The organism is Streptomyces sp. AC558_RSS880, from assembly GCF_019049255.1.
GTDB lineage: Bacteria > Actinomycetota > Actinomycetes > Streptomycetales > Streptomycetaceae > Streptomyces.
The window spans coordinates 7,355-121,218 of the sequence record NZ_JAGMUJ010000115.1 but is presented as its reverse complement, the minus strand read 5'-3'; the positions used below and the strand labels follow the sequence as shown (position 1 = coordinate 121,218).

Genomic DNA, 113,864 nt, shown 5'->3' with positions numbered 1-113,864 from the left:
GCCGCGGCGGCGGCCGGACTCGCGGGCTCCGTCATCGCGCTGTTCCTCGTCCGGCCCGGCCCCCACGCGGCGTCGGCCGCACCCGTCCGCAACCCCCGGTACGCGCTGACCATGTTCACCGAGCGCGGGCCGCGCCTGGCCAACCTCGGCTACTTCGGGCACATGTGGGAGCTCTACGCCCTGTGGACCTGGATCCCGTCCTTCCTGCTGGCGGCCCCCGCCGCGGGAGGACTCCCGGGCTCGGTGGAGATCACGGTGTTCCTCGCCATGGGACTCGGCGGAGCGGCCGGCTGCCTGCTCGGCGGCTGGGGCGCGGACCGCTTCGGCCGCTCTCCCGCCGCCATGGCGGCACTTCTCACCAGCGGCCTGTGCTGCCTCCTCTCCCCGTTCCTCTTCCACGCCCCGCCCCTGCTCCTGTTCGCCTTCTGCACGCTGTGGGGCGCCGCGGTGATCGCGGACTCGGGGGTGTTCTCGACCTCGCTGAGCGAGGTGGCCGACCACCGCTACATCGGGACGGCGCTCACCGGCCAGACCGCGATCGGCTTCGCCCTCACCGTCGTCAGCATCCAGCTCACCCCCCTCCTCGCCGAGGCCATCGGCTGGGAACACGCCTTCCTCCTCCTCGCGCCCGGGCCCCTCGCCGGTGCCCTCGCCATGCGCGCCTTCGGCAGAGGCGCCGCCTCCGTCCTCTCCCCGCAGGGCGCCTCCTGACGACCGACCACGACGTGCGCCCCGCCTCGTGCAGCCGGTGCGAGAAGTCCTGCCACTCGTGCGACGACGGGCGACGACGGGCGGCGAGGGGATGCCGGCCCGAGGTTTCCCGTCGGCCACCCCGGGAGGCGCGCCCCCGCGCGGCCGGATGCGGGCGACGTCCCCGGCGGCCGTGACCGTGGACGCGCCGTTCACTCCCGCAGGGGCAGTGCCGTGAGCGCGCCTGCCCGGAGGACGTAGACGTGCCCGGGCGTCGCCGCGAGGGAGTGGGAGACCGTGTCCTGCGCGGGGCCGGAGTAGGTCCATGCGACCTTGTGGTCACGCAGGTCCACCGCGTACAGCAGCCGGCGCTCGTCGAAGGGGGTCAGCAGGGCCAGCCCGCCGCGCAGCAGGGGCTCGCCGGGCCACAGCCGCAGCGGGGCGCGGTGGTCCCAGCGGAACTCACCGGTCGCGGCGTCCAGCGCGATCAGCCGCCAGGCGGCCTGCTCGGCCGTGCCCCGGGTGTCCTCGGGCGCCGCCACGACGTACACCACGCCGTCCTGGACGGCCGGCGCACCGTAGACCGGTCCGCCGGGCCAGGTGCTGGGCTCCTCGGCCCCCCAGCGCCAGAGCGTCTCACCGCTGCGCGCGTCGAGCGCCAGCACCTCGCCCTGGCTGACGTGGATCCGCCCGCCCCGCACCACGGCCGCGCTCGGCGCCGGCAGGTCGCTCTCCTCGTCCACGTCGTACCGGGCCGGGTCGACCAACCGCTTGCTGTACAGCGTCCGGCCGGTGTCGGCGGCGCGGACGGTCAGCCCGAGCCGGGTGACGCACACCAGCCGCCCGCCCTCGACGACAGCGCTCAGCGGCTCGGCCCCCACACCCTTCTCCGGCAGTCCTTCGCGCCAGCGCTCCGCACCGCTGACGAGGTCGTACGCGCTCAGGAACGGCCGCGCGGGCTCCCCGCCCGGGCCGCGCAGCCCGGCCAGGACGTAGACCGTTCGCCGGTCGGCCGTCAGCAGGGCCGTCGGCTCGAGGGCGGGGTCGCCCAAGGAGTCGTGGAGAGGGGTCGTCCGGCCCGACTCCGGATCGAGCCGGAGGAGCGCGGGGCGGACCGGGGACGACCCCGCCACGCCGTCCTCCTCGTCGGGGACGGCGAGCAGCCCGCCGTCCGCGCCCAGGACGTCCCGCAGCGGGTCCCGCGACCACTTCTTCCGCCCGGTGGCGACGTCCACGGCGGTGTAGCGGGGCCGGAGCGCGTCCCTGACCAGGACGACACCGCCCGCCGCCACGGGCCGGACCTTGTTGTCGAAGGTCCCCGCGAACGTCCAGGCGGCCTCGGGCGGGCCCGCCCCGGCGTCCGCCGCGGTCCGCTCGCCGTTCCCGGCGTCCTGTCGCCCCTGCCGGGTGTACGCGACGACGCCCGCCGTCAGGGAGCCGGCCGCGAGGAGCCCTCCGCCCAGCGCGAACAGGGCCCGGCGCCGTGGCAGCGGCGGCGCGTCCGGCGACACGTCGGGCGCCGTCCGCGCGACGGCGCCCGGATCGGGCGCCGGTGAGCGTACGGGACGCAGATCCCACAGGCGCGTGGTGCGGTCGGCGAGGTCGGCGAGGACCGCCTCCGGCAGCGACTCCGCGAACGTGTCCCCTCCCGCCCCGAGTTCCGGGGAGAGCCGGGACGGCGCCGGGCGGTCCGCGGCCTCCTTGCGCAGGCAGGACGCGATGACCGGCCGCAGGCCGTCGGGTACGTGGGTCAGGTCCGGCTCCCCGTACCGGACGCGGTACAGGATGTCCGCCGCACTGTCCCCCGGGAACGGTGGACGCCCGGTCGCGGCGAAGAGCAGCACACCGCCGAGGGCGAAGACATCGCCCTCGGGGCCGTGGTCGTGCCCCGTCGCCTGCTCCGGTGACATGTAGGCCGGGGTGCCCACGACCTGTCCGGTCGCGGTGAGCCGCCGGGCGCCGAGCGCACGGGCGATGCCGAAGTCGATGATCTTCGGACCGGCCGCGGTGAGCAGGACGTTGGACGGCTTGAGATCGCGGTGCACGATGCCCGTGCGATGGATCTCGCCGAGCGCGTCCGCCAGGTGGGCGCCCACGGCGCGCACGGTGTGTTCGGGCAGCGGTCCCGCCAGGCGCACCGCTTCGTCGAGCGAGGGTCCGAGCAGGTACTCGGTGGCCAGCCAGGGCACGGCCCCGTCGGGGTCGCAGTCGACCACGGTCGCGCCGTGCCGGGCGCCGATCGCGCGTGCCGCCTCCGCCTCCAGACGGAACCGGATGCGGAACTCGGGTTCGGCGGCGAACCGCGGGTGCACCGTCTTGAGCGCGACGGTGCGCCCACCGGACGAGCGGGCCAGGAAGACCGTCCCCATGCCGCCGCTGCCCAGCCTGCCGATCAACCGGTAGCGGCCCAGGCGGTCCGGGTCGTCGTGGGCGAGGGGCTGCACGGGGCTCATGCGACGCTCACTCCACCGGGACGCCGTAGAAGTACCTGCCGTACCGGACCACGCAGATCCCGTCGACGGTCAGCAGCTCGTACGGTTCGAGGCCGCCGCCGTCCTGCTCGCCCACGGCCTGGAACTTCCACAGCCGCTCACCGTTCGCCGTGGCGAACGCGGTGACCTGGACGGCGTCGAAGGACAGCGCGGTCGCGCCGGACGGGCTGACGGCCACGGAGGGGGGTGCGCCGGTCCCGTCCAGGAAGCCGGTCCCACGGCTCCACTGCTGCCGGCCGCTGACCGGGTCGAGGGCGTACACGGTCGTGCCGCTGTCCGCGACGTACAGGGTGTCCTCGGTGAGGACCGGCCACCCGCACGCGCCGTACGGGCTCTTGTGGGGATTCCGCCAGAGCTCCCTGCCGGTGAGCAGCTCGTACGCCCGCAGCTCCTTGTCCTGCGAGGCGTACAGCGTTCCCGTACCGGACAGGGCGAGCAGGGCGGTGTCGGTCAGGCCGCCGATCGTTCTCGCCCACACCTCCCTGCCCGAGGCGCGGTCCAGTGCGAAGAACTCCTGCAGCCCCTCGGGCCGCTTCTTCCGTTCCTTCTTGTCCTTGGGCCGGGGTGCGTCCCGCCACGACACCAGGAGGTCGCGGTGGGGTGCGGCCCAGGCGACGTACTCGTTCTCCGCGAGGGGTCTTCGCCACAGCGGTTCGCGCCGTACGACGTCGTAGGCGAACAGGGTGCGCGTCTTCTCGTCGGCGCCGTCGGTCTTCGTGCCGGTGCCCGCGGCCTTCTCGACATTGCCCCTGAACCAGACCACCGCACCGTCCCGGGCCACCAGCTCGGGGCTGTGCATGTCCTCACCGGCTTCGAGGAGTTGCTCGTAGGGCACCTTGTGCCGGCGGGCACCGTTCTTCACGGAGCGCCACAACAGCCCCTGAACGCCCAGCACCACGAGAAGCTCGTCGTCGACCCGCAAGGGGTGGGCGGCAAGGTCCAGCGGTTCCCTGCGCCGCCACAGCTCCCTGCCGGTACGGACGTCCAGGGCGACGAGGGAGTCCCCCGGCACCAACAGCACGTCGCCGTGCAGGGCGGGGCTGCCGAAGAGCATCGTGTCCGGCATGTCGTACGCCCACAGCGCCGCCGGGGGCACTCCGGGGACGGGTTCGTGCGGCTTTCGCGCGGCCGGCTTCTTCGCCGCGGCGGGGCGCGAGCGGTCGTCGGTCGCCCACGCCGTGACGCCGCCGCCGAGCGCCAGCCCCGCCGCGCCGGACAGCACCCCGGTCAGCAGGGCCCTGCGGTCGAGGTTCGCGACACGGCGCGTGGTGGGCCGGGCCGGTGCGGTACCCCGCTCGCCCGCCGTGCCGGCTTCGGACGCCGGGCTCGCGCCGGTGGCGGCCGCCGGGCTCGCGTCCGGCACGGTCGGTGTGGCCGGGACGGTCGGTGTGGCCGGGACGGTCGGTGTGGCCGGGACGGTCGGTGTGGCCGGGACGGCGGGCGTGGCCTCCTCCCGGTCCTTCCGCGCCTCCAGCCCGAGCACGGCCGACGCCTGCTCCGCCAGGGCGGCGGTCAGCCGGGCCGGCAGCCAGCCCGCGCTCATCGCGGCCGCCGCGCCGGAGGGAGCGAGGACGGCCGCGAGCACGGACGGCTCCGGCCGCTGCGCCGGGTCCTTGGCCAGGCACCGGGCGAGCACCGGACGCAGCTCCTCGGGGACGGAGGCGAGGTCGGGCTCCTGGTGCGCGATGCGCTCGGCGGCCCGGTGGCGCGCGGCGCTCCGGGAGACGTCCCCGGCGACGGGACGCACGCCCGCGTGGTTCGCGTCGGCGTGGTCCGTGCCCGCGTGGCCCGTGCCCGCGTGGCCCGTGCCCGCGTGGTCCGTGCCCGCGTGGTCCGCGTCGAGGGGGTCCGTGCCCGCGTCGTTCACGTCGAAGGGGTTCGTGCCCGTGGCCGCGTACGCCAGCAGTGTGCCCAGCACGAAGACGTCGGCGGGCGGCCCCGGCCGGTGGCCGGCGACCTGTTCCGGTGTCAGGTAGCCGAGTGTCACGGCCAGTCCGCCTCCCGGCCCCTCCGCCGCCGCCGTGGCCGCGCCCAGCGGGCCGAACGCGCTGATCCGGGGACCGTCGGCGGCCAGCAGCACCACCTCGGGACCGAGCCCCTGGAACGCCCCGCCGGCCGCCGTGCGCGTGCGCTCGAGGGTCTCGGCGAGGGCCGCGCCCAGGACCCGTACGGCCGGCTCGGGCAGCGGCCCCGCCAGGGCCACGGCCTCGGCGAGCGAGAGGGAAGGGGTGAACGGCGAAGCGAACCAGGGCACCGGGTCGTCCGGGGCGGAGTCGAGTACGGGCAGCGCCCACGGCCCTGCCAGCCGTGCCGCCGCCGCGACCTCCTGGCGGAAGCGGCTGCGGAAGACGGAGACCGCCGCCAGCCGTGGTTCCGCCGCGGTGACGGTGACGGTGCGTCCGTCGCCCCCTCGGGCCAGGTAGCTCCGGGTGGTGCCCGCCCCCCGCAGCACCGCAAGTGCCCGGTACGGGCCGAACTGCCGTGGGTCTGCCCCGTTCAGATCCCTCACAGTCCCCAACCCCCCTTTGAGACAAGGACGGTGAGCAAGCCTAAGCCACCACGACATGCACACGTCGTCCACGCTGTCACAACGGAGTCACAGCGGCGGCAGGGCGAACAGCCGCTCCCCGCACTGCATGACCGGTATGCCGTTCACCACCGCCACCAGCCACGCGCCCGCCGGATCGCCCGGCGGGACGAAGCGGTACTGCTCCTCCATCGTGCTGATCCGTACGGCGAGGACACCGGCCGCCGGGTCGGCCGGCGTCAGGTGGACGCCGTCGCCCGCGACGACGGGGGCGACACCGGCACGCGGCCCCGACCGGCCACCGAACGGATCCCACGCCCCGCCCATGTCGAACTCCGCGCCGGAGCCCGGGTCCTGGCGCGCCACCCTGCGCAGGACGTCGCCGTCCACCGCGTACAGGTGGTCGCCGCGTACCGTGGGCGGCCCGAAGCCGGCGGCACCCTCGGCGGAGTCCTGGCTCGGCAGCTCCCAGAGCCGCTCGCCGTCCGCCGGACGCAGGGCGCGCAGTCGCGCGCCGCCCAGGTAGACGCCGTCGTCGTCCGCGGCGGGCCGCAGCGCGGCACCGGTACCGGTGTCCTGCCGCCAGGACTCCGCGCCGTCCCGGGTGCGCAGCGCGTGCATCACGCCGTCCTCCCCGGTGAGCAGGAGCAGCCCGTGGGCGAGGGCGGCCTGTGCGGTCGCCCCGGTGCCGGAGGGCGCCGTCCGACGCCAGCGCCGGGTGCCGTCCCCGGTGCGCACGGCCGTGATCCCGCCGGAGCCGTCGAGCCCGTACACGGTGTCACCGTCGACGGCCAGGAGCGTACGCAGCCCGCCGGAGCCGCGCCATCGCACGTCTCCCGTGTCCGGTGCGAGGGCGACCGGCGCGCCGTCCTCGTCGAGGGCGAGGGGCCGCTCGGCGGTCACCACGGTGCGGATGTTCTCCGTCCGCCAACGCTCCTCCCCGGTACGGGCGTCGAGAGCCACCACGCCGTTGCCGGGGAGCGCGGCCAGCAGCAGTGTTCCCGCCGCGGTCGGCGGGAACGGCGGCTCGGGCGCGAGGCCGGAGACCTCCCACAGGGGATCCGGCTGGGTGCCGGGGGCGCCCGTCCAGCGCGGCACGGGAGTCGCGGCCGCGTCGTTCCGGGTGCCGTCGTCGGCGTACCACCGCCAGGCCGCGGTGCCCGCGCCGGCGAGGAGCAGTGACCCGCCGGCCGCGGCGAGCACCGAGCGCCGTCGCGGCAGCCGCCGGCCACCCGGGCGTCCCCCGGGGACCGGGTGCCCGGCCAGCTCGGCGGCGCGGCGCTCGCGTGCGGCGATGTCCAGCAGTACGCCCGACGGCAGCCAGTCCGCCGGAACACGGGCGGGTACGCGCCCGAGGAGCGCCGCGCCCGCCCTTGTACGGCCGCCGCCCCCGCTCCACAGCTCCTGAAGCTCCGCCGCCGTCGGCCGCAGCGCGGGATCCTTGGCCAGGCATCGGGCGAGCACCTGGCGCAGCCCGTCCGGTACGGGGGTGAGGTCGGGCTCCTCGTGGGCGATGGCGAAGTCCACCAGCGCGGCGTGGGCGCCGAACGCGTGGTGTCCGGTGCTCGCGAAGGTGAGCAGTGCTCCCAGGACGAAGACGTCGCTCGGGGGCCCGATTTCACCGCCCAGGACCTGCTCTGGTGACATGTAGCCCGCGGAGCCCGGTCGCTGCGCGGCCAGGGTGAGAGCCGTCGCGTCCGGCACACGCGCGATGCCGAAGTCCACGACGCGCACACCGTCGGCGGTCAGCAGCACATTGGACGGCTTCAGGTCCCGGTGCACGACGCCGGCCGCGTGCAGCGCCAGCAGCGCGTGCGCGAGCAGGGCACCCAGCACGCGGACCGCCTCCGACGGCAGGGGCCCCCGATCGGTGACGGTGCGCTCCAGCGTGGGCCCGGGGACGAACTCTCCGGCGAACCACGGCACACGGCCGTCGAGGTCGGCGTCGTACACCCTCGCTATGCACGGATTCCGCACGGCACCCGCCGCGCGTATCTCGCGCTCGAAGCGCGCCAGGAAGTGTGGGTCACCCGCGTTCTCGGGCCGCAGGGTCTTCACCGCGGCCAGTCGCCGCCCCGCCTGCCCCAGATAGACGGTCCCCATGCCGCCGGCCCCGAGCACACCCAGCAGTCTCCACGGCCCGAGCCGTTCCGGATCGCCTGTCCCCAGAGGCCGCACCAGTTCCGCCACGGCGCCGATCGTAGGGGGTCGGGGCCGGAGCCGTCATCGACCGTCGATCACGATGTCGTCGAAGACCTCGAAGACCTCGAAGACCTCGAAGACCTCGAAGACCTCGAAGACCTCGAAGACCTCGAAGACCTCGAAGGCCCGAGGACAGCGATCTCCACGCCGGCCGGGACCCACCGGGGCATGCCGAAGACGGGCCCGAAAGCTCCGCCCGCACCTCGCGAGGCCGAGCTCAGGGCCACACCAGGCAGTAAGCCTGATGCCCCGCCTCGTGCAGTCGGTGCGAGAAGTCCTGCCACTCGTGCAGCAGCTGGTACACGTTGAACGCGTCACGCGGGCCGCCGCGGTCCGGGACCGTCGACCAGATGAAGGCCGCCGCGCCGACGGCCTCCTCGCCTATGCCGCGCAGCGGGTCGACGACCGTCATGGGGAGTTTCACGACCGCGTAGTCGGGGTGCAGGACGACCAGTTCCAGGGGTGGAACCTTGTGCAGGGGGACGCCCTCGATGCCCGTGAGGACCATCGCGGCCATGGTTTCCGGCTTGATCTTGGTGAACATGCCGTTCATGCCGAGTTCGTCGCCGCCGAGCTCCTCGGGGCGCATCGAGATCGGGACGCGGGCCGCGGTGGCGCCGTCCGGCGCGCCGAAATACTTGTACGTCACCCCCACCCGACCACCATTCCTGCTCCCCGCCCCGCTCAGGGGGCCGATCCGCTCCGGTTCACCGCGTGTCCGACGTGTCTCGTCCGTGTCCTCCGCCTCGCGTCGGTGCCTTCCCCGCCGGGCACGTCGAGGACCCAGGTCATCAGTCCCCTCGCCCAGTCCGCCACCGCGATGCATATCTCCACCCGACTGCTTTTCTAGGACGCGTGGCCCCCGCCGCGCAACCCGATCATCGTGTCAGTGACCTCCCCCACGGCCGCCCGCCGAAACGTACGGTCGGACATCTGCCCGCGGGAGCTTCGCAGCCTCCGGCCGGCCCCGACCGTGTGAGCTGTGTGTATCAGACGCCAGTTTCGCAGATCACGGCCGATCGGGGGCCGGATGCCGGAGGCCGCCCCTGGCCTACCCTGGACACGTCATACGCACCCGGAGCCGGGAAACCCCGGAATGTCGGAGAAGGTCGGAGAAGTCGCAGGTCATGAGCGAACTGCCATATTCATACGAAGCCCCAGCCTCGCAGGCACTGTTCGACCGTGCCGCGGCCGTCACGCCCGGCGGCGTGAACTCGCCGGTGCGCGCCTTCCGCGCCGTCGGCGGCACGCCCCGGTTCATGGTGTCGGGCACCGGCCCGTACCTGACCGACGCCGACGGACGCGAGTACGTCGACCTCGTCTGCTCCTGGGGGCCGATGATCCTCGGGCACGCGCACCCCGAGGTGATCGCCGCCGTGCAGGAGGCCGTCGCGCGCGGCACGTCCTTCGGCACGCCCGGTGAGGGCGAGGTCGCGCTCGCCGAGGAGATGACCGCCCGGATCGAGCCGCTGGAGCAGGTGCGGCTCGTCTCCAGCGGGACCGAGGCCACCATGTCGGCGATCCGGCTCGCCCGCGGGTTCACGCGGCGCACCAAGGTGGTCAAGTTCGCCGGCTGCTACCACGGGCACGTCGACTCGCTGCTCGCCTCCGCCGGTTCCGGGGTGGCCACGTTCGCGCTCCCCGACACGCCCGGCGTCACCGGCGCCCAGGCCGGCGACACCATCGTCCTGCCGTACAACGACCTCGACGCCGTGCACGCCGCCTTCGCCGCGCACCCGGATGAGATCGCCTGCGTGATCACCGAGGCGTCCCCGGGCAACATGGGCGTCGTACCGCCGCTGCCCGGGTTCAACCAGGGGCTGAAGGACGCGTGCGCCGCGAACGGCGCGCTGTACATCTCCGACGAGGTCATGACGGGGTTCCGGACCAGCCGCGCCGGGTGGTACGGCGTCGACGGGGTGCGGCCCGACCTGATGACCTTCGGCAAGGTGATGGGCGGCGGCTTCCCGGCCGCGGCCTTCGGCGGGCGCGCCGACGTGATGGGCCACCTCGCCCCGGCCGGCCCCGTCTACCAGGCCGGCACCCTCTCCGGCAACCCCGTCGCCACCGCCGCCGGGCTCGCCCAGCTGCGGCTGCTCGACGACGCCGCGTACGAGAAGGTGAACGCCGTGTCGGCGCAGATCCAGTCGCTCGTCACCGAGGCGCTCGGCAAGGAGGGCGTCGCGCACACGCTGCAGAACGCCTCCAACATGTTCTCGGTGTTCTTCACCGACCGCCCGGTGCGGAACTACGAGGACGCCAAGGCGCAGGACTCGTTCCGCTTCACCGCGTTCTTCCACTCGCTCCTCGCGAACGGCGTCTACCTGCCGCCGTCGTCCTTCGAGTCCTGGTTCGTGTCCACCGCGCACGACGAGCGGGCCCTCCAGCGGATCGCCGACGCCCTCCCGGCGGCGGCCCGAGCGGCGGCGGAGGCCACGGCATGAGCACTCCGGAGAAGGACGACGACGTCACCGTCGTCCACCTGATGCGGCACGGCGAGGTCGAGAACCCGGACGGCATCCTGTACGGCCGTCTCGCCGGCTACCACCTCTCCGAGCTGGGCCGGCGCATGGCCGACCGGGTCGGGGAACACCTCGCCTCCCGCGACATCACGTACGTCGTCGCCTCCCCGCTGGAGCGGGCGCAGGAGACGGCCGAGCCCATCGCCAAGGCGCACGGCCTGGACATCGCCACCGACGGGCGGCTGATCGAGGCGGAGAACGTCTTCCAGGGCAAGACCTTCGGCATCGGCGACGGCGCGCTGCGCCGCCCGGCCAACTGGAAGCACGTCGTCAACCCGTTCAAGCCGTCCTGGGGCGAGCCGTACGTCGAGCAGGTCATCCGCATGATGGGCGCGCTGAACGCGGCCAAGGACGCGGCGCGCGGACACGAGGCGGTGCTGGTCAGCCACCAGCTGCCGATCTGGATCGTGCGGTCCTACGTGGAGAAGCGGCGGCTGTGGCACGACCCGCGCAAGCGGCAGTGCACGCTCGCCTCGCTGACCACCTTCACCTACCAGGGGGACAGGATCGTCTCCGTCGGCTACAGCGAGCCGGCCCGTGATCTCGTCCCCGCGCATCTCCTGGCGGGCGCCAGGCCGGTGAAGGGGAAGAGCAAGGCGTTCGGGGCGTAACGCCCGCCGGACCGGCGCGACGCCCGACGGGGACCACGCTTTCGAAAACCGTTGCGAAACCCCCGCACACGGTCGGGAACCCCAGGCTTCGTCACGTCCTCTGAGTGAGTGACCACCAGAGGACGTGACGATCGGGGTTGCCATGCGCAGTCTCACCCGTAGGGGAATGCTCGGGCTCGGGGCGGGAGCCGCCGCCGCCGTCCCACTGGCGGGCTGCGGCGGCCACACGGATTCGGGTGGCGGGACCGACACGGGCGGCCCTCGCCCCGACGACCGGCCCGGCACGCCGAAGCCGAAGCCGACGAACACCGCCCGCCCGATCGGTGACGGCTCCACCTCCTTCACCGGCAGGCAGCCCCACCAGCCCGACGAGCCGGTGCCGCTGGAGCCGGGGCAGACCCCGCCGCAGTTCGTCGTCTTCTCCTGGGACGGGGCCGGCGAGGTCGGCAACGGCCTCTTCCCGCGCTTCCTGGACCTGGCCAAGGAGCACGGCGCGGCCATGACCTTCTTCCTCTCGGGCCTCTACCTGCTCCCCGAGTCGAAGAAGCGCCTCTACGACCCCCCGAACAACCCGCGCGGCGCCTCCGACATCGGCTACCTCACCGACGGCCACATCAAGGACACGCTGAAGAACCTCCGCCGCGCCTGGCTCGAGGGCCATGAGATCGGCACCCACTTCAACGGCCACTTCTGCGGCGGCTCCGGCAGCGTCGGCGGCTGGACGGCGCGGCAGTGGCGCAGCGAGATCGAGCAGGCCAAGTCCTTCGTCAAGGAGTGGCGGACCAACTCCGGCTGGACCGACCTGGAGCCGCTCCCCTTCGACTACGACAAGGAGCTCGTCGGCGGCCGTACACCCTGTCTGCTCGGCCAGGACAACCTGCTGCCCACCGCCCGCGAGCTCGGCTGGCGCTACGACGCCTCCTCGCCCGGCGGCCGCCAGGTCTGGCCGGTGAAGAAGCAGGGCATATGGGACCTTCCGCTCCAGCAGATACCGTTCCCCGGCCGCTCCTTCGAGGTCCTGTCGATGGACTACAACATCCTCGCCAACCAGTCGGTCAACTCGACCAACGCGCCGGCCCACCACCACCCGGGCTGGCGGCGGCAGGCGACCCAGGCGTACATATCGGGATTCAAGCGGGCATACGAGTCGAACCGTGCGCCGTTCTTCGTCGGCAACCACTTCGAGCAGTGGAACGGCGGCATCTACATGGACGCCGTGGAGGAAGCGCTCAAGCACATCGCGCGGGAGAAGGAGAAGGGCGGCGACGTGAGGCTCGTCTCCTTCCGGCAGTTCACCGACTGGCTGGACGTGCAGAGGCCGGAGGTGCTGGAGCGGCTGCGCACCCTGGACGTCGGTCAGGAACCGGCCGGTGGCTGGAAGGCGTTCGCCCGGGACGCCGGCACCACCGGGACGAGCACCACCGGAACAGGCACCGGCAACGCCGCCTGAAATGCGGGTTTCCGCCCGCACGGGGGGTGCGCAAGATCCCCAGAACGGGCATGCGAAACTTTTCACATGAGTGCCGCCAGCCGCGCCCCCCAGCGCTCGAACCGAGCCGATCACAGCTCGAACCGCGCCCTCCGCGTCCGCCGCCGCGCCACCCTGGCCGCCGGCGTGGCCGCGACCGCGCTGCTCGTCTCCGCGTGCGGATCGGGCGGGACGTCCGGCGGGGGCGGCAACACCAACTTCGTCACCGGCACCGACGGCATCTCCACGGTCCCCGAGGGCAAGCGGGTCGCCGCGCCCGACCTGTCCGGGAAGACGCTCGAGGGCGAGCAGCTCGACGTCGCCGACTACAAGGGCAAGGTCGTCGTCCTCAACGTCTGGGGCTCCTGGTGCAACCCGTGCCGCGCGGAGGCCAAGTACTTCGCCAAGGTGGCCGGGGACTACGCCGACCAGGGCGTGCAGTTCGTCGGCATCAACACGCGGGACGGCAGCACCACGGCCGCCCTCGCCTTCGAGAAGGACTTCGGCATCCCCTACCCGAGCCTGTACGACCCCACGGGCAAGCTGATGCTCCGCTTCGAGAAGGGCACCCTCAACCCGCAGGCGGTCCCCTCGACCCTGGTCCTGGACCGGGAAGGGAAGATCGCGGCCCGCTCGCTGACCTCGCTCAGCGAGGAACGCCTGCTGAAGATGCTCAAGCCGGTCGTCGCGGAGAAGTGACGTGACGGCCCTGCACACGCTCGCCGCCGAGACGGGCTACAACGGCACGGTGCTCAACGGCGCCCTGCTGGCCGCCCTGCCCATCGCCGTACTCGGCGGGCTGGTCTCCTTCTTCTCACCCTGCGTACTGCCGCTGGTGCCCGGCTACCTCTCCTACGTCACCGGCGTCTCCGGCACCGACCTGGCCGAGGCCCGGCGCGGCCGGATGGTCGCCGGCGCGTCCCTGTTCGTGCTCGGCTTCACCGTCGTGTTCGTCTCCGGCGGCGCCTTCTTCGGCTACTTCGGGCAGACCCTGCAGGAACAGTCGGGCGTCCTGTCCAAGGTGCTCGGCGTCCTCATGATCCTCATGGGTGTCTTCTTCATGGGCCTGATGCCCTGGCTCACCCAGCGCGAGTTCCGCTTCCACAAGCGCCCCGCGACCGGGCTGGTCGGCGCGCCCGTCCTCGGTGCCCTGTTCGGCATCGGCTGGACCCCCTGCATCGGCCCCACCCTCGCCTCCGTGCTGACCCTGTCCGCGCAGCAGGAGAGCGCCGGACGCGGCGCCGTACTGACCGTCGCGTACTGTCTGGGACTGGGCGTGCCCTTCGTGCTCGCCGCCGTGGCCTTCCGCAAGGCGCTCGGTGCCTTCGGCTGGGTCAAGCGGCACTACGTCTGGGTCCTGCGCATCGGTGGCACCATGATGATCGCAACCGGTGTGCTGCTGCTGACCGGCGCGTGGGACAGCCTCGTGGCGGAGATGCAGACCTGGTCCAACGGCTTCACTGTGGGGATCTGACCCGATGAGCAAGACGACAACCGACGACACCCCCACGGCCGCCGACGACCAGGACCTCGGCGCCGCCGGCTCCCAGCTGTCCACCGCTCCCACCGAGGAGCCGCCCCACCTGCCCGCCCTGGGCGTCATCGGCTGGGCCCGCTGGTTCTGGCGGCAGCTCACCTCCATGCGGGTCGCGCTGCTGCTCCTGCTGCTGCTGTCGCTGGGCGCGATCCCCGGCTCGCTCATCCCGCAGACCGGGATCGACGAGACGGCGGTCGCCGACTTCCGCGAGCGCCACGACGTCCTCGCGCCGGTCTACGACAAGCTCGGGCTCTTCGACGTCTACAGCTCGGTGTGGTTCTCGGCGATCTACATCCTGCTGTTCGTCTCCCTCATCGGCTGCATCGTGCCCCGCACCTGGCAGTTCGTGGGCCAGCTGCGCGGCCGCCCGCCGGGCGCGCCGCGCCGGCTGACCCGGCTGCCCGCCCACACCACCTGGCGCACCGAGGCCGAACCCGAGCAGGTCCGCGAGGCCGCGCTCGCCCTGCTGAAGAAGCGCCGCTTCCGCGCCCACCTCGCCGGTGACGCCGTCGCCGCCGAGAAGGGCTACCTGCGCGAGGTCGGCAACCTGCTCTTCCACATCGCGCTGATCGTGATGCTGATCGCCTTCGCCTGGGGCCAGCTGTTCAAGTCCGAGGGCAACAAGCTGGTCGTCGAGGGCGACGGCTTCGCCAACACGCTCACCCAGTACGACGACTTCAAGTCCGGCAGCCTCTTCACCAACGACGACCTGGTGCCGTTCAGCTTCGACGTGAAGGAGTTCACCGGCACCTACGAGCGCACCGGCCCCAACAAGGGCACCCCGCGCACGTACGAGACCGAGCTCACCTACACCGAGGGCGCCGACGGCGAGGAGAAGACGGCCCTCGTCAAGGTGAACAAGCCGCTGAAGATCGGCGACGCCAAGGTCTACCTCGTCAGCCACGGCTACGCGCCCGTCGTCACCGTCCGCGACGGCAAGGGGAACATCGTCTTCCAGGACGCCGTGCCGCTGCTGCCGCTCGACGCCAACGTCACCTCCTCCGGCGTGGTCAAGGTCCTCGACGGCTACCGCAACCCCGAGGGCGAGAAGGAGCAGCTCGGCTTCAACGCCTTCTTCGTGCCCACCTTCGGCGGCTCAGCCAGCGGCACGATGCTCTCCCAGTTCCCCGCGCTGGACTATCCGGTGCTCGCGCTCTCCGCCTACCACGGCGACCTGAAGGCCGACTCCGGCATTCCGCAGAGCGTGTACCAGATGGACAAGACCAAGATGAAGGAGTTCAAGGACTCCGAGGGCGAGCTGTTCAAGAAGCTGCTCACGCCCGGCGAGACCATGACGCTCCCGAACGGCGCCGGCTCGGTCACCTTCGAGAAGGACGTCAAGGAGTGGGCCGGCTTCCAGGTCGTCCAGGAGCAGGGCGGCGGCTGGGCGCTCGGCGCCGCCGTCGCCGCGATCGCCGGCCTCGCCGGCTCCCTGTTCATCCAGCGCCGCCGCGTGTGGGTGCGCGCGGTCGAGGGCCCCGACGGTGTGACCGTCGTCGAGATGGCCGGCCTCGGCCGCAGCGAGTCCGCGAAGGTGCCCGAGGAACTCGGCGAACTCGCCGGCATCCTCTACGACCGGGCACCGGGCGCACCCGATCCCTCCCCGGACCCGACCGGTCCCACCGACACCGACACCGACACCGAAGCCGTACCTGCCGAAGGGGCTGAGAAATGACTCTCGCCGCCGCAACAGATCTGGCCGCCGCGGCCAACGAGAACCTCGCGGAGATCAGCAACGTGCTGGTCTACTCCGCGATGGCGGTCTACACCCTCGCCTTCTTCGCGTACATCGCGGAGTGGACCTTCGGCAGCCGCAGCAAGGTCGCCCGGACCGCCGCCGCCCTCACTCCGAAGGCGGAGGCGAGGAAGGCACCGGCCGTCACCGTCAACCAGGCCGGCGGCACGGCCGTACTGGAGCGGCCGAAGGTCGTCGTGCGCGCCGCGGCCGGATCGCGGGACGTGCCCGACGGGCCCGGGGCGCACGGCGGGGACGAGAAGGGCGACCTCTACGGGCGCATCGCCATCTCCCTCACCGTGCTCGCGTTCTGCCTCTCCTTCGGCGGCGTGCTCACCCGCGCGCTGTCCGTGGAGCGGGCGCCGTGGGGCAACATGTACGAGTTCAACATCACTTTCTCCACCACCGCGGTCGGCGTGTACCTCCTGCTGCTGGCGCTGAGGAAGAACGTCCGCTGGCTCGGCCTGTTCCTGACCACCTCGGTCCTCCTCGACCTCGGTATCGCCGTCACCTGGCTCTACACCGAGAGCGACCAGCTCGTCCCCGCCCTCCACTCGTACTGGCTGTACATCCACGTCTCCACGGCGATCCTGTGCGGCGCGGTCTTCTACGTCGGCGCGGTCGGCGTGATCCTCTACCTGTTCAAGGACGCGTACGAGAACAAGCTCGTGAACGGCGGCAAGCCCGGCAGCTTCGCCACCTCCGTCCTGGAGCGGCTGCCCGCCGCCGCCTCCCTCGACAAGTTCTCCTACCGCGTCAACGCGGCCGTGTTCCCGCTGTGGACGTTCACGATCATCGCGGGCGCCATCTGGGCCGGCGACGCCTGGGGCCGCTACTGGGGCTGGGACGCCAAGGAGGTCTGGTCCTTCATCACCTGGGTCGCCTACGCCGCCTACCTGCACGCCCGCGCCACCGCCGGCTGGAAGGGCCGCAAGGCCGCCTACCTGGCCCTGCTCGCCTTCGGCTGCTGGCTGTTCAACTACTACGGCGTCAACATCTTCGTCTCCAGCAAGCATTCGTACGCGGACGTCGGCCTGGGCGCGCTCCAGTCGGTCGGCTTCTGAACCCGGACACACCGGCAGGCCGGTTCCCTGTGACCTGAGTCACGGGAACCGGCCTTCGTCGTCCGGACAGGCAGAAGGACGTGGACACGAATCTGCGGAGACGCATCCGCGCGGGGGACCACGACGCCTTCGGCGACCTTTTCGACGCGTACGCGCGCTCCGTCTACAACCATGCCTACCGGCTCACGGGGGAGTGGAGCACCGCCGAGGACGTGGTGTCCCTGACCTTCCTCGACGCCTGGCGGCTGCGCGCGAAACTCGACGAGGAGGGCGGCTCGCTCAGGCCCTGGCTGCTGGGCATCGCCACCAACGTCACGCGCAACACCCGCCGCGCCGCACGGAGGCACGCGGCGGCCGTCGCCCGCCTTCCGCGCGACGAGACGGTGCGGGACTTCGCCGACGAGGTCGCGGGGCGCCTGGACGACGCGGCGCAGCTGGCCCTCGTCCACACCGCCCTGGCCGAACTGCGCCGCCCCGAGCGCGAGGTACTGGCGCTGTGCGTGTGGTCGGGCCTGGACTACGCCGCCGCCGCGGAGGCGCTCGGCGTGCCCGTCGGCACGGTACGGTCCCGGCTCTCCCGCGCCCGGACGAAACTCGCGAAACATCTCAAAAGTCAGGAACCCCCCGCATCCCGCGGACAGATGAGAGGTGACCGCATCACCGCGGTCGGGCCCCTGAGGGAGGGAAACCGATGAACCAGCTCCCCGAACTCCCGGAGAGAGACCTTCCGCCGGCCCGTCACCGACTCCTCAAGGAGCATCTGATGACCGAGATCCGGCGCACCGCCCCCACCGCTTCCGCCCCGAACCCGTCCAGGTGGAGGCGTCCCGCTCTGGTGGCTGCCGCTGCTGTGGCCGTGGTCGCCGCCCTCACCGTCGCCGTACCGTCCGGTGAGCCCGCACCGGCCGCGTCGAAGGAGGCCGTGGCCCTGCTGGAGGACATCGCGCTGGCGGCGGAGCGGGCGGAAGCACCGACCGGCGTCAGGGACGACCAGTTCGTGTACATCAAGAGCAAGGGCGGCTGGACCGTGCACAGGGGCGATGACGTCCCGGCGAAGCTTCAGCCCGTCCACCAGCGCGAGGTCTGGCTGTCGGTGGACGGCTCGCAGGAGGGCATGCTGCACGCCCCCTACGACCGGGCCGACCACGAACCGCTGGAGAAGCAGACGCCCGGTATCCCGTCCAACACCAACTACCGCCACCTCCAGACCCTCCCCACCGAGCCGGACCGGATGTACGAGTGGCTGAACCGTGTCAGCGAGGGCAGCGACAGCAAGGACGAGGCCAACTTCGTCCTCGTCGGCGACCTCGCGCGCGAGTCCCTGATGCCGCCCGAGCAGGCCGCCGCGCTCTACCGGGCGGCGGCGAAGATCCGAGGCGTCTTCGTCGTCGACGACGCGGTCGACGCGGCGGGCCGGCACGGGATCGCGGTCGCCCGGGTCGACGACGGGGAACGCGTCGAGCTGATCTTCGACAAGAAGACCAAGGAGTTCCTGGGCGAGCGCGAGGTGGCCGTCGAGGACCTGCCCTGGGGCTTCGAGAAGGGCGAGGTGACCGGCCGCTTCGCCGTCCTGGAGCGGGCGGTGGTGGACAAGCGGGGGCAACGGCCGTGACCGGGCTCCCCGGTCTCCGGTGCCCTCGCTCCACAGCTGTGGATGACGCGCGGAGACCCCCGCGGAGGAGGCGGCGGTCTCCGCGTGCGCCGACGGGACGCCGACCTCTTCCGATCCGGCGCGTGCGGTGACCGGAGCGATCGATTCCACGGGGCCGGTGTCCCCTGTCGGCAACCCGCCGTACACGCTCTGTACGCTGTCCCGATCACCGCCGCGCGGGCGGCAGTTGGGGCTGGGAGGAACGTCATGGGTGCCGCACCGGTACTGGAGGAGCTGCGGGAGGTCTGCCAGCCGCAGGCCAAGATGGCGAGCCGCAACGGCGAGCACTGGGCCGGCCGGCTCTACATGCGCAAGGTCTCCCTGCGTACCACCCGCCATCTGGTCCGCACCCCCGTCACCCCCGACCAGCTCACCTGGACCATGGTGGTGTGCGGAGTGGCCTCCGGCGCCGCGCTGATGATCCCCGGCCTGACCGGCGCGATACTCGCCGTGATCCTCATGCAGCTGTTCCTGCTCTTCGACTGCGTGGACGGCGAGGTCGCCCGCTGGAAGGGGCAGAACAGCGCGGCCGGCATCTACGTCGACCGGCTCGGCGCGTACCTCGCGGACGCGGCGCTGATGGCGGGCGCCGGCTACCGGGCCGCCGAGTCGGGCGTCGGCGGCTGGCTGTCGGTCGGCATCGCCACCGCACTCGGCGTCGTCCTGCTCAAGGCCTCCACCGACCTGGTGGACGTGGCCCGCGCCCGCCGCGGACTGACCGTCGCCGACGACGAGTCGACCCGCCCCCGCTCCCAGGGCGTCGCCACGGTCCGCCGCGTCGCTGCCGCGTTCAAGATCCACCGGGTGACCAACGGCATCGAGGCGTCCCTCGTCCTCCTCGTCGCGGCGGTCGCCGACACGGTCACCGGCGGCATCGAGCCCACCCGCTGGGCGCTGGGCGCGCTCGCCGTCATCACCTGGGTGATGGTCCCGGCCCACCTGCTGTCGATCCTGTCGTCGTCCCGCCTGCGCTGAGGCGTTCCCGGTGCCCCCGGCAGCCGGAGCCCGCGCGCTCGGCGTCGGCTCCGCTGCTCCTACGCACTCAGAAGCTGGAGAACGGTGTTGACCGCCTCCACGATCGGCACGCCCAGGGCCCCGGCGGTCGCGGCGACGCCGGCGACGGCCAGCAGAGCGCGGGTGCGGGTCTGCGTGTCGACTGCGGCGTCGGGGGCGATGACCGGCAAGGACTCGTCGATCGTCTGGGCGCTCAGGGGCGGCAACTCGGCTTTCAGCTCCCGCAGCTGTCGCGTCAACTCCTCGATGGCGGCACGCGTCCGGGGATCCAGGACGGTCGGCGCCGCGTTCTTCACGATGCCCCGGTTGCCCGATCCGCCGTACATCTCGACACGGTCGCCGAAGTGGTAGTGGTCGCCGCTCACGCCTTCTCCATCCCCACGTTGCCCGATCCGCCGTACATGTTGACGTTGTCGCCGAAGTGGTAGTGCCTGGGATTGATCGAGAGCGTCCCGACTTTCACCTTGAACTCGGTCTCGGGATTCTCGATCGCGTTCACGACGTAGTCGACGAGCTGGTCGAGGTGTTGGGTGTTCTCGCTGGTCACCAATGCCGTCGACGCACCGGACGTCTCGATGGCCATCACCCAGTGCGATGCGGCGGTCAGCACTGCCCCCAGATCTCCGACGCAGTAGATCAGCGCCACGGCGGCGCCGAACCAGACGACTCCGATGACGGTTCCCGCGATGCCGTCGTCGCCGTCGAGGGTGGCGGCCCAGCTGACGACGGTCACGGCCAGGGCCACCGACAGGATGATCGCCACGCGCTTGAAGAACAGTACGGTCGCCTCACCGCGCCGTGGAACGAGCAGGAACGTGTACACCCGTGTGATGTTTCGCAGGGGGTAGGCCGCGCTACCGACCCACAACAGGCGCTTGCCGACCCGCAGCTCCACGCCTCCCGACCGCTGACCCGGCAACGACGGCGGTGGAGGTGTGATCCGGTTGTGCCAGGGTCTGTCGTTGCCGCCGGATGCGCGGGACCGAGGCGCTTGTGAGGAGAGCTCCTGTGCCGCCTGCGGGTTCTCGGGTCTCTCCATGTCCTGCCTGATCCCCCTGGAATATGTGACGCCCATCACCGGGTGACGAACCTTAACGGGGTCGAAGCGATCGACACCGCTCCTTTTCGGACATAGTAGGTGTGCGTGCGGCCTGATCCGCCTCGACTCGTGCCGCGCGACTCGTCCGTCACCGACGGGGCGCGGCATCCCGTGCGGGCCGGCGGTCCGCATCCCGTGCGACCGCTCGCACGTCGCCCGCGGGGGAGAGGTACCGACGCGATGAACAGGCGCGAACGGGGGGCGCCGGGGTGTACGTTCGGCGCCCCGCCCACAGGGCCACCCTTGCCGAAATTTCGTGAGCAATGATCAAGGGCGTGTTCACACCCCCGACATCTGAGCGCTGCCCCAACACGATCGACCGGGATGCTCACACAGTTTGAACTCCCTCCCTCCCCCGGGCCCTCGGCATTGCGCCGATCCGGCGGACCCGTCGGTGGTCGGCCGGGAACGGTGGCGGAACTCCTCCGCACTGCGGGACGCGCCCGAAGACATCGCGGACCCCATCGTCGAATGCACCGCACAGGGCCTGGGCAAGCACCCGGCCAAGCACCTCTGGAGGAACCTGGCGGCCGTGGACCTCTCCCTCTACAAGTCCTACCTCGTCGAAGAGATCCGGGAAGAAGCCCGCGCGGAAACCCTCCTCAAGAGCCGCGCCGAGGACATCCTGCTCGTCCTGGAGCAACGCGGCCTCGACATCCCCGACGAGATCCGCAGCCGCGTCACGGACCGCGGCGACCCCGGCCTCCTCCGCCGCTGGCTCACCCGCACCGTCGCCGCCCCGAAGGCCGAAGAGATCTTCGTATGACGGTGACGCCCCGCTCGCCCGGATCCGTGTAGAGGCGCAGTACGGCTCAGGGAAAGGGCGGCGGTCGAAGTGCCGTACGGCGTACGGCACTTCGGCGAACACGGGTGCGAATGGCTCTATGCTTGGCCCTGCCCCCATGGGCCGAGATCGCACGCCGGGAGGCATTTGTGTCAGCGCTGGAGCCGGACGACCCGCACTCCGTCGGGGCGTACCGCTTGCTGAGCCGGCTGGGCGCGGGCGGGATGGGCCAGGTGTTCCTCGGGCGTTCCCCGGGCGGGCGGCTCGTCGCGGTCAAGGTGGTGCACGCCGAGCTGGTGCGCAGGCCCGAGTTCCGGGACCGGTTCCGCCGCGAGGTCGAGGCGGCCCGCAAGGTCAGCGGCGCCTTCACCGCTCCGGTCGTCGACGCGGACCCGGACGCGCCCCTGCCGTGGCTGGTGACCAGCTACATCGCCGGGCCGTCGCTGGAGCAGGCGGTCGTCGAGCGGGGGCCGTTCGAGGCGGGGGCGGTCCTCGCGCTGGCGGCCGGACTGGCCGAGGCGCTGGTGTCGATCCACGCCGTGAACCTCGTCCACCGCGACCTCAAACCCTCCAACGTGCTGCTCGCCGAGGACGGGCCCCGCGTCATCGACTTCGGGATCGTCCGCAGCGTCGAGGCCGACTCGATCACCGGCACCGGTCTCGTGGCCGGCTCACCCGGATTCATGTCGCCCGAACAGGTCAACGGTGACACGATCACCCCGGCCAGCGACGTCTTCTGCCTGGGCGCGGTGCTGGCCTTCGCGGCGACCGGCGCGAATCCCTTCGGTGAGGGGCCGACCCCCGCGCTGCTCTACCGCGTGGTGCACAACACCCCCGACATCGGCGCCGTCACCGACCCGGCCCTGCACGCCCTCATCGGCGACTGCCTCGCCAAGGACCCGGTCCGCCGCCCCACCCCGCGCGAGATCCTCGCCCGGGTCGGCGCACTGGGCAACGAGAGCACGATGGCCCTGCGCCACCTCGGCCCCTGGTCGGCGGGCAACGGTCCCGAGTCCCCGACCGCGGCCGGTACGCCCCTCCCGGGCGCCCGCCCCACGGACCCGGGGGCCCTGACGAACGTACTTCCGCGCGACGGCGGGCCCGGCGGCCTCCCGCCGCAGGCGACCATGGTGGCGCCGCGGTTCCACGACCAGGCCACCCGGGCCGACACCACCCCTGAGCCGGCGCCCGCCGCGACGGGGCCGACCGGCCACCGGGCGGGCCGGGAACGTGGCGGCAGCCGGCGGGCCTTCCTGCTCCTCGGCGTCGGCGCGGGCGCGGTCGCCGCGGCCGGTGTCGGGACGGGGTTCTGGCTCAACCGGTCGGCCGCCGCGGACCGGGACCGGGCCACGCCCCCCTCCTCGGCCTCCCCCTCGTCCTCACCCTCCGCCGCCCCCCAGCCCGTCCGGCCCGTCGGGCACTGGCCCCTCGACGAGGCCTCGGGCACGGTCGCGCGGGACATCGCGGGCGGCCGTCACGACGGCGCCGCGACCGGCGTGACCTGGCTGCCCGGTGGAGGCGGAGCCGTCTTCGACGGGCAGGGCAGCCAGATCGTGACCGGGGGGCCGGTGCTGGAGACCGGGAAGGGCCGGAGCTTCACGGTCGCCGCCTGGGTCCGGCTCTCCGCCGCACCGGGGAACTGGGCCACCGCCGTCAGTCAGGACGCCGGGGACGCCAGCGGCTTCTACCTCCAGTACGCCGTCGAGGAGAACCGCTGGGCCCTCTCCCGCCCCGGCCTGCGCGCCGCCGGCCGCAGCGAGCCCGTCGTGAACGTCTGGACCCACCTCGTCGGCGTCTGCGACGGCCGGGCGCGCACACTGCGGCTGTACGTCAACGGCGTACAGGAGGCGGAGGCCGAGGACACCCACCCGATGCCCGCCACCGGCCCCTTCATCATCGGCCGGGCATCGTACGGCGGTCGGGCCGTCGACTTCTTCCCCGGCGCCGTCCGGGACGTGAGGGTCTTCGACCGGCCCCTCACCGCCGCCCGGATCAAGAAGCTCGGCTGACCCGCCCCTGCGCCCCGCCCGCGATCATCCGGGGTCCGCGCTGATCGACCGCCAGATCCGGTCGGGCAGGACGCGAGCCGCCTCGTCGCCGGAGAAGCGAGGCCGCCGGACACGGGTGATCCCCGTGGTCATCCCCGTCGACGGGCGGCTTCACCCTGCGCAACGCGTCGAGCGGACAGTGCCTCACCGCCTCCGACACCACCTCGTACGGCAATGTCGCCGGGGGCGGCTGCGCCGCCGCGACGGCCCGCTGGAGTCTGCGGAGCGTCTCCTCCGGCACCTACCGGATCGTCCACCAGGCGTCCGGCACCTGCCTGTCCGGCTACGGTTCGATGCACAGCGCGACCTGCGGTGCGGACAACGCCCAGGAGTGGCGTCTCGGTTCCGGCGGCACCGTGGTCCTCACGGACAACGGCCTGTGCCTGGAGCACGCCACCCCGAGCGGCATGATCATGCGGCGGACGTGCACCGGCTCGGCGGCCCAGAGCTGGACCCGGAGCTGACGAGGAGCCGACGCGGGGACGGTCAGGCGGGCCCTCCGCGCTCGCCGTCCCCCGGCTTGTCGTCCTTGTCCCTCTCCTCGTCCAGCGACTTCAGGAACTCGGGGTTGTCGTCCGGTGCCACCCACTGCCGGCCGCCGCCCCGGCTCCAGGCGGAACCGACGGAGCCGCCCGCGCCCGCGGGGTGCCGCTTCTTGCCGGCGATCAGCCACGAGATCGAGCCGACCAGCGGGAACAGCAGCACGAGGATCGCCCACAGCGGCTTGGGCATGTGGCGGATGTCGTCGTCCTTCGTGCTGATGCAGTCGATGAACGCGTACACGCTCAGGGCCAGTGGCACCAGGAACATCAGCACCCGCAGCATGGGCCTCTCCAGCGAAAGCGGTGGGCGGTACAGGGCCAGGGTAACCGCTCGGGGATACTTGACCGCATGGCTTACGACGATCTTCGCTCCCTGCTCAGGGCGCTGGAGCGCGAGGGCGACCTCAAGCGCATCAAGGCCGAGGTCGACCCGTATCTGGAGGTCGGTGAGATCGTCGACCGGGTGCAGAAGGCCGGCGGTCCCGCCCTGCTCTTCGAGAACGTGCGCGGCTCGAGCATGCCCCTCGCGATGAACGTGTACGGCACGGACCGCCGCCTGCTGAAGGCGCTGGGCCTGAAGTCGTACGCGGAGATCTCCGAGAAGATCGGCGGGCTGCTGAAGCCCGAGCTGCCGCACGGGTTCGTCGGGGTGCGCGAGGCGTTCGGGAAGCTCGGCGCGATGACGCACGTACCGCCGAAGAAGGTGAAGGACGCGCCCGTGCACGAGGTCGTCCTGCACGGCGACGACGTGGACCTCGAACAGCTCCCCGCGCTGTTCACCTGGCCCAAGGACGGCGGCTCCTTCTTCAACCTGGGCCTCACCCACACCAAGGACCCGGAGTCGGGCGTCCGCAATCTCGGCCTGTACCGCCTCCAGCGCCACGACCGGCGCACCATCGGCATGCACTGGCAGATCCACAAGGACAGCCGCAACCACTACCAGGTGGCCGCCCGGCGCGGCGAGCGCCTGCCCGTCGCCATCGCCTTCGGCTGCCCGCCCGCCGTGACGTACGCCTCCACCGCCCCCCTCCCCGGCGACATCGACGAGTACCTGTTCGCCGGGTTCCTGCAGGGCAAGCGGATCGAGATGGTCGACTGCAAGACCGTTCCGCTCCAGGTCCCGGCGCAGGCCGAGGTCGTCATCGAGGGCTGGCTGGAGCCCGGCGAGATGCTCCCCGAGGGGCCGTTCGGCGACCACACCGGCTTCTACACCCCGCAGGAGCCGTTCCCGGCCCTGAAGATCGACTGCGTGACGATGCGCAAGCGCCCGTTGCTCCAGTCCATCGTCGTCGGCCGCCCGCCGACCGAGGACGGACCGCTGGGCCGCGCGACGGAGCGCTTCTTCCTGCCCCTCCTCAAGATCATCGTCCCGGACATCGTCGACTACCACCTCCCCGAGTCCGGCGGCTTCCACAACTGCGCGATCGTCTCGATCGACAAGAAGTACCCCAAGCACGCGCAGAAGGTCATGCACGCCATCTGGGGCGCCCACATGATGTCGCTGACCAAGCTGATCGTGGTCGTCGACTCCGACTGCGACGTCCACGACCTGCACGAGGTCTCCTGGCGGGCCCTCGGCAACACCGACTACGCCCGTGACCTCACCGTCGTCGAGGGTCCCGTCGACCACCTCGACCACTCCTCCTACCAGCAGTTCTGGGGCGGCAAGGCGGGCATCGACGCGACGAGGAAGTGGCCCGAGGAGGGGTACACGCGCGACGGCGGCTGGCCCGACATGGTCGAGTCCGACCCGGACACGGCCGCGCTCGTCGACCGCCGCTGGAAGGAGTACGGACTGTGACCTCGGCCTCCGCCGCGCTTCCGCAGCAGCCGGGACGCACGAAAGCCTTCCTCCGCCTGGTGATGATCGAGCACTCGGTCTTCGCCCTCCCCTTCGCCTACATCGCCGCCCTCACCGCGATGTACGAGTGGGACGAGAACATCCACTGGGGCCGGCTGTTCCTGGTCACCGTCGCCATGGTCGGCCTGCGCACCTTCGCCATGGCCGCCAACCGGATCATCGACCGCGAGATCGACGCCCGTAACCCGCGCACCGCGCACCGCGAGCTGGTCACCGGCGCGATGTCGGTCAAGCACGCCTGGACGGGCGCGCTCATCGCCCTCGTCGTCTTCCTCGGCGCCGCGGCCCTCCTCAACCCGCTCTGCCTCGCCCTCGCACCCGTCGCTGTGATCCCGATGGTGGTGTATCCGTACGGCAAGCGGTTCACCGACTTCCCGCAGGCCATCCTCGGCCTCGCGCAGGCCATGGGCCCGGTCGGCGGCTGGCTGGCGATCACCGGTTCGTGGTCCTGGGACGCGGTCGTCCTCGGCCTCGCGGTCGGCATCTGGATCGGCGGCTTCGACCTCATCTACGCATGTCAAGACGTCGCCGCGGACCGCGCGATCGGCGTGAAGTCGGTCCCGGCCCGCTTCGGCATCCCGGCCGCGATCTGGGGCGCCCGCGGCTGCCACGCCGTCACCACGGCCCTCTTCGTCTGGTACGCGCTCCTCACCGACGCCGGCGCCTTCTTCTGGCTCGGCCTGCTGATCGTGGCCGGCGCCTTCGTCTACGAGCACACCATCGTCCGCCCGAACGACCTGAGCCGCCTGAACCGGGCGTTCTTCAGCGTCAACGGCTTCATCGGCATCGCGTTGTTCGTGTGCGCGCTGCTGGACCTGCTGGTGCGGGGCCTGACGGTGTAAGAACGTCGGCGCGCGGCCGGGGCTCAGCCCTGGGGCTCCTGCGGCTTGGCGTCGATCTCGCGCAGGCCCTGGTCCTTGAGTTCGGTGCGTGCCTCGGTGCGGTGGCCGCGGGCGATGTAGTCCCGTACGACCACCTCGATCGCGTCCTGGGGCGAGCCGACCCCCGCCAGGACCATCACTTCCACCACGAGTTCGGCGTCGAGACTGATGTTGACCTTGGCCACCGCTCCCCCTCATTCCGCGTCGCCTCCGCACTCTAGCCGCCCGGGCCGCCGGACCCGAAGGCCTCCGGCCGGTCCTGAGAACGGAAGCCCGCCGTCCGCCGGTAGGCTCGAGTTGTGAACGCAGGAGAAACGCGGCGCAAGCCTTGGATCGTGGGGGTGTCCGGGGCGTCCGGGACGCCCTACGCAGCCGCTGTGCTGCGTGCGCTTCTGGCAGCGGGGGAGAGCGTCGACCTCGTCGTCAGCCGGGCCTCCCGGCTCACCCTGCTGGACGAGACCGGCATCGCCTTCCGGGACGCCCACTGGCGTGACGACCTGCGGGAATGGCTGTCCCGGGGTGCGGACGGCAAGCCGGACACGTTCACCGTCGACCTCGACGGCGTACGGCACTGGGCCGCCGGTGACCTCGCGGCCGGGCCGTCCTCGGGGTCGTACCCGAGCAAGGGCATGCTGATCGTGCCCGCCTCCACGGCCTGTGTGGCCGGGGTGGCGCTCGGGCTGTCCAAGGACCTGTTGCAGCGGGCGGCGAGCGTCACCCTGAAGGAGGGACGCACGCTGGTCGTGGCCGTACGGGAGACCCCGTTGAACGGCCAGACGCTGCGGCACCTGGTGACGCTGGACGACGCGGGCGCGAGCGTGGTGCCCGCCTCACCGGCCTTCTACGCGGGCGCGACGCACATCCAGGACCTGGTGGACTTCGTCGCCGGACGCGTACTCGACGCGGCGGGTGTCGAGCACGGGCTCTACCGCCGCTGGAAGGGCGAACTCGGCGGCGGATCCCGCACGGACTGAGCACTTCCCGCAACACCCCGGCATGTGCAGAACTTTCAGACCTCTTCGGTTCCAGTGGAAGGTTTCGATTCGATGGACGCGGTGGACAGGCAGCTCATCCAGGCCCTGAGGGAGAACGGCCGGGCCTCCTACGCGGAGCTGGGGCGCCTCGTCGGCCTGTCGGGACCCAGCGTCACCGACCGCATCAACCGGCTGGAGGCGGCCGGTGTCATCACCGGCTACCGCGCCACCGTGGACGCCGCCTCGCTGGGCCTCGGCGTCACCGCCCTGATCGGCATCTCGCTCTCCGACGCCGCCGACCACGAGGACGTGGCGCAGCGGCTGCGGGACCTGAAGGAGATCGAGGACTGCTGGTTCATCGCCGGCGATGATTCCTTCATGCTCAAGGTCCGGGCGACCGACGTGGACGGCCTGGAGAAGACCATCCGCCGGCTGTCCGGCACCAAGGGCGTCTCCCGGACCCGTACGACCATCGTGCTCTCCACCAAGTGGGAGAACCGCGTCGGTGAGCTGCCGGAGGAGGCGGAGTAGCCGGGGCGTACGGTTGACGGGGTCTGCCTGGAGAGGTCGAGGGAAAGAGGGATCGGCATGGACGTCGGGCTCAAGCGCGAGCTGGAGGAGAAGGTCAGGGCGGGTGTGCGCCTGACCCGTGAGGACGGCATCGCGCTGTACGAGTCGGACGACCTGGCCTGGCTGGGCGGGCTGGCGCACGAGGTGCGGACGCGGCTGAACGGCGACGTCGTGCACTTCAACGTCAACCGCCACCTCAACATGACCAACGTGTGCACCGCCTCCTGCGCCTACTGCTCCTTCCAGCGCAAGCCGGGGGAGAAGGACGCGTACACGATGCGCATCGAGGAGGCGGTGAAGCTCGCCAAGGCGATGGAGTCGGAGAACCTGACCGAGCTGCACATCGTCAACGGGCTGCACCCCAACCTGCCGTGGCGCTACTACCCGCGCTCGCTCAGGGAGCTGAAGGCCGCGCTGCCGGACGTCTCGCTGAAGGCGTTCACCGCCACCGAGATCCACCACTTCGAGACCATCTCCGGGCTGAGCGCGAGCGAGATCCTCGACGAGCTGATCGACGCCGGGCTGGAGTCCCTCACCGGCGGCGGCGCGGAGATCTTCGACTGGGAGGTGCGGCAGCACATCGTCGACCACCGCACCCACTGGGAGGACTGGTCGCGCATCCACCGGCTGGCGCACGAGAAGGGGCTCAAGACCCCGTGCACCATGCTGTACGGCCACATCGAGGAGCCCCGCCACCGTGTGGACCACGTGCTGCGGCTGCGTGAGCTGCAGGACGAGACCGGTGGCTTCCAGGTCTTCATCCCGCTGCGCTACCAGCACGACTTCGTGGACATGAAGGACGGCAAGGTGCGCAACCGGCTCCAGGCGCGGACGCAGATGGCGACCGGCGCGGAGGCGCTGAAGACGTTCGCGGTGTCGCGGCTGCTGTTCGACAACGTGCCGCACGTCAAGGTGTTCTGGGTGATGCACGGCGTGCAGACGGCGCAGCTGGCGCTGCAGCACGGGGCGGACGACATGGACGGGTCGGTGGTCGAGTACAAGATCACGCACGACGCGGACAACTACGGCACGCCGAACAAACTCACCCGTGAGGATCTGCTGGACCTGATCCGGGACGCCGGGTTCCGGCCGGTGGAACGGAACACGCGGTACGAGATCATCCGGGAGTACGAGGGTGCGGACCCGGCACGCCGGGAGTCGCCGCAGCCGATGCGGGTGTGAGGCGAAGGGGCTCCGCCCCTTCGACCCCGCCAGGGGGCCCCCGCCCCCTGGCCCCCCGGCCCATGCCCGCCCACCACCCGACTCGGTGGCTCAAGAAGCGAGGACCGGGCCGTCGCGGCTGGCGCTCGATGCGTGGAAGGTGCCGGGTGCCTGGTCCCACTCAAGGGGCGCGGGGCCGTCTCGATGTGCGGCTCCGCCGCGTGGGCGCGACCAGCCCCCACCCTGCCGCAGCCGGCACGGGTCCGAAGCCCTGCGCCGGGTACCCGGCCCCCATGGCTTCCGAAGACGCCTACACGGCGGAGCCCTTCGTGCCCGCGCGGGGCGGTCTCCCCGCCCTGCGCAAGGCTGCCGCCGACTGCCGTGGTTGCCCCCTGCACAGGGACGCCACCCAAACCGTGTTCGGCACCGGAGACACCGACGCCCGCGTCATGCTCGTCGGGGAGCAGCCCGGTGACCAGGAGGACCGCCAGGGCAAGCCCTTCGTCGGTCCCGCGGGCAGACTGCTCGACCGGGCACTCGAAGAAGCCGGCATCGACCCGGCGGACGCGTACGTCACCAACGCCGTCAAGCACTTCAAGTTCACCCGGGCCGCACCCGGCAAGCGCCGCGTCCACAAGTCCCCCACCCAGCGCGAGGCGGCCGCCTGCGGGCCCTGGCTCGCCGCCGAACTGGCCCTCGTCGAACCGGAACTGATCGTCGTGCTCGGCGCGACCGCCGGGAAGGCGCTGCTCGGCTCCTCGTTCCGGGTCACCCAGGTGCGCGGCACGGTGCTGGAGGAGGAGATCCACGGACGCCCCGAGCGGCTGGTGCCCACGGTCCACCCCTCGGCGGTGCTGCGGGCGGACGACCGGGAGACGGCGTACCGCGGGCTGGTGTCCGACCTGAAAGTGGCTGCGCAAGCTCTTGAGTAAGGGCTAGTATCCTCGCATGCCCCTTACTTTCACGTTCGATCCCGTGGTCACCCCCGAACTCCGCGACGGCATTCTCGACCTGTGGACCGACGTCACCAACGCCGGCGGGGCGGTCGGGTTCGTACCGCCCGTGACGCGGGAGGACATCCGCCCCAGCCTGGTGCGGCAGCTCGTGTCCATGACGGAGGAGCGCTCCCGTCTGCTCGTCGGGCACGACGAGGAGGGCAGGGTGGCCGCGACCGCGTTCCTCACCTTCAACACCCACCACCTGATGACCCACTGGCTCTGGCTCTACACGGTGATGGTCCACCCCCGCCACCAGGGCAAGGGCTACGGCCGTGACCTGCTGGCCGCCGCCGAGCGGTCCGCCCGCACCGTCGACGGCATCGAGGCGATCCGGCTCACCTGCCGCGGCGGCCTCGGCCTGGAGCGCTTCTACGCCTCCTGCGGCTACAAGGAGGTCGGCCGGGTCCCGGACGCCATCCGGGTGGCCCCCGGCGACGACCGCGACGACATCGTCATGCTGCTGCCGCTGACCTGATCCCCGTACCCCGCTGAAAGATCCGCGTCCGGTCGTGCTTCACTGGACATCGTCCCTTTGGGGCGTTCTGACCGTACGCAGGGAAGAGTGGATGAGATGCTCCGCTACACACTGATGCGCCTCGGAGTCTTCGCGGGCTGCCTCGTGGTCGTCTGGGGCCTCGTCCACTCCGGCCTCGCCCCGCGCGGCCTCGGTGACTCCAACGGCCTGTGGATCATCCTGCTCGCCCTGCTGATCTCGGCCCCGATCAGCCTCGTCGTGCTCCGCAAGGAGCGGGACCGGGCCTCCGAGCGGATCGTGCAGCGGGTGAACCGGGCCAAGGCCGACCTGGAGGCCAACCGCAACCAGGAGGACGCGGCCGACGAGACCGCCCGCACGCAGGGACAGGCGCAGGGACAGGCCTCGTAACCTCCGTCACACCCGCGCACCGCACTCGGGCGCCCCGGTTTCCGAACTGACCTGGAAACCGGGGCGCTTTGCGTTGTGTGGACGCCTTCGGCCTCCCGCCTCTCAAAGCAAGGCTTTGAGGATCCCAAAGCTCAGGTGTTACGGTCTCCGGGTGAAGTCAGCAGCCGTGTTCCCCACGCCCCGGAGTGTTCCGCTCGTGGCGCGTCTGCACGTGGACCTCTGCCGGGTCACTTCCGCGAACTGTCGTCACTGACGTTCCGCCGCGCCCCGAGTCCACGTCACTTTCCCACGCGTCCCCCTTACCGGAGCATGTCCGTGTCCACGAACACGCAGTTCAAGCTGCCCGTACGCGCGCCCTTCTGGGCCCAGATACTCACCGGCCTCGTCCTGGGCGTCCTGCTCGGCTGGCTCGCCCGCAGCCAGGACGTCTCCTGGCTGGTCACCACCCTGGAGAAGGTCGGCGGCACCTTCATCGGCCTGCTGAAGCTGGCCGTCGCCCCGCTCGTCTTCTTCGCGATCCTGGTCTCCATCACCAACCTGCGGAAGGTCAACAACGCGGCCCGGCTGGCCTCGCGGACCCTCCTCTGGTTCATGATCACGTCGCTGATCGCGGTGGCGATCGGCCTGGTCATCGGCCTGGTCACCAACCCGGGCGCGGGCACCGGCCTCACCCCGGCGGACGGCTCCGCACCGGAGAAGACCGGCTCCTGGATCGACTTCCTCACCGGCATCGTGCCGACCGACGTCATCACGCCGTTCACCGAGCTGAACGTGCTGCAGATCGTCTTCATGGCCGCCGTCGCCGGTATCGCCGCCCTCCAGCTCGGCGAGAAGGCCCAGCCGATCCTCACCCTGAGCGAGTCCGTCCTCGAACTCCTCCAGAAGGCCCTGTGGTGGGTCATCCGCCTCGCCCCGCTCGGCACCGTCGGCCTCATCGGCAACGCCATCGCCACCTACGGCTGGGACCTGATCGGCAAGTACGCCACCTTCACCGTCGACGTCTACGTCGGCTGCGCGCTCGTCCTCTTCGGCGTCTACCCGGCACTGCTCGCGACCGTCGCCAAGGTCAGCCCCGTGCAGTTCTTCAAGGGCGCCTGGCCCGCGATCCAGCTGGCGTTCGTCTCCCGCTCCTCCGTCGGCACCATGCCGCTGACCCAGAAGGTCACCGAGCGCCTCGGCGTGCCGAAGGAGTACGCCTCCTTCGCCGTCCCGTTCGGCGCGACGACGAAGATGGACGGCTGCGCCGCGATCTACCCGGCCATCGCCGCGATCTTCGTCGCCCAGATCTTCGACATCCAGCTCGGCGTCGGCGACTACCTGCTGATCGCGTTCGTCTCGGTGGTGGGCTCCGCCGCCACGGCCGGCCTCACCGGCGCGACGGTCATGCTCACCCTCACCCTCTCCACCCTGGGCCTGCCCATGGAGGGCGTGGGCCTGCTGCTCGCCATCGACCCGATCCTGGACATGATCCGCACGGCGACCAACGTCGCAGGCCAGGCCCTGGTCCCGGTCATCGTCTCCGCCCGCGAGGGGCTGCTCGACCGGAAGGCGTACGACTCGGTCCACGCCTCCCCGGTCGACGAGCCCCAGCAGGTGGCCGTGGCCGCCTGACCCGGCGACCGACCGGCCGCCGCCCGCACCGACCGCCGCCCGCACCTCCCCGGTGCGGGCGGCGGCGTGTCCGCGGACGGACGGTGAGGGCGGCGCGGACCCGTACGCTAATCGGCATGGGTGCCGTGAAGACGAAGCGGATGCCGCGTGCGGTCCGTGAACAGCAGATGCTGGACGCCGCCGTACGGACCTTCGGCCAACGGGGGTACACGGCCGCGTCGATGGACGAGATCGCCGAACTGGCGGGTGTGTCCAAGCCGTTGGTGTACCTGTACCTGAACTCCAAGGAAGACCTGTTCACCGCGTGCATCCGGCGCGAGGCGACGGCCCTCACCGAGGCCGTGCGCGCCGGTGCCCTCCCCGGTCTGCCGGCCGACCGCCAACTCTGGTCGGGTCTGACGGCGTTCTTCACGCACACCGCCCGGCACCCGGACGGCTGGGCGGTCCTGCACCTCCAGGCCCGCACTCACGGCGAGGTCTTCGCCGCCGAGGTCGCCGCGATGCGCGCGGAGATCGTGGCGTTCGTGACCCAGCTCATCCTCGCCGCCGCCCGTGAGGCGCACCGCGACCCCGACCTCCCCGAACGCGAGGTCTCCGGGCTCGCGGAGGCCCTGGTCGGCGCCGCCGAGTCCCTCGCGGACTGGGCCAACGCCACGCCGGGCGTCACGGCCCGGCAGACGGCGGCGACCCTGATGAACTTCGCCTGGGCGGGTCTCGGCGACCTGATGGCCGGCCGCCGCTGGACCCCGCCCGACGACTCCGAGCCCGACCTCGGTGGCACCGATGCCACCGGGGCTCAGACCGGGCGGACCTCCCCGGTCAGGTGAACCCGGCCGCCGTCGCCACGTAGTTCGAAGCGCCCGCCCTTCGCCGCGTACGTCACCGTTCCCGGCAGCAGCACCGGCGCCCGGAAGTCCGCGCGGACCTCCGCCGCGTCCGGGGTGCCGTGGGCGGCGAGACAGCGGGCCACGGTCCACATGCCGTGCGCGATGGCGCGGGGGAAGCCGAAGAGCCGGGCGGTGAGCGGGTGCAGGTGGATCGGGTTGCGGTCGCCGGACGCGGCACCGTAGCGCCGCCCGACGTCCCCGGACAGCCGCCACTCCTCGACGGCGGGCAGGGGCTCGTGCCCCTCCTCCCCGCCCCGTGCCGGCTGCCCGGCGGTCCGGTGCCGGGCCAGGTACGTGCTCCGTGACTCCCATACGACGTCTCCGCCGTCCCGCAGCTCGGTGACCACGGCGGCCTGGGTGCCGCGCCGGTGCGGGGCCAGTGCGTCGACGTACACCGTCAGCTCGTACGCGCCCGTGGCCTCCGTCGCCCGGTGCCGGGTGATCCGTATCGACGTGTGGACGAGGCCGAGGAGCGGGAGCGGGAAGTTTGGCCCGCTCATCAGCCGCATGGCGAGCGGAAAGCCCAGGACGTGCGGATACGTCACCGGCAGCGCGTCCTTGCCGGTCGGGAAGCCGCAGATCCGCTCGTACGCGGCGAGCCGGACGCTGTCGACGCGCAGACCGGGCAGCACCAGCCGGGTGCGGGGGTGGGCGGCGTCGGGACGGGGCCGCTTGAAGGGCGACAGCAGGGCGCCGCGCGCGAGGAGCGGCGCGAGGGCGGGGGAGTGCGGGAGGACGACGGCCGGTGCGGCCGGTGCGGGTGTCATGGTGCTCACGCCCCCAGCAGGCTCTGGCCGCAGACGCGTACGACCTGCCCGTTCACCGCGCCGGAGGCCGGGTGGGCGAGCCAGGCGGTGGTCTCGGCGACGTCGACGGGCAGGCCGCCCTGGGCGAGGGAGTTCATCCGGCGCCCCGCCTCGCGGATGAACAGCGGGACGGCGGCCGTCATCTTCGTCTCGATGAATCCGGGCGCGACCGCGTTCACGGTCACCCCGTGCCCGGCGAGCGCGTGCGGCGCGAGGGCGCGGACCAGGCCGGTGATCCCGGCCTTGCTCGCCCCGTAGTTGGTCTGGCCGGCGTTCCCGGCGATCCCCGCGATGGACGCCGTGGCGACGATCCGCCCGCCCCGCTTCAGGGCCCCGGCGGCCAGCAGCGCGTCGGTGGTGCGCAGCACGCTCGCCAGGTTCACCTCCAGCACCGGACTCCAGCGCTCGGCCGGCATGTTGACCAGCCGCCGGTCACGGGTGATGCCCGCGTTGTGGACGAGCACGTCGAGGCCGTCGGGGAGGGCTTCGACGATGCGGGCGCCCGCGTCGGCGGCGGTGATGTCGAGGGGGAGCGCCGTCCCGCCGAGCCGCTCGGCGACGCGCCGGGCGTCCGCCTCGGCCCCGGGGACGTCGAGGACGACCACCTTGGCGCCGTCCCGGGCCAGGGTCTCGGCGACCGCCTCGCCGATGCCGCGCGCGGCGCCGGTCACCAGGGCGGTGCGGCCGGAGAGGGGACGGTCCACGTCGTGGGGGAGGGGGGTCTCGTACGCGCCGGTCCCGATCACCTGGCCGCTGACGTAGGCCGATCTGGGGGAGAGCAGGAAGCGGAGGGTGGACTCGGCGGCGGGGGCGTCGGTGAGGCGGACCAGGTTCACGGTCCTGCCCCGCCCGATCTCCTTGCCGAGGGAGCGGGTGAATCCCTCCAACGCCTGCTGGGCGGCGGCCTGGTGGTGGTCGGTGGGGTCGAGCGGGGCGCCGAGCACCACGACCCGGCCGCTCTCGGCGACCGACCGCAGGACCGGATGCAGGGCCGCGTGCACCGCGGCGAGCCCGTCGACGTCCCGTATCCCGCTCGCGTCCAGGACGACGGCGGCGGGCCGGCCGGTGTCGTCCGGACCGAGTCCCGTGCGGGCGAGCACGGGGGCGAGGTCGAGGTCGGACTTCCCGGCCGTCAGGTGGAGCAGGCCGCCGTCCAGCTCCGGCCGCTCCGGTGACCAGCGCCGCAGCGGCGCCGGCTGGGGGAGGCCCAGACGGCGCGTGAGGAAGCGGCCGGGCGCGGTGCCGGTGAAGCCGAGATAACGGTCGGCCATGGGGGATTCCTCCGTGACTGCTCCGAGGCGTGCTTACTCTGGAGTAAGGTTACCGGAGGTAAGACTATGTCACGGTGAGGAGCAGGTCGAGATGAGCACCCTCAAGCCCGCCGCCGTCCGGCGCGTCGCGGTCATCGGCGGCAGCCGCGTCCCCTTCGCCCGCTCCGACGGCCCCTACGCCACCGCCTCCAACCAGGAGATGCTCACCGCCGCGCTGGACGGACTCGTGGAGCGGTACGGACTGCAAGAGCCGGGCGCCGTGGGGGAGTTCGTCGCCGGGGCGGTCCTCAAGCACAGCCGTGACTTCAACCTCGCCCGCGAGACCGTCCTCGGCTCGACGCTCGACGCCCGCACCCCCGCGTACGACATCCAGCAGGCCTGCGGCACCGGACTCCAGGCCGTCATCGCCGCCGCCAACAAGATCGCCCTCGGCCAGACGGAGGCCGCGATCGCCGGCGGCGCCGACACCGCGAGCGACGCGCCCCTCGGCGTCAACGACGACCTGCGCAAGGTGCTGTTGGAGGCGCGGCGCGCCAAGTCGCTCGGGGGCCGCCTGAAGGCGCTGGCGAAGGTGCGCCCGGGGCACCTCGTCCCCGACATCCCGCGCAACGCCGAACCGCGCACGGGCCTGTCCATGGGCGAGCACGCCGCGGTCACCGCACGTGCCTGGGGCATCACCCGCGAGGCCCAGGACGAACTGGCGGCGACCAGTCACCAGCGGCTGGCGGCGGCGTACGAACGCGGCCTGCTGACGGACCTGGTGGTGCCCTTCCGGGGCCTGGCCCGCGACCAGAACCTGCGCCCGGGCTCGACGGTGGAGAAACTCGCCGGTCTGAAGCCGGTGTTCGGCCTCGACGGACCCGACCCCACCATGACCGCGGGCAATTCGACCCCGCTCACGGACGGCGCGGCGCTGGTGCTGCTGGCGAGCGAGGAGTGGGCGGCGGAGCGCGGCCTGGAACCCCTCGCCCACCTGACCGCGTACGAGACGGCCGCCGTGGACTTCGTGCGCGGAGACGTCGCCGACGGCGAGGACGGCCTGCTGATGGCACCCGCGTACGCGGTCCCGCGCATGCTGGAGCGCGCCGGCCTCGGCATGGCGGACTTCGACCTGGTCGAGGTCCACGAGGCGTTCGCCTCCCAGGTGCTGGCCACGCTGGCCGCCTGGGAGAAGCGCGGCCTGGCGCCCGTCGACCGCGCCCGGCTGAACGTGGCGGGCTCGTCCCTGGCGACCGGTCATCCCTTCGCCGCCACCGGTGCCCGCATCGTGGCGACCCTGGCGAAACTCCTCGCCGAACGGGACGCTCCCGCACGCGGGTTGATCTCGATCTGCGCGGCGGGCGGACAGGGCGTGACGGCGATCCTGGAGCGTACGTGAGTGACCCTCAGGTAACCCCCGACACTGCACATCCCCGGCTCGGGACCGTCCCCGGATCCGCACAGACCTTCCACGTCAGGGCCGTACGATCCCCGCACGACCGGTGGTAGTTCCTTCCCCCGCCGACCACCGGTGAGCACCTCGGCGTGCGGGGCACGTACGTCGTGGCATCACGCAGTCCCCCTGCACGCCCCAGGAGCCGCCCCGTGTCCACCGCACAGTCCTCCGCTCTCGACGACGACGTCTACGGAGCCCCCGTCCTGGTCGAGCCGGAGATCCGGCGGCTGGACGGCGTCGTACGGGAAGCGTCCGTACCGCCGTTCGCCCGGCAGGTGCGGCACGGATCGCTCGCCGATCTGCCGTTCGAGAACGCGAGCACGGCGCCGGACGCGGTGGTGCTCAGCCGCAGGACGGCGGACGGGAGGTGGCTGGACGTCACGGCGGAACGATTCGCCGCGGAAGTCCTGGCCGTCGCGAAGGGGCTGATCGCCGAAGGGCTGATGCCGGGCGACCGGGTCGCCGTCATGGCCCGCACGATCTACGAGTGGACCGTCCTCGACTTCGCCGCGTGGGCGGCCGGACTGGTCACCGTCCCCATCTACCCCACCTCCTCCGCCTTCCAGGCCCGCTGGATCCTGCACGACTCCGGCGCGGTCGCCCTGGTCACGGAGACCGCGGGCCAGGCCGCGGCCCTCGGCCCCGAGCTCGTGCACCTCCCCGACCTGCGGCGGGTGTGGACCGTGGAGAAGGGCCACGTCGACGCGCTCGCGGAGGCCGGGGCGCACGTGCCCGGTCAGGAGGTGGAGGTGCGCCGCGGCGTCCTGGGCCCCGACACCCTCGCCACCCTCGTCTACACCTCGGGCACCACCGGCCGCCCCAAGGGCTGCGCCCTCACCCACGGCAACTTCTTCGCCGAGGTGGACAACGCCATCGAACTGCTCTACCCCGTCTTCAAGGCCCGGACCGGCGAAGAGGCCTCCGTCCTCCTCTTCCTGCCGATGTCCCACGTCTTCGGCCGGATGGTCGCCGTCGCCTGCGTACGCGCCCGGGTGCGCCTCGGCCACGCGCCGAGCCTGGCCGCCGAGGACCTGCTGCCCGACCTGGCGAGCTTCCGGCCCACCTGCCTGCTGGCCATCCCGTACATGCTGGAGAAGGTCTTCAACACGGCCCGGGCGAAGGCGGAGGCGGGCGGACGGCTGTCGACCTTCGACCGCGCGGTGTCGGTGGCCCGCCGCTACGGCGAGGCGGTCGAGGCCCGCCAGACGGGGGCGGGCCCCGGCCCGTCCCGTGCGCTGAAGACCTCCCGCGCCTTCTACGACCCGCTGGTCTACCGCAAGATCCGCAACGCCATGGGCGGCAGGGTCCGGTACGCCATCTGCGGCGGCTCCCCGCTCGGCCGCCGCCTCGCCGCGTTCTACGCCGGTGCCGGCATCGAGATCTTCGAGGGCTACGGCCTGACGGAGACCACCGGCGCCTCGACGGTGACACCCCCGCTGAAACCCCGGCTGGGCACGGTGGGCTGGCCGCTGCCGGGGACGCGGATCCGCATAGCGGCGGACGGCGAGATCCTCGTCGGCGGCGAGCACGTGCTGCGCGGCTACTGGGACCCCCAGGCGGGCGGAATCGTCCCCGCCGCCCCCGACGGCTGGCTGCCCACCGGCGACCTCGGCGAACTGGACGACGAGGGCTACCTGACCATCACGGGCCGCAAGAAGGAGCTGATCATCACCGCCGGCGGCAAGAGCGTCGCCCCGGCCCCGCTGGAGAACTGGCTCCGCTCACACCCGTTGATCTCCCAGGTCATGGTGATCGGCGACAACCGCCCCTACGTCTCCGCCCTCATCACCCTCGACCCCGCCGGCATCACCCACTGGCGCCGCATGAACGGCAAGCACCCGGTGCCCCCGGAACTCGTCGCCGAAGACGAGGAGTTGCTGGTGATCCTGCGGCGCGCCGTCGACGAGGCCAACAAGATGCTCTCCCGCCCGGAGTCGATCCGCCGCTTCACCGTCCTCCCGGTGGACTTCACGGAGGAGGCGGGCCACCTGACCCCGTCGATGAAGCTGCGGCGCGAGGAGATCCTGCGGGACTTCGCGGGGGAGGTGGAGGGGCTGTACGGGGGGTAGGCCCGGGTCACCCCGTCGCCGCGCGGGCGAGCAGGACCGCCTGGGGGGTCGACTCGCCCTGGTCCGTGTCGGCCGCGCGCACCGTGCGCTGGACGAGGGTGAAGCCGGCCGCCTCCAGGAGCGCGGCGATGCGCTCGGGCCGCATGCGCCGGAAGTCGAGGGCGACCGGGTGGCCCCAGGGCCGGTCGTGGCGGCGGGGTTCGTCACCGCACTGGAACGCGAGCAGCAGATGGCCCCCGGGTGCCAGGACGCGGCGGAACTCGGCGTAGACGGCGGGCAGTTCGTCCTGCGGGGTGTGGATGGTGGAGTACCAGGAGACCACGCCGGCGAGGCCCCCGTCGGGGAGGTCCAGGCTCCGCATCGAGCCCTGCTCGAAGCGCAGGCCGGGATTCTCGCGGCGGGCGATCGCGAGCATGGATTCCGACAGGTCGAGGCCGAAGACGGAGAGGCCGAGGGAGGCGAGGTGCGCGGTCACCCGGCCGGGACCGCACCCCAGGTCGGCCACCCGGCCGCCCTCGCCGACCAGTTCGGCGAAACCGGCCATCAGCGCCCGGTCCAGGGGCATGGCGGCGAGGGAGTCACGGAACAGGGCGGCGTAGTCCTCGGCGACGGCGTCGTAGAAGGTGCGGGTGGCGACTACGTGATCGGCTGCGTGATCGGCGTCGGTGGCGGTCATGGGCGGTGACCCTACCCGCCTCCACCGACAGCTCCGGCGGGCATGGGGTGAAACCGGCCTCGCGCCCCGCGTGACCGGGCGGACACGTGCCGGACGCACCGTTGTGCCCGTTCGGTCAAGGGGGCGGCCATGCGATCACCGTGCCCGTTCGGTCGGGGCGACGGTCACGCGATCGCCGTGCCCGTTCGGTCCGGGTGGCGGCTACCCGACCCCCATGGCCCGCAGTACCGCCGTCGTGGCCGCCGCCCCGAGGACGACCACCGCGAACGGCGCGCGTCGCCAGGCCAGTACGCCGCCCATCAGCACCCCGGCCGGACGCGCCCACCCCGCGAACCCTCCGCCCTCGGTGAGCGCCCCCGTCGCCAGCAGCGCCGCCAGCAGGACCACCGCACCGGCGGACAGCAGCTCCCGCACCCGGGCCGGCAGCTCCACCCGCCCGTGCAGCGCCGGTCCGACCAGCCGGAAGGCGTACGTCCCGGCCGCCAGCACCAGGATCAGCGCGACCGTCGCACTCACACCGACCGCCCCCGCCCCCACCCGCGCCCGTGCAGCACCAGCCCCGCCAGCGCCACCAGCACCGGCACGCCCGCCGGCACCACCGGTGTGACCGCCAGGGCCAGCGCCGCTCCGGGCAGCGCGGCCCGGCGGACGCCGGCGTCCTCGCGCAGGGCGGGAAGGACGAGGGCGGCCAGGACGGCCGGGAAGGCCGCGTCCAGCCCGTAGCGTGCCGTGTCCCCCAGCGCGCTGCCGGCCAGCGCGCCCGCCAGCACCCCGGTGTTCCACACGACGAACATCCCGAGCCCCGAGATCCAGAACGCCGCCCGTCGCCGTACCGGATCCTGCTGGGCCAGGGTGAAGGCCACCGTCTCGTCGGTCACCAGGTGCGCCCCGACCAGGCGGGCGAGCCTTCCTGGGCCGATGTGCTCGGCGACGGCGAGGCTGAAGGCGGCCGTACGGGTGTTGAGCAGCAGCCCCGTGGCCGCCGCCGCGACCGGACCGCCCCCGGCCAGCAGCACGCCCACCGCGCTGAACTGGGCGGAGCCCGCGTACACCACCAGCGACATCACCACCGGCACCCACACCGGCAGCCCACCGGCGACGGCGATCGCCCCGAACGACACGCCGACGACGCCCCCGGCCAGACAGACCAGGGAGACGTCCCGGAGCAGACCGGGGTCGAGGAAGGCGGAAGGTGTTCGCTGTACCGAACGCATGTTTCCTACCATGGACAGAAGAGATCGCGTTCGTCAAGGCGAACGTGCGGACCGCTGGAGCGAACGACATGACCGAAGGACCCCCGCCCCGCCTCCCCCTCGACTGGATCGCCGCCGCCCTGCGCCGCGAACGTGTCCGCGTCGGCCTCTCCCTCTCCGAGCTGGCCAAACGCGCCGGAATCGCCAAGTCCACGCTGTCCCAACTGGAGGCGGCGAGCGGGAATCCGAGCATGGAGACCATCTGGGCGCTGGCGGTGGCGCTCGGGGTGCCGTTCAGCGCGCTGGTGGAGCCCCCGGTGCCGTCCGTGCGGGTGATCAGGGCGGGGCAGGGGCCGGCCGTGCACTCCGAGCAGTCCAGTTACGTCGCCACCCTGCTGTCGGCGGGCCCGCCGGGTACACGGCGCGACATCTACGCCGTGGGGCTGGAACCGGGGACCGTGCGCACCTCCGAACCGCACATTCCGGGGACTGTGGAGCACATCGTGGTCAGCGCGGGACGGGTGAAGGCGGGACCCGGCGGAGAGAGCGCGGAACTCGGCCCGGGGGACTACATGACGTACCGCGGGGATGTGCCGCACGCGTACGAGGCGCTGGAGGCCGGCACGAAATTCGTACTGATCATGCAGCACGTATGAGAGGAATTCCCCGAACGTTCACCGGGGCATTTCGGCGGTGAGAGCGGTGCGAGGGGAAAAGGCAGGAGCCCCGTCGCCTGACGGCGCGGGGCTCCTTGGGTACTGCTAGTCGTTCCCGGATCGGTGAGGATCAGACCGGGGTGACGTTCTCCGCCTGCGGGCCCTTCGGGCCCTGCGTGACGTCGAAGGACACCTGCTGGTTCTCCTCGAGGGAGCGGAAGCCGCTCGCGTTGATCGCGGAGTAGTGGACGAAGACGTCGGGGCCGCCGCCTTCCTGGGCGATGAAACCAAAGCCCTTTTCGGCGTTGAACCACTTCACGGTTCCGGTAGCCATAAGCCCTCCTTGGGCCCAAAGGGTTGCCCTGCTCCAGAACCAGCAAGTGTGAAGACTATTCCGCACAAGTGCATCCGTCTGAGAACGACGAGAGCCCGCGGTCACATGCTCCGCAGGCTCTGTACTGCAAGGGAAACCAAACTGCAACTTGCGACGAGCCTAGCACGCAGGCTCCGGAATGCAATAGAGGTCAAGATCACGTCACCCGAATGTTTGAACACCCCGTCCGTCACGGGCGTTCGGTCGAACACTTGGGCGGCCAGGGGGCGGGGGTCGACCCGCCGGGGACGAGGACTAGCCTCGCGATGTGGACAATCCTCGCACCCGGCCGCGCGTCGGCCACATCCAGTTCCTGAACTGCCTGCCCCTGTACTGGGGGCTCGCGAGAACGGGCACGCTCCTCGACTTCGAGCTGACGAAGGACACCCCGGAAAAGCTCAGTGAGAAGCTGGTGCAGGGCGACCTCGACATCGGGCCCGTCACCCTCGTCGAGTTCCTCAAGCACGCGGACCGGCTCGTCGCCTTCCCGGACATCGCCGTCGGCTGCGACGGCGATGTGATGTCCTGCGTGATCGCCTCGCAGGTCCCGCTGGACCGGCTGGACGGGGCACGGGTCGCCCTCGGGTCGACCTCCCGCACCTCCGTACGCCTCGCCCAGCTCCTCCTCGCCGAGCGGTACGGCGTACGGCCCGACTACTACACCTGCCCGCCCGACCTGAGCCTGATGATGCAGGAGGCCGAGGCGGCCGTCCTCATCGGCGACGCGGCCCTGCGCGCGAACATGCTCGACGGGCCCCGCTACGGGCTCGACGTGCACGACCTGGGCGCGCTGTGGAAGCAGTGGACGGGCCTGCCGTTCGTCTTCGCGGTGTGGGCGGTGCGCCGCGACTACCTGGAGCGCGAGCCGGTCATCACCCGCAAGGTGCACGAGGCCTTCCTCGCCTCCCGCAACCTCTCCCTGGAGGAGGTCGGCAAGGTCGCCGAGCAGGCGGCCCGCTGGGAGGCCTTCGACGAGGCGACCCTGGCGCAGTACTTCACCACCCTCGACTTCAGCTTCGGCGCCCCGCAGCTGGAGGCGGTCGCCGAGTTCGCCCGCCGAGTGGGGCCGACGACGGGCTTCCCGGCGGACGTGAAGGTCGATCTGCTCCAGCCCTGAGGCCGTGGGCGGCCCGCCCACTACCCTGCTGGAAGGTTCCGGCGTACGGGCGTGACGGGGGAGGGGTGGACGCCATGCGGCCGCTCGAAGTGGACGAGCCCACGGTCGTGGGGCCCTACCGGCTGCTGGGCCGGCTCGGCTCCGGCGGCATGGGCCGGGTCTATCTGGGCCGCAGCGCCGGGGGCCGCACGGTCGCGGTGAAGATCGTGCACCCCCACTTCGCGCTGGACGAGGAGTTCCGCGCCCGCTTCCGGCGCGAGGTCGACGCCGCCCGCCGGGTCGGCGGCGCCTGGACGGCCCCCGTCCTGGACGCCGACCCCGACGCCCGGGTCCCCTGGGTCGCCACCGCCTACGCGGCCGGCCCCTCCCTCGCCGCGGCGGTCACCGGCACCGGCCCGCTGCCCGCGCCCACCGTACGGGCGCTGGGCGCGGGGCTCGCCGAGGCGCTGACCGCCGTACACGCGCTGGGCCTGGTGCACAGGGACGTGAAGCCGTCCAACGTGCTCCTCACCCTCGACGGCCCCCTCCTGATCGACTTCGGCATCGCCCGCGCCACGGACGGGACGGCGTCCCTGACGTCGACGGGCGTGTCGATCGGTTCCCCCGGCTACATGTCCCCCGAGCAGATCCTCGGCAAGGGCGTGACGGGCGCGGCGGACGTCTTCTCCCTCGGCGCCGTCCTGGCGTACGCGGCGACGGGCAGCCCCCCGTTCCCCGGCGACTCCTCGGCGGCGCTGCTCTACAAGGTCGTGCACGAGCCGCCCGAACTGGACGGGCTCGACGGCGAGCTGCGCGAACTGACGGAGTCCTGCCTGGACAAGGACCCGTCCGCCCGCCCGGCCCCCGCCGAGCTGGCCCGACGGCTCGCTCCGGAGGGGGCGGCGAGCCTGATGACGGCCGGCTGGCTCCCGGGAGCCCTGGTGGAACAGGTGAGCCGGAGCGCGGTGCAGGTGCTGAACCTGGAGGCGGCGGGGGAAGGACCGTCGGGGCCGGTGGGGTTCAGCAGGCCGTCGGTGGGGGAAGCGTCGACGACCGGGGGCTTCGGTGGTCCGCCTGTGGGCGGCTCCTCGACAGCTGGTGCGTTCGGCCCTCCGTCGGTCGGTGACGCTCCGACGGCCGGGGCGGCGTCCGGCGCCGCGTCCGGGGCCTTCGGCCCGCCGCCCGTGATGCCGGGGGCGCGGGAGCCGGGCGCGGCGGCCGTCCCCGGGCCACGCGACGCCCCGTCCCACGCCCCCGTGACCCCGCACCCGCCGACCCAGCCGGGGGAGCGGACCGGCCCAGGGAAGCTCTCCGTCTCGTTCGCGGCCACCTCCTCCCCCGACCGCGGCGGCCGGGGCAGGCGCGTCAGCTGCACGGTCGCCCTCGCGGTGGCGGGCGCGCTGGCCGCGGTGACCGTCGGCTCCGTGTCCGTACTCGACCTGCTGCCGGGCGGGTCCCGGAGCGGCGGCACCTCGGATTCCGGCAGCGGGTCCCAGCCCGCGGCACCGCCCACCACGGTCCCCGCCGCCTACCTCGGCACCTGGGAGGGCCAGGCCAACTCCCGCGAGAGCATCGCCATCCCGCTCGGCACGTTCCGGGTGACGCTCAAGCAGGCGAAGGTCGGCGAACAGGTGGGCACCCTCCGGCACACGGACATCTTCGGCGGCGTCTGCGACGACGTCCTCACCCTGAAGCAGGTCACGAAGGACCAGCTCGTCACGACCTCCGTCGGCGCCGGGTCCAACCGTGACGTCTGCAGCCAGGCCGAGCACACGGTCCGCCTCACCCCGGTCGGCGACGACCTGGTCTACGAGTCGGACAGCAAGGACTCGGGATCACCGAAGGCCCGGCTTTCGAAGATCAAGTGAGTGCCTTCCGGCTGCTCCCGATCGCTGTCCGTCCCCCGGCACTCACTAATGTGTCCGCGTCGGCGAACGACACCAGCCGCATCACATGCCGCACGGGCATCACGACGGGGGAAGGCCACCATGGAGACTCTGCAGCCGGACGACCCGCGCGAACTGGGTGGTTACCGCCTGCTGCGACGACTCGGCGCCGGCGGCATGGGACGCGTGTACCTGGCGCGTTCGCCCGGTGGCCGTACCGTCGCCGTGAAGGTGGTCCGTCAGGACCTCGCGGCGGACGCCGACTTCCGGGCCCGTTTCCGGCACGAGGTGCGGATCGCCAAGGCGGTGTCCGGCCGTCACACCGCGCCGGTCGTGGACGCCGACCCGGAGGCGGCACTGCCGTGGCTCGCGACGACGTACGTGCTCGGCCCCGACCTCACGGACGTGGTCGACGCGCACGGCGCGCTGCCGGAGCGCACCGTCCACGCCCTGGCCGTGGGCCTCGCCGCGGCACTGCAGGAGGTGCACGCGGCGGGCCTGATCCACCGCGACCTCAAGCCGTCCAACGTGCTGCTGGCCGCCGACGGCCCCCGCGTCATCGACTTCGGCATCGCACGGGCGGTCGACGGAAGCCGCATGACGCAGACGGGGGTCGTGGTCGGATCGCCCGGCTACATGTCCCCGGAGCAGGCACAGGGCAAGGACGTCGGCACGGCGGGCGACGTCTTCTCCCTGGGCGCGGTGCTCGCGTTCGCGGCGACCGGCCGGGGGGCCTTCGGGGACGGGGCCTCCTCGCACGCCGCGCTGCTGTACCAGATCGTGCACGGCGAGCCCGACCTCACCGGCGTACCGCAGTCCCTGCTGGGCCTGGTCCGCGCGTGTCTGATGAAGGACCCCGCCCAGCGCCCCACACCGGCGCGGATCGTGTCGTCCCTCGCTCCGCAGGGCGTCGAGCCCGTCCTGACCGACTGGCTGCCGTCGGCGGTGGCGTCGACGATCGCGACGCACGCGGCGGGGATCCTCGACCTGGACGCCCCGGACTCGGCTCCGGCCGTGGCGTCCTTCGGCCCGGCGCCGACCATGACGGCGGGATCCGGTGCGGGCAACCCGGCCCAGGTGTACGGCGGTCACCCCGGCGGCGCACCGACCCCGGGGTACGGAAGCGCACCGACGCCGGGTTACGGCCCGGCCGCCCACGGAGGAGCTCCGGGCACACCCCTGCCCGGCACGGTGCGGCTCGACGGACCGGGCGCCGGCGCCGTCCGGTCCCGCCGCCGTGTGTTCGGCCTGGCGCTGGGCGCCGCCGCCGGTGTCGCCGCGGTGGGCGGCGGAGCCGCCTGGTGGCTCGCACGGGACGAAGGCGACTCCTCTTCCACGACGGGCGGGGCGGGCCGGGGCGGCGCGGCCGACCCCGCCGGGGAGCGGTTCACCACGCCGCCGCCCGGTGTGGCGCCCCAGCCCCTGTGGCACAAGTCGGTGGCGGAGGGCAGCACCGCCTCCCGCGTACCGCTGCTCACGCACGACGGCCTGCTGCTGATCAGCGGCGACCCGCTCGTGGCGTACGACGTGAAGACGGGGAAGGCCCGTTGGTCGAAGAAGGAGGCGTGCCGCCCGGGAGAGCCGCTCCTCTTCCACGACGGCAAGGTGTTCCTGGCCGACGGCGACTACGACGGCGTACTCGTCGCCCTCGACGTGAAGACCGGCGAGGAGGTCTGGCGCAGCCGGCTGGGCAAGTCGGTCGCGGTCGAATCCGCCATCGCCGTCGACGACACGAACGTCTACGTCACGGCGAAGGACTTCGGCGAGTCCAGGAGCGCCACGGACTACCGGACGGCCGTGGCCGCCATCAGCCACACCACCGGCAGGAAGACATGGCTGCAGCGACGGGACTGGCTCACCGAGGACTACGACGTCCAGGGCAGTGTCTCCGGCAAGCACCTGGTGTACGCCGACTCCAACTACAACCTCACGGTGCGGGACACCGCCACGGGTGCGCAGCTGTGGACCAGGAAGATCGGTCAGGACTGGACCTGGCAGCCCACGGTCGCGAACGGCCTCGTCTTCCTGCCGGGCGACAAGCTGACGGCCGTCGACGCCGACACGGGCGACACCCGCTGGACCCTGTCCCCCAACGGCCGCCGGGGCTTCCGCAACCCGTCGGTGATCGACGGCGTGCTGTACGTCAGCGACCACGACGACGGCGTCTGGGCGGTGAACGTCAGGACCGGGAAGCGGACCTGGCTCTGCGAGGAGCTGGAGGTCGAGGGCCCGGAGACGTTCCTGCGGGTCGGGTCCTCCCTCTACGGGGCGAGCGGCGCCCTGTCCGGCGGCATCGTCGCGCTGGAGGCCAGGACCGGCAAGCTCCGCTGGGTCTACGACGACAACAAGGACAACGGCGAACCGTGGCAGGTGGACATCTCCGGCAACCGGCTGCTGGCCACCCACGGACCCGAGATCTACGCACTGCCGGCCGTCTGACGCTCTTGGAAGTGTCACAGTTGCCCCGACCCGAAAAATCCCTCGGACCTGCACACCGTTCACCGGACGGACGTACGGGAAGGGAGGAGAACCGGGAGGAAGTCGTGGCGCGGTGTGAGGAGCCGTTCGGAAAAGCGCCTGCCGGTGGCCGGAGGCTTCGGGAACCGGTGGGTGATGTGAAGGAGTCGGCCTGTTTCATGACCGGATTACCACACCGGTGAATTCGGTGACGCTGAGGCAGCTTCCGTCGACTGCGCGCCACTGGTCGGCTGTTGGCGTGAGTGCTTTGATCGGTGCGCACGGCTCGTCGGAGTGAGTCCCGGTTCCGGGCTTCCGGCGAATTCCCCGCCGTTGCGTTCCTTGCTACGAATGGAAAGGCCAGCCATGAACTTCGTCCCCCAGGTCGAAACGGCCGAAATCTCCGACGCGGACCTGGACAACGTGTCCGGCGGCCAGGCCGTCTCCGCCGGCATCGACGCCGGTGTGGCCGTCGTCGCGGACCACGGTTCCGTCGGTGTGGGTGTGTACGCCGAGGTGGGCCCCCTCAGCGTCTCCGCCGGTCTCGGCGGCTCGGTGGCCCACGAGGGCGCCGTGCGCACCACGATGCTCTGAGCGTCGCTTCCGACGTGCACCGGGCCCCGGTCTGTTCGCAGGCCGGGGCCCCGGCTCATGTGGCGCAGGCCCCGTCCGCGTGCGACCTGAAGAGCTTCCCTTCGCTCATACCGGTGCACCGCCCGACTTGAGGGCTTCGACGAAGGCGTGGAAAGCGGGGGTGGGGAAGGAGAGGGGGCCGTGGGCGGGGTGCTTGGAGTCGCGTATGGCGACTCGGGTGCGCAGCGGTGCGATCTCCACGCAGGTATTGCCGTCGCCGCCGCCGGAGAACGAGGACTTCCGCCAGTGCAGGGGCTCGGTCATGGCTCGTCTCACAGTTCCTTCGTCAAGTGGTGGATGAAATCCAGCGAAGCCGCGGGGTCCAGCGACGCCTTCTCCACCTTACGGAACAGTGTTCGAAGTTGATTCAGCTGAGGTTCTGCGTCGATGAAGGCGGTTCCGGTGGGGAAGTCCCTCAGCACGGTGTCCAGTTGGGGCAAGGGGCCGCATGCGTGCATCATCGAGGCGTCGGCACCGGCGAAGTCGTCCTGGTCGGTGGGAATGACGCGGACGACCGCGTGACCGTCCTCGATCTGCGTCAGGATCCGGCGGAGTTGAGCCCGGGTCACCTGGCGGTCGGCCACGCGGACCCGGAGGGCGAACTCGTGGATGATCGTCTCGTACGGTGTCGGGTCGTCCCCCTCGATCACAGTGCGCCGCCTCATCCGGTGTTCCACGCGAGGTGCCAGTTCGCTCTCGGGTAGGCCCGGCATCATGTAGGTGTACACCGCACGGGCGTAGTCGGCGGTCTGAAGCAGCCCGGGAACGTGCGTGATCACGATCTCGCGCAGGGCCGTGGCATGGTGCTCGACCTCGGCGGTGTCCAGGAACACCGGGGGCAGTACTCCCCGATACTCCTCCCACCATCCGCGCGTGCGATCGGTGGCCATCGCGACGAGTGCGTCGATCAACCCCTCGTCCGTGCAGGCGTAGTGCGCCGCGAGACGACGTACGCGCTTGGCGCTCACACCCGCGACGCCGGACTCGATCTGGCTCATCTGTACGGGGTCGGCGCCGAGCAGCTCCGCGGCCTCTTTCGACGTCATGTCCATCGCCTCGCGCAGTTTGCGCAGCTCGGCACCCAATCGCACCCTGCGGGCCGTGAGATGTCTCTTCGGCGGCAACTCATGCCTCCTGGTCTCAAGTGCCTGGCCCAAGTACCTCGTTCGAGGGTCAGAATACGGCAGACGCTTGCAGCTTCCTAAGGTTAGGAAATACCGTCAGTGATGTTCCGCGCACGGTGCGGAACTGTCCGGTGTCGGAAGTGCACTGCTTCGTCATGCCTTGGCGGAGCGGCGGTGCCACCGGCTGACATCCCCTTCTCCGAGCGGAGTTCACCCATGCCCGAAAGCGAGCCCATCGACTCGGTGACCCCATGGGAGTACACCTTGTCCATCCCCAACGACCCGCGGGCCGTGACCATCTGTCGCCGCACCCTCCGGCTGATCCTCACGATGCACGGCCTGATCGGCCTCGTCGACACCGCCGAACTGCTGGCGACGGAGCTGGTCGCCAACTCCGTACGGCACACGAAGGGGCCCGCGGCGCTGCGCGTGCGCTGGGCGGACGGCGTGCTGCGCGTCGGCGCGTGGGACACGGACCCGGAACCGCCCGAGCCGCCGGGGCGCTGGGAGCGGCTCGCCGAGGCGGAGGAGGGACGAGGGCTCGCCCTGGTACGGGCCTGCGCCGACCTCTGGGGCTGGCAGCCCCACGCGAGGGACGGCAGCCGGGGCAAGTACGTGTGGTGTGACCTCGCCGCGGTCTGACGCGTTGATCACTCCGACCAGGAAGGAGAGCCGATGGCGGCGATCCACTACTTCTTCCGGCACCCGGTGGCGGAGCAGGTGCGCGAGGAGGGCCGGGAAGAGGGGCGGGTCGAGGATCGTGCCGCGATGACGCTGCGCATCCTGGAGTGGCGGGGAATCCCGGTGCCCGAGGTCGTACGGGAGCGGGTCCAGGCCTGCGCCGACCTCGATCAGCTCGAGCTCTGGGCCCAGCGGGCCGTTCATGCCACCCGGGCCGAGGATCTGTTCGACGGCTGACCTGCCGACCTGCCGGTGTCGTCGGGGAGTTGCGGTGGGAGGAGGTCTTCGACCGGGGGCGTTCGAGTCCCTAGGATCTCCGGAGGCTCAGCAGGCCCTCCTCCCACACACCCAGGAGACCCGTCATGCCGCGACGCCGTGGTTCCAGCCCGTCCCGCTCGACGGCTCCGAGGAGCGGGGCGCCGCTGTCGGCGCGGCGTGACGTGGTCGCGGTGGCGGGATGAGCGACCACCTGAGCGCCTACCTGGACCTCTGGCTGATCGTCGCCGCCGCGCTGTGGGGCGCGGCGGCCGGCGCGGTGCTGCCCCGCGCGGCCTACCGGTTCTCCGTCCCGCCGGGGGAGGCGTGGCGGACGGCGTGCCCGGCGGGGCATCCGGTCGGCGGCTGGCTCGGACCGGCCCGGTGCGGGCCGTGCGCGGGACCGCCGTACGGGCCCGGCGCCGCTCCCGCCGCCGTCACCGCCCTCGTCTGCGCCGCCCTCGCCGCCGCCACCGGGACCCGGCCCGAGCTGGGCGTCTGGCTGCTGCTCGCGCCCGTCGGCGTGCTGCTGGCGGTGGTCGACTACCGGGTGCAGCGGCTGCCCGACCCGCTGACCCTGCCGTTCGCCGGGGCCGCCCTCGTCCTGCTCGGCCTCGCCGCCCTCACCCCCGAGCACGCGGGGGAGTGGACCACCGCCCTGCTGGGCGCGCTCGCGCTGGGCGCCGGCTACTTCGTGCTGTTCCTCGTCAACCCGGGCGGCATGGGCTTCGGCGACGTGAAGCTCGCGCTCGGCGCGGGCGCCGTCCTCGGCTGGTACGGCTGGCCGACCGTGATGCTCGGCACCCTCGCCGGGTTCGTGCTCGGGGCGCTGTACGGGGGCGCCCTCGTCGTCGCCCGGAGGGCGGGACGCAAGACGGCCATCCCGTTCGGACCGTTCCTGATCAGCGGGGCCTTCACCGGGCTGCTGATCGGCGCGTACGCGGCCTGACGTCGGCCGCGCGAAGCCGCTGGCGTACGCTGGATCGGTCCGTCCACACCCTTACGAAAGGGACACCGGTGACCGAGAAGGCCGACCTCCAGCCCATCCTCGACCGTGCCGCCGCCGGTGGGCGGATCACCCCCGAAGAGGCCCTCGACCTCTACCGCGACGCCCCGCTGCACGCGCTGGGCGCCGCCGCCGACGCCGTGCGCAGGCGCCGGTACGCCGGTACGGAGCACATCGCGACGTACATCATCGAGCGGAACATCAACTACACGAACGTGTGCGTCACGGCGTGCAAGTTCTGCGCCTTCTACGCGGCCCCCAAGGACACCGCCAAGGGCTGGACCCGCGACCTCGACGACATCCTGCGGCGCTGCGCCGAGACCGTCGAGCTCGGCGGTACGCAGATCATGTTCCAGGGCGGTCACCACCCGGACTACGGCGTCGAGTACTACGAGAAGCACTTCGCCGCCATCAAGAAGGAGTTCCCGCAGCTCGTCATCCACAGCCTGGGGGCGAGCGAGGTCGAGCACATGGCGCGGATCAGCAAGGTGGGCGTCGACGAGGCGATCCGGCGCATCCACGCGGCCGGGCTCGACTCCTTCGCCGGCGCGGGCGCCGAACTGCTCCCCGCCCGTCCCCGCAAGGCCATCGCGCCGCTCAAGGAGTCCGGCGAGCGGTGGCTGGAGATCATGGAGATCGCGCACAACCTCGGTGTCGAGTCCACGTCCACCATGCTCATGGGGACCGGCGAGACCAACGCCGAGCGGATCGAGCACCTGCGGATGATCCGTGACGTACAGGACCGCACGGGCGGCTTCCGCGCGTTCATCCCGTACACCTACCAGCCCGAGAACAACCACCTGAAGGGCCGCACCCAGGCCACCCTCTTCGAGTACCTGCGGATGATCGCCATCGCCCGCCTGTTCCTCGACAACGTGGCCCACATCCAGGGTTCCTGGCTGACCACCGGCAAGGAGGTCGGCCAGCTCTCCCTGCACTACGGCGCGGACGACCTCGGCTCGATCATGCTGGAGGAGAACGTGGTCTCCTCGGCCGGTGCCAAGCACCGCTCCAACCGGCTGGAGATCATCGACCTGATCCGCAAGGCGGGACGGGTCCCGGCGCAGCGGTCGACGACGTACGAGCACCTCGTCGTGCACGACGACCCGGCGAACGACCCCGTCGACGACCGCGTGGTCTCCCACATCTCCTCCACGGCCATCGAGGGCGGCACGGCCCACCCGGAGCTGAAGCTCCTGGCCTCCAACTGACGTCCCCGTGCTGATCCTTCACACCGCCGACGCCTCGCCCGAGGCCGCCGTCGTGGTCGACGGCGCGCACATCGCCGCCGTCGGCCCGTACGAACAGTTGGCCGCCGGTCATCCGGGCGCCCGGCTGCGGCGGTGGCCCGGCATCCTGACGCCCGGTCTGCTCAACCCCTACGGTCCGGAACTGCTGGAGCAGGCGTACCACCCCGACCCGCGCGAGGCGGACCGGCTCGGTACCGAGCCGGTGTTCGGGGAGCGCGCGCGGGCACTCCTGGCCGCCGGACCGTCCGCGCGGGGCGCCAGCGCACGCCGCGGAGTACAGCGCATGCTGGCGCACGGAACGGTCGCGGTCGCCGGTGAGCTGCGCAGCCGCGAGGCCCTGGACGCGGTGCGCAGGGCCGGGCTCGCCCTGGCGGGGCGTCCGGCCGCACTGCCCGGGCCCGCGGCGCTCTCCCCGGTTCCTCTCGTGCTGCTGCCGGGCCTCGGCGCCGGGAAACCCGCGCGGTTCGCGGTGTTCGACGTGCCCGACCGGGACGCCCTCGTGCGGGACGGCGCGTCCACGTGCGTGGCCACCGTCGTGGGCGGCCGCCTGGTGTACCGGCGGCGCTGACCCGTGGCGGCGCGGCTCTCACCCCGCGAACGCCTCCCCGAACGCCCCGTCCTCCTGCTCCACCCCGCTGCAATTGGTCAACGTGTCATCCGCGGAGGCGTCCTCCCCACACTCCGTGTCCCGGAACGTCGACCACACCGACACCCACGCGACGCCCTTCTCCTCCGCGAAGGCACGCACCTCCGCCGCGTCCGCGAGCGTGAACGTCTCCCCCTCCACGTCGTTGACGCCGAGCATCGAGGTGAGCGCCATGCCCCGCCAGGCGGCGGCCTCGGACAGCCCGAAGACGTCCTGGAGCTGGGTGTTCGCGGCCTCGGCGGCGGTGCGGGCGTAGTCGCCCATGTCACCGTCGTAGGACTCGCCGTAGTTCATCGTCATGAGGTTGACGGTGGCGACCTGGGCGCCGTGGTCGTTGGCGGACGCCAGCAGGGCCAGGCCGTCCTCGTCGAGCCCCGAGGGCATGACCGGGAGCGTGAACGAGACCTCCAGGTCGGTGCGTTCCTCCTGGAGCAGCGCGATCGCCTCCGAACGCAGGTCCACGGAGGCGGAGTCGGTGAGTTCGTCGCCCTCGATGTCGAAGTCGGCGCGGGTGGCGCCGGCCGCGTCCAGCGCCGTGCCGTACGCCTCCGCCAGCTCGGCCGCGGTGTCACAGGTGGCCGCCAGTTCGTCGCCGGAGGCGCCGCCGAAGGAGACGCGGACGTCGGCGCCGGACCCGGTGAGCCCCGCGATCCGGGACGTCACGGTCGCGTCGTCGATGTCCTGGGTGCCGTTCCAGTACGGGGTGCAGCCGCTGCCGGAGGAGATCACGAACGCCAGGTTGTACGTCGTGGGGGAACCCGCCGAGTCGGTGTCGGAGGCCGCGACGGCACTGACGTACGGCGCGTACGCGGTGACCGGCGCGGACGACGACGAGGCCGAGGGGGCGGGGTCCGCCGGGGCCGCGTCCGTCGTGGTGTCCCCGGCGGAACAGCCCGCGGTGGCCGCGACCAGGGCCAGGGCCGGGAGGAGGGCGAGCCCGGCAACGGACTTCAGTGGACCGCGCATCGTGCCCGTTCCCTTCGTGAGACGTCGGGTGGACGGTCAACGTGGCACACGGGTCTGTGCGCTTCCTGAGGATGTGCGCCCGGTTCCCGGACGATTCCCAGGGGACGGAGAGGTTCGCGGCCTTCCCACGGGAGACTCACAGGAAGCGCCAGGTTTTCCCTACACAAAGGCCCCTACCGTCCGGGCCATGCATTCCGATCCCGCCATCGAAAGCCGCGCCGCCGCGCGCGGCCGTCGCCGCAAACGCCGCAACGGGCCCGGTGAGGGGCCCGTCTTCGTCGACTCCTCCGGACGCCGGGCCAGGCTGCTGCGCCGGATCGGCCTGCTCCTGGGAACCGTCTGCGCCGGGTACGCGGTCGTGCTGGGGATGGCCTTCATGGGCATCGGCACCTCGGTCACACCGGCCTCGCTGCTGCCGTTCGGGGGCGGGCAGGGGGAGGCAGGTCCCGGGGGCGGCGCGGGACCGCGCGGCGGGGTGGCCCCGACCGGCACACCGCCGTCCCCGCCGGCCGGCACTCCGAGCGCCACCGCCGTCCCCACCCCCGCGGTGACCTCATGACCGTCACGCCCCCCGCCCGCGGCAGGCGCCGCGCCCCCACCCGCATCGAGCGCGCCGCCGGGCGCGCCGCCGGGCGCGCCGCCGGGCGCGCCGCCGCGCTGCACCGGCCGCGGGTCCTCCTCGCGCTGCTGCTCCTGCTCGCCCTGACCTGCGTGATGCTGCTCGACGGCTATCTGCGCGCCGAGGTCGGCGACGACCAGCGGGTCCGCACCGGGGCCTCGTCCTCCGAGGTGCCCGACGAGGTCCTCGACGGCGGCCCGATCCTCACCTTCCCCGGCGGACAGGCCGAGACCGTCTCCGTCCCGGACAGGACGATCGTGCTCACCTTCGACGACGGACCGGACCCCACCTGGACGCCGAAGGTCATGGAGGTCCTGGAGGAGTACGACGTACCCGGCACGTTCTTCGTGGTCGGCTCGATGGTGTCGCGCCACCCCGACATCGTGGAGGACCTGGTCGACCAGGGCCACGAGATCGGCGTCCACACCTTCACGCACGTCGACCTGTCGTACCAGAGCTCCTCCCGCGTCACCCGCGAGATGGAGCAGACCCAGCTCGCGCTCGCGGGCGCGGCCGGGATCACCACCACGTTGTTCCGGGCGCCGTACTCCTCCAAGACGGACGCCGTCGACAACTACAGCTGGCAGGTCTACCAGCAGCTCGGCGAGGACGGGTACACCAGCGTCTTCATCGACACCGACAGCGAGGACTGGAAGGAGCCGGGCGTCGCGAAGATCGTCGAAGAGGCCACCCCGGAGGACGGGGAGGGTGCCTCGGTGCTCTTCCACGACTCCGGCGGCGATCGCACGCAGACCCTGGAGGCGCTGCCGAAGTACATCGAGAAGATGCGGGCGGAGGGCTACACCTTCACCACCGTCAGCGGCGCCATGGCCGAGCAGCAGCAGCCCGCCGGTGGATTCGGAGCCGACGGATCGGGAGTCGACGGATCCGGAACGGGTGGACCCGCCGCCGGTGCCCCGTCCGGCACCGGCGACGTGCTCCAGGCCTCCCACCACCCCGCCACCGGCGCGACCCTCTACGAGGGCAAGGCTCTCGTCGCGGCCGTCACCGTCGCCGAGTGGACGGTGCCCGCGCTCTCGGCCGGCCTGGTGATCGTGGGCGTGGCCGTCATGGGGCGGTTCGGGCTGATGCTCGTCCTCGCCCGGCGCCACCACCGGCAGCGCAACAGACGCCGCTTCAGCTGGGGGCCGCCCGTCACCCGGCCGGTCAGCGTGATCGTCCCGGCGTACAACGAGAAGGAGTGCATCGAGAACACCCTGCGGTCACTGGCCGGGAGCACCCACCCGATCGAGATCGTCGTCGTCGACGACGGCTCCACGGACGGTACGGCGGAGCTCGCCGAAGCGCTCGGCCTGCCGAACGTGCGGGTGATCAGGCAGGCCAACGCGGGCAAGCCGGCCGCCCTGAACAACGGCATCCGCAACGCCCGGCACGACATCGTCGTGATGATGGACGGCGACACCGTCTTCGAACCGGACACCGTGGGCCGCCTGGTGCAGCCCTTCGCCGACCCGTCGGTGGGCGCCGTCGCGGGCAACGCCAAGGTCGGCAACCGCTCCACGCTCATCGGCGCCTGGCAGCACATCGAGTACGTGATGGGCTTCAACCTCGACCGGCGCATGTACGACCTGCTGCGCTGCATGCCGACCATCCCCGGCGCGATCGGCGCGTTCCGTCGCGAGGCCGTGCTCCAGGCGGGCGGGATGAGCGAGGACACCCTCGCCGAGGACACCGACATCACCATCGCGCTGCACCGCGCGGGATGGCGGGTCGTCTACGAGGAGCACGCGCGCGCGTGGACCGAGGCCCCCCGGTCGCTGCGGCAGCTGTGGTCGCAGCGCTACCGCTGGTCGTACGGCACCATGCAGGCGCTGTGGAAGCACCGCAGGTCCCTGACGGACAAGGGGCCCTCGGGGCGCTTCGGGCGGGTCGGTATGCCGCTGGTGGTGCTCTTCCAGGTCGTCACACCGGTGTTCGCGCCGCTCATCGACGTGTTCACCGTGTACTCGATGCTCTTCGTCGACTTCCAGGCCGCCCTGCTGGCCTGGTGCGCCGTCCTGGGCGTGCAGCTGGTGTGCGCCGCGTACGCCTTCCGGCTCGACCGGGAGAAGTACCGGTACCTGCTGATGATGCCGCTGCAGCAGCTCGCGTACCGGCAGATGATGTACCTCGTCCTCATCCATTCCTGTGTCACCGCCCTGACCGGCGGCCGGCTGCGCTGGCAGAAGCTGAAGCGGACGGGCGAGGTCGGGATGCCGACGGGGACGGGCGGCTGATGGGGGCGCACCGCAAGGGGCCCGCACGGTCCGGACGGGCCGGACGCCCGGAACCGGTGGCCCAGGCGGGCCCGCCGTCCCCGTCGTCCCCGCCGGGCCGCGACGGGTACTTCGACCTCCTGCGCGCGGTGGCCCTCGTCCGGGTGGTCGCGTACCACACCTTCGGCTGGGCCTGGGCGGGCCTGGTCTTCCCGTCGATGGGGGTGATGTTCGGGCTGGCCGGCACCCTGATGGCCAGGTCGCTGCGGCGCCCCGCGCTCACGGTGATCCGGAGCCGGGTCCGCCGTCTGCTGCCGCCGTTCTGGTTCTGGGGCTTCTTCGTGGTCACCGCGATGCTGGTGCACGGCTGGATGCCGGGGTGGCAGATCGTGTACTGGATCGTTCCGCTCGGCGATCCGCCGGGCAGCGCCTGGGCCGAGCAGGCCTGGGACGTCGTCTGGTACCTGCGGACGTACCTGTGGTTCGTGCTGCTCTCCCCGCTGCTGCTGCGGGTGTTCCGGCTGTCCCCGGTCGTGGTGCTGGCGCTGTCGCTCGTCCCGGTCGTCGCCCTCACGTACGTGTGGCAGCCGCCGGAGGGCCGGCTCGGCAGCGCCCTCACCGACCTCGCGACGTTCCTGTTCTGCTGGCTCCTCGGCTTCGCCCACCACGAAGGGGTGCTCGGGCGGCTGCGCCCCCTCGTCGTCACCGTGGCGTCGCTCGCCGCACTCGCCTACGGCGGCTGGTACGCCCTCGCCCACCGGTCCGCGTACGGCGGCACCTACGACCTGGACGACAACCCGCTCGCGCAGGCCTTCTGGTCGGCCGGATTCGTGACGCTGCTGATGTACGCCAAGGAGTACGCGGGCCTCGCGGGACCGTCCCGTTCCCGGCTGGTCGCCGTGTTCAACGCGCGCGCCGTGACGATCTACCTCTGGCACGAACTGGCGCTGATCCTGGCCGTGCCGCTGATCGACCGGTTCTGGGAGGTGCCCGCGTTCGAGGCGCACCTGCCGCTGGAGAGCCAGTGGTTCCTGTTCGGCGTCGGCTGGGTCCTGATCGGCGGCTTCGTCCTCGCGTGCGGCTGGGTCGAGGACGTCGCCGCGCGCCGGAAGCCGACGCTCCTGCCCGGTGGGCGGGCTGCAAGAATGGGCGCGTGACCCGCGCATCCCTGGACAAGCAGCCGCACGAAGTCGCCTCGATGTTCGACGACGTCGCGGAACGATACGACCTGACGAACGACGTGCTGTCCCTCGGCCAGGACCGGCGATGGCGCAAGGAGGTCGCGAAGGCCGTCGACGCCCGGCCCGCGCAGAAGATCCTGGACCTGGCGGCCGGCACGGGCACCTCGTCGATGCCCTTCGCCCGCGCCGGCGCCTACGTCGTGCCCTGCGACTTCTCCCAGGGCATGCTCCGGGTCGGCAAGCGGAACAACGCCTGGCTCCCGTACACGGCCGGCGACGCGACCCGGCTGCCCTTCAAGAACGACGTCTTCGACGCCGTCACCATCTCCTTCGGGCTGCGCAACGTGCAGGACACGGACGCGGCCCTGCGCGAGATGCACCGGGTGACCCGGCCCGGCGGGCGGATCGTCATCTGCGAGTTCTCGCATCCGACGTGGGCGCCGTTCCGCACCGTCTACACCGAGTACCTGATGCGCGCGCTGCCGCCGGTCGCCCGGACGGTGTCGTCCAACCCGGACGCGTACGTCTATCTCGCCGAGTCCATCCGCGACTGGCCCGACCAGCCCGCGCTGGCCGGACGGCTGCAGGGCGCCGGCTGGTCGAAGGTGGCGTGGCGCGACCTCACGGGCGGAGTGGTGGCGCTGCACCGGGGGTTCAAGGAGAGCTGAGCACCACCGCGCGGGGGAGGGCGGGCTCCTCCAGTTCCCGCTGGAGCCCGCCCGCGGGCGGCACCGGCCCGCGCGGCTCGCGCACTCCGCCGCCGCCCTCGCCCTCGCCGAAGTCGAACCACACGTGGACCACGGAGTCCCGCGGCACCTCCGTGCCGGGCTGCGGATACTGGCGTACGACGTAGTCGACGACGGCGCGCTGGAAGTCCGGCCGGTCCGGGGCGTCGACGGACAGGCCCCGTGCCCGGGCCGACTCGCGCGCGTCCACGGCCATCAGTCCGACCAGGCGCGGCACGCGCACTTCGGGTGTCGGTGTCCTGGGTGTCCTACGCACGGACGTCACCCCCCAAGCGGTACCGGCAGAGTAGACCCGGTGCCGGCCCGCCGGAAGCTTTACGTGGCTTTCCGTGACAATTGATCACCCTGAGTGACGAGCGGGTCTCGGGGTCGCAGGTCCAGCCGGTAGCAGTGGGCCTCCCGCGGGTCGTGCGGGAGCGTGAACGTCTCGGCGAGGCGCATCCCGAGCCGCCGGGTCACCGCTATCGAGCGGGCGTTGCGGGCGTCCACCATCGCCACCACGCCCTTCAGGCCCGCCGCCGTCACCCGCTCCAGCGTCTGCCGGGCCGCCGCGGTGACGTACCCCTTGCCCCAGTGCTCCCGCGCGAGCCGCCAGCCGATCTCGATCTCGCCCGTGGGGCCCCAGTCGCGCTCCCACGGCTGGGCACCGGTGAAGCCGATGACCCGGCCGGACTCGTCGAGCATGCTCCACAGGCAGAAGCCGAGCTGGGCGTCGTGGCGGCGCTGGCGGGCGGTGAGCTCCTCGTAGACCGACAGCTCCGCCGACGTGCCTCCGTGGAACTCCATGACCTCCGGATCGTCGAAGATCCGGTGCCAGGCGAAGGCGTCCTCGTGGGTGGGGACGCGCAACCGTACAGCGGGGAGAGCTCGGTTCACGGGGCAGCCCTTCAGCCGGGTGATCAATCGTGCTGAATAGACTGCCCGTGTCCAGTGCCGGTCGGCACGCAGATTTCGAACTTGGGGAGATCCCGCCGTGACCGAGCCCCTCTCCGACAACACCGCCGATGTGATCGTCGTGGGCGCGGGGCCAGCCGGCTCCACCACCGCCTACCACCTGGCCCGGTCCGGACTCGACGTGCTCCTGCTGGAGAAGACCGAGTTCCCGCGGGAGAAGGTGTGCGGCGACGGCCTCACCCCGCGCGCCGTGAAGCAGCTGGTGTCGATGGGCATCGACATCTCCGAGGAGGCCGGCTGGCTGCGCAACAAGGGCCTGCGCATCATCGGCGGCGGTGTCCGCCTCCAGCTGGACTGGCCGGATCTCGCCTCCTTCCCCGACTACGGACTGGTCCGCAAGCGCGACGACTTCGACGAGCAGCTCGCCCGGCAGGCCCAGAAGGCGGGCGCCCGGCTGTACGAGCGCTGCAACGTGAGCGCGCCGATCGTCGACGACCGCACCGGGCGCATCACCGGTGTGAAGGCCAAGCTCGGCGAGGACAAGCAGGAGGTCACCTTCCACGCCCCGCTGGTCGTGGCCGCCGACGGCAACTCCACCCGACTGTCCCTGGCGATGGGCCTGCACCGCCGCGAGGACCGCCCGATGGGCGTCGCGGTCCGTACGTACTTCACCTCGCCCCGCCACGACGACGACTACCTGGAGTCCTGGCTGGAGCTGTGGGACCGCCGCGGCCCGCAGGACCGTCTGCTGCCCGGCTACGGCTGGATCTTCGGCATGGGCGACGGGACGAGCAACGTCGGCCTCGGCGTGCTCAACACCTCGGAGGCCTTCAAGGAGCTGGACTGGCGCGAGGTCCTCAAGGCCTGGTGCGCGTCCATGCCGGAGGACTGGGGCTACACCCCGGACAACATGACCGGCCCGATCCGCGGCGCCGCGCTCCCCATGGCCTTCAACCGCCAGCCGCACTACACGCGCGGCCTGCTGCTGGTCGGCGACGCGGGCGGTCTGGTGAACCCCTTCAACGGCGAGGGCATCGCCTACGCCATGGAGTCCGGGCAGATCGCCGCCGACGTGATCGTCCAGGCCCACGCGCGGGCCACCCCGGCCCAGCGGGAGATCGCGCTCCAGCGCTATCCGCGGGTACTGAAGGACACCTACGGCGGCTACTACACGCTCGGCCGGGCCTTCGTGAAGCTCATCGGCAACCCGAAGATCATGCAGATCGCCGCCCAGCGCGGACTGACGCACCCGATGCTGATGAGGTTCACCCTGAAGCTGCTCGCCAACCTGACGGACCCGACGGGCGGCGACGCGATGGACCGCATCATCAACGGCCTGAGCAAGGTGGCGCCGAAGGCGTGACCGTGCTGCCGCGTCGCCGCGCGCGGCGGACGGGCGGGGCCGTCGTCCGAGAGGCGTGAGTGAGCGCCCGCGCGACGCGAAGCCGTGAGCGGCGCTGTGGACGGCCGGGGTCCGGAGGACGGACTCCGGCCATCGGCGTCCGCGCCGGGGCGCCGTGAGGGGCCGCCACGGGGCTGTACGGCGTTCGACCGGTGCGTACCGGGGCCGTCAACCCGCCCGAACGGTGGGATAATTCGGGCAATCGGGCGATCTTGGCTCGGTGTGCGGACGCACCGGAGGGCCGCTGCCCCCGAGCGGCAGCGGCCCTCCGGCCCATGACGGGGCGCGGCTCAGAGCACGCGCACGGCACCCGACGCGGGGTAGCCGGAAAGGTCCTGGATGACGACGCCCTTGGCGGAGTTGGCGGCGTCCAGGTACTGACCGCCGCCGATGTAGACACCCACGTGGTACGCGGAACCCTTGCCGCCCCAGTAGAGGATGTCGCCGACCTGGATCTGGGACAGCGGGATGTCGGTGCCGGTCATCGACTGGTCCTGCGAGACGCGCGGCAGGTCGACGCCGACCTGCTTGAACGCGGCCTGGACCAGGCTGGAGCAGTCCCAGGCGTTGGGGCCCGAGGCGCCCATGACGTAGGCGTCGCCCACCTGCGCCTTGAGGAAGGCGATGACCGTCGCGACGCTGCCGCTGGCGGGCGCGGAGGCGGTCGTGGCGGTGGCGGCGGCGGTGGTGGTGAGGGTGGTGCGCTCGGCGTCGCGGGCGGCGCGCTCGGCGGCGGCCGTGCGGGCCGCCTCGGCGGCCTTCTTCTTCGCCTCGGCCTTCTTCTTGGCCACGGCGAGGTCGGCCTTGGCCTCCTTGGCGGCCTTCTCCGCGGCCGCGTCACGCTCGGCCTGCAGCTGGTAGTTCGCGGCGGCCTGCTGGGTGGCGTCCGCGGACTGGGCGACCTGAGCGGCCAGGTCCGCCGTCAGGGTGGGCAGCTCGAGGGTCTGCGTCACCGGCTCGGCAGCGTTCGCCGAACCCGACGCCCCGGCCACTGCCAGGGTGCTGAGGACGCCACCGGCAACGCCGGCCCGCATCGCGATCGCGGACGACGCGGTACGGCGGGGTTTCCGGTGGCTGCGTATGTGAGCGGTGTGGGACATGGGAACAACCGGTACCAGGCGCTGCTTCATATCTTCAAGAAACGTGTGCTGCGCCACAGTTGTTCAACCGGGGCTCCGAATCCCGGGCGTGTCGCTTTTTATTGACGCCCTAACGGACATTGCGGGCGCCCGTGATCGGCCCGTGATCACGTACTTTCATCGTTACGTCCGAATTGCCCCGCACTTACCACTGGTTGGACTGGTTGGCCAATCCCTCCTCTCATGCGCCTCTCATGAATGTGGCGGAGGTCACGGAACGATTGCCCGCGCCGTCGCGTCCGGGAGCTCCGGTCGCACTCCGGCCGGCCGCCGGGATCGATGCGGGGGTCGACGACTGGATCAATGACTGGATCAGCGACTGGATCAGCGACTGGATCAACGACTGGATCAACGACTCGATCAACGACTGGAGCGGTGGCGGGAGCGACGGCCGGGGCGACGGCGGGAGCGGCGGCCGGGGTGGCGGTCGGAGTGGTGGCCGGGGCGGTGGCCGGAGCGCGGCACCGGGACTTCGTGAACGCGTGCACACGTCCACATCCCGTTCCCGACCCCCTCTGACGTGTGAACGCTCCTCTATCAAGAGATCGGGTCCAGCACCAATTTGCATGCGCGGGAAGCTTCTTGATATGGAGACGGCCTCCTTGAGCTGCACTGACGAGGCAAAATGTCACGTTTGGTGATCGCGTGGATGCTTGGCGTGTGAAGGTCACCGCTCATCCGACTTCATGATCGTTCGTCAGGTGGTGGAGATCACAAAGCTTGTGCAATACCCCGTGTCGCAGATCACAGACCCACGGGCATAAGATGCGGAGCGGTTGGGCTTGTGACCTGCTTCACATGTTCTCGATCTTCGCCGGGGCGGGCGTGGTTCGTGGGGCTGTTGAGGCCGGATCGGCCCGACGCACAACCGCCACAGTCAGTGCCGACTGAGAGGAGCGAGGAGCGGTGAACGCGTATGCGCCCATCCTCGTACTGGGAGCCCTCGGGGCAGGCTTTGCGATCTTCTCCGTGGTCATGGCCACGCTGATCGGTCCGAAGCGGTACAACCGCGCCAAGCTCGAGGCCTACGAGTGCGGTATCGAACCGACCCCCACGCCGGCCGGCGGCGGGCGCTTCCCCATCAAGTACTACCTGACGGCGATGCTCTTCATCATTTTCGATATCGAGATCGTCTTCCTCTACCCCTGGGCCGTCACCTTCGACGCCCTGGGGATTTTCGGGCTCGTGGAGATGCTGCTCTTCGTGCTCACCGTCTTCGTCGCGTACGCGTACGTATGGCGGCGCGGCGGCCTGGAATGGGACTGAGGGGCCTTTAGCCATGGGACTCGAAGAAAAGCTGCCGAGCGGATTCCTGCTGACCACCGTCGAGCAGGCCGCGGGCTGGGTGCGCAAGTCGTCCGTCTTCCCCGCCACGTTCGGCCTCGCCTGCTGTGCCATCGAGATGATGACCACCGGCGCCGGCCGCTACGACCTGGCGCGCTTCGGCATGGAGGTCTTCCGCGGCTCACCGCGGCAGGCGGACCTCATGATCGTCGCCGGGCGGGTCAGCCAGAAGATGGCGCCGGTGCTGCGGCAGGTCTACGACCAGATGCCGAACCCCAAGTGGGTGATCTCCATGGGGGTCTGCGCCTCCTCGGGCGGCATGTTCAACAACTACGCGATCGTGCAGGGCGTCGACCACATCGTCCCGGTCGACATCTACCTCCCCGGCTGCCCGCCCCGCCCCGAGATGCTGATGGACGCCATCCTCAAGCTCCACCAGAAGATCCAGAGCTCCAAGCTCGGCGTGAACGCCGAGGAGGCGGCCCGCGAGGCGGAGGAGGCGGCGCTCAAGGCCCTGCCCACGATCGAGATGAAGGGGCTGCTGCGATGAGTGACGCGAACGGCGTGAACGGGTCGAACGGGGTCAACCCCGAGAAGGACCTGTCCGCCGAGAACCTCCCCGGCCAGCGAGGCCAGGGCGGCGAGGAGATCCGCGTCCAGCGCGGCATGTTCGGCGCCAACAACGGCGGCGACACCTCCGGCTACGGCGGACTGGTCCGCTCGGTCCGGCTCCCGGGACCGGCGTCCCGCCCCTACGGCGGATGGTTCGACGAGGTCGCCGACGAGCTGGAGGGAGCCCTGGAGGAGCAGGACCTGCTCCCGGAGAACGCCATCGAGAAGACGGTCGTCGACCGCGGCGAACTCACCTTCCACATCGAGCGCGAGCACCTGGTCCGGGTCGCCCGCACCCTGCGCGACGACCCCGCCCTGCGCTTCGAGCTGTGCACCGGAGTCAGCGGCGTGCACTACCCGAACGACAAGGGCCGCGAGCTGCACGCCGTCTACCACCTGCGCTCGATCACCCACAACCGGCTGATCCGCCTGGAAGTCAGCGCCCCCGACAGCGACCCGCACATCCCGTCGCTGTTCTCGGTCTATCCGACGAACGACTGGCACGAGCGCGAGACGTACGACTTCTTCGGCATCGTCTTCGACGGTCACCCGGCCCTGACGCGGATCATGATGCCGGACGACTGGCCGGGCCATCCGCAGCGCAAGGACTATCCCCTCGGCGGCATCCCCGTCGAGTACAAGGGCGCCCAGATCCCGGCTCCGGACCAGCGGAGGTCGTACTCATGAGCACTCCCAACCCGTCGCCCGGCCACCACCCCTCATCGAGTCCCTTCGGGACCACCTCTTCGATGGCCTCCCCTAGGGAGACCACCGAAGGCACCGTATACACGGTCACCGGCGGAGACTGGGACGAGGTCGTCGAGACCGCGGCCCGCGCCGACGACGAGCGCATCGTCGTCAACATGGGTCCGCAGCACCCGTCCACCCACGGAGTGCTCCGCCTGATCCTGGAGATCGACGGCGAGACGGTCACCGAGGCCCGCTGCGGCATCGGCTACCTCCACACCGGCATCGAGAAGAACCTCGAGTACCGCACGTGGACCCAGGGCACCACGTTCGTGACGCGCATGGACTACCTGACGTCGTTCTACAACGAGACGGCGTACTGTCTCGCGGTCGAGAAGCTCCTCGGCATCGAGGACCAGGTGCCCGACCGGGCCTCGGTCATCAGGGTGCTCCTGATGGAGCTGAACCGGCTCTCCTCCCACCTGGTGGCCATCGCCACCGGCGGCATGGAGCTCGGCGCCACCACGATCATGATCTACGGATTCCGTGATCGTGAACTCATTCTCGACATCTACGAGCTCATCACCGGCCTGCGGATGAACCACGCGTACATCCGCCCCGGCGGACTCGCCCAGGACCTGCCGCCCGGCGCGGTGGACCAGATCCGCGAGTTCGTGAAGAAGATGCGGAAGAACCTCCCGGAGTACGACAAGCTCGCCACCGGGAACCCCATCTTCAAGGCCCGCATGCAGAACGTCGGCTACCTCGACCTGGCCGGCTGCATGGCCCTGGGCGCCACCGGCCCGATCCTGCGCTCCACCGGCCTCCCGCACGACCTGCGCAAGACACAGCCGTACTGCGGATACGAGACCTACGACTTCGAGATCCCGACCGCCGACACCTGCGACGCCTACGGCCGCTTCCTGATCCGGCTGGAGGAGATGCGCCAGTCGCTGCGCATCGTCGAGCAGTGCCTGGACCGGCTCCAGCCCGGACCGGTCATGGTCGCCGACAAGAAGATCGCCTGGCCCGCCCAGCTCGCCCTGGGACCGGACGGACTGGGCAACTCCCTCGACCACATCAAGAAGATCATGGGCACCTCCATGGAGGCCCTGATCCACCACTTCAAGCTGGTCACCGAGGGCTTCCGCGTCCCGCCCGGGCAGACGTACGTGGCGGTCGAGTCACCCAAGGGCGAGCTCGGGGTGCACGTCGTCTCCGACGGCGGCACCCGCCCCCACCGGGTCCACTTCCGCGACCCGTCCTTCACCAACCTGCAGGCCATGGCGGCGATGTGCGAGGGCGGCCAGGTCGCCGACGTCATCGTCGCCGTCGCGTCCATCGACCCCGTGATGGGAGGCGTCGACCGGTGACCACCTCTTCTTCGGAGCGGTCCGAGCGGGGCGTCAGCCTGGGCATGCCCGAACTGCCCGCGCCCGCTTACCCGGACGACGTCCGGGCCCGGCTGGAGGCCGACGCGCGCGAGGTCATCGCCCGCTACCCGGACTCCCGGTCCGCCCTCCTTCCCCTGCTGCACCTGGTGCAGTCGGAGGAGGGCCACGTCACGCGCACCGGGATGCGGTTCTGCGCGGACGTGCTCGGCCTCACCACGGCCGAGGTGACCGCGGTCGCCACCTTCTACACCATGTACCGGCGCAAGCCGAGCGGTGACTACCAGGTCGGGGTGTGCACCAACACCCTGTGCGCCGTCATGGGCGGCGACGCGATCTTCGAGGAGCTCCAGGAGCACCTGGGCGTCGGCAACGGTGAGACCACCGGCGACGGCAAGGTCACCCTGGAGCACATCGAGTGCAACGCGGCCTGCGACTTCGCGCCCGTGGTGATGGTGAACTGGGAGTTCTTCGACAACCAGACCCCCGAGAGCGCCAAGCGCATGGTCGACGACCTGCGCGCCGGCCGCCCGGTCGCGCCCACCCGCGGGGCGCCCCTGTGCACGTTCAAGGAGACCGCCCGCATCCTGGCCGGCTTCCCCGACGCGCGCGAGGGAGCGGTCGAGGCCACCGGGAGCGCGGGCCCCGCCTCCCTGATCGGTCTGAAGCTGGCCAAGGGGGAGGCCGCACCCGCGCGTGTGGTGCACCCGCGCGGCGGGGCGCCCCTGGACACCCCGCCGCACGAGCCGTCACCGACGGAGCACCTCAGCTCGCACGACGCGCCGCAGGACACATCGGCCTCCGACCCAGCCCACCCGGCGGGTCCCGTCGCCGAGGAGGGGGAGTGATGACCTTGGCACCCGAACTCAAGGACATGAGCCCGGAGAAGCTGCTCGCACCCGTGCTGTCGGCCTTCTGGGACGAGGACGAGTCCTGGACGCTGGACGTCTACAAGAGGCACGAGGGGTACGAGGGGCTTCGCAAGGCGCTCGCCATGTCGCCGGACGACGTCATCGCGTACGTCAAGGAGTCCGGTCTGCGCGGGCGCGGCGGCGCCGGCTTCCCGACGGGAATGAAGTGGCAGTTCATTCCCCAGGGGGACGGAAAACCCCACTATCTAGTTGTCAACGCCGACGAGTCGGAGCCCGGAACGTGCAAGGACATTCCGCTCCTCTTCGCGAACCCGCACAGCCTCATCGAGGGCATCGTCATCGCCTGCTATGCCATCAGGTCGTCTCATGCCTTCATCTATCTGCGTGGTGAAGTCGTCCCCGTTCTGCGGCGGTTGCACGAGGCCGTGCGCGAGGCCTACGCGGCCGGCTTCCTCGGCGAGGACATCCTGGGCAGTGGACTCGACCTCGAACTCACCGTGCACGCGGGCGCGGGCGCGTACATCTGCGGTGAGGAGACCGCACTGCTCGACTCGCTCGAAGGCCGCCGGGGTCAACCGCGGCTCCGTCCCCCCTTTCCTGCCGTCGCGGGCCTCTACGCGTGCCCGACTGTGGTGAATAACGTCGAGTCGATCGCGTCGGTTCCCGCCATCATGAACCGGGGCAAGGAATGGTTCCGCTCGATGGGAAGCGAGAAGTCACCCGGCTTCACGCTCTATTCCCTCAGCGGCCACGTCGCCAACCCCGGACAGTACGAGGCGCCCCTCGGCATCACGCTGCGCCAGCTGCTGGAGATGAGCGGCGGGATGCGGCCGGGCCACCGGCTGAAGTTCTGGACGCCGGGCGGCTCCTCGACGCCGATGTTCACCGACGAGCACCTCGACGTCCCTCTTGATTACGAAGGAGTGGGCGCCGCGGGTTCCATGCTCGGCACGAAGGCCCTGCAGTGCTTCGACGAGACGACCTGTGTGGTCCGCGCCGTCACCCGCTGGACCGAGTTCTACGCCCACGAGTCCTGCGGCAAGTGCACGCCCTGCCGCGAGGGGACGTACTGGCTGGTCCAGCTGATGCGGGACATCGAGGCCGGCAAGGGGCGGATGGCCGACCTCGACAAGCTGAACGACATCGCCGACAACATCAACGGCAAGTCCTTCTGCGCCCTCGGCGACGGCGCCGCCTCGCCGATCTTCTCCTCGCTCAAGTACTTCCGCGAGGAGTACGAGCAGCACATCACGGGCCGGGGCTGCCCCTTCGACCCGGCCAGGTCGACGGCCTGGGCCGACCACCGTACGGAGGTGAACGCATGACTGTGACCACCAGCGCTCCCTCCGGAGGCGGAGAGGCGGCGGTCCCGCCCGAGGACCTCGTGACGCTGACCATCGACGGCGCCGAGATCAGCGTGCCCAAGGGCACCCTGGTCATCCGGGCCGCCGAGCAGCTCGGCATCGAGATCCCCCGGTTCTGCGACCACCCGCTCCTCGACCCGGCGGGCGCCTGCCGCCAGTGCATCGTCGAGGTCGAGGGCCAGCGCAAGCCCATGGCGTCCTGCACCATCACCTGCACCGACGGGATGGTGGTGAAGACCCAGCTCTCCTCGCCGGTCGCGGAGAAGGCCCAGAAGGGTGTGATGGAGCTGCTGCTCATCAACCACCCGCTGGACTGCCCGGTCTGCGACAAGGGCGGCGAGTGCCCGCTGCAGAACCAGGCGATGTCGCACGGCAACGCCGAGTCCCGCTTCGAGGGCAGGAAGCGCACCTACGAGAAGCCCGTCCCGATCTCCACGCAGGTGCTGCTCGACCGTGAGCGGTGCGTGCTGTGCGCCCGCTGCACCCGGTTCTCCAACCAGGTCGCGGGCGACCCGATGATCGAGCTGATCGAGCGGGGCGCGCTCCAGCAGGTCGGCACCGGCGAGGGCGACCCCTTCGAGTCGTACTTCTCCGGCAACACCATCCAGATCTGCCCGGTCGGCGCGCTCACCTCGGCGGCGTACCGGTTCCGCTCCCGCCCCTTCGACCTGATCTCGTCGCCGTCGGTGTGCGAGCACTGCTCCGGCGGCTGCGCCACCCGCACCGACCACCGGCGCGGCAAGGTCATGCGGCGGCTCGCCGCGCACGACCCCGAGGTCAACGAGGAGTGGATCTGCGACAAGGGACGCTTCGCGTTCCGGTACGCGCAGCTGCGGGACCGCCTCGACACGCCGCTGGTGCGCAACCCGGAGGGCGAGCTGGAGCCGGCGTCCTGGCCGGACGCGCTGCAGATCGCGGCGCAGGGCCTGCTGGCCTCGCGCGGTCGCACCGGTGTCCTGACCGGCGGCCGGCTCACCGTCGAGGACGCCTACGCGTACAGCAAGTTCGCGCGGGTGGCGCTCGCCACCAACGACATCGACTTCCGCGCGCGCGTGCACAGCGCCGAGGAGGCCGACTTCCTCGCCGCGCGGGTCGCGGGGCGGGGCCGCGACCTCGACCGTACGGGGGTCACGTACACCTCGCTGGAGAAGGCGCCCGCGGTCCTGCTGGTCGGGTTCGAGTCCGAGGAGGAGGCGCCCGGCGTCTTCCTGCGGCTGCGCAAGGCCTGGCGGAAGCACGGACAGAAGACCTTCGCCCTGGCCACGTACGCCACGCGCGGGCTCGAGAAGGCCGGCGGCACGCTGCTGCCGGCGGCTCCCGGGACCGAGACCGAGTGGCTGGACGCCCTGTCGAGCGGCGTCGGCCTGGAGGGCGACGGGGCCAAGGCCGCCGAGGCGATGCGGGGCGAGGGCGCGGTCATCGCCGTCGGCGAACGGCTGGCGGCCGTACGGGGCGGCCTGACCGCGGCCGTCCGGTTCGCCGCCGCCACCGGCGCGCGGCTGGTGTGGATTCCGCGCCGGGCCGGGGAGCGCGGCGCCGTGGAGGCGGGCGCGCTGCCGGCGCTGCTGCCCGGCGGCCGCCCGTCGACCGACCCGCGCGCACGTGAGGAGGTCGCCGCCCTGTGGGGTGTGGCGGAACTGCCCCACCGCTACGGCCGCGACACCGGACAGATCGTCGAGGCGGCGGCACGCGGTGAGCTCCAGGCGCTGCTGGTCGCGGGCGTGGAGGTCGCCGACCTGCCCGACCCGGCACGCGCGCGTGCCGCGCTCGCCGAGGCCGGGTTCGTGGTGTCGCTGGAGCTGCGGCCCAGCGAGGTCACCGCACTCGCCGACGTCGTCCTGCCCGTCGCCGCGGTCGCGGAGAAGGCCGGCACCTTCCTCAACTGGGAAGGCAGGGTCCGCATGTTCGAGGCGGCACTCAAGCCCGACCAGATGACCCGGCGGCTCGCGCCCACCGACGCGCGCGTGCTGCAGATGCTGGCCGACGCCATGGACGTCCACCTGGGACTGCCGGACCTGCGCACGATCCGCGCGGAGCTCGACCGGCTCGGCACCTGGGACGGCCCCCGGGCCACCGACCCGCTGGAGACCGCGGGCGCGCTGCCCCGGCCGGCCGCCGGGGAGGCGGTGCTCGCCGGGCACCGGCTGCTGCTCGACGAGGGCGTCCTGCAGCGGGGCGACGAGGCGCTCGCCGGCACCCGGCACGCCGCCCGCGCGCGCGTGTCGGCCGCCACGGCCGCCGAGGCCGGCGTCAAGGACGGCGACCTGCTCGCGGTGACCGGCACCGAGGGAACGGTCGAGCTGCCCCTGGCCGTCACCGAGATGCCCGACCGCGTGGTGTGGCTCCCGCTGAACTCCGTCGGCGGCGGCGTCGCCTCCGGCACCGGGGCCCTGCCCGGCTCACTCGTCCGTATCGGCCCGGCGACCCTCGCCGACGAGGCCCCCGAGGAGGTGGAGGCATGAGCCCGTACCTCGCCGCTGAAGACCTCTCGATGTTCGGCCGCGATCCCTGGTGGCTGATCGCCCTCAAGGCGGTGTTCTGCTTCGCCTTCCTGATGGTGACCGTGCTGATCTCCATCGTCATGGAGCGCAAGGTCGTCGCCTGGATGCAGCTGCGCATCGGCCCCAACCGGCACGGCCCCTGGGGCATGCTCCAGTCGCTCGCCGACGGCGTGAAGCTGATGCTCAAGGAAGACGTCGTCGTCAAACGCGCGGACAAGGCCGTCTACATCCTCGCGCCGATCGTCGCGGCCGTCCCGGCCTTCATGGCGTTCGCGGTGATCCCCTTCGGCCCGGCCGGAAACGAGATCTCGGTCTTCGGCCAGCGCACCACCATGCAGCTGACCGACCTGCCGATCGCGATGCTGTACATCCTCGCGGTCGCCTCGGTCGGCATCTACGGCATCGTCCTGGCGGGCTGGAGCTCCGGCTCCACCTATCCGCTCCTCGGCGGCCTGCGCTCCTGCGCGCAGATGATCTCGTACGAGATCGCCATGGGCGCGGCGTTCGCCTCCGTGTTCCTGTACTCGGGGTCGATGTCGACGTCGACGATCGTCGAGGCGCAGACCGACCGCTGGTACGTCCTGCTGCTGCCGGTCTCCTTCCTCATCTACATCGTGACGATGGTCGGCGAGACCAACCGCGCCCCCTTCGACATGCCGGAGTCCGAGGGCGACCTGGTCGGCGGCTTCAACACCGAGTACTCGTCCATCAAGTTCGCGATGTTCATGCTCGCCGAGTACATCAACATGGTGACCGTCTCGGCCGTCGCCGTGACCCTCTTCCTGGGCGGCTGGCGGGCCCCGTGGCCCATCAGCACGTTCTGGGAGGGCGCGAACCACGGCTGGTGGCCGATGCTCTGGTTCACCGGCAAGCTGCTGACCCTGCTGTTCGGCTTCGTCTGGCTGCGCGGCACGCTCCCGCGCGTGCGCTACGACCAGCTGATGAAGCTCGGCTGGAAGGTCCTCATCCCGGTCTCCCTGGTGTGGCTGATGCTCGTCGCCACCGTGCGGGCGCTGCGGAACGAGAACTACGACTTCGCCGACATCGCCCTCTACATCGGCGGTGCCGTCCTCGCCCTCCTGCTGCTGTCCTTCGTCGCCGACCTGTTCCGCGGCAAGGGGAAGGAGGAGGGGCGGCCCGTCGAGGGCCCGCCCGCCTTCGACCCCATGGGCGGCGGATTCCCCGTACCGCCGCTGCCGGGACAGGAGGTGCCGCCGGTGCCGCGACGCCGTTCGCGCCGGGAGCGGGAGCTGATTGTCAGTGGTGCCCCCGATACTCAGAGTGACGAATCTCTGGGCGGACCCACGGATGGAAAGGAGGCGTCCGATGGCTGAGGAGCCCAAGGAGACCGAGCCCGGTTTCCTGAACCCCGTGGCCGGCTTCGGCGTGACCTTCAAGGCCATGTTCAAGAAGCGGCTGACCGAGCAGTACCCGGAGCAGCGGAAGACCACCGCTCCGCGTTTCCACGGACGGCACCAGCTCAACCGCCATCCGGACGGCCTGGAGAAGTGCGTCGGCTGCGAGCTGTGCGCCTGGGCCTGTCCCGCCGACGCGATCTACGTCGAGGGCGCGGACAACACCGACGAGGAGCGCTACTCGCCCGGCGAGCGGTACGGCCGCGTCTACCAGATCAACTACGCCCGCTGCATCCTGTGCGGGCTGTGCATCGAGGCGTGCCCCACGCGCGCGCTGACGATGACCAACGAGTTCGAGCTGGCGGACTCCAGCCGCGCCAACCTCATCTACACCAAGGAGCAGCTGCTCGCCGGTCTGGAGGAGGGCATGGTCGACTCCCCGCACGCCATGTACCCGGGCACCGACGAACAGGACTACTACCGGGGCCTGGTGACCGAGGCCGCACCCGGTACGGAGCAGCAGACCGCCCACTCCAAGGGCGAGGTCGTGCAGGAGGCCGCCTCGACCTTCGGCCCGGAGGAACCGGCGTCGGAGAAGGTGATCGGGCGATGACCGGGCAGCTCGCCGCCGCGGCGACTCTCTCTGCCGGCACCTCCACCGGAGAGGCCTTCCAGTTCTGGGTCCTCGGCACGGTCGCCGTGATCGGCGCCCTGTGCACCGTCTTCATGAAGCGGGCCGTGCACAGCGCGCTCTGCCTCGCCGGCACCATGATCATCCTGGCGGTGTTCTACCTCGCCAACGGCGCCTACTTCCTGGGCGTCGTCCAGATCGTCGTCTACACCGGCGCGATCATGATGCTGTTCCTGTTCGTGGTGATGCTCGTCGGCGTCACCGCGGCGGACTCCCTGAAGGAGACCATCAAGGGCCAGCGCTGGCTGGCCCTGCTGTGCGGGCTCGGCTTCGGCATCCTGCTGGTCGGCGGGATCGGGAACGCCTCGCTCAGCGAGTTCAACGGCATCGGCGAGGCGAACGCGGGCGGCAACGTGGAGGGCCTCGCGGCCCTCCTCTTCACCAAGTACGTCTTCGCCTTCGAGATCACCGGCGCCCTGCTCATCACGGCCGCCGTCGGCGCCATGGTGCTCACCCACCGCGAGCGCACCGAGCGCGCCAAGACGCAGCGGGAGCTGGCCGAACAGCGCGTCCGCGAGGGCAAGTACCTGCCGCCGCTGCCGGCGCCGGGTGTGTACGCCCGGCACAACGCCGTGGACATCGCGGGCCTGCTGCCCGACGGCACCCCGTCGGACCTCACCGTCAGCAAGACGCTGCGGGAGCGCGGCCAGATCCGTGACGTGTCGCAGGAGGCGATCAACGACCTGCGGGCGATGGAGCAGCGCGCGGAGGAGCGTCTGGAGCGCCGCGCCATCGACGCGCCGACGTTCAAGCGGGCCGAGGAGGCGTCGAAGTGAACCCGGTCAACTACCTGTACCTGGCCGCGCTGCTGTTCACGATCGGCGCCACCGGCGTACTGATCAGGCGCAACGCGATCGTCGTGTTCATGTGCGTCGAGCTCATGCTCAACGCCTGCAACCTCGCGTTCGTCGCCTTCTCCCGGATGCACGGCAACCTCGACGGCCAGATCATCGCGTTCTTCACGATGGTCGTCGCCGCCGCGGAGGTCGTGGTCGGGCTGGCGATCATCGTGTCCCTGTTCCGTTCCCGCCACTCGGCCTCGGTCGACGACGCCAGCCTGATGAAGCTGTGAGGGGCTGCTGAATCGTGGAGAACCTGATTGCGCTGCTGGTGGCGGCGCCCCTGCTCGGAGCGGCGGTCCTGCTGTGCGGCGGACGCCGGCTGGACGCCGTCGGCCACTGGATCGGCACGCTGCTCGCGGCCGTCTCCTTCGTACTCGGCCTGGTGCTGTTCACCGACCTGCTGGGCAAGGGCGCCGAGGAACGCACCGTCACGCAGCACCTGTTCAGCTGGATCCCGGTGGAGGGCTTCCAGGCCGACGTCGCCTTCCGGCTCGACCAGCTGTCGATGACGTTCGTCCTGCTGATCACCGGCGTCGGCTCGCTGATCCACCTGTACTCCGTCGGGTACATGGAGCACGACGAGCGGCGCCGCCGCTTCTTCGGCTACCTGAACCTGTTCCTCGCGGCGATGCTGATCCTCGTCCTCGCCGACAACTACCTGCTGCTGTACGTCGGCTGGGAGGGCGTCGGTCTCGCCTCCTACCTGCTGATCGGCTTCTGGCAGCACAAGCCCAGCGCCGCCACGGCGGCGAAGAAGGCCTTCCTGGTCAACCGCGTCGGCGACATGGGTCTGTCGATCGCGATCATGCTGATGTTCCTGTGGTTCGGCACCTTCGCCTTCGAGCCGGTGCTCGGCACCCTCGAGGAGCCCGGGCTCGCCGGACAGGCCGGCGAGGGCAAGCTCACCGCGATCGCGCTGATGCTGCTGCTCGCCGCCTGCGGCAAGTCCGCCCAGGTGCCGCTGCAGTCCTGGCTCGGGGACGCGATGGAGGGCCCGACCCCCGTCTCGGCCCTGATCCACGCCGCGACCATGGTGACGGCGGGCGTGTACCTGATCGTCCGCTCCGCCGCCGTCTTCAACGGCGCCCCGGACGCGCAACTGGTCGTCACCATCGTCGGCGCGGTCACGCTGCTCTTCGGTGCGATCGTCGGTTGTGCGAAGGACGACATCAAGAAGGCGCTGGCCGGCTCGACCATGTCGCAGATCGGCTACATGGTGCTCGCCGCGGGCCTCGGCCCCATCGGCTACGTCTTCGCGATCATGCACCTGGTGACGCACGGCTTCTTCAAGGCCGGGCTGTTCCTCGGCGCGGGTTCGGTCATGCACGGCATGAACGACGAGGTCGACATGCGCCGCTACGGCGGCCTTCGCAAGTACATGCCGGTCACGTTCGTCACCTTCGGCCTCGGTTACCTCGCCATCATCGGCTTCCCGGGCCTGTCCGGCTTCTTCTCCAAGGACAAGATCATCGAGTCGGCGTTCGCCAAGGGCGGCACCGAGGGCTGGATCCTCGGCGCCTGCGCCCTGCTGGGCGCGGCCATCACCGCGTACTACATGACGCGCGTGATGCTGATGACGTTCTTCGGCGAGGAGCGGTGGCGCAACGCGCCGACGCCGTCCCCGGCCGAGCCGGACGTGGAGCCCGCCGCCGAGACGCGGGGCGCGTACGAGCCTCCGCACCCGCACGAGTCCCCGAAGGTCATGACGATCCCGATGATCGTGCTGGCCGTCGGGTCGGTCGCGGGCGGTGCCTTCTTCAGCATCGGCGACCGCTTCATGCACTGGCTGGAGCCCGTCACCGGCCACGACCACGGGCACGCGCCGATCAGCGCCCTGACGGTGACCGCCGCCACGGTGGCCGTGATGGTCATCGGTGTGGCGATCGCCTGGGCCCAGTACGGGCGCCGTCCGGTGCCGGCCGTCGCCCCGCGCGGGTCGCTGCTCACCAGGGCCGCCCGGCGCGACCTGCTCCAGGACGACTTCAACCACGTGGTCCTGGTCCGCGGCGGTGAGCACCTCACCCGCTCCCTGGTGTACGTCGACCACACCCTGGTCGACGGGGTCGTCAACGGCACGGCGGCCTCCATGGGCGGTCTGTCCGGGCGGATGCGCAGGCTGCAGAACGGCTTCGCGCGGTCCTACGCGGTCTCGATGTTCGGCGGCGCGGCGGTCCTGGTCGCCGCGACCCTGCTGATGAGGGCGGTCTGATACCGATGTCCTTTCCTCTGCTGACAGCGACGGCGGCGCTCCCGGCCATCGGGGCGATCGCCACGGCCGCCGTACCGGCCGCGAAGCGCACGGCCGCCAAGTGGCTGGCCCTGCTGTTCTCGCTCGCCACGCTCGTGCTGGCGATCGTCGTCCTGGTGCGGTTCGACCCGGACGGCGACCGCTACCAGCTCACCGAGTCCCACGCCTGGATCCCGGACTTCGGGGTGCGGTACGAGCTGGGCGTGGACGGCATCGCGGTGGCGCTGATCGCGCTGACCGCCCTGCTGATCCCGTTCATCGTCCTCGCGGGCTGGCACGACGCCGACCCGCTGGAGACGGGGAACAAGAGGTGGCGGCCGACGCAGGGCTTCTTCGCCCTGATCCTGGCCGTCGAGGCGATGGTGATCCTCTCCTTCGAGGCCACCGACGTCTTCCTCTTCTACATCTTCTTCGAAGCCATGCTGATCCCGCTGTACTTCCTCATCGGCGGCTTCGGGGACCGTGCCCACGAGCACGGCGAGGAGACGGCGGCGACGCAACGGTCGTACGCGGCGGTGAAGTTCCTCCTCTACAACCTGGCCGGCGGACTGATCATGCTGGCCGCGGTGATCGGGCTGTACGTGGTCGCCGGGAACTTCTCGCTCACCGAGATCGCCGAGGCCCGGGCCGACGGCTCGCTGGACATGGCGACCAGCACCGAGCGCTGGCTGTTCCTCGGCTTCTTCTTCGCCTTCGCGGTGAAGGCGCCGCTGTGGCCGCTGCACACCTGGCTGCCCAACGCCATGCAGGAGTCCACCGCCCCGGTGGCCGTGCTGATCACGGCGGTCGTCGACAAGGTGGGCACCTTCGCGATGCTCCGCTTCTGCCTCGGGCTGTTCCCGGAGGCCAGCAAGTGGGCGACGCCGGTGATCCTCGTCCTGGCGGTCGTCAGCATCATCTACGGCGCGCTGCTCGCGGTCGGCCAGCGCGACATCAAACGGCTGATCGCGTACGCGTCGATCTCGCACTTCGGCTTCATCATCATGGGCATCTTCGCGATGACCAGCCAGGGCCAGTCCGGGGCGACGCTCTACATGGTCAACCACGGCATCTCGACCGCCGTGCTGATGCTGATCGCCGGATTCCTGATCTCGCGGCGCGGCTCCCGGCTCATCGCCGACTACGGCGGAGTGCAGAAGGTCGCCCCGGTGCTCGCCGGCACCTTCCTGATCGGCGGGCTCGCGACCCTCTCCCTGCCGGGGCTCGCCCCCTTCGTCAGTGAGTTCCTGGTCCTGGTCGGCACGTTCACCCGCTACCCGGTGATCGGCATCATCGCCACCCTCGGCATCGTCCTCGCCGCGCTGTACACCCTCGTCCTGTACCAGCGGACGATGACCGGCCCGGTGAAGCCCGAGGTCGCCGCCATGCCCGACCTGCGGGTGCGGGAGATCGCGGTGGTGACGCCGCTGGTCGTGCTGCTGGTCTTCCTGGGCGTCTACCCGAAGCCCGTCACGGACGTCGTGAACCCGGCGGTGAAGCACACCATGTCCGACGTACAGAAGAAGGACCCCCGGCCCGAGGTGGAGGCGGCCAAGTGAGCGCAACAGCCGTCCACAGCCTGTGGACAACGGCGGCCGACCCGATCTCCAAGATCGACGCGCCGAAGATCGAATACGGGCAGCTCGCGCCCACCCTGATCGTCGTCGGCGCGGCGGTCGTCGGGGTGCTGGTCGAGGCGTTCGTACCGCGCAAGACCCGCTACTACGCACAGATGTTCGTCGCCGTGGTCGCGCTGGTCGCCGCGTTCGCCGCGGTCGTGGCGCTGGCCGCGGACGGCTACGGCACGACCAAGGCGGGCATCGCGGCGATGGGCGCCGTCGCCGTCGACGGACCGGCCCTGTTCCTGCAGGGCACGATCCTGCTGACGGCCCTGGTCGGCCTGTTCACCTTCGCCGAGCGCCGGCTCGACCCGGAGGCGCACGGCAACCGGGTCGACTCGTTCGCCGCGCAGGCCGCGTCCGTACCGGGCAGCGACAGCGAGAAGAAGGCGGTCAAGGCCGGGTTCACCACCACCGAGGTGTTCCCGCTGCTGCTCTTCGCGGTCGCCGGCATGCTGGTCTTCCCGGCGGCCAACGACCTGCTGACGCTGTTCGTGGCGCTCGAGGTCCTCTCCCTCCCGCTGTACCTGCTGTGCGCGCTGGCCCGCCGCAAGCGGCTGATGTCGCAGGAGGCGGCGGTCAAGTACTTCCTGCTCGGCGCGTTCGCCTCCGCGTTCACGCTGTTCGGCATCGCGCTGCTGTACGGCTACTCGGGCTCGATGTCGTACGCCACGATCGCGCAGGTCGTCGACGGCACGGTCCAGGACGTCACCCCGGCGCTCGCCGACACCATGGGCAACGACGCGCTGCTGCTGGTCGGCACCGCGCTGCTGGTCATGGGCCTGCTGTTCAAGGTCGGCGCCGTGCCCTTCCACATGTGGACGCCCGACGTGTACCAGGGCGCCCCCACGCCGGTGACGGGCTTCATGGCGGCGGCGACCAAGGTGGCGGCGTTCGGCGCGCTGCTGCGGATCCTGTACGTCGTGCTGCCGGGCCTGCGCTGGGACTGGCGGCCGGTCATGTGGGCCGTCGCCATCGTCACCATGCTGGCCGGTGCGATCGTGGCGATCACCCAGACCGACATCAAGCGGCTGCTGGCGTACTCGTCGATCGCGCACGCGGGCTTCATCCTCGCGGGTGTCATCGCGACCACGCCGTCGGGCATCTCGTCCGTCCTCTTCTACCTGGCGGCGTATTCGTTCGTGACGATCGGCGCGTTCGCGGTGGTCACGCTGGTCCGGGACGCCGGCGGCGAGGCGACGCACCTGTCGAAGTGGGCGGGTCTCGGCCGTCGCTCCCCGCTCGTGGCGGCGGTGTTCGCGGTGTTCCTGCTGGCCTTCGCGGGCATCCCGCTGACCTCCGGCTTCTCCGGGAAGTTCGCCGTGTTCAAGGCGGCGGCGGAGGGCGGGGCGGCCCCGCTGGTCGTGGTCGGTGTGATCTCGTCGGCCATCGCGGCGTTCTTCTACATCCGTGTGATCGTCCTGATGTTCTTCAGCGAGCCGAGCCCCGAGGGCCCGACCGTCGCGGTGCCGTCACCGCTGACGATGACGGCGATCGGGGTCGGCGTGGCCGTCACGGTGGTCCTGGGCGTCGCACCCCAGTACTTCCTGGAGCTGGCGGGGGACGCGGGGGTGTTCGTGCGCTGACGCGGCACTCACCGGCACGTCGGCGGCGGCCCGGCACCCTTCGGGGTGCCGGGCCGAAGTCGTCGGGGCGGACCTGTGGACAACTCCGGGGCTGTCGGTGCGGACCCCTATCGTGGGGGCAGTGGTCGAGGGACGGCTCACGGGGGCACGGTGATGGGCGGTAGTGACGGGATGGTAGTGACGGAGAGCGAGGCGCTGGCCACGCTGCACCGGGTGTTCGGGTACGACGCCTTCCGCGGTGAGCAGGAAGCGGTCATCGAGCACGTGGTCACGGGCGGCGATGCCGTCGTGCTCATGCCCACCGGTGGCGGAAAGTCGCTCTGCTACCAGATTCCGGCCCTGGTCAGACCGGGTACGGGAATCGTCGTCTCCCCGCTCATCGCGCTGATGCAGGACCAGGTGGACGCGCTGCGGGCGCTGGGCGTGCGGGCCGGGTTCATGAACAGCACGCAGGACTTCGACGAGCGGCGGGTCGTCGAGGCGGAGTTCCTCGCCGGCGAGCTGGACCTGCTGTACCTCGCTCCGGAGCGGCTGCGGCTGGACAGCACCCTGAACCTGCTCTCGCGCGGCAAGATCTCCGTCTTCGCGATCGACGAGGCGCACTGTGTGTCCCAGTGGGGGCACGACTTCCGGCCGGACTACCTCACGCTGTCGCTGCTCGGCGAGCGGTGGCCGGACGTGCCCCGCATCGCGCTCACGGCGACGGCCACGCACGCCACGCACCGGGAGATCACCGAGCGTCTGGGCATGCCGGACGCCCGGCACTTCGTGGCGAGCTTCGACCGGCCCAACATCCAGTACCGGATCGTGCCCAAGGCCGACCCCAAGAAGCAGCTGCTGAGCTTCCTGCGCGGGGAGCACGCCGGGGACGCGGGCATCGTCTACTGCCTGTCGCGCAACTCGGTGGAGAAGACCGCCGAGTTCCTCAACCGCAACGGCGTCGAGGCGGTGCCGTACCACGCGGGCCTCGACGCGGGGACGCGCGCCGCGCACCAGGCGCGGTTCCTGCGGGAGGAGGGCCTGGTGGTGGTGGCGACCATCGCGTTCGGCATGGGCATCGACAAGCCGGACGTCCGGTTCGTCGCCCACCTCGACCTGCCCAAGTCCGTCGAGGGCTACTACCAGGAGACGGGCCGTGCGGGGCGCGACGGGCTGCCGTCCACGGCCTGGATGGCGTACGGGCTCAACGACGTCATACAGCAGCGCAAGCTGATCCAGTCCGGCGAGGGCGACGAGTCCTTCCGGCGGCGTGCCAACCAGCATCTGGACGCGATGCTCTCCCTGTGCGAGACCGCGCAGTGCCGGCGCGGCCAGCTCCTCGCCTACTTCGGTCAGGACCCCGACCCGGCGGGCTGCGGCAACTGCGACACCTGCCTCACCCCACCGGAGACCTGGGACGGGACCGTCGCGGCGCAGAAGGTGCTGTCCACGGTGGTGCGCTTGCAGCGGGAGCGCGGGCAGAAGTTCGGCGCGGTGCAGATCGTGGACATCCTGCTGGGGCGGCGCACGGCCAAGGTCATCCAGTTCGACCACGACCAGCTCTCCGTGTTCGGCATCGGTGAGGATCTGAGCGAGGCCGAATGGCGGGGTGTGGTCCGCCAGTTGCTCGCCCAGGGGCTGCTCGCGGTCGAGGGGGAGTACGGCACGCTGGTGCTGACCGAGGCGAGTGGGGCGGTGCTGCGGCGGGAGCGGGAAGTGCCGCTGCGCAAGGAGCCGAAGAAGCCGGCGACGGCGGCTCGGGGTACGAGCAGCCGGGGCGAGCGCAAGGCCAAGGCCGCCGCGGCCGAGTTGCCCGAAGGGCTTCAGCCCGCGTTCGAGGCGCTGCGTGCCTGGCGGGCCGAGCAGGCCCGCGAGCAGGGCGTCCCGGCGTACGTCATCTTCCACGACGCCACGCTGCGGGAGATCGCCACGGTGTGGCCCACGTCGGTGGGTGAGCTGGGCGGGATCAGCGGGGTGGGGGAGAAGAAGCTGGCGACGTACGGGGAAGGCGTGGTGGCGGTGCTGGCCGGGCTGACGGCGCCGGGGGGCGCCGGTGTCGGTGCCGGATCCGAGGACCCCGGCGGCCCGGACGACTGGCCCGAGGAGGAGCCGGAGCCCGACGGCTGGGAGTAGGCGGCCGCGCGAGTCGGGCTGGGCGGGGGGAGCTGCGCAGCCCGGCGCTGCGGGGTGCCTCCCCCACTCTCGACTTCGCTCGAGCGGGAGGTACCCCCATCGCCCACCCGTGCCGCCCCAGCGGCACGACTGCCCGCAGCTGTGCCGCGTGCGGAGTGCCGCTGCGCCCACCCCTGCCGCCCAGCGGCACGACTGCCCGCAGTTGCCTACGGCAGGGCCGTCAGGCCCGGGGCGAAGGTGATCAGCAGGGGGACGAGGGGGACCAGGGCTGCCGCGGCCGTCGTCAGGGCGCGGTGGCGGCGGCCGAGGCGGGGCGGGGGTTCCAGGAGGCGGTCGACGCGTTCGCCGAGCAGACGGTGGCTGGAGGCGCAGGACAGCACGCCGCGGTGCTGGTTGAGCTCGATCAGCGCCAGGGCCGTGGTCAGGTGGCCGCAGCGGCGGGAGGCCGTGTCGTCGGCGGACAGTTCGACCAGGCGGTGGGTCTGGTCGCAGAAGTGCGCGAACAGCGGGACGTGGGGGAAACCGGTGGCGAGGGCGGTGGAGAGGTGCAGCAGCCAGTCGTGGCGGGCGCGGGCGTGGCCGCGCTCGTGGGTGAGGACGGCGTCGAGCTGGTGGTCGGTGAGCCGTTGCAGGGCCCCGGTGGTGACGATCAGCTGGGGCGGGCTGCCGGGCATCCACCAGGCGTCGGGGTACTCGTCCTCCAGCACCAGCAGCGGGCCCCGGGCCGCGGGCAGACCGGCGGGCAGGTCGGGGGCGCGTTCGCGCAGATGCTCCCGGGCCCGGGAGCGCCGGCGGCGGGCCTCGACCAGCTCCCGCCCGAGCATGGCCGTCGTCCAGGCCGCCCCGCAGGCCAGCAGCAGGGTGAGGACGGTCGCCCAGGGCGAGGCGGCGGACAGGTCGTACGCCGCGGTGACCGCGGGCGGGGCCGGGGCGAAGAGCTGGGCGCGGACGGTGCCGAAGACGGCGGCGGCGCCCAGGGCGAGAGCCGTGACGCAGCACAGCAGGACGGTGGCGACCAGGCACTGCCACACCCACAGGGCGACCACCGGTTCCCGTTCCGGCCACTTCGCCCGGGTCAGCGCCCGGGGGACGGGCACGGCGGCCGTCACGGCGACAACGCTCAGCAGGAGCAGGCAGACGGTCATGCCACGGGCTCCGGATCCTGTCGGAAGAGGGAGACTTCGGGTCGTGCTGGGGGCGTGCGGGAAGTGCGGGGGGAGCGCGGCGTGAACGCGCACACCGCCCGACGCCAAGTATGACGGCGAAGGGCGGTGTGAGTCAGGGGTCGTCGAAGATCGGTGAGGGCCGGACGGGTCAGACCGTGGGGACCACCCGTCCCGTGACCTCGCCGAGGCCCACGCGGACGCCGTCCGGGCCCGGCGCCCAGGCCGACAGCGTCACCACGTCGCCGTCCTCCAGGAACGTCCGCTTGCCGTCGGGGAGTTCGAGGGCGTCGCGGCCGTTCCAGGTCAGTTCGAGGAGCGACCCGCGTTCCCGCTCGGCGGGGCCGCTCACCGTGCCGGAGCCGTACAGGTCGCCGGTGCGCAGAGAGGCGCCGTTGACGGTCATGTGGGCGAGCTGCTGGGCGGCCGTCCAGTACATGGTGGAGAAGGGGGGTTCGGAGACGACGTGGCCGTTGACGGTGACGGTGATCCGCAGGTCGTAACCACCGGGTTCCTCGTCCGCGTCGTCCAGGTACGGCAGCAGCTCGTGCGTGCGCTCCGGCGGCGCGACGCGGGCCTCCTCCAGGGCGTCCAACGGGGTGATCCAGGCCGACACCGAAGTGGTGAAGGACTTGCCGAGGAACGGGCCGAGGGGGACGTACTCCCAGGCCTGGACGTCGCGGGCGGACCAGTCGTTGAGGAGGCAGAGGCCGAAGACGTGGTCGCGGAAGTCGCCGAGCGGCACCGGCCGGCCCAGCTCGGACGGCACGCCGACCACGAAGCCGACCTCGGCCTCGATGTCCAGCCGGACGGACGGCCCGAAGACGGGGGCGGCGTCGGCGGGCGCCTTGCGCTGGCCGGAGGGGCGTACGACATCGGTGCCGGACACCACGACCGTGCCGGAGCGGCCGTGGTAGCCGATCGGCAGGTGCTTCCAGTTCGGCGTCAGGGAGTCGGCGGCGTCGGGGCGGAACATCCTGCCGACGTTCCGGGCGTGGTTCTCGGAGGCGTAGAAGTCGACGTAGTCCGCGACCTCGAAGGGGAGGTGCAGGGTCACCTCGGACAGCGGGTGGAACAGCGGCTCGACGGTCTCCCGGTGCGCCGGGACGGTCACCCACGCCGTGAGCGCCCGCCGCACGTCCGACCAGGCCGTGCGGCCCGCCGCCAGCAGCGGGTTGAGGGTCGGCCGGGCGAGCAGGGAGGCGTACGGCGAACCCAGGGCGTGCGCCGCCGCGCCGGCGTCGAGGACGTGGTCGCCGAGCCGGACGCCCACGGTCCGCTCCGAGGAACCGGGAGGCGAGAAGACGCCGTACGGCAGGTTGTGCGGGCCGAAGGGATCGCCCTCGGGGACATCGAAGGGGGGCATCGGGTGCTGCCTCGCTTTCGTGTGCGCAGGTGCTCCACGTGTCTGTGGCCGTGCCACACGTTACGGGTGGGACGGCGGTCTTGGGCAGAGCCGATGTGGTGGCGCCCCGGCATCCGCGGCGGGAGGGGCCGGTGGGGACGGGGTGCACGGACCCGAGGACACCGCGCGCCGCCTCCACTTGCGTACCGGAAGTTATCCACAGGACACGACGCAATCTTGACGGAGCGGTGCGAACGGGGCGACTCTGGGCAAGTGCCGGAAGGTCTCGGGGAGGGGGCGTTCCGAAGGCACACTGGGGGGCGGATGACCGTGGGGGAGGCCGGTTCGCGCTCGGCGCGCTCGGGATCGCAGCCGGAACGGCTGGAAGAGACCATGCGCGGCCGGCTCGGCCGGGAATGTGTGTACGTGCCGTCATGCAGATTCGGGCTGTTCGTGGCGTTGCGCCACTGGTGCCCGCCGGGCGGCCGGGTACTGATGTCGCCGGTCAACGACGACGTCATCTTCTTCGTGGTGCTGGCGGCGGGACTGCGGCCGGTGCAGGCGCCGTTGAACCCGTTCGACGGGTCCATCGACGTCGACGCCGTGCCCGAGGAAACGTGGGGCTCGCTGTCCGCCGTGCTGACGACGAACCTGTACGGCAACCCGGACCCGGCGCCGGAACTGCGGTCGCGCTGCGACGCGTCGGGCATCCCGCTGTTCGAGGACGGGGCGCACGCCATCGGCAGCGCGGTCGGCGGCCGGCCGGTCGGGGCCTGGGGCGAGGCCTCCGTTTTCAGCCTTTCCAAGCATGCCGGTGCCCAGGCGGGCGGCATCCTCTCGCTCGCCGACCCGAGCCTGGCCGAGGAGGTGCGGGTCACCTGTGACGAACTGCTCGCCCCGCCCCGGCCCGCGTCCGAACTCGCCTATTTCTTAAGGCCGTACGCCGAGGCCGCCGTACGGGGGCTGGGGCTGCGGCGGGCTGTCTGGGCCACGTTGGGGCTGCTGGGGCTGACGGAGCGCGACGGGATCAGGATGCCGCTGCGTCCGGAGGAACTGACCCGGGCCGTCGCCGCGGCCCCGGACCTGGCCGCGCACGACCCCTGGGTCCGCGTCGACATGCACACCTACCGCCTCGCGTCCGGCCCGCTGCGGCTGCGGCGCATCCGGCGCAGGCTGGGACGGCTGGACGAGGTGCTGCGGGCGTACCGCGACGGCACGGAACTGCTGCTGTCGACCCGGTGGGCCCGGCCCGGGTCGGGAAACGAGGCGCAACCGTTGTTCCGGGTGCCGCTGCTGGTGGCGGACCGGGACGCGGCGATCGCGGCACTGGCCCGGCGCGGGATCGTCGTCGGCTACCTCTACGACCCGCCCCTCGACGACTACGCGGGGAAGGAGTTCACCGACCCGTCGCCCGCACCCGCGGCGGCCCGCTGGTTCGCGCGGCACGCGCTGCCGGTGGACCCGCTGCGGGCGGAGGAAGCCGTCGCCGTGCTGGAGCGGTCCGGTGCGCGGCCGGCCGGACCGCCGGAGGACCTGACGCGGCCGGGAGCACCGGCCGACGGGCCGGGGCCTGCCCGTGACTGACACCCGGGTGCACGAGCCCGCCGCGGTGCGCGACGGCGGCGGGTCCCGGCCCGCCGGGAACACGCCCGACTCCGACTCCCTGTTCAAGAACGCCTACTTCCTGATGCTCAGCACGGGCGTGTCCGCCGTCCTCGGCCTGGGATTCTGGCTGGTGGCCGCCCGCTACTACTCCGAGGACGCCGTCGGCCAGGGCTCCGCCGCGATCGCCGCGATGCGGCTGCTCGCCAGCATCACCGCGACCACGATGATCGGTGCCGTGGTCCGCTTCGTCCCGCGTGCCGGCCGCGAGACCGGACGCCTGGTGTGGGGCGTGTACCTGGCGAGTTCGGTGGTCGTGGCCCTGGCCGCGGGCGTCTTCCTGCTCACGCTCGACCAGTGGGGCGCCTCCTACGCGCCCCTCGGCACACCGCTGGCCGGGGCGCTGTTCGTCGCGGCGTGCGTGGCGTGGGCGCTGCTCACCCTCCAGGACGGCGTGCTGACGGGGCTGCGCAAGGCCGAGTGGGTGCCGGCCGGGAACGCCGTGTTCTCCGTCGGGAAACTGGTCCTGCTGGCCGTCTTCGCGAGCGCGCTGCCGGTGCTGGGCATCTTCGTGTCCTGGGCCGTGGCCATCGCGTTCTCCACACTGCCGCTCGGCTGGCTGATCTTCCGCCGGCTCATCCCGCGCCAGGCCGCCGCGGACCACGACGTGGAACCGCCCGGCCTGCGGTCCATGGGCCGCTTCCTGGCCGGCGACTCGCTCGGCGCGCTGTTCAGCCTGGCGATGATCAATCTGCTGCCGGTGATGGTCGCGGTCCGCTTCAGCGCGGCGGAGAACGGCTACTTCTACGTGGCGTACACCGTCGGCGGCACGATGGAGTTCATGGCCATCAACATGGCCTCGTCGCTCACCGCCCACGCCTCGCACGACCCGCGTCAGCTCGCCGACGGCGTGCGCGGGGCGCTGCGCCGGATGACGCTGCTGCTGGTGCCGGTGGTCGCGGTGCTGGTCGTCTTCGCGCCCCAGATCCTCACGCCGTTCGACGCGGATTACGCCGAGCACGGCTCGACCGTGCTGCGGCTGCTCGCGCTCGGGGCACTGCCCCGGGTGGTCGTGGAGCTGTACATCGGCGTGCTGCGGGTACAGGGGCGCACCGGTGTGCTCGCCGTTCTGCAGGGCGCGATGTGCGCGCTGGTGCTGGGCAGCGCGGCAGTGCTGTTCACTCCGGCGGGGATCGCGGGGGCGGGATGGGCGGTGCTGATCAGCATGACGCTGATCGCGGTCGTCTCGGTGTTCGGGCTGCGTGCGGCGCTGCGCGACAGGATCGGCGGGAGCGGGGGACGGTCCGCCGCCGTCCCCGACTACGGCACCCGCTGGGCCCGGCTGAACGCCACCGCCGGGTACGGCACGAACTGGGCGCGCCGGGCGGCGTACGAGCACAGGGGCCCGGGAGAGGACCACGAGGACGACGAGGACGACGAGGACACCGTCACGCTGTTCATCGGCCGCCCCGGCTACGAACGGGAGGCGCTCCAGGCGGACACGGTGGCGTTCATCGTGCGGCCACAGGCCACGGACGAGCGGGAGGCGGACTCCGGCGGCGAGGAGCGGTCGTCCGCTGCGGAGAACGTTCCCCGGAAGGAGACGCCGGGGGCACAGGGGGCGCCGGACCAGGACGAGGATCCGCTGGAGGACGGGAAGCCGGACCGGGCCGAGGAGCCAAACCAGGACGAGGACCCGGTGGAGGACGGGAAGCCGGACCGGGCCGAGCAGCCGGACGAGGACGAGAAGCCCCACGAGGACGAGAAGCCGGACGGAGGCGGAGAGCCGGACCAGGACGAGAAGTCGTTCCACGAAGACGCACATCGGTTCGTCGCGGCAGCCGGGGAGCGGACCGGCAACCGCCGGTCGTCGTCGTACGTGCTCCCGCAGCCCGCCGCCCGCCCCGGGTGGGGAGCCGGCGCACCCTCCGCCGTGCCCTCGTGGGAAGGCCGCGTACCGGCGGAGGCGAGTGGTGCGCCGTGGGCTTCCGAGGCACCCCCCGACGCCTCGCCGGGAGCCGGCCACCAGGACCTCGCCGTGCCGTCGGTGCCCGGCGACGACCCCGGCCGACGGGCCGGGTGGATCCTCTGGACCCTGCTCGGCCTCGCGACCTTCGTCCACTGGTTCTCGGTGCGCGGACTCCCGTGGTCCGACGGCGCCGGCAGAGGCGAGCCCACGGGACGTCAACTGCTGGACGGCCTGCCGCTGCCCGTGCTGGCCGCGGGAGGACTCCTGCTCCTCGTCTTCGTCGCCTCGGTGACGTTGTGCGGGCGACCGGTCCCCTGGCTCTCCGGCACCGCGCTGGGCTCCGCCCTGGTCGCCCTGCACACCGCGCCCGCCGCCCTGGGGTGGCAGCCGGAGCCGGTGGACGGGGCCTCGTACGCCGGCGCGGCCCGTTTCCTCGCGGAGGCGGTGGGACTCGACGGCCCCGGTCCCTTGATGCGGTGGGCCCCTTCGGCGTTCCAGCTGTTGTGCCTCGTACCGCTGTGGCTGCTGCTGGCACACGCGGACCGGTGGCTGACGCGGCCGGGCCGCTGGGGCGTCCTGTATCTCGCCGCGGTGGCCGGCTGGGTGTTCCGGGAGGCGCTCGCACCGGTCGCGCCGCCGCTGCTGGCCGCGCTCCTCGGGCTTGTGCTGCTCGGCCGGGCGGTTCCGGCGCCGTGGCGCGCGGGCCGCGGCGGACGGAATCGCCCGCCCGTCCACTGAGCGGCCCGGGGGCCCGGCGCCGGGCCCCCGGGCGCCGGTCAGCGGGGCGGCACGGGCTGGTGGAAGTACCCGTTCTTCCCGGCCTCCCGGTAACCCTCGAGCCCCGGGCCGTCGTTGACGGTCAGATCGCACTCGGCCTTCTCGGAGGTCGGCCGGTTCCAGTGGACCAGGGCCTTCACCTCCGGGAGCTTCTTCACGTCGGCGGGGATCCGGGCGTACCAGTCGCGCTGGCGCGACGGGTCGGCGGCGTCGGGTGCGGTGGCGAACTCCGCGAGCATCACCGGTTTGGTGTCGGAGACGTTCGCCCGCAGCCATTCATAGCTGGGCCGCTGGCTGCGCAGGAAGTCCTTCCAGTCGGTGGTGTCGTGGCAGCCGTAGTAGTTGTACTGGTCCATGGCGATCCAGTCGACGTACTCGTCCCCGGGGTAGAGGGCCTTCATCTCCTTCGCGCTGCCGAGGTAGCCGGAGACGGTCCACACCCATACGACGTTGTCGGCACCCAGTTCACGGAACCGGTCGTGGAGGTGGCGGTACGCCGCGACGAACTCCGCCGGGGTGCCCGCGCCCTCCTTGATGCGGGCGTCGGTCTCCTGGTCGAAGGAGAAGAAGACACGTTTGCCGTAGGCCTTGATGCGCCGGATCTGCGGGTCGAGGATCTCCTCGTCGTACTTCCCCGAGGCGATGTTCTTCCAGCCGAGCTGGGTCTCCGACCAGTTCTCGTGGTGCGGCTCGGTCCAGACGGTGGACTCCCAGGCCAGCATGAGCAGCCTGTCCCTGCCGAGCTCCTGCTCGTCAGGGGTGAGCAGCTGCCCGTCGAGCTCGGTGCCCGACATGTCGTGGTAGTTGTACACGAGGTCGAGCTTGCGGCCGATCCTCTTCTCGAAGCCGAGCACGGCGTCCTTGAGCGAGCCGTTCGCGGCGTACGGCACATAGGCGCCCCACCAGGCGCCGCAGGGCGGAACCAGCGTGTCGGTGGGGGCGCAGGGGCCGGTGGGCAGCTCGCCGGAGGCCGCGTTGCCGGGTGTGGCCCCGCCGGAGGAGTCCGCGTCGTCGGAACCACCGGCCCAGAATCCGAGCCCGGTGAGCAACGCGGCGACCGTCACCAGGACGACCGCCGTGTAACCGCGCCTCGCGCGCCCCATGTCCCTCACCCCACGCCACGTGGCCCGCTTGCGCGGCTCGCGCAGCCGGTGCGGTCCCGTCATGCGTCACCGCCGTCGGAGGGCCTGCGCCTGGCGCGCTCCGCAGCGCCGCGCCGGGCGGCGGGCAGCGGAAGCCCCGGCAGGGCCGCGGCGACCGTGGTGAAGGTGGCGAGCGAGACGAGGAAGGCGGTCATCGAGAAGCCCTCCACCAGGAACAGCGAGGTGGCGGTGAGCACGCCGAGCGACAGGCTGACCGGCGCGGCGAGCGCGACGGCCTCCAGCCTGGCGCCGGGGGCCAGCCCGCCCGGCTGCGGATACAGCGCCGCGCTGCCCGGGCCGAACAGGGTGAAGAGCAGGACCGGGATCCAGCGCAGCGGTGAGGGGCCGGGTACGGCGGTGGCGGCCAGCGCGAGCCAGCCCGAGGCCCCGACGAGGACTCTGAGGCGCGTCTCGGTGATGCGGACGCCCCTCGTGCCGCGGGGGGCACCGGTTCCGGCGGCGTTCCCGGCGTCTGTGGGATCCGAAGGTTCGGTGGAGTGCGCGGAGCCGGTGGCGTTCATGCGCCGGTCCGACGGGACGGAATGGCCTTCATCGTCACTTCGATCACCTTGTGGTCGTTGCTCGGGCGGCCGGGCGGTACTCCAGGACGACGCCGTAGGGGTGGCTTTCGACGGTCCGGAAGAGCGGTGAGGCGGAGAGCTTCGTACGCAGCGTCTCGAAGCCGCCGGGCGGCAACAGGCCCTCGCCGGCGGTGTAGACGTCCTGGGTGCGGGTGAGGACGACGTACGTCCTGGTTCCCGGCGGGATCCCGTCGGCGAGGTAACCGGCCGGGTCCTCCAGCATCTTCTCGTTCTCGGGCAGTTCCTGCTCGGCGAAGAACCAGTGCTCGAGGCGGTCGTACCGGTGCAGCGCCTGCGGGAAGGAACCGCTGGTGGCGAGGATCAGCGAGCCGTCGGGAGCGTTGTCGAGGGCGCGGGTGACCAGTGCGGTCTCCTCGGGCGGCGTGTAGTACATCTTCTCCTTGCCGTAGTACGACGGCAGGAAGCCGGCCAGCAGCACCAGCAGAACGGCCGGCAGGGCGACGGCCGCGACTCTGCGCCGCACCGCCTTCATCCGGCTGCGGTGGGTGCCCGCGACGGCGGGCACGAGCGCGGCGGCGGCGAAGAAGGCCGCTCCGGGCAGGCCGAACAGGTAGACGCGGAACAGCATTTCGCCGCCGTAGTCGTTGACGGCGAAGAGCGGGACCGGGGCGGCGGAGACCAGCAGCAGCGGCAGCGCGCTGCGGACCAGCCGGCGCCGCAGCACGAGGGCCGCCCCGGCGAGCGCGGCGACCGCGAGCACCATCAGCACGTTGGCGGTCCCGGCGAGTTCGGGTCCGGGGCCGGTCAACTGCCCGGCGTAACCGGCGCGGGAGTTCTGCGTCAGTTCGCCGATCGACTCCTTGAGGGTGGACAGCGTCTCGACGAACAGCGGCCGCCCCATGGTCAGGTCCCAGGTGAGCATCAGCAGCGCGGCGACGGCCAGCAGTCCGTAATTGCGGTAGCGGCGCGTGAGGTTGAGCGCGAGCAGGCAGATGCAGAGCATCACCGGGGTGAGCTGGTGCGTGGCGTTGATCGCGGCGATCAGCGGGGCGAGGATCACCACGCAGACCGCGCGCTGCCGGGTGCCCGTGGGCGCCGGCACGCCGGCGGCGGCCGGGTCGAGGACGGTGCGGTCGCGCAGCCGTCCGGCGGAGCCGGGGCGCACGAAGTGCCGCAGCACCACGGCGATGACCGTCAGGTGCAGCAGGTACGCGAGCCCTTGCGGGGCGAAGTAGTCCTGCCCCACCCAGTTGGCGAGCTGGAAGATCCACACGGCGGTCCACACCAGCCGCCAGTCCTGGCAGAAGGTGCGGTACATCAGGACCAGCACGGGCATCATCAGCAGACCGAAGACGATCGGCGCCCAGTTGGCGTACGAGGCGGCGCTCTCCACGCCGAAGGCGCGCACCAGCCCGGCGTCGAGCGTGAAGAAGCCCGGCCACTGGTCGTACGCGGACATGTTGCCCGACAGCGCCGCGCCCGGCCGCAGCTCACCGTTGGCGAGCATCGTGTCGACGACGGCGTCGTGCTTGGAGGCCCACGGGTAGCGCACGGCGTCGTACAGCACCGCCGGTGGTGCCTTGAGCGCGAACAGCAGCGCGGCACAGTGCGCGGCCGGCCACCACGGCGCGGTGCCCGCGCGCCGCAGACTGAGGACGAAGCCGGCGGTGAGGACCAGCAGCGAGAGGTGGTAGGCGGCCGGCAGGCGGTCCAGCAGGCCGTAGTCGCCCATCTCCCGGAAGCCGATGCGGGGCAGTGCGTAGCACCACAGCCCGGCGGCGAGCAGCAGCGTCAGCAGGCCGGCGTCGGGGGAGCGGCGCGGGACCGGCCAGGACCTGCGGCCACCGCCGGAGGTCCGTCCCGGCTCCGCGGGGCCGGTGGCCGGGCCGGGAGTGGGCAGCGCGCTGCTCTCAGCGGTCGGTACGGGCACATGTTGTTGCACGCCGAGACTCCCCTCCCCCGGACCGAGTATAGGAATTACCTTTGGTTTTCACACCAAAAACGTCGAACTCGCCCGCGGACCGACAGCCGTCCGACAGCTCGTGTGCGACCCGGCCCGTCCCGGCCCACCCCGCGCGCATTCCGGACCGCCCCCCGGTCAACCGGCGAAGGCGGGGCCGCGCAGGACGGCGCGGGCCCGGCGGTACCACCGCCAGCCGACGGTCTGCGGCCCGTCCCGGTAGGGGGCGATCCGCGCGCCGTCGCCCGCCAGCCAGGCCTCCACGTCGGCGACGGTGTGGCCGCGGCGGACGATCAGCCGGGCGATGCGGTAGCGCTCGTCCCGGTCCGAGCTGAGCGCGTGCCGCACGGCGGTCGCCGTCTCGTAGCCGACGCGGGAGGCCATGGCGCGCACCCGGGGGCTGTTGTAGCCGTGCGGATAGGCGAGGTGGGGGACGGGGTGGCCGAGGGTGTCCTCCAGCACGGCCTTGGAGTCCAGCAGTTCGGCGCGCAGTCGCCTGGTGGTCAGGGTGTCGAGCTGGGCGTGGGTGACCGTGTGGCTGCCGATCTCCATGCCGGAACGTTCCAGCTCCGCCGCCCGGTCCAGGGTCATCATCGGGGCGGGCGGCAGCAGACTGCGGCCGCCCGGGGCGATGGCGCCGGTGGTGAGGTACGCGGTGGCGGGCAGCGCGCGTTCGGCCAGGGCGTCGGCGGTGGGGCCGGGCAGGTCGGCGAAGCCGTCGTCGAAGGTGAGCAGCACCGGCCGGGGCGGCAGCGGGGCCCGGCCGGCGAGGTGCCCGGCGAGGGTGCTGATGGTGACGGGCGTGCGGCCGCTGTCCACGACGGCGTCGAGGTGGGCCGCGAACTCCTTGGGAGTGACGGTGAACTCGGCGATCCAGTCCGGCGGATCGTCCATCACGGCGTGGTAGAGGAAGACGGGTATGGCCGCGGTCATCACCTCCCCCTCCCCGCTGCTCGCCGCGCCCGCAGATATCCGAGCGGCCCGTACAGCATTCCCCTGCGCTGCAGCCGTGACAGCCGGCGTGGCCATGGATGGGTGCGGGTGTCGTGCGCGCCCGGCGCACCCCCGCCGGCGTCCGTGTCGCGCACCTCGGTCAGCGCGCGGGCGTGCGCGAGGCCGCGCGGCAGCCGGGCGAGGAACGCCGGCAGCAGCGCGGGCCGGTTGACCAGGATCGCGGTGAGGTAGGCGGTGAGGCCGGCGCCGTAGCCGTACGCCTGGGTCTCCAGGTCGGCCCAGGTCTCCCGGTGGTGGTGCCACACCAGCGCCTGCGGCGTGTAGTGCAGCCGGTGCCCCTGGGCGAGGACGCGGACGAAGCCGTACAGGTCGTCGCCGCCCCGGGCGGGCGTCCCGGCGCCGGTGGCCGGGTCGAAGCCGCCGACGGCACGCAGCACCTCCGTGCGGAAGGCCATGTTCGCGCCGGAGCCGAAGCGGCCCGCGGTGAAGGGGAACAGCGGCTCGTCGCGGGGCGGGTCCTGGGGGTCGTACGTCGTCGGCGTGAAGCCCTTCGCGAAGCCGCCGTGGCTCTCCAGCAGGACCTGGGCCGGGGTGCGCAGCCGGGCGGGCAGGATCAGGCCGGTGGCGCAGCCGAGCCGGGGGTCGGCGGCGAAGGGCGCGGTCAGTTCGGTGAGCCAGCGGGGATCGGCGACCACGTCGTCGTCGGTGAACGCGACGACCTCGCCCCGGACCACCGCCAGCCCCCTGTTGTGCGCGACGGCGAGTCCGGGGACCGGCTCGCACACGTACCGAACCCGCTCGCCGTACTTGCGTTCCACCAGCTCACGGGTCTCGCCGGTCACGGGCGCGTTGTCGACGACGACGACCTCGAACCGCGGGTGCTCCTGCGCGAGCAGCGAGTCCAGCGCCCGGGCGAGCTGGCCGGCCCGCTCCCGGGTGGCCACGACGACCGAGGCGTACGGCGGCTCCCCGCCGCCCCCCACCGCCACGGTCGCCCGCGCCACCCCGGTGGCCGCCTCCGTCAGCACCGCCCGCGGGTCCGCGCCCTCCGGTACCCGTGCCAGCAGTGTTCCCACCGGGCGGCCTGCCCGTCTGACCAGCAGGAACACCTCTCCGTGGGTCACCGGCGGGCTGCCCGGGCCGGGTCTCAGCACGGCCTCGGCGCCGTCCAGGTCCAGTTCGGCGACCTGCACCGCGCCGATGGCCAGGAAGCGCCGTATCTCCTCCTGCGTACGCGTTCTTCGGAACACCTGTCCTCCCCCCTCCTCACGACCGGCGCAGCCGTGCCGCGCCCTTCAGGGTCCGCGCCGCCAGCGCCGCCAGGCGCGGACGGGTGCGCACGAAGCCGTGCGCGCGCCGCGCGGGTTCGCGGCTCAGCCAGTGCAGCGCGGCGCCCGCGCCCGGACGGGTCGCCGCCCCCTCGTAGACGGCGAGTTCGCCGGTCTTCAGCGAGTCCTTGTACTCGGCCGGACCGCGCCCCAGGTCGAGCATCCCGATGCCCTCGGCCGCCGCCGCCTCGGCCATCCGCAGATGCAGCACGAGACCGGGCGAGTACTTCGCGAACTCCGGGTCGTACGCCGGGAACCAGCAGGCCAGGACGGACGCCGACCGCAGCCCGAAGTGCGCGGCGACGGGACGGTCCCCGGCGTACAGGACCGACAGCGTGCCCGTGCACTGGGCGGCCCGGGTCCCGGCGAGCCGGCCCACGAGCCGGGCGATCCACTCCCGCGCGAACCGGTCGCGCCGCCCGGTCCTGCGGTACTGCGCCGACTTCCACCCCATCAGCGCGCGCAGCACGGCCGGGTCGCGCTCGTCGAAGACGAACCGCACGGCTCCGGACCGGCGGCCCAGCCTGCGCTCCTTGGCCAGCGTGGTCTTCAGGAACTTCGGCGACCGGGCGTGCAGCACCGACTCGTACGTCTCGTAGCCCTTCTCCACGTCGATGACGTACGTGGCGTGCTCCTCGGCCGCGTACGGCACGAACAGCTCCTGCCCGGCCTCCAGGTTGTCGAAGGCGAAGCTCGACACCGAGCAGGCCCGCAGCAGTTCACCCGTCTCCAGGGCGGCACCGGGGGCCAGGACCGCGCCCTGGCAGTCCGACACCCCGAGCCCGATCGCCCGGCCCTGCCCCAGCACACCCCGCTCGTACGGCAGGAAGCCCGCCGGCTGCCCGCCCGCGTACAGCACGGCGACCCGGGCCCGCGGCCGCACCCGGGCCACCGCGACGCTGAACTCCGGTTCCATGAACGGGTTGCGCGGTGCGTCCGTCGCGGCGCGCAGTTCCCGCCAGCGCTCCCGTTCCCCCTCGCCGAGCTCCTCGGGCCTCAGCACGCGCATGCGTCCACTGCTCACCTGACCCCCCGATCAAGTCCCCCCTGGACTCTTGGAAGGTACCGCCCGGAACCAGGAGGACGGTAGATAGCGGACCATGTTCTTGCCAAACGGGGAAAGAGACCTGAACCGGTCCTTACCCGGCGTCGAGAGAAGGGGAACCGCACCGAAAGCGAGCGCAAACGGGCGCGGTGAATCGGACCGTCGGGTTGTCCGTATTCTCTGATCATGGCCGCACCCACCGATTGTTCGCTCATCGCCACCGACCTGGACGGGACGCTGCTGCGCGGCGACGACACCCTCTCCGACCGGTCCCTCGCCGCGCTCGCGCGTGCGGAGCGGGCCGGCGCGCGGCACCTCGTGGTGACGGGGCGCCCGGCCCCCAGAGTGCGGCCGCTCCTGGACGACCTCGGCTGTACGGGGCTCGCGGTGTGCGGACAGGGCGCGCAGGTGTACGACGCCGGCGCGGACCGGCTGCTGTGGTCCGTGACGCTGGACCGGGAACTGGCGGAGACCGCGCTCGGCAAGATCGAGGCCGAGGTGGGGGAGGTGTACGCCGCGGTCGACCAGGACGGGGTCGACGGGCTGACGCTGATCGAGCCCGGCTATCTGATGCCGCACCCGACCCTGCCCGCGGTGCGGGTCGAGCGGCGCGGGGAGCTGTGGGACCGGCCGATCAGCAAGGTGCTGCTGCGCCACCCGGACCTGTCCGACGACGCGTTGGCGGCGGCGGCCCGGTCGGTGGTCGGTTCACTGGCCACGGTCACCATGTCGGGGCCGGGCACCGTGGAGCTCCAGCCGTGCGGGGTGACCAAGGCCACGGGGCTGGCGCTGGCCGCCGAACACCTGGGGCTGAGCCCGGCGCGGACGATCGCCTTCGGCGACATGCCGAACGACATCCCCATGTTCGACTGGGCGGCCCACGGCGTCGCCATGGCCAACGCGCATCCCGAACTGAAGGCGGTGGCGGACGAGGTCACCACGTCGAACGAGGACGACGGCGTGGCCGTCGTCCTCGAGCGACTGTTCGGCGGGGCGATGACGCTCGCCCGTCAGCGGGTGGCTCAGTACGCGCCGAAGACGTTGTCGATGGAGCCGTAGCGGTCGGCGGCGTAGTTGCAGGCCGCCGTGATGTTCGCGACCGGGTCGTACGGGTCGAAGGCGGTGCCGGGCACGTGGTAGGCCGCGAAGGTCGGGTCGATGACCTGCAGCAGGCCCTTCGACGGGGTGCCCTTGGCGGCGTTGGAGTCCCAGTTGTTGATGGCGTACGGGTTGCCGGAGGACTCGCGCATGATGTTGCGGTGGATGGCGTCGTAGCTGCCCGGGATGCCGTGCTGCGCCATGATGTCCAGCGACTCGCGGATCCAGCCGTCGAGGTTGTCCGGGTACGCCGTCGCGGGGGCGGCAGCGGTCGTCGTCGTCGGCTCGGTGGTGGCCGCGGCGGCGCCGGTGGCGCCGAACAGCGGCAGGGCGACCACGGCGACGCCGGTGCCGGCGACGGCGAGGGAGCGGGCGAGGCGGCGGCGGTGCTGACCGAAAGCAGGCATGTCTGGGTTCCTCTCCTACGCCTGCGAGGTGAGCTGTCGGGTTCGGGCGGGAGAGTGCCCGGCCGTGCCCCTGCGGGCATGGCTTCACCCCTAGCCGTTCCGGCGCGTGTCCGGTCCGGCGGCTTACCTGGGTCCCCCGCTCCTGCCGTTCTGAGTGATCGTCGTGGGTTGATGCGGGTGGCGGCAGGATTAGGCGTCCACCCGGCAGGCCCGGAACGTATGCGAGAGCACATGTCGGGAACAAGTGCGGACATCACACAAGGCGCCGTTTGATCTTGCAATGGGCGTTTTGGGGTGCTTGATCCTTTGCGAGTGCCAAGGGTCAACTCGGTGCTGCGGAAAGGGAGAAGGTGAGTGGCGGCCGGTGGTGGGGGTGCCGGGTCGCGCGTGACCCACTTCACTGGGGATCGCCTGTGAGCGCATTTTTCGCCAAGGGGAATTCGCTCATTATTTGCGGCAAATCGGACGTCGGGACGGGCAGGATGGTTCGCGTGATGGGTCGTGGCCCGGAGGGCGGGTCGGAGGCCGGGTCGAGGAGTGGATCGCCGCGTCCGGGAAAGTCGGAGAATGTCCGTCGTTGTCGAAGGGTCAAAAGCACTCCGCTCCTGCTCCCGTACCGCCCTGCCCGTAACCCCGGGCGCTGACGGTGATCGAAACGTGACCGGATACGCTGACTTGAGTGAAGGCAGCGACCTATCGACATTCCGTGTAATCGCCAGTGGACACCAGCAGACAGGAGACCCCTCGTGACCGTCGTCGGGCCGTTCGGGCTGAGCGTGCGGGACCAGGCTCTGGAAGCCGATGTCCAGGCCGGAATGGCGGCTGTCGAGGAAGGGCTGCTCGAGGCCACCAAGAGTGAGGTCCCCTTCATCACGGAAGCCGCCCAGCACCTGGTGCGGGCCGGCGGCAAGAGGTTCCGTCCGCTGCTGGTGATGCTCGCCGCCCAGTTCGGCGACCCCTACGCGCCCGGTGTCGTGCCCTCGGCCGTGGTGGTGGAGCTCACCCACCTGGCCACGCTGTACCACGACGACGTGATGGACGAGGCCGAGGTGCGGCGCGGCGTCGACAGCGCGAACGCCCGCTGGGGCAACTCCGTCGCGGTCCTCACCGGGGACTTCCTCTTCGCACGGGCCTCGCACATCCTGGCCGACCTCGGTCCTGAGGCCGTGCGGGTGCAGGCCGAGGCGTTCGAGCGGCTGGTCACCGGGCAGATCCTGGAGACCGCGGGACCGCAGGACGGCCGCGACCCGGTCGACCACTACCTCGACGTGCTCGGCGGCAAGACCGGCTCGCTGGTCGCCGTCGCCTGCCGGTTCGGCGCGATGATGTCCGGGGCCGAGGAGACGGTCGTGGACGTGCTGACCCAGTACGGCGAGCGGCTCGGCGTCGCCTTCCAGCTCGCCGACGACGTCCTGGACATCGCCTCCGACCCCCACGAGTCCGGCAAGACCCCCGGCACCGACCTGCGCGAGGGCATCGCCACCCTGCCCGTGCTGCGGCTGCGCGAACGGGCGGCCCGGCTGAGTCTCGCCGACGACATCGCCCTGTGCGAGCTGCTCGACTCCGACCTCACCGACGACGTCCGGCACGCGGAGGCGCTGCGGCTGCTGCGCGTCCACCCCGCGCTGGAGCAGGCCCGCCGGGACACCGTGCGGTACGCCGAGGAGGCGCGCGCGGCGCTGGCCCCGCTGCGGGAGTGCGAGGCGAAGGCGGCACTCGTGCAGCTGTGCGACGCGGTGGTGTACCGCGCGGGCTGAGCCGGCCCGGACTCCCCCGTGACCCCTACGGGGCGGGGGAGGAAACCGCCCTCCGTGTCATACCCCAGCAGTACGTGGAGTTGCGTCCGGGGTCTGACGAATCCGCCTGCCGGATTTGGTCAGATGGACCACGACGGACAACACCACTTCTCACCGATTCGGGTGAGAATGGCGGCTCAGGGTGAGACTGGTGCGAGAACACGAGACGAAAAGCCGCCGCCGACCACGGAGGTAGGGCACACATGGCACCGTACGAATCCGACGACATGACGACCGCGGGGGAGGCCGGCGAGCCGCGCACGCGACGGCGCAGGGCCGCGCGGTACGTCGTCCCGGTCACGGTGATGGGAGTGGCGGCCGCGACCATCGGGCTCGTCCCCGCGATCGCCGACTCCGGCGACCCCGATCTGCCGGAGATCACCGCAGCGCAGCTGATAGAGAAGATCGCGAAGTCGGACGTCGAGCAGCTGTCCGGCACCGTGAAGATCACCACGGACCTCGGTCTGCCGGACCTCGGCGGCCTGGAGAGCAGCCTCACGTCGGGCGCCGCGGGGCGGGGCGAGGACGGCGGCTCCTCGGCCGACCCGTCCGCCAAGCTCACCGAACTGGCGTCCGGCACGCACACCCTGCGCGTCGCGGTCGACGGCCCGGACCGGCAGAAGGTGTCGCTCCTGGAGAACGCCGCCGAGTACAGCCTGATCCACAACGGCGAGGACGTCTGGGGCTACGACAGCGCGTCCAACGAGGTCTACCACGGCACCGTCGACGCCTCCGGCGAGGACCGGGAGCAGCAGCCCCCGGCCACCCCGAAGGACTTCGCCGAGGAGGCGCTGAAGTCGGTCGACGACACCACGTCCGTGACCGTCGACGGCACCGCCCAGGTGGCCGGCCGGGACGCGTACAGGCTGGTCGTCAAGCCCAGGCAGTCCGGCTCCACGGTCGGCGCGATCAGCATCGCGGTCGACCACAAGACCGGTATGCCGCTGAAGTTCACGCTCACCCCGTCGAGCGGTGGCGCGGCCGTCGTGGACGTCGGCTTCACCGAGGTGAGCTTCGACAAGCCGGCCGCGTCGACGTTCGAGTTCACCCCGCCCAAGGGCGCCGAGGTGACCGAGGACGGCGAACTCGACCACGGCCGGGAGCGCTCCGGGAAGCCGGAGAGCGCCCCGAAGTCCGAGGAGGACCTGGCCAAGGGCCTCGACGGGCTGAAGATGCTCGGCGAGGGCTGGAACTCCGTCACCGTCTTCGACACCGGCGGCCAGGGCGGCCTGCCCACCGGCGAGGCCGGCGGTGACCTCGGCGGCTTCCTCGGCTCGCTCGGCGACCAGGTCGAGGGCGAGTTCGGCACCGGCACGGTGTTCAGCACCCGCCTGGTGAACGCCCTGATCACCGAGGACGGCAAGGTCTACGTGGGCACCGTCACCAAGGACGCGCTCGTGAAGGCGGCCGACGCGGGGAAGTAAGGCCCCGGGACCTTACGACGTGACGACGTGACGACGTGACAGGGAACGAGGGAGCCGATGGGCGAGGCGTCCGCCACGAAGCCGGAAGGTGACGGCGCGGATGCGGGTGACGGCGTCATCGCCACCCGCGCGCTCACCAAGCGCTACCGCGGCGGACAGCTCGCCGTCGACGGTCTGCACCTGACCGTCCCGGCGGGCAGCGTCTTCGGCTTCCTCGGCCCCAACGGCTCCGGCAAGACCACCACCATCCGCATGCTGATGGGCCTGATCGAACCGACCTCCGGCACGGCGCACGTCCTGGGGCGCCCCATGCCGCGCTCCGCGCGCGCCGTGCTGCCCCACGTCGGCGCCCTCATCGAGGGCCCGGCCCTGTACGGCTTCCTCTCGGGCCGGGACAACCTCCTGCGCTACGACGCCGCCGACCCGACCGCGGACCCGCGCACCCGGCGCACCCGCGTCGCCGCCGCCCTGGACCGGGTGGGCCTCACGGCCGCCGCCGGCAAGAAGGCGAAGGCGTACTCCCTCGGCATGAAGCAGCGCCTCGGCCTCGCGGCCGCCCTGCTCCAGCCGCGCCGGCTGCTCGTCCTGGACGAGCCGACCAACGGCCTCGACCCGCAGGGCATGCGGGAGATCCGCACGCTCGTCCGCGAGCTGGCCTCGGACGGCACCACCGTCTTCCTCTCCTCCCACCTGCTCGACGAGATCGAGCAGGTGTGCACGCACGCCGCCGTGATGGCCCGGGGCCGGCTGATCACCCAGGGTCCGGTCGCCGACCTGGCCGCGGGCGCCCGCGGCCGGCTGGTGGTGACCACACCGGACCCGGCGGACGCGGCCCGGGTGCTCAAGGAGCAGGGGGTCGCCGATGTCGTCGTGGACGGGGAGCGGGTGACCGGCGAGCTGCCCGAGCGCGACCTCGCCGAGGTCAACGCCGCACTGGTCACCGCCGGTGTCCGGGTGCGCGGCTTCGGGGTCGAACGGGCCTCGCTGGAGGACGCGTTCGTGGCGCTGACCGGGGAGGGCTTCGATGTCGCAGGCTGAAACGGTGCGGAGGGTGAGCCCGTTGTGGACCCTCGGGCTGCTGCGCAGCGAGCTGCTCACCACCTTCCGGCGCTGGCGCACCCTCGCCCTGCTCGGGGTGCTGGCCGCCGTACCGGTCCTGGTCGGCATCGCCGTACGGATCGAGACCGGCGACGGCTCGTCGGCCGGTGGCGGGGGCGGCGGGGGAGGACCGGCGTTCATCTCGCAGATCACCAACAACGGCCTGTTCCTGGTCTTCACCGCGCTCGCCGCCACGCTGCCGTTCTTCCTGCCCATGGCGATCGGGGTCGTCGCGGGCGACGCCGTCGCCGGCGAGGCGAACGCCGGCACCCTGCGCTACCTCCTGGTCGCCCCCGCCGGGCGGAGCCGCCTGCTGCTCACCAAGTACGCGACGGTCATGGTCTTCTGTCTGGCCGCCACCCTCGTGGTCGCCGTATCGGCGCTGATCACCGGCGCGCTGCTGTTCCCGCTGGGCGACCTCACGACCATCTCGGGCACCCGGATCGGCTTCGGCGAGGGACTGGCCAGAGCCCTGCTCATCGCCCTGGTCGTCGCCGTGTCACTGATCGGGGTGGCGGCGCTCGGCCTGTTCGTCTCCACGCTGACCAACAGCGGCATCGCGGCGATGGCGACCACGGTCGGGCTGCTGATCACGGTCCAGATCCTCGACCAGATCCCGCAGCTGCACGCCCTGCACCCCTATCTCTTCTCCCACTACTGGCTGTCCTTCGCCGACCTGATGCGCGAACCGGTCTACTGGGACGACCTGATGAAGAACCTCGGCCTCCAGGCCCTCTACGCGGCCGTGTTCGGCTCGGCGGCCTGGGCGCGGTTCACGGCGAAGGACATCACCGCGTAGGGAAACGCGCTGGCCCGGGCGGGCCGGGGCGTGTGAGGGTTCGGCCCATGGGCAACTCACGGGCGTACCCCGTCCTGCGGACCACCGACGCGGCCGAGGCGTACCGGCAGGCCGAGCGGCTGTGCGCGCTGCTGGAGCAGATCGACGACCGGATCTGGCTCTTCGCCGAGACGCGGACGGTCCGGGAGGTGCGGCAGATGGCCGGCCTCGTCCCCGGGGCGTCCTTCACCTACATGCGGCCGCGCAGGGATCCGGCGACGGGCTCTTCCCTCTTCTTCGACCTCGACGTGACGATGCTGGACGACGCCGAACTCCGCACGCACCTGCCGCTGGTCTTCAGTGAGGACGTCGAGCGCGGGGACGTCGAGGAACGGTTCCTGGCCGCACTGGGCGAGGGCATGGCCTCCGTCCGGTGGGACGGCTGCTGGCCGGACGACCCGGAGACGGACTCGTACGGCCACTGGGCGTACGACGGGGTCCAGGTCGTGTTCCACGGCGACGAGGCGCAGTACGACGACAAGTGGACCGAGGACCACACCGTCTTCGTCCACGTGACCAAGCACGGCGATCTCGAGCGCGCCCGGAAGCTCGCCGCCCACATCGGCAGCGAGGTCCTGGGCGAAGCCCAGCTCGGCTGGTGAGGCGGCGCCGGTGTCAGCCGGCCTCGTACGGGAAGCGGGCGAAGGGCGTCTCCTGGGCGAAGAACGTCTTGGCCCGTGCCAGCGCCTCCGTGTCCTTCAGCACGTCGCCCGGCTTGCTGCCGTTGCCGAGCAGGACCCCGCCGAAGCGCATCCCCATGTACGCGGCCGAGTTGTTCAGCGTGCCGACCAGCGGGTCGGCGACCTCCGGCTCCTCGTGCGCGAGCGCGGTGACGCCCCACAGGGTGCGCCCCGCCAGGGTCGCCTTGAAGTCCAGGCCGGGGGTGCGCAGCCAGCCCGACCAGTGGTCCAGGTAGCGCTTGGTCTGCGCGGACACCGAGTACCAGTACAGCGGCGAGGCGATCACCACGTCCGTCGCCGCGAGGGTGGCGTCAAGGAGCAGGGCCACGTTGCCCTCCGTGGGGCGGACGTGGTCGCTGTCGTGGCGCAGGTCCTCGAAGTCGGGCAGCGGGTGGGCGGCGAGGTCGATCCACCGCTGCTCCACGTCCGGGGGCAGCTGTTCGGCGGCCCGGCGGGCCAGCAGTTCGGTGTTTCCGTCGGGACGGGCACTGCCCAGGACGAAGAGGAAACGACGGGCCATGATCATCTCCGGATGCTCGGCGTACGTCAACTGCAGGCATGTGCATCATATGCGCGTGCATCTACATATCAAAGGGGTGGCGCGGTTCCGGGCGAAGGGGAGCCGGTCGCTCAGCCGGTGATGGTCGTCCCGTGCCGTTCCGCCTCCCGCGCCACCGCGAGCAGCAGACCCTCCCGCCCGCGCGGCGCGACCAGCTGGAGCCCCGCCGGGCAGCCGTCGGCGCCGAACCCGGCCGGGAGGCTCAGCGCGGGGTGCCCGCTGACGTTGAACGCCCAGGTGAGCGCGGTCGAGTAGACCTCGCCGGGGCCGTCGTGGCCGTGCGGTGCGGTGGGCGCCGTGGGGGTGAGCAGCAGCCCGGCGCCCGCGAACAGGCGGTCCAGGCGCCGGTCGTTCTCCGCCCGGACGCGGTGGGCGTCGGCGAGATCGGCACCGGGGGTGCGCAGGGCGAGCCAGGCCGGGGCGGGGTCGAGGAGCTCCGGCGGCGACGAGGGCCGTACGAGCCGTACGACACCGGCGTCGACCAGCCGGTCGACCGCCGCCCGGGCCAGGGCGACGGGTTCCGCGTCGGGGTCGGCGAAGCCGAGGCCGGGGGACCAGCGGGCGGAGACGGGAAAGGGGACCGGGACCTCGTCGGCGGTGGGCCGCCCCGACACCACCCGCCACCAGGCCGCCGCGTCCGAGGCCGTGCGGGCGAGGACTCCGGGCGCGGCGAGGCCCGTACGGTCGGCCGAGGGGAGCCGGCCGCCCGTGACCTTCAGCCCGACGACCCCGCACCACGCCGCCGGGATCCGCACCGAGCCCGCGCCGTCGCTGCCCGTCGCCAGGGGCACCAGCCCGGCCGCCACCGCCACGGCCGCCCCGGCCGAGGAGCCGCCCGGCGTACGGTCCGCCCGCCACGGGTTGACGGTACGGCCGTGCGCCCCGAGCCCCCAGGTCTGCCAGGGCGTTCCCGGACCGGGCACCGACGTGGCCCCCACGGCGACACCGCCGGCCGCGAGCAGCGGCCCCGCCGCACGCAGCCCGTGCCGCCCCTTGACCGCGACCGGCACCCCGGCCAGCGGCAGCCGCTCCCCGGCGGCGACCCGCGCGTCCACCTCGTCCGCCCGCCGCAGCGCCTCCTCGCCCCACACCTCGAGGAACGCGCACAGCACCGGATCGGCCCGCTCGATCCGCTCCAGCGCCTCCGCGACCACCTCCACGGCCCGCAGCCGCCTCCCGCGCACCGCGGAGGCGATCTCCTCGACCGAGGCGGACGCACGAGAGCCGTGTCCCCGACCGTCCGGCGCACGGACGCCCGAGACCGGCCGCGGTTCCCCGCTCAGGGCATCGCGCCCGTCAGGCGGGCCAGTGGCTCCGTCCCGCGGGGCGGCCGGCCGCTCAGGTCGCCCAGGCGCCACTCGTTCACCCAGGGCACGCGGTACACGTCGATCACCGACTCGACGCTCCGGAGCCGGTGGGCGAGGGGACGCGGCAACCGTCCCGGCGCGTCCGCCACCAGGACGACGGCGTCCAGCCGCAGCCCCTGCGGTGCCTCGCCGCGCCGGACCATGTCCACGGCCGGGACCACGGCGTCCAGACCGGCGGCGTGGGTCCGGGCGACGAGCAGTACCGACCGCGGACCGGCGGGGCCGGGCCAGGCGCGTCCGCTGTCATGACCGCCGTAGACCGTGGCGAGCGTGGAGACGCCCGCGCCGCCGTGCAGGCCGACCCAGGAGAAGCGGCGGGCCGTCGCCCGCGCGGGGGCGGGCTCCGGCGGGGCCGCCTCCGGTACCGCCACCGGCCCTCGGATCCAGATCTCCGGTCCTTGTCCCATGTCCCCTCTCCCGCTCGTCACCTCGATTCTCCTGCTCGCCACCTCGGTCCTCATGCCGCCGGACGGGCGGGAAACCGGCGCGGACGGCCGTTGGGACGAGCCTGTGACAACGCGGTGACGTGAGAAGCGCGAGCGAGCGGACAGACTCGACGATAGGTGTACGACCCGAATGAGGGAACGATGTCTCGACTCAGCCGCGAGAAGAAGCGGGAACAGCAGCAGGCCGCCCATGCGGCGAACCTTGCGGCAGCGCCGATCGACGTCCGTGTCCCCGTGGGCGGGGCGGATACGGGCCGGGCGTCGGTCGGCGGGGTGACGGTGGTCGCGGGGCCCGGCGAGGAGATCCAGCAGGCGGTGCTGAACCGCCTCCACCGCATCGCCATCGCCTCCGGTCACGCCGTCCTCGCCACCGTGCACGACGAGCGCCTCGGCTACGTCATTCCGCTCCAGGTCGACCCGGACGGCTCCAGCCACTTCACGGCGCGGCCCGCCCCGACGGCACCGGCGCAGGACCGGGAGCCGGTGCGGGAGCCCGGTACGGAACGGCCGGCGCACTTCCCGCGCCCCGTGGCGGAACCGCAGGCGCCGGCGGAGACGACCGCGCGGCCGGACCCCGTACGGGACGCCACCCCCACCTTCGCACTGCGCCCCGTCCCCGAGCCGGGGGCTCCCCGGGACGCCGTACCGACGTTCCGGCTGCGCGCCGTGCCCGAGTCGGCGGAGATCACGCCGCCCGGCACGGTCGCACCTCCGAGGGGCGAGTTCGGTCCGCCCCCGGCCATGGACGCGAGGCCGCACCCTTCCCCCGGGACGGACCGGCCCCGGGCGCACGAAACCGCACCGCCCCCCGAGCCCGTACTCGACCCCGACCCCAAGCCCACCCCGCCCCGGGGTTTCGACGCCGTGGCGGAGGCGGTGCTCGGTGACGAACCCCTCGTCGTCGGCGAGAGCCACCTCGCCGAACCCATGGCCCGGGTCAACGACGCCGTCCGGGCGGGCAGGATCGACGCGGCGGCCCGGCTGGCCGAGGAGACCGTCACGGAGGCCTCGGGAACCCTGGGCCCCGAGCACCCGGAGGTGCTGCGGCTGCGCGAACTCGCCGCGTACATCGCCTACCTGGCCGGTGAGCCGCTGCACGCCTTCCGCGTCTCCCTCGACCTCGCCGTGATCTGCCGCCGCGCGGGGGACGCGGAGGCCGCCTACGGCAACGTCCGCAGCGCGGCGACCGCATGGCGCGCGGTGCGCGACCCGCTGCTCGGACTGGAACTCGGACACGAGCTGATCGCCCTGTGGACCGAGCTCACCGCCGAGAACGGCCCCGCCGCCGACGAGATCGAGGAACTGGAGTCCGCCCGCGCCCGCATGGGCCGGCTGACCGAACGCGCCCGCACGCGGCAGACCTGAGCGGCCCCGCCGCACCCAGGGGTTCCCCTAGTGCAGGCAGAACTCGTTGCCTTCCGGATCGGCCATCAGCAGCCACCCTCCGGAAGGCTCCTCCACCCGCCGCAGCACCCGCGCGCCGAGCTCCTCCAGCCGGGCGAGCTCCTCCTCGCGGCGCCCCGCACCGGGATGCAGGTCGAGGTGGAGCCGGTTCTTGACCGTCTTCTCCTCCGGTACGCGCTGGAACAGCAGCCGCCGTCCACGGCCGGTGCCGCTCTCCTCCTCGTACGGGTCGTCGGGGTGCCGTACCGCCGCCAGGTCGCGCCAGGCCCGGCGGCCGTGGGACTCGACGGTCAGCTCGGCCGGGACGGCGCCCGCACCCAGCAGTTTCCCGATGAGCGCGCTGTTGTCCTCGACCACGTAGTGCAGGGCGGCGGCCCAGAAGTCGGCCTGCGCGTGCGGATCGGCCGCGTCGATGACGACCTTCCAGTGCACGGGCGTGGGCGGTGTCGGTGTCGGTGTCTGCGTCATGCGATCAGTTATAGGACGCGGCTCTGACAACGCCCGGCTCTACGACCTGGTTTCCATGTGGTCCGCCCGGGCCGCGGCGGGCGCGCTCCCGGCACGCACCGGGACGGCGGCCGGCACGCTGTCCCCAGTAGTCCCAGTAGTCCCGGTAGTCCCGCTGTCCCCGGTCGCCCCGGCGAGCGCGCGGGCGGCCCGGCGGGCGGTGCGCAGGGCGTCCCAGGTGAGGAGGGTGAGCGCCAGCCACACCAGGGCGAAACCGGCCCAGCGCTCGGGCGGCATGGCCTCCTTGAAGTAGAGGACGCCGAGCAGGAACTGGAAGACCGGCGCCAGGTACTGCAGCAGGCCCAGCGTGGACAGCGGCACGCGGATCGCGGCGGCGCCGAAGCAGACCAGGGGGAGCGCGGTGACGATCCCGGTCGCGGCGAGCAGCGCGGCGTGCCCGGCCCCTTCGGCGGCGAACGTGGAATCGCCCCGGGCGCCCAGCCACAGCAGGTAGGCGAGGGCGGGCAGGAACTGGATCGCGGTCTCGGCGGCCAGCGACTCGACGCCGCCGAGGTTGACCTTCTTCTTCACCAGTCCGTACGTGGCGAAGGAGAAGGCGAGACAGAGCGAGATCCACGGCGGCCGGCCGTAACCGACGGTGAGGACGAGCACCGCCGCGGCGCCCACCCCGACCGCCGCCCACTGCACGGGCCGCAGGCGCTCCTTCAGCAGCAGCACGCCCATCGCGATCGTGACCAGCGGGTTGATGAAGTAGCCGAGGGAGGCCTCGACGACGTGCCCGGAGTTCACGGACCAGATGTAGACGCCCCAGTTGACGGTGATGACCGCCGCGGCGACCGTGATCAGCGCCAGTTTGCGCGGCTGCCGCAGCAGCTCCCCGAGCCAGGCCCAGCGGCGTATGAGGAGCAGGGCGGCGGCCACGAAGAACAGTGACCAGACCATCCGGTGGGCCAGGATCTCCACCGCTCCGGCGGGCTTGAGCAAGGGCCAGAACAGCGGGACGAGCCCCCACATCCCGTACGCCGCGAAGCCGTTCAGCAGTCCTGTGCGCCGCTCTGCGGCCGGCTTCCCGGTCATCGGCCCCTCCTCCGTGTCCGACGCGTGCCCTGTCTCCCGCGATGCCCGCCCACGCGCGCGGTGCTCGCCGGACGACGGTAACGCCGGACACCCCCGCGTGTCATGTCCGTACCGGCATACGGTCATGACGGGCGGGGGTGGCGGCCTCGGCGATCCTCCGGATCAGCCCTTGAGGGCGGCGGCGACGGCCTCGGCGAGCGGGGTGGTCGGGCGGCCGGCCAGCCGGGACAGATCGCCGCTGTCGACGACCAGCTCCCCCTTCTCGATCGAGACGTCCACGCCCGCGAGCACCGCGGCCAGCGGCTCGGGTACCCCGGCACCGGCCAGGATGCCGGTGAGCGCCTCGGGCGTGACCGGGGTGTAGACGATCTCCTTGCCGGTCTGCCGGCTCAGCTCGGCCGCGTACTCGGCGAAGCTCCACGCCTCGTCGCCGCCCAGCTCGTACGTCTTGTTCTCGTGCCCCTCGCCGGTCAGCACGGCGACGGCGGCGGCCGCGTAGTCGGCCCGCGAGGCGGAGGAGATCCGGCCCTGGCCGGCGGCGGCGACGACCGCGTCGTGGGCGAGCACCGGAGCGAGGTTCTCGGTGTAGTTCTCGTGGTACCAGCCGTTGCGCAGCAGCGTGTACGGCACGCCCGAGCCCAGCAGCGCCTCCTCGGTGCCGCGGTGGTCGTCGGCGAGGGCGGCGGTCAGGGAGCCGGGGGCGCTGGTGTACGCGAGCAGGGCGACACCCGCGGCCTTCGCGGCGTCGATGACGATCCGGTGCTGGCCCACCCGGCCCTTGTCGAACTCGTTGCCCGAGATCAGCAGGACCTTGTCACCGGCCGCGAACAGCCCGTCGAAGGTCTCGGGGGCGTTGTAGTCGGCGACCGCGATCCGGACGCCGCGCCCGGCGAGGTCCGCCGCCTTCTCCGCGCTGCGGACGACGGCGGTGATCTGCTCGGCCGGAACCTTCTCCAGCAGCTGGTCCACGACGTGACGGCCGAGGTGTCCGGTGGCGCCGGTGACGACGATGCTCATGATGCGGAACTCCTGTGGGGATGCGTGTGCGGGTGTGTCACTCACCCTAGGAGTTGCGCTAACTATTGGAAAGTACCCACTTTGAAGTAAGGTACTGGCATGGCGGTAAGTGATGGTGCCGGGTGGAACGACGGCGAGGCGATGTGCCCGCACCGGCTGATCCTGGAGCACGTGACCAGCCGCTGGGGCGTGCTGGTGCTGATCCAGCTGCTGGAGCGCCCGTACCGCTTCAGCGAACTGCGCCGGGCGATCGGCAGGGTCAGCGAGAAGATGCTCACCCAGACCCTCCAGACCCTGGAGCGCGACGGCCTGGTCCACCGCGACGCCAAGCCGGTCATCCCGCCCCGCGTCGACTACTCCCTCACCGGCCTGGGCCGCGAGGCGGCCGAGCAGGTGCGCGACCTGGCGCTGTGGACCGAGAAGCGCACGGCCGACGTCCTCGCCGCCCGGCAGGCGTACGACGAGGCCCGGGCGCCGTAGCGCACCCGGGCCCCGTTCCGGTCGTCGGCGGGATTCAGCCCACGACCGTCCAGGTGTCGCCACCGGTGAGCAGGGCGGCGAGGTCGCCCTTGCCCCGCTGCTCGACGGCGGTGTCGAGCTGGTCGGCCATGAGGGTGTCGTAGACGGGCCGGTCGACGGAGCGGAAGACGCCGATCGGGGTGTTGTGCAGGGTGCTGGGGTCCGCGAGCCGGGACAGCGCGAACGCCGTGGTGGGCGAGGCGGCGTGGGCGTCGTGGACGAGGACGTCGGCCTCGTTCTCCGGCGTCACGGTGACGACCCTCAGGTCGCCGGTGGCGCGGTCGCGCACGACGCCCTTGGCGTTGTCGGTGCCGAAGCGGATCGGCTGCCCGTGCTCCAGGCGGATCACCGCCTCCTCGGCCTGCTGTCGGTCCTTGAGGACCTCGAAGGCGCCGTCGTTGAAGATGTTGCAGTTCTGGTAGATCTCCACCAGCGCCGTGCCGGGGTGGTCGGCGGCCTGGCGCAGCACCTCGGTGAGGTGCTTGCGGTCGGAGTCGACCGTACGCGCCACGAAGGACGCCTCCGCGCCGATCGCCAGCGACACCGGGTTGAACGGCGCGTCCAGCGATCCCATCGGCGTCGACTTGGTGATCTTGCCGACCTCGGAGGTCGGACTGTACTGGCCCTTGGTCAGGCCGTAGATCCGGTTGTTGAACAGCAGGATCTTGAGGTTGACGTTGCGGCGCAGGGCGTGGATGAGGTGGTTGCCGCCGATGGAGAGGGCGTCGCCGTCGCCGGTGACGACCCAGACGGACAGGTCGCGGCGGGAGGTGGCCAGGCCGGTGGCGATGGCGGGGGCGCGGCCGTGGATGGAGTGCATCCCGTAGGTGTTCATGTAGTACGGGAAGCGGGAGGAGCAGCCGATGCCGGAGACGAAGACGATGTTCTCCCTCGCCAGGCCGAGCTGGGGCATGAAGCCCTGCACGGCCGCCAGGACGGCGTAGTCGCCGCAGCCGGGGCACCAGCGCACCTCCTGGTCGGACTTGAAGTCCTTCATGGACTGCCGGCCCTCGGCCTTGGGCACCAGCTGGAGAAGGGCGTTGGGGTCAGTCATCGATGGCCTCCTTCAGCGCCGTGGCGAGCTGCTCCGCCTTGAACGGCATGCCGTTGACCTGGTTGTACGAGCGGGCGTCGACCAGGTACTTCGCCCGGATGAGGGTGGCGAGCTGCCCGAGGTTCATCTCGGGGACCACCACCTTGTCGTACCTCTCGAGGACCGCGCCGAGGTTGTGCGGGAAGGGGTTGAGGTGGCGCAGGTGGGCCTGCGCGATCCGGCCGCCCTCCTTGCGGATACGGCGCACGGCGGCCGTGATCGGCCCGTAGGTCGACCCCCAGCCCAGCACCAGGGCCTTCGCCCCGTCCGGGTCGTCGACCTCGACGTCGGGTACGTCGATGCCGTCGATCTTCGCCTGCCGGGTGCGGACCATGAAGTCGTGGTTGGCGGGGTCGTAGGAGATGTTGCCCGTGCCGTCCTGCTTCTCGATGCCGCCGATGCGGTGCTCCAGACCCGGTGTGCCGGGGACGGCCCAGGGGCGGGCCAGGGTCTGCGGATCCCGCTTGTACGGCCAGAACACCTCGGTGCCGTCGTCCAGCGCGTGGTTCGGTCCCTGCGCGAACCGCACGGTCAGGTCCGGCAGCTCCTGGAGGTCCGGTACGCGCCAGGGCTCGCTGCCGTTGGCGAGGTAGCCGTCGGAGAGGAGGAAGACGGGTGTGCGGTAGGTCAGGGCGATACGGGCCGCCTCCAGGGCGGCGTCGAAGCAGTCGGCCGGAGTACGGGGTGCGACCACCGGGACCGGCGCCTCGCCGTTGCGGCCGTACATGGCCTGGAGCAGGTCCGCCTGCTCGGTCTTGGTCGGCAGGCCGGTGGACGGGCCGCCGCGCTGGATGTCCACGATCAGCAGCGGCAGCTCCAGCGACACCGCCAGGCCGATGGTCTCGGACTTCAGGGCCACGCCGGGACCGGAGGTGGTGGTGACCGCGAGCGAACCGCCGAAAGCCGCCCCCAGTGCCGCGCCGATGCCGGCGATCTCGTCCTCGGCCTGGAAGGTCCGCACGCCGAAGTTCTTGTGCCGGCTCAGCTCGTGCAGGATGTCCGAGGCCGGGGTGATCGGGTAGGAGCCGAGGTAGAGCGGCAGGTCCGCCTGGCGGGACGCGGCGATCAGTCCGTAGGACAGGGCCAGGTTCCCGGAGATGTTCCGGTAGACGCCGGGCGGGAACGCCTTCGTCGCCGGGGCCACCTCGTAGGAGACCGCGAAGTCCTCCGTCGTCTCGCCGAAGTTCCAGCCGGCCCGGTAGGCCGCGATGTTGGCCGCCGCGATGTCGGGCTTCCTGGCGAACTTCGACCGCAGGAACTTCTCCGTGCCCTCGGTGGGCCGGTGGTACATCCAGCTCAGCAGCCCGAGGGCGAACATGTTCTTGCTGCGCTCGGCCTCCTTGCGGGTGAGGTCGAACTCCTTGAGCGCTTCCACGGTCAGCGTGGTCAGCGGCACCGGGTGCAGGCTGTAGCCGTCCAGCGAGCCGTCCTCCAGCGGGCTGCTGTCGTAGCCGACCTTCTGCATCGCCCGCTTGGTGAACTCGTCCGTGTTGACGATGATCTCCGCGCCGCGCGGCAGGTCCCCGATGTTGGCCTTCAGCGCGGCCGGGTTCATCGCCACCAGCACGTTCGGCGCGTCGCCGGGGGTGAGGATGTCGTGGTCGGCGAAATGGAGCTGGAAGGACGACACACCGGGCAGCGTGCCGGCGGGCGCGCGGATCTCGGCCGGGAAGTTCGGCAGCGTGGAGAGGTCGTTGCCGAACGACGCGGTCTCCGAGGTGAAACGGTCACCGGTGAGCTGCATACCGTCACCCGAGTCCCCCGCGAACCTGATGATCACTCGGTCGAGCCGGCGGACGCCCTTCGTACCCGCCGCTGTGCGCTGCTCCCCGACGACTGCTCCGTCGGCCTGTTCCGCTGGACTGCTGACCTGACTGGTCACTGAACTGGACCTCCTCGAGGCGGCTGTCCGGGACGGCCTTCCCGTAGGCCTTCCCCGCATAAACCCTACGTCCGTGAGGGTCGCCTTCCTCGGCTCATTCGCATGGTGGACACGACTTCGAGACGTCCTCGCTCAGGAGTTGAGGTAGGTGAGAACGGCCAGTACCCGCCGGTGATCGCCGTCGCTCGGGGACAGCCCCAGCTTCAGGAAGATATTGCTGACGTGCTTCTCCACGGCACCGTCGCTGACCACCAGCTGCCTGGCGATCGCCGAGTTCGTCCGGCCCTCCGCCATCAGCCCCAGGACCTCCCGCTCACGCGGGGTGAGTCCCGCGAGCACGTCCTGCTTACGGCTGCGCCCCAGCAGCTGTGCGACGACCTCCGGGTCCAGCGCCGTACCGCCCTCGGCCACCCGCACCACCGCGTCCACGAACTCACGGACCTCGGCCACCCGGTCCTTGAGCAGATAACCGACGCCACGGCTGGAACCGGCGAGCAGCTCCGTGGCGTAGCGCTCCTCCACGTACTGCGACAGCACCAGCACACCGATGCCCGGATGCGTCCTGCGCAGCTGCACCGCGGCCCGCACCCCCTCGTCCGTGTGCGTCGGCGGCATCCGTACGTCGGCCACCACGACGTCCGGGAGCAGGTTCTCCCCGTCCAGCTCGGTGATGGTCTTGATCAGCGCGTCACCGTCACCGACACCGGCCACGACCTCGTGCCCACGGTCGGTCAGCAACCGGGTCAGGCCCTCCCGCAGCAGCACCGAATCCTCGGCGATGACCACCCGCACCCTGTCCTCCACGTTCCTCGGCCCCCCATGCCCCTGATCCGCGCCCGCCCTCGTGGCGGTCCCGGTCGTCAGGTCCAGCATTCCAGCATCCGGTGGGGGATGCGGCGGGGCGACGAGATTGGGGGGTGTCGTCGTGGTGGGCGGGTGCGAGGCCGTGGCCCGCACCCGCCCACCGGTTCCGTCAGTGAAGCCGGCCCGCCCTCATCGTGTCCGCTGCGCCCGCCACGGCAGCTCGGCGGTCACCCGCGTCGGGCCGCCGGCCGGGGAGTCCACCACCAGGATCCCGTCCACCGCGTCCAGCCGCTCCGCCAGCCCGGCCAGTCCGGAACCCTCGGACACATCGGCCCCGCCCACGCCGTTGTCCACGACCTGGAGCATCAGCCGGTTCTCCGTCCGCCACACCTCCACGGCCGCCCAGGTCGCCCGCGAGTGCTTGCTGAT

104 protein-coding genes, 3 pseudogenes and 1 riboswitch (1 of these 108 cut by a window edge) are annotated in these 113,864 nt (G+C 71.9%); of the genes and pseudogenes, 67 read left to right on the top strand and 40 right to left on the bottom strand.

Going from position 1 to position 113,864, the window contains the following annotated elements:
• Positions 1-711: the 3' portion of an MFS transporter gene (locus tag KUM38_RS29415; RefSeq protein WP_217133686.1), read on the top strand. 492 nt of this gene lie to the left of the window's left edge; the window shows 711 of its 1,203 coding nt (coding positions 493-1,203); its start codon lies off the left edge, out of view; it ends in the stop codon at positions 709-711.
• A gap of 191 nt (positions 712-902) precedes the next feature.
• Here KUM38_RS29415 and KUM38_RS29410 read toward each other — a convergent pair whose 3' ends face one another.
• From KUM38_RS29410 to KUM38_RS29390, 5 genes are all read right to left on the bottom strand, one after another.
• Positions 903-3,143 (bottom strand): PQQ-binding-like beta-propeller repeat protein, encoded by a 2,241-nt coding sequence (locus KUM38_RS29410; RefSeq protein ID WP_217133684.1) that lies wholly within the window; start codon positions 3,141-3,143, stop codon positions 903-905.
• A gap of 7 nt (positions 3,144-3,150) precedes the next feature.
• Entirely contained in the window at positions 3,151-5,691 is a 2,541-nt protein-coding gene (locus KUM38_RS29405; protein ID WP_217133682.1) for a PQQ-binding-like beta-propeller repeat protein, read from the bottom strand.
• Between the two features lie 87 nt (positions 5,692-5,778).
• Positions 5,779-7,899 (bottom strand): PQQ-binding-like beta-propeller repeat protein, encoded by a 2,121-nt coding sequence (locus KUM38_RS29400; RefSeq protein ID WP_217133680.1) that lies wholly within the window; start codon positions 7,897-7,899, stop codon positions 5,779-5,781.
• A 33-nt stretch (positions 7,900-7,932) separates the two neighbouring features.
• A complete protein-coding gene (locus KUM38_RS29395; protein WP_217133678.1) occupies positions 7,933-8,073 on the bottom strand; it encodes a hypothetical protein in 141 nt (46 codons plus the stop codon).
• 55 nt (positions 8,074-8,128) lie between these two features.
• Complete coding sequence (locus KUM38_RS29390; RefSeq protein ID WP_003992141.1) at positions 8,129-8,566, bottom strand: hypothetical protein; 438 nt, start codon at positions 8,564-8,566, stop codon at positions 8,129-8,131.
• A gap of 472 nt (positions 8,567-9,038) precedes the next feature.
• Between KUM38_RS29390 and hemL the strand changes: the two genes are divergently transcribed.
• The 10 genes from hemL to KUM38_RS29340 all read left to right on the top strand — a co-directional run bounded on the left by hemL (position 9,039) and on the right by KUM38_RS29340 (position 19,474).
• Complete coding sequence (gene hemL, locus KUM38_RS29385) at positions 9,039-10,355, top strand: glutamate-1-semialdehyde 2,1-aminomutase (protein WP_217133676.1); 1,317 nt, start codon at positions 9,039-9,041, stop codon at positions 10,353-10,355.
• Positions 10,352-11,044: a histidine phosphatase family protein gene (locus KUM38_RS29380; protein WP_217133674.1), complete on the top strand. Its 693-nt coding sequence runs from the start codon at positions 10,352-10,354 to the stop codon at positions 11,042-11,044. Before hemL ends, KUM38_RS29380 begins: the two co-directional genes overlap by 4 nt.
• Positions 11,045-11,210: 166 nt before the next feature.
• The gene (locus KUM38_RS29375; RefSeq protein ID WP_217133733.1) at positions 11,211-12,494 is read left to right on the top strand and encodes a hypothetical protein; all 1,284 of its coding nucleotides are present in this window, start codon (positions 11,211-11,213) and stop codon (positions 12,492-12,494) included.
• Positions 12,495-12,560: 66 nt separating this feature from the next.
• Positions 12,561-13,211: a TlpA disulfide reductase family protein gene (locus tag KUM38_RS29370; RefSeq protein WP_217133671.1), complete on the top strand. Its 651-nt coding sequence runs from the start codon at positions 12,561-12,563 to the stop codon at positions 13,209-13,211.
• A 1-nt stretch (position 13,212) separates the two neighbouring features.
• Positions 13,213-13,986 carry a cytochrome c biogenesis CcdA family protein gene (locus tag KUM38_RS29365; RefSeq protein WP_217133669.1) on the top strand — a complete coding sequence of 258 codons (774 nt, stop codon included), beginning with the start codon at positions 13,213-13,215 and terminating at the stop codon, positions 13,984-13,986.
• Between the two features lie 4 nt (positions 13,987-13,990).
• Positions 13,991-15,724: a cytochrome c biogenesis protein ResB gene (locus tag KUM38_RS29360; protein WP_217133665.1), complete on the top strand. Its 1,734-nt coding sequence runs from the start codon at positions 13,991-13,993 to the stop codon at positions 15,722-15,724.
• Positions 15,721-16,848 carry a c-type cytochrome biogenesis protein CcsB gene (gene ccsB / locus KUM38_RS29355; RefSeq protein WP_217133663.1) on the top strand — a complete coding sequence of 376 codons (1,128 nt, stop codon included), beginning with the start codon at positions 15,721-15,723 and terminating at the stop codon, positions 16,846-16,848. Before KUM38_RS29360 ends, ccsB begins: the two co-directional genes overlap by 4 nt.
• Positions 16,849-16,928: 80 nt before the next feature.
• Positions 16,929-17,543: an RNA polymerase sigma factor gene (locus KUM38_RS29350; RefSeq protein WP_308409087.1), complete on the top strand. Its 615-nt coding sequence runs from the start codon at positions 16,929-16,931 to the stop codon at positions 17,541-17,543.
• Positions 17,540-18,460: a CU044_5270 family protein gene (locus KUM38_RS29345; protein WP_217133661.1), complete on the top strand. Its 921-nt coding sequence runs from the start codon at positions 17,540-17,542 to the stop codon at positions 18,458-18,460. The genes KUM38_RS29350 and KUM38_RS29345 overlap by 4 nt, the downstream gene beginning before the upstream one ends.
• 246 nt (positions 18,461-18,706) lie before the next feature.
• Positions 18,707-19,474 (top strand): CDP-alcohol phosphatidyltransferase family protein, encoded by a 768-nt coding sequence (locus KUM38_RS29340; RefSeq protein WP_217133659.1) that lies wholly within the window; start codon positions 18,707-18,709, stop codon positions 19,472-19,474.
• 59 nt (positions 19,475-19,533) lie between these two features.
• Here KUM38_RS29340 and KUM38_RS29335 read toward each other — a convergent pair whose 3' ends face one another.
• Together KUM38_RS29335 and KUM38_RS29330 are read right to left on the bottom strand one after the other, a co-directional pair.
• Positions 19,534-19,878, bottom strand: a complete 345-nt coding sequence (locus tag KUM38_RS29335) for a hypothetical protein (RefSeq protein ID WP_217133657.1) — start codon at positions 19,876-19,878, stop codon at positions 19,534-19,536.
• Positions 19,875-20,408 (bottom strand): DUF6232 family protein, encoded by a 534-nt coding sequence (locus KUM38_RS29330; protein ID WP_308409086.1) that lies wholly within the window; start codon positions 20,406-20,408, stop codon positions 19,875-19,877. The genes KUM38_RS29335 and KUM38_RS29330 overlap by 4 nt, the downstream gene beginning before the upstream one ends.
• A gap of 598 nt (positions 20,409-21,006) precedes the next feature.
• Between KUM38_RS29330 and KUM38_RS29325 the strand changes: the two genes are divergently transcribed.
• The 3 genes and pseudogenes from KUM38_RS29325 to KUM38_RS29315 all read left to right on the top strand — a co-directional run.
• Positions 21,007-21,378, top strand: a complete 372-nt coding sequence (locus KUM38_RS29325; RefSeq protein ID WP_374227102.1) for a hypothetical protein — start codon at positions 21,007-21,009, stop codon at positions 21,376-21,378.
• 167 nt (positions 21,379-21,545) lie between these two features.
• Positions 21,546-23,405 (top strand): LamG-like jellyroll fold domain-containing protein, encoded by a 1,860-nt coding sequence (locus KUM38_RS29320; protein ID WP_217133656.1) that lies wholly within the window; start codon positions 21,546-21,548, stop codon positions 23,403-23,405.
• Between the two features lie 149 nt (positions 23,406-23,554).
• Positions 23,555-23,908 (top strand): annotated as a pseudogene (locus tag KUM38_RS29315) (RICIN domain-containing protein); the annotation flags it as partial.
• A 22-nt stretch (positions 23,909-23,930) separates the two neighbouring features.
• Here the strand turns inward: KUM38_RS29315 and KUM38_RS29310 are convergent.
• Positions 23,931-24,269: a PLD nuclease N-terminal domain-containing protein gene (locus tag KUM38_RS29310; protein ID WP_217133654.1), complete on the bottom strand. Its 339-nt coding sequence runs from the start codon at positions 24,267-24,269 to the stop codon at positions 23,931-23,933.
• Positions 24,270-24,335: 66 nt separating this feature from the next.
• Between KUM38_RS29310 and KUM38_RS29305 the strand changes: the two genes are divergently transcribed.
• Both KUM38_RS29305 and mqnP read left to right on the top strand, forming a co-directional pair.
• Positions 24,336-25,787: a menaquinone biosynthesis decarboxylase gene (locus KUM38_RS29305; protein ID WP_217133652.1), complete on the top strand. Its 1,452-nt coding sequence runs from the start codon at positions 24,336-24,338 to the stop codon at positions 25,785-25,787.
• On the top strand, positions 25,784-26,689 hold the full coding sequence (gene mqnP, locus KUM38_RS29300) for a menaquinone biosynthesis prenyltransferase MqnP (RefSeq protein WP_217133651.1): 906 nt from the start codon (positions 25,784-25,786) through the stop codon (positions 26,687-26,689). Before KUM38_RS29305 ends, mqnP begins: the two co-directional genes overlap by 4 nt.
• A 23-nt stretch (positions 26,690-26,712) precedes the next feature.
• Here mqnP and KUM38_RS29295 read toward each other — a convergent pair whose 3' ends face one another.
• Positions 26,713-26,913: a type II toxin-antitoxin system VapB family antitoxin gene (locus KUM38_RS29295; RefSeq protein ID WP_217133648.1), complete on the bottom strand. Its 201-nt coding sequence runs from the start codon at positions 26,911-26,913 to the stop codon at positions 26,713-26,715.
• A gap of 114 nt (positions 26,914-27,027) precedes the next feature.
• Between KUM38_RS29295 and KUM38_RS29290 the strand changes: the two genes are divergently transcribed.
• The 9 genes from KUM38_RS29290 (at position 27,028) to KUM38_RS29255 (ending at position 33,752) form a co-directional block, all read left to right on the top strand.
• Positions 27,028-27,702, top strand: a complete 675-nt coding sequence (locus KUM38_RS29290) for a UbiX family flavin prenyltransferase (RefSeq protein WP_217133646.1) — start codon at positions 27,028-27,030, stop codon at positions 27,700-27,702.
• Between the two features lie 72 nt (positions 27,703-27,774).
• Positions 27,775-28,233, top strand: coding sequence for an Lrp/AsnC family transcriptional regulator (locus KUM38_RS29285; RefSeq protein ID WP_217133644.1), 459 nt, complete (start codon positions 27,775-27,777; stop codon positions 28,231-28,233).
• 57 nt (positions 28,234-28,290) lie between these two features.
• A complete protein-coding gene (gene mqnE / locus KUM38_RS29280; RefSeq protein WP_217133642.1) occupies positions 28,291-29,454 on the top strand; it encodes an aminofutalosine synthase MqnE in 1,164 nt (387 codons plus the stop codon).
• A 272-nt stretch (positions 29,455-29,726) separates the two neighbouring features.
• Positions 29,727-30,365, top strand: coding sequence for a UdgX family uracil-DNA binding protein (locus KUM38_RS29275; RefSeq protein WP_217133640.1), 639 nt, complete (start codon positions 29,727-29,729; stop codon positions 30,363-30,365).
• A 16-nt stretch (positions 30,366-30,381) separates the two neighbouring features.
• Positions 30,382-30,906 carry a GNAT family N-acetyltransferase gene (locus KUM38_RS29270; protein WP_217133638.1) on the top strand — a complete coding sequence of 175 codons (525 nt, stop codon included), beginning with the start codon at positions 30,382-30,384 and terminating at the stop codon, positions 30,904-30,906.
• A 96-nt stretch (positions 30,907-31,002) separates the two neighbouring features.
• Positions 31,003-31,314, top strand: a complete 312-nt coding sequence (locus tag KUM38_RS29265; protein ID WP_217133635.1) for a DUF4229 domain-containing protein — start codon at positions 31,003-31,005, stop codon at positions 31,312-31,314.
• 151 nt (positions 31,315-31,465) lie between these two features.
• Positions 31,466-31,567 carry a putative leader peptide gene (locus KUM38_RS43755; protein ID WP_325053529.1) on the top strand — a complete coding sequence of 34 codons (102 nt, stop codon included), beginning with the start codon at positions 31,466-31,468 and terminating at the stop codon, positions 31,565-31,567.
• A gap of 56 nt (positions 31,568-31,623) precedes the next feature.
• Positions 31,624-32,925 (top strand): dicarboxylate/amino acid:cation symporter, encoded by a 1,302-nt coding sequence (locus KUM38_RS29260; protein WP_217133634.1) that lies wholly within the window; start codon positions 31,624-31,626, stop codon positions 32,923-32,925.
• A 116-nt stretch (positions 32,926-33,041) separates the two neighbouring features.
• Positions 33,042-33,752 carry a TetR/AcrR family transcriptional regulator gene (locus tag KUM38_RS29255; RefSeq protein ID WP_217133633.1) on the top strand — a complete coding sequence of 237 codons (711 nt, stop codon included), beginning with the start codon at positions 33,042-33,044 and terminating at the stop codon, positions 33,750-33,752.
• Here KUM38_RS29255 and KUM38_RS29250 read toward each other — a convergent pair.
• Both KUM38_RS29250 and KUM38_RS29245 read right to left on the bottom strand, forming a co-directional pair.
• On the bottom strand, positions 33,722-34,579 hold the full coding sequence (locus tag KUM38_RS29250; protein WP_217133725.1) for a MaoC/PaaZ C-terminal domain-containing protein: 858 nt from the start codon (positions 34,577-34,579) through the stop codon (positions 33,722-33,724). The genes KUM38_RS29255 and KUM38_RS29250 overlap by 31 nt on opposite strands.
• Positions 34,580-34,584: 5 nt before the next feature.
• Positions 34,585-35,889: a 3-oxoacyl-ACP reductase gene (locus KUM38_RS29245; protein ID WP_217133632.1), complete on the bottom strand. Its 1,305-nt coding sequence runs from the start codon at positions 35,887-35,889 to the stop codon at positions 34,585-34,587.
• Positions 35,890-35,980: 91 nt separating this feature from the next.
• On the opposite strand from KUM38_RS29245, the gene KUM38_RS29240 reads away from it, so the two are divergent.
• Positions 35,981-37,267, top strand: a complete 1,287-nt coding sequence (locus KUM38_RS29240) for an acetyl-CoA C-acetyltransferase (protein WP_217133631.1) — start codon at positions 35,981-35,983, stop codon at positions 37,265-37,267.
• A gap of 206 nt (positions 37,268-37,473) precedes the next feature.
• Complete coding sequence (locus KUM38_RS29235; protein ID WP_217133629.1) at positions 37,474-39,393, top strand: long-chain fatty acid--CoA ligase; 1,920 nt, start codon at positions 37,474-37,476, stop codon at positions 39,391-39,393.
• Between the two features lie 7 nt (positions 39,394-39,400).
• On the opposite strand, the gene KUM38_RS29230 is transcribed toward KUM38_RS29235, so the two are convergent.
• From KUM38_RS29230 to KUM38_RS29220, 3 genes are all read right to left on the bottom strand, one after another.
• Positions 39,401-40,069 (bottom strand): class I SAM-dependent methyltransferase, encoded by a 669-nt coding sequence (locus KUM38_RS29230; RefSeq protein ID WP_217133627.1) that lies wholly within the window; start codon positions 40,067-40,069, stop codon positions 39,401-39,403.
• A gap of 201 nt (positions 40,070-40,270) precedes the next feature.
• The gene (locus KUM38_RS29225; RefSeq protein WP_217133625.1) at positions 40,271-40,585 is read right to left on the bottom strand and encodes an AzlD domain-containing protein; all 315 of its coding nucleotides are present in this window, start codon (positions 40,583-40,585) and stop codon (positions 40,271-40,273) included.
• Positions 40,582-41,283, bottom strand: a complete 702-nt coding sequence (locus KUM38_RS29220; protein ID WP_217133623.1) for an AzlC family ABC transporter permease — start codon at positions 41,281-41,283, stop codon at positions 40,582-40,584. The genes KUM38_RS29225 and KUM38_RS29220 overlap by 4 nt, the downstream gene beginning before the upstream one ends.
• A gap of 68 nt (positions 41,284-41,351) precedes the next feature.
• Between KUM38_RS29220 and KUM38_RS29215 the strand changes: the two genes are divergently transcribed.
• A complete protein-coding gene (locus KUM38_RS29215) occupies positions 41,352-41,918 on the top strand; it encodes a helix-turn-helix domain-containing protein (protein WP_217133621.1) in 567 nt (188 codons plus the stop codon).
• Between the two features lie 130 nt (positions 41,919-42,048).
• Here KUM38_RS29215 and KUM38_RS29210 read toward each other — a convergent pair whose 3' ends face one another.
• On the bottom strand, positions 42,049-42,252 hold the full coding sequence (locus KUM38_RS29210; RefSeq protein WP_003992177.1) for a cold-shock protein: 204 nt from the start codon (positions 42,250-42,252) through the stop codon (positions 42,049-42,051).
• Positions 42,253-42,559: 307 nt separating this feature from the next.
• Between KUM38_RS29210 and KUM38_RS29205 the strand changes: the two genes are divergently transcribed.
• The 4 genes from KUM38_RS29205 (at position 42,560) to KUM38_RS29185 (ending at position 48,324) form a co-directional block, all read left to right on the top strand.
• Positions 42,560-43,408 (top strand): menaquinone biosynthetic enzyme MqnA/MqnD family protein, encoded by an 849-nt coding sequence (locus KUM38_RS29205; RefSeq protein WP_217133619.1) that lies wholly within the window; start codon positions 42,560-42,562, stop codon positions 43,406-43,408.
• 74 nt (positions 43,409-43,482) lie between these two features.
• Positions 43,483-45,255, top strand: coding sequence for a serine/threonine-protein kinase (locus tag KUM38_RS29200; RefSeq protein WP_217133617.1), 1,773 nt, complete (start codon positions 43,483-43,485; stop codon positions 45,253-45,255).
• 120 nt (positions 45,256-45,375) lie between these two features.
• The gene (locus KUM38_RS29195; RefSeq protein ID WP_217133615.1) at positions 45,376-47,712 is read left to right on the top strand and encodes a PQQ-binding-like beta-propeller repeat protein; all 2,337 of its coding nucleotides are present in this window, start codon (positions 45,376-45,378) and stop codon (positions 47,710-47,712) included.
• A gap of 384 nt (positions 47,713-48,096) precedes the next feature.
• Positions 48,097-48,324 (top strand): hypothetical protein, encoded by a 228-nt coding sequence (locus KUM38_RS29185; protein WP_217133611.1) that lies wholly within the window; start codon positions 48,097-48,099, stop codon positions 48,322-48,324.
• Positions 48,325-48,429: 105 nt separating this feature from the next.
• Here the strand turns inward: KUM38_RS29185 and KUM38_RS29180 are convergent, their stop codons facing one another.
• Both KUM38_RS29180 and KUM38_RS29175 read right to left on the bottom strand, forming a co-directional pair.
• Positions 48,430-48,627, bottom strand: a complete 198-nt coding sequence (locus tag KUM38_RS29180; protein WP_217133610.1) for a DUF397 domain-containing protein — start codon at positions 48,625-48,627, stop codon at positions 48,430-48,432.
• A gap of 8 nt (positions 48,628-48,635) precedes the next feature.
• Positions 48,636-49,487, bottom strand: coding sequence for a helix-turn-helix transcriptional regulator (locus KUM38_RS29175; RefSeq protein ID WP_217133609.1), 852 nt, complete (start codon positions 49,485-49,487; stop codon positions 48,636-48,638).
• Positions 49,488-49,703: 216 nt separating this feature from the next.
• Here KUM38_RS29175 and KUM38_RS29170 point away from each other — a divergent pair, with 216 nt between their 5' ends.
• The 5 genes and pseudogenes from KUM38_RS29170 to KUM38_RS29150 all read left to right on the top strand — a co-directional run bounded on the left by KUM38_RS29170 (position 49,704) and on the right by KUM38_RS29150 (position 53,247).
• Positions 49,704-50,129 carry an ATP-binding protein gene (locus KUM38_RS29170; protein ID WP_217133608.1) on the top strand — a complete coding sequence of 142 codons (426 nt, stop codon included), beginning with the start codon at positions 49,704-49,706 and terminating at the stop codon, positions 50,127-50,129.
• A gap of 33 nt (positions 50,130-50,162) precedes the next feature.
• Positions 50,163-50,405: pseudogene (locus tag KUM38_RS29165) on the top strand (hypothetical protein); the annotation flags it as partial.
• Positions 50,406-50,625: 220 nt separating this feature from the next.
• Positions 50,626-51,372, top strand: a complete 747-nt coding sequence (locus KUM38_RS29160) for an A24 family peptidase (RefSeq protein ID WP_217133604.1) — start codon at positions 50,626-50,628, stop codon at positions 51,370-51,372.
• Positions 51,373-51,440: 68 nt separating this feature from the next.
• Entirely contained in the window at positions 51,441-52,640 is a 1,200-nt protein-coding gene (gene mqnC, locus KUM38_RS29155; protein WP_217133602.1) for a cyclic dehypoxanthinyl futalosine synthase, read from the top strand.
• 7 nt (positions 52,641-52,647) lie between these two features.
• The gene (locus KUM38_RS29150; protein WP_217133597.1) at positions 52,648-53,247 is read left to right on the top strand and encodes a hypothetical protein; all 600 of its coding nucleotides are present in this window, start codon (positions 52,648-52,650) and stop codon (positions 53,245-53,247) included.
• An 18-nt stretch (positions 53,248-53,265) separates the two neighbouring features.
• On the opposite strand, the gene KUM38_RS29145 is transcribed toward KUM38_RS29150, so the two are convergent.
• Positions 53,266-54,291, bottom strand: coding sequence for a chitinase (locus KUM38_RS29145; RefSeq protein ID WP_217133596.1), 1,026 nt, complete (start codon positions 54,289-54,291; stop codon positions 53,266-53,268).
• A 187-nt stretch (positions 54,292-54,478) separates the two neighbouring features.
• Here KUM38_RS29145 and KUM38_RS29140 point away from each other — a divergent pair, with 187 nt between their 5' ends.
• Genes KUM38_RS29140 through KUM38_RS29125 form a run of 4 tightly spaced genes read left to right on the top strand, consistent with a single transcriptional unit; the run spans position 54,479 to position 58,975 of the window.
• Complete coding sequence (locus KUM38_RS29140; protein ID WP_217133594.1) at positions 54,479-54,850, top strand: hypothetical protein; 372 nt, start codon at positions 54,479-54,481, stop codon at positions 54,848-54,850.
• Positions 54,847-57,147 (top strand): bifunctional polysaccharide deacetylase/glycosyltransferase family 2 protein, encoded by a 2,301-nt coding sequence (locus KUM38_RS29135; protein ID WP_217133592.1) that lies wholly within the window; start codon positions 54,847-54,849, stop codon positions 57,145-57,147. The genes KUM38_RS29140 and KUM38_RS29135 overlap by 4 nt, the downstream gene beginning before the upstream one ends.
• Positions 57,147-58,283, top strand: a complete 1,137-nt coding sequence (locus KUM38_RS29130) for an acyltransferase (protein ID WP_217133590.1) — start codon at positions 57,147-57,149, stop codon at positions 58,281-58,283. The genes KUM38_RS29135 and KUM38_RS29130 overlap by 1 nt, the downstream gene beginning before the upstream one ends.
• Positions 58,280-58,975 (top strand): demethylmenaquinone methyltransferase, encoded by a 696-nt coding sequence (locus KUM38_RS29125; RefSeq protein WP_217133588.1) that lies wholly within the window; start codon positions 58,280-58,282, stop codon positions 58,973-58,975. The genes KUM38_RS29130 and KUM38_RS29125 overlap by 4 nt, the downstream gene beginning before the upstream one ends.
• Here KUM38_RS29125 and KUM38_RS29120 read toward each other — a convergent pair.
• Positions 58,962-59,309 (bottom strand): PASTA domain-containing protein, encoded by a 348-nt coding sequence (locus KUM38_RS29120; RefSeq protein WP_217133586.1) that lies wholly within the window; start codon positions 59,307-59,309, stop codon positions 58,962-58,964. The two genes, KUM38_RS29125 and KUM38_RS29120, sit on opposite strands and share 14 nt — an antisense overlap.
• Before the next feature lie 59 nt (positions 59,310-59,368).
• On the bottom strand, positions 59,369-59,929 hold the full coding sequence (locus tag KUM38_RS29115) for a GNAT family N-acetyltransferase (protein ID WP_217133584.1): 561 nt from the start codon (positions 59,927-59,929) through the stop codon (positions 59,369-59,371).
• A gap of 97 nt (positions 59,930-60,026) precedes the next feature.
• Between KUM38_RS29115 and KUM38_RS29110 the strand changes: the two genes are divergently transcribed.
• Complete coding sequence (locus tag KUM38_RS29110; protein ID WP_217133582.1) at positions 60,027-61,310, top strand: geranylgeranyl reductase family protein; 1,284 nt, start codon at positions 60,027-60,029, stop codon at positions 61,308-61,310.
• Positions 61,311-61,639: 329 nt separating this feature from the next.
• Here KUM38_RS29110 and KUM38_RS29105 read toward each other — a convergent pair whose 3' ends face one another.
• Complete coding sequence (locus KUM38_RS29105; RefSeq protein WP_217133580.1) at positions 61,640-62,479, bottom strand: C40 family peptidase; 840 nt, start codon at positions 62,477-62,479, stop codon at positions 61,640-61,642.
• A 915-nt stretch (positions 62,480-63,394) separates the two neighbouring features.
• Between KUM38_RS29105 and KUM38_RS29100 the strand changes: the two genes are divergently transcribed.
• The 15 genes from KUM38_RS29100 to recQ all read left to right on the top strand — a co-directional run bounded on the left by KUM38_RS29100 (position 63,395) and on the right by recQ (position 81,631).
• Positions 63,395-63,754, top strand: a complete 360-nt coding sequence (locus tag KUM38_RS29100) for an NADH-quinone oxidoreductase subunit A (protein WP_003974383.1) — start codon at positions 63,395-63,397, stop codon at positions 63,752-63,754.
• Positions 63,755-63,767: 13 nt separating this feature from the next.
• Positions 63,768-64,322, top strand: a complete 555-nt coding sequence (locus tag KUM38_RS29095; RefSeq protein WP_018528252.1) for an NADH-quinone oxidoreductase subunit B family protein — start codon at positions 63,768-63,770, stop codon at positions 64,320-64,322.
• Positions 64,319-65,071, top strand: a complete 753-nt coding sequence (locus KUM38_RS29090) for an NADH-quinone oxidoreductase subunit C (protein ID WP_217133578.1) — start codon at positions 64,319-64,321, stop codon at positions 65,069-65,071. The genes KUM38_RS29095 and KUM38_RS29090 overlap by 4 nt, the downstream gene beginning before the upstream one ends.
• A gap of 62 nt (positions 65,072-65,133) precedes the next feature.
• The gene (locus KUM38_RS29085) at positions 65,134-66,444 is read left to right on the top strand and encodes an NADH-quinone oxidoreductase subunit D (RefSeq protein WP_254397929.1); all 1,311 of its coding nucleotides are present in this window, start codon (positions 65,134-65,136) and stop codon (positions 66,442-66,444) included.
• A complete protein-coding gene (nuoE, locus tag KUM38_RS29080) occupies positions 66,441-67,310 on the top strand; it encodes an NADH-quinone oxidoreductase subunit NuoE (protein WP_217133574.1) in 870 nt (289 codons plus the stop codon). The genes KUM38_RS29085 and nuoE overlap by 4 nt, the downstream gene beginning before the upstream one ends.
• Positions 67,310-68,659 (top strand): NADH-quinone oxidoreductase subunit NuoF, encoded by a 1,350-nt coding sequence (gene nuoF / locus KUM38_RS29075; protein WP_254397928.1) that lies wholly within the window; start codon positions 67,310-67,312, stop codon positions 68,657-68,659. The genes nuoE and nuoF overlap by 1 nt, the downstream gene beginning before the upstream one ends.
• The gene (locus KUM38_RS29070) at positions 68,656-71,160 is read left to right on the top strand and encodes an NADH-quinone oxidoreductase subunit G (protein ID WP_217133570.1); all 2,505 of its coding nucleotides are present in this window, start codon (positions 68,656-68,658) and stop codon (positions 71,158-71,160) included. The genes nuoF and KUM38_RS29070 overlap by 4 nt, the downstream gene beginning before the upstream one ends.
• On the top strand, positions 71,157-72,533 hold the full coding sequence (gene nuoH / locus KUM38_RS29065; protein WP_217133568.1) for an NADH-quinone oxidoreductase subunit NuoH: 1,377 nt from the start codon (positions 71,157-71,159) through the stop codon (positions 72,531-72,533). The genes KUM38_RS29070 and nuoH overlap by 4 nt, the downstream gene beginning before the upstream one ends.
• Positions 72,526-73,167 (top strand): NADH-quinone oxidoreductase subunit NuoI, encoded by a 642-nt coding sequence (gene nuoI, locus KUM38_RS29060; protein WP_217133566.1) that lies wholly within the window; start codon positions 72,526-72,528, stop codon positions 73,165-73,167. The genes nuoH and nuoI overlap by 8 nt, the downstream gene beginning before the upstream one ends.
• A complete protein-coding gene (locus KUM38_RS29055; RefSeq protein WP_217133564.1) occupies positions 73,164-74,021 on the top strand; it encodes an NADH-quinone oxidoreductase subunit J in 858 nt (285 codons plus the stop codon). Before nuoI ends, KUM38_RS29055 begins: the two co-directional genes overlap by 4 nt.
• Entirely contained in the window at positions 74,018-74,317 is a 300-nt protein-coding gene (gene nuoK / locus KUM38_RS29050) for an NADH-quinone oxidoreductase subunit NuoK (RefSeq protein ID WP_004927567.1), read from the top strand. The genes KUM38_RS29055 and nuoK overlap by 4 nt, the downstream gene beginning before the upstream one ends.
• A gap of 14 nt (positions 74,318-74,331) precedes the next feature.
• A complete protein-coding gene (nuoL, locus tag KUM38_RS29045; RefSeq protein ID WP_217133562.1) occupies positions 74,332-76,296 on the top strand; it encodes an NADH-quinone oxidoreductase subunit L in 1,965 nt (654 codons plus the stop codon).
• Positions 76,297-76,301: 5 nt separating this feature from the next.
• Positions 76,302-77,873: an NADH-quinone oxidoreductase subunit M gene (locus KUM38_RS29040; protein ID WP_217133560.1), complete on the top strand. Its 1,572-nt coding sequence runs from the start codon at positions 76,302-76,304 to the stop codon at positions 77,871-77,873.
• Positions 77,870-79,519 carry an NADH-quinone oxidoreductase subunit NuoN gene (nuoN, locus tag KUM38_RS29035; protein WP_217133558.1) on the top strand — a complete coding sequence of 550 codons (1,650 nt, stop codon included), beginning with the start codon at positions 77,870-77,872 and terminating at the stop codon, positions 79,517-79,519. Before KUM38_RS29040 ends, nuoN begins: the two co-directional genes overlap by 4 nt.
• Before the next feature lie 171 nt (positions 79,520-79,690).
• On the top strand, positions 79,691-81,631 hold the full coding sequence (gene recQ, locus KUM38_RS29030) for a DNA helicase RecQ (protein ID WP_374227101.1): 1,941 nt from the start codon (positions 79,691-79,693) through the stop codon (positions 81,629-81,631).
• A gap of 206 nt (positions 81,632-81,837) precedes the next feature.
• Here recQ and KUM38_RS29025 read toward each other — a convergent pair whose 3' ends face one another.
• Both KUM38_RS29025 and fahA read right to left on the bottom strand, forming a co-directional pair.
• On the bottom strand, positions 81,838-82,776 hold the full coding sequence (locus KUM38_RS29025) for a M56 family metallopeptidase (protein WP_217133553.1): 939 nt from the start codon (positions 82,774-82,776) through the stop codon (positions 81,838-81,840).
• A gap of 169 nt (positions 82,777-82,945) precedes the next feature.
• Complete coding sequence (gene fahA / locus KUM38_RS29020; RefSeq protein ID WP_217133551.1) at positions 82,946-84,160, bottom strand: fumarylacetoacetase; 1,215 nt, start codon at positions 84,158-84,160, stop codon at positions 82,946-82,948.
• Positions 84,161-84,463: 303 nt separating this feature from the next.
• Between fahA and KUM38_RS29015 the strand changes: the two genes are divergently transcribed.
• Positions 84,464-85,723 carry a DegT/DnrJ/EryC1/StrS family aminotransferase gene (locus KUM38_RS29015; RefSeq protein ID WP_217133550.1) on the top strand — a complete coding sequence of 420 codons (1,260 nt, stop codon included), beginning with the start codon at positions 84,464-84,466 and terminating at the stop codon, positions 85,721-85,723.
• Positions 85,716-88,448, top strand: coding sequence for a lipopolysaccharide biosynthesis protein (locus tag KUM38_RS42360; protein ID WP_374227100.1), 2,733 nt, complete (start codon positions 85,716-85,718; stop codon positions 88,446-88,448). Before KUM38_RS29015 ends, KUM38_RS42360 begins: the two co-directional genes overlap by 8 nt.
• Positions 88,449-88,486: 38 nt before the next feature.
• Here the strand turns inward: KUM38_RS42360 and KUM38_RS29005 are convergent, their stop codons facing one another.
• From KUM38_RS29005 to KUM38_RS28980, 6 genes are all read right to left on the bottom strand, one after another.
• Positions 88,487-89,590, bottom strand: coding sequence for a glycoside hydrolase family 26 protein (locus tag KUM38_RS29005; protein WP_254397927.1), 1,104 nt, complete (start codon positions 89,588-89,590; stop codon positions 88,487-88,489).
• 59 nt (positions 89,591-89,649) lie between these two features.
• Positions 89,650-90,150: a hypothetical protein gene (locus tag KUM38_RS29000; protein ID WP_254397926.1), complete on the bottom strand. Its 501-nt coding sequence runs from the start codon at positions 90,148-90,150 to the stop codon at positions 89,650-89,652.
• A 43-nt stretch (positions 90,151-90,193) separates the two neighbouring features.
• A complete protein-coding gene (locus KUM38_RS28995) occupies positions 90,194-92,113 on the bottom strand; it encodes a hypothetical protein (protein ID WP_308409085.1) in 1,920 nt (639 codons plus the stop codon).
• Positions 92,114-92,269: 156 nt separating this feature from the next.
• Positions 92,270-93,064 carry a polysaccharide deacetylase family protein gene (locus KUM38_RS28990; protein WP_254397925.1) on the bottom strand — a complete coding sequence of 265 codons (795 nt, stop codon included), beginning with the start codon at positions 93,062-93,064 and terminating at the stop codon, positions 92,270-92,272.
• Entirely contained in the window at positions 93,064-94,335 is a 1,272-nt protein-coding gene (locus tag KUM38_RS28985; RefSeq protein WP_217133546.1) for a glycosyltransferase, read from the bottom strand. Before KUM38_RS28985 ends, KUM38_RS28990 begins: the two co-directional genes overlap by 1 nt.
• A 16-nt stretch (positions 94,336-94,351) precedes the next feature.
• Positions 94,352-95,422, bottom strand: coding sequence for a GNAT family N-acetyltransferase (locus KUM38_RS28980; protein WP_217133544.1), 1,071 nt, complete (start codon positions 95,420-95,422; stop codon positions 94,352-94,354).
• A gap of 222 nt (positions 95,423-95,644) precedes the next feature.
• Between KUM38_RS28980 and KUM38_RS28975 the strand changes: the two genes are divergently transcribed.
• Positions 95,645-96,517 (top strand): HAD family hydrolase, encoded by an 873-nt coding sequence (locus tag KUM38_RS28975; RefSeq protein WP_217133542.1) that lies wholly within the window; start codon positions 95,645-95,647, stop codon positions 96,515-96,517.
• On the opposite strand, the gene KUM38_RS28970 is transcribed toward KUM38_RS28975, so the two are convergent.
• Positions 96,481-96,963, bottom strand: coding sequence for a transglycosylase SLT domain-containing protein (locus KUM38_RS28970; protein WP_217133540.1), 483 nt, complete (start codon positions 96,961-96,963; stop codon positions 96,481-96,483). The genes KUM38_RS28975 and KUM38_RS28970 overlap by 37 nt on opposite strands.
• A 5-nt stretch (positions 96,964-96,968) precedes the next feature.
• Positions 96,969-97,137, bottom strand: a riboswitch (cyclic di-AMP (ydaO/yuaA leader).
• A gap of 572 nt (positions 97,138-97,709) precedes the next feature.
• Here KUM38_RS28970 and KUM38_RS28965 point away from each other — a divergent pair.
• The 5 genes from KUM38_RS28965 (at position 97,710) to KUM38_RS28945 (ending at position 102,721) form a co-directional block, all read left to right on the top strand.
• Entirely contained in the window at positions 97,710-98,720 is a 1,011-nt protein-coding gene (locus KUM38_RS28965) for a polyprenyl synthetase family protein (RefSeq protein ID WP_217133536.1), read from the top strand.
• 242 nt (positions 98,721-98,962) lie between these two features.
• Positions 98,963-100,183 (top strand): DUF2092 domain-containing protein, encoded by a 1,221-nt coding sequence (locus tag KUM38_RS28960; RefSeq protein ID WP_217133534.1) that lies wholly within the window; start codon positions 98,963-98,965, stop codon positions 100,181-100,183.
• Positions 100,184-100,240: 57 nt separating this feature from the next.
• Positions 100,241-101,221, top strand: a complete 981-nt coding sequence (locus tag KUM38_RS28955) for an ABC transporter ATP-binding protein (protein WP_217133532.1) — start codon at positions 100,241-100,243, stop codon at positions 101,219-101,221.
• Positions 101,208-102,080: an ABC transporter permease gene (locus KUM38_RS28950; RefSeq protein ID WP_217133528.1), complete on the top strand. Its 873-nt coding sequence runs from the start codon at positions 101,208-101,210 to the stop codon at positions 102,078-102,080. The genes KUM38_RS28955 and KUM38_RS28950 overlap by 14 nt, the downstream gene beginning before the upstream one ends.
• Before the next feature lie 47 nt (positions 102,081-102,127).
• Positions 102,128-102,721: a hypothetical protein gene (locus KUM38_RS28945; RefSeq protein WP_217133527.1), complete on the top strand. Its 594-nt coding sequence runs from the start codon at positions 102,128-102,130 to the stop codon at positions 102,719-102,721.
• A gap of 13 nt (positions 102,722-102,734) precedes the next feature.
• Here KUM38_RS28945 and KUM38_RS28940 read toward each other — a convergent pair whose 3' ends face one another.
• The 3 genes from KUM38_RS28940 to KUM38_RS28930 form a co-directional block, all read right to left on the bottom strand.
• On the bottom strand, positions 102,735-103,319 hold the full coding sequence (locus KUM38_RS28940) for a flavodoxin family protein (RefSeq protein WP_217133715.1): 585 nt from the start codon (positions 103,317-103,319) through the stop codon (positions 102,735-102,737).
• 110 nt (positions 103,320-103,429) lie between these two features.
• Positions 103,430-104,542: an amidase gene (locus KUM38_RS28935; RefSeq protein ID WP_308409084.1), complete on the bottom strand. Its 1,113-nt coding sequence runs from the start codon at positions 104,540-104,542 to the stop codon at positions 103,430-103,432.
• A 95-nt stretch (positions 104,543-104,637) separates the two neighbouring features.
• Positions 104,638-105,132 carry a DUF6668 family protein gene (locus KUM38_RS28930; RefSeq protein WP_217133526.1) on the bottom strand — a complete coding sequence of 165 codons (495 nt, stop codon included), beginning with the start codon at positions 105,130-105,132 and terminating at the stop codon, positions 104,638-104,640.
• A 180-nt stretch (positions 105,133-105,312) separates the two neighbouring features.
• On the opposite strand from KUM38_RS28930, the gene KUM38_RS28925 reads away from it, so the two are divergent.
• Positions 105,313-106,536: a tetratricopeptide repeat protein gene (locus KUM38_RS28925; RefSeq protein WP_217133525.1), complete on the top strand. Its 1,224-nt coding sequence runs from the start codon at positions 105,313-105,315 to the stop codon at positions 106,534-106,536.
• A 27-nt stretch (positions 106,537-106,563) separates the two neighbouring features.
• Here KUM38_RS28925 and KUM38_RS28920 read toward each other — a convergent pair whose 3' ends face one another.
• The 3 genes from KUM38_RS28920 to KUM38_RS28910 form a co-directional block, all read right to left on the bottom strand.
• The gene (locus KUM38_RS28920) at positions 106,564-107,043 is read right to left on the bottom strand and encodes a VOC family protein (RefSeq protein WP_217133524.1); all 480 of its coding nucleotides are present in this window, start codon (positions 107,041-107,043) and stop codon (positions 106,564-106,566) included.
• Between the two features lie 39 nt (positions 107,044-107,082).
• On the bottom strand, positions 107,083-108,120 hold the full coding sequence (gene rarD / locus KUM38_RS28915; protein ID WP_217133523.1) for an EamA family transporter RarD: 1,038 nt from the start codon (positions 108,118-108,120) through the stop codon (positions 107,083-107,085).
• Positions 108,121-108,282: 162 nt separating this feature from the next.
• Positions 108,283-109,137 carry an SDR family oxidoreductase gene (locus tag KUM38_RS28910; RefSeq protein WP_217133522.1) on the bottom strand — a complete coding sequence of 285 codons (855 nt, stop codon included), beginning with the start codon at positions 109,135-109,137 and terminating at the stop codon, positions 108,283-108,285.
• Positions 109,138-109,236: 99 nt separating this feature from the next.
• On the opposite strand from KUM38_RS28910, the gene KUM38_RS28905 reads away from it, so the two are divergent.
• On the top strand, positions 109,237-109,617 hold the full coding sequence (locus KUM38_RS28905) for a helix-turn-helix domain-containing protein (protein WP_217133520.1): 381 nt from the start codon (positions 109,237-109,239) through the stop codon (positions 109,615-109,617).
• A 34-nt stretch (positions 109,618-109,651) separates the two neighbouring features.
• Here KUM38_RS28905 and KUM38_RS28900 read toward each other — a convergent pair whose 3' ends face one another.
• The 4 genes and pseudogenes from KUM38_RS28900 to KUM38_RS28885 form a co-directional block, all read right to left on the bottom strand.
• Positions 109,652-110,710 carry a 2-oxoacid:ferredoxin oxidoreductase subunit beta gene (locus KUM38_RS28900; protein ID WP_217133519.1) on the bottom strand — a complete coding sequence of 353 codons (1,059 nt, stop codon included), beginning with the start codon at positions 110,708-110,710 and terminating at the stop codon, positions 109,652-109,654.
• Positions 110,703-112,631, bottom strand: coding sequence for a 2-oxoacid:acceptor oxidoreductase subunit alpha (locus KUM38_RS28895; protein WP_217133517.1), 1,929 nt, complete (start codon positions 112,629-112,631; stop codon positions 110,703-110,705). The genes KUM38_RS28900 and KUM38_RS28895 overlap by 8 nt, the downstream gene beginning before the upstream one ends.
• Before the next feature lie 132 nt (positions 112,632-112,763).
• The gene (locus KUM38_RS28890) at positions 112,764-113,423 is read right to left on the bottom strand and encodes a response regulator transcription factor (protein ID WP_308409088.1); all 660 of its coding nucleotides are present in this window, start codon (positions 113,421-113,423) and stop codon (positions 112,764-112,766) included.
• 201 nt (positions 113,424-113,624) lie between these two features.
• Positions 113,625-113,864, bottom strand: a pseudogene (locus KUM38_RS28885) (sensor histidine kinase); the annotation flags it as partial.

Excerpts from the sequence above, each read along its gene's own strand:
- KUM38_RS29215 (WP_217133621.1), top strand. The coding sequence starts at position 41,352 with ATGACCGAAGGACCCCCGCCCCGCCTCCCCCTCGACTGGATCGCCGCC.
- KUM38_RS28905 (WP_217133520.1), top strand. The coding sequence starts at position 109,237 with ATGGCGGTAAGTGATGGTGCCGGGTGGAACGACGGCGAGGCGATGTGC.
- KUM38_RS29210 (WP_003992177.1), bottom strand. The coding sequence starts at position 42,252 with ATGGCTACCGGAACCGTGAAGTGGTTCAACGCCGAAAAGGGCTTTGGT.
- KUM38_RS28930 (WP_217133526.1), bottom strand. The coding sequence starts at position 105,132 with ATGGGACAAGGACCGGAGATCTGGATCCGAGGGCCGGTGGCGGTACCG.
- KUM38_RS29145 (WP_217133596.1), bottom strand. The coding sequence starts at position 54,291 with ATGCGCGGTCCACTGAAGTCCGTTGCCGGGCTCGCCCTCCTCCCGGCC.
- KUM38_RS28950 (WP_217133528.1), top strand. The coding sequence starts at position 101,208 with ATGTCGCAGGCTGAAACGGTGCGGAGGGTGAGCCCGTTGTGGACCCTC.
- KUM38_RS29305 (WP_217133652.1), top strand. The coding sequence starts at position 24,336 with ATGGCTTACGACGATCTTCGCTCCCTGCTCAGGGCGCTGGAGCGCGAG.
- KUM38_RS28980 (WP_217133544.1), bottom strand. The coding sequence starts at position 95,422 with ATGCGCGTGCTGAGGCCCGAGGAGCTCGGCGAGGGGGAACGGGAGCGC.
- KUM38_RS28910 (WP_217133522.1), bottom strand. The coding sequence starts at position 109,137 with ATGAGCATCGTCGTCACCGGCGCCACCGGACACCTCGGCCGTCACGTC.
- KUM38_RS29340 (WP_217133659.1), top strand. The coding sequence starts at position 18,707 with ATGGGTGCCGCACCGGTACTGGAGGAGCTGCGGGAGGTCTGCCAGCCG.
- KUM38_RS28920 (WP_217133524.1), bottom strand. The coding sequence starts at position 107,043 with ATGACGCAGACACCGACACCGACACCGCCCACGCCCGTGCACTGGAAG.
- mqnE (WP_217133642.1), top strand. The coding sequence starts at position 28,291 with ATGGACGTCGGGCTCAAGCGCGAGCTGGAGGAGAAGGTCAGGGCGGGT.
- KUM38_RS29200 (WP_217133617.1), top strand. The coding sequence starts at position 43,483 with ATGCGGCCGCTCGAAGTGGACGAGCCCACGGTCGTGGGGCCCTACCGG.
- KUM38_RS29410 (WP_217133684.1), bottom strand. The coding sequence starts at position 3,143 with ATGAGCCCCGTGCAGCCCCTCGCCCACGACGACCCGGACCGCCTGGGC.
- KUM38_RS29370 (WP_217133671.1), top strand. The coding sequence starts at position 12,561 with ATGAGTGCCGCCAGCCGCGCCCCCCAGCGCTCGAACCGAGCCGATCAC.
- KUM38_RS28955 (WP_217133532.1), top strand. The coding sequence starts at position 100,241 with ATGGGCGAGGCGTCCGCCACGAAGCCGGAAGGTGACGGCGCGGATGCG.
- KUM38_RS29375 (WP_217133733.1), top strand. The coding sequence starts at position 11,211 with ATGCTCGGGCTCGGGGCGGGAGCCGCCGCCGCCGTCCCACTGGCGGGC.
- KUM38_RS29230 (WP_217133627.1), bottom strand. The coding sequence starts at position 40,069 with ATGACCGCCACCGACGCCGATCACGCAGCCGATCACGTAGTCGCCACC.
- KUM38_RS28960 (WP_217133534.1), top strand. The coding sequence starts at position 98,963 with ATGGCACCGTACGAATCCGACGACATGACGACCGCGGGGGAGGCCGGC.
- KUM38_RS29135 (WP_217133592.1), top strand. The coding sequence starts at position 54,847 with ATGACCGTCACGCCCCCCGCCCGCGGCAGGCGCCGCGCCCCCACCCGC.
- ccsB (WP_217133663.1), top strand. The coding sequence starts at position 15,721 with ATGACTCTCGCCGCCGCAACAGATCTGGCCGCCGCGGCCAACGAGAAC.
- KUM38_RS29360 (WP_217133665.1), top strand. The coding sequence starts at position 13,991 with ATGAGCAAGACGACAACCGACGACACCCCCACGGCCGCCGACGACCAG.
- KUM38_RS29255 (WP_217133633.1), top strand. The coding sequence starts at position 33,042 with ATGGGTGCCGTGAAGACGAAGCGGATGCCGCGTGCGGTCCGTGAACAG.
- KUM38_RS29130 (WP_217133590.1), top strand. The coding sequence starts at position 57,147 with ATGGGGGCGCACCGCAAGGGGCCCGCACGGTCCGGACGGGCCGGACGC.
- KUM38_RS29140 (WP_217133594.1), top strand. The coding sequence starts at position 54,479 with ATGCATTCCGATCCCGCCATCGAAAGCCGCGCCGCCGCGCGCGGCCGT.
- KUM38_RS29015 (WP_217133550.1), top strand. The coding sequence starts at position 84,464 with ATGACCGTGGGGGAGGCCGGTTCGCGCTCGGCGCGCTCGGGATCGCAG.
- KUM38_RS29005 (WP_254397927.1), bottom strand. The coding sequence starts at position 89,590 with ATGGGGCGCGCGAGGCGCGGTTACACGGCGGTCGTCCTGGTGACGGTC.
- KUM38_RS29270 (WP_217133638.1), top strand. The coding sequence starts at position 30,382 with ATGCCCCTTACTTTCACGTTCGATCCCGTGGTCACCCCCGAACTCCGC.
- KUM38_RS29345 (WP_217133661.1), top strand. The coding sequence starts at position 17,540 with ATGAACCAGCTCCCCGAACTCCCGGAGAGAGACCTTCCGCCGGCCCGT.
- KUM38_RS29055 (WP_217133564.1), top strand. The coding sequence starts at position 73,164 with ATGACCGGGCAGCTCGCCGCCGCGGCGACTCTCTCTGCCGGCACCTCC.
- KUM38_RS29095 (WP_018528252.1), top strand. The coding sequence starts at position 63,768 with ATGGGACTCGAAGAAAAGCTGCCGAGCGGATTCCTGCTGACCACCGTC.
- nuoF (WP_254397928.1), top strand. The coding sequence starts at position 67,310 with ATGACCTTGGCACCCGAACTCAAGGACATGAGCCCGGAGAAGCTGCTC.
- KUM38_RS28940 (WP_217133715.1), bottom strand. The coding sequence starts at position 103,319 with ATGGCCCGTCGTTTCCTCTTCGTCCTGGGCAGTGCCCGTCCCGACGGA.
- rarD (WP_217133523.1), bottom strand. The coding sequence starts at position 108,120 with ATGACCGGGAAGCCGGCCGCAGAGCGGCGCACAGGACTGCTGAACGGC.
- KUM38_RS28975 (WP_217133542.1), top strand. The coding sequence starts at position 95,645 with ATGGCCGCACCCACCGATTGTTCGCTCATCGCCACCGACCTGGACGGG.
- KUM38_RS28925 (WP_217133525.1), top strand. The coding sequence starts at position 105,313 with ATGTCTCGACTCAGCCGCGAGAAGAAGCGGGAACAGCAGCAGGCCGCC.
- KUM38_RS29040 (WP_217133560.1), top strand. The coding sequence starts at position 76,302 with ATGTCCTTTCCTCTGCTGACAGCGACGGCGGCGCTCCCGGCCATCGGG.
- KUM38_RS29285 (WP_217133644.1), top strand. The coding sequence starts at position 27,775 with ATGGACGCGGTGGACAGGCAGCTCATCCAGGCCCTGAGGGAGAACGGC.
- KUM38_RS29250 (WP_217133725.1), bottom strand. The coding sequence starts at position 34,579 with ATGACACCCGCACCGGCCGCACCGGCCGTCGTCCTCCCGCACTCCCCC.
- KUM38_RS28945 (WP_217133527.1), top strand. The coding sequence starts at position 102,128 with ATGGGCAACTCACGGGCGTACCCCGTCCTGCGGACCACCGACGCGGCC.
- recQ (WP_374227101.1), top strand. The coding sequence starts at position 79,691 with ATGGTAGTGACGGAGAGCGAGGCGCTGGCCACGCTGCACCGGGTGTTC.
- KUM38_RS28970 (WP_217133540.1), bottom strand. The coding sequence starts at position 96,963 with ATGCCTGCTTTCGGTCAGCACCGCCGCCGCCTCGCCCGCTCCCTCGCC.
- hemL (WP_217133676.1), top strand. The coding sequence starts at position 9,039 with ATGAGCGAACTGCCATATTCATACGAAGCCCCAGCCTCGCAGGCACTG.
- KUM38_RS28990 (WP_254397925.1), bottom strand. The coding sequence starts at position 93,064 with ATGACCGCGGCCATACCCGTCTTCCTCTACCACGCCGTGATGGACGAT.
- KUM38_RS28900 (WP_217133519.1), bottom strand. The coding sequence starts at position 110,710 with ATGACTGACCCCAACGCCCTTCTCCAGCTGGTGCCCAAGGCCGAGGGC.
- KUM38_RS29085 (WP_254397929.1), top strand. The coding sequence starts at position 65,134 with ATGGCCTCCCCTAGGGAGACCACCGAAGGCACCGTATACACGGTCACC.
- KUM38_RS29275 (WP_217133640.1), top strand. The coding sequence starts at position 29,727 with ATGGCTTCCGAAGACGCCTACACGGCGGAGCCCTTCGTGCCCGCGCGG.
- KUM38_RS29380 (WP_217133674.1), top strand. The coding sequence starts at position 10,352 with ATGAGCACTCCGGAGAAGGACGACGACGTCACCGTCGTCCACCTGATG.
- KUM38_RS29185 (WP_217133611.1), top strand. The coding sequence starts at position 48,097 with ATGAACTTCGTCCCCCAGGTCGAAACGGCCGAAATCTCCGACGCGGAC.
- KUM38_RS29180 (WP_217133610.1), bottom strand. The coding sequence starts at position 48,627 with ATGACCGAGCCCCTGCACTGGCGGAAGTCCTCGTTCTCCGGCGGCGGC.
- nuoI (WP_217133566.1), top strand. The coding sequence starts at position 72,526 with ATGGCTGAGGAGCCCAAGGAGACCGAGCCCGGTTTCCTGAACCCCGTG.
- KUM38_RS29220 (WP_217133623.1), bottom strand. The coding sequence starts at position 41,283 with ATGCGTTCGGTACAGCGAACACCTTCCGCCTTCCTCGACCCCGGTCTG.
- KUM38_RS29260 (WP_217133634.1), top strand. The coding sequence starts at position 31,624 with ATGTCCGTGTCCACGAACACGCAGTTCAAGCTGCCCGTACGCGCGCCC.
- KUM38_RS29090 (WP_217133578.1), top strand. The coding sequence starts at position 64,319 with ATGAGTGACGCGAACGGCGTGAACGGGTCGAACGGGGTCAACCCCGAG.
- nuoH (WP_217133568.1), top strand. The coding sequence starts at position 71,157 with ATGAGCCCGTACCTCGCCGCTGAAGACCTCTCGATGTTCGGCCGCGAT.
- KUM38_RS29310 (WP_217133654.1), bottom strand. The coding sequence starts at position 24,269 with ATGCTGCGGGTGCTGATGTTCCTGGTGCCACTGGCCCTGAGCGTGTAC.
- KUM38_RS29240 (WP_217133631.1), top strand. The coding sequence starts at position 35,981 with ATGAGCACCCTCAAGCCCGCCGCCGTCCGGCGCGTCGCGGTCATCGGC.
- KUM38_RS29160 (WP_217133604.1), top strand. The coding sequence starts at position 50,626 with ATGAGCGACCACCTGAGCGCCTACCTGGACCTCTGGCTGATCGTCGCC.
- KUM38_RS29070 (WP_217133570.1), top strand. The coding sequence starts at position 68,656 with ATGACTGTGACCACCAGCGCTCCCTCCGGAGGCGGAGAGGCGGCGGTC.
- KUM38_RS29000 (WP_254397926.1), bottom strand. The coding sequence starts at position 90,150 with ATGAACGCCACCGGCTCCGCGCACTCCACCGAACCTTCGGATCCCACA.
- KUM38_RS29170 (WP_217133608.1), top strand. The coding sequence starts at position 49,704 with ATGCCCGAAAGCGAGCCCATCGACTCGGTGACCCCATGGGAGTACACC.
- KUM38_RS29265 (WP_217133635.1), top strand. The coding sequence starts at position 31,003 with ATGCTCCGCTACACACTGATGCGCCTCGGAGTCTTCGCGGGCTGCCTC.
- KUM38_RS29025 (WP_217133553.1), bottom strand. The coding sequence starts at position 82,776 with ATGACCGTCTGCCTGCTCCTGCTGAGCGTTGTCGCCGTGACGGCCGCC.
- KUM38_RS29245 (WP_217133632.1), bottom strand. The coding sequence starts at position 35,889 with ATGGCCGACCGTTATCTCGGCTTCACCGGCACCGCGCCCGGCCGCTTC.
- KUM38_RS29105 (WP_217133580.1), bottom strand. The coding sequence starts at position 62,479 with ATGAAGCAGCGCCTGGTACCGGTTGTTCCCATGTCCCACACCGCTCAC.
- KUM38_RS29195 (WP_217133615.1), top strand. The coding sequence starts at position 45,376 with ATGGAGACTCTGCAGCCGGACGACCCGCGCGAACTGGGTGGTTACCGC.
- fahA (WP_217133551.1), bottom strand. The coding sequence starts at position 84,160 with ATGCCCCCCTTCGATGTCCCCGAGGGCGATCCCTTCGGCCCGCACAAC.